We start from the raw sequence: 112,607 nt of genomic DNA on the forward strand, positions 1-112,607 counted from the left end.
CCCGAACTCAGCAGTGAAACGATGCATCGCCGATGGTAGTGTGGGGTTTCCCCATGTGAGAGTAGGTCATCGTCAAGATTAAATTCCGAAACCCCTATCTGCGTATGCAGGTAGGGGTTTTGTTTTGCCCGCAGGAAAGTGCGAACGGACATCACCGGTACTTGATCACAATCCCTTTGAGTTTCCGACCTTCGATGGTTTTTACGTCGCGAGCCCACAGTGGACCGTTGACATAGGCGCCCACCGATTGGATATGGTCGTAGACCACAACCACGGCATCGCCGCCGAGCTTGGCGGACTCTTCGCGTAGTTTTTCTTCTACCTGAGTGATGGGAGGAGCAGGCTCGACGCTCGCGTCGATGAGCAGTGACAGTTTGAGGCGAGTGGACTAAGGCACGTCCTGGGCAGGCAGTGGGGTTCCTCCGAACAATCCGCGGTTGTACGAGGTTGCGCGTTGACGGTAGCAGACAGTCAGGCAGTTGCCAGAAGCCCAACCTTTCAGGTTGGGCTTTTTTCATGCCTTGAGAAAATGAGTTTCACTGATCCTTTTCGCAGTTAACCATCCACGACACACCAAACCGATCAACCAGCATCCCGAAACGTGCTGCCCAGAACGTCGCTTCTAGTGGCATTTGAACGCTGCCGTCTTCCGACAATGCAGCGAAGATCCGTTCAGCCTCCGCAATGCTGTCGACATTCAGTGAAACCGAACAGCCGCTCATTTCGTCAGTAGGGCGATCAGGTGTTGTGTCCGAGCCCATGATCGCCTGATCGCCCACCAGCAGGCGGGTGTGGATGATCAGGTTGTGGTAGTCCGTCGGAAAGTGCTCGCGTGCGGGGCTTTCGCCGAAGGTCATCATGACTTCGATCTGGCCTGGCAGGCTTTGGGCATAGAAGGTGAAGGCGGCTTTGCAGTCGCCATTGAAGATCAGGTAGGGATTGATTTTCATGCTTTGCTCCCGGTTACGAAGAGGCGAAGAGAGGCCGAATTCACCTCAGGCTCCGCAGTGATTGGGCTCCCATTAGCAAAGCGTTAGATGTCGTGATTGACGGGAATTGTTTAGATGTTTTTTCTATTGAAGCGACGTGGCTTATGGCTTCCGGCGCCTAGGTGCAGATCCATGGTCACGGAAATATCGTCCTGGGCCCTTAAGCTACGGCGCGTGAAACCGAGGGGCGCAGCAAGCGCTCGATGGCACCGCTGACCAGGTTTTCCAGCAGATCATCTCGCTCCGCTTCACTCAGCGTGTGCTGCGCCAACCAGCTGGGCGCGCTGTTCAGCAAATTGGCGATGGCGTGCCCGGTGGCAAGTTGCGCCTGCTCGCTGAGACGAGGCCTTGTTCCGAGCATCAGCAGAAGTCGGTGCTCGTATTGCTCGCGAAGCTGCCGAACCCGTTCCTGTTGCTCTTCATTCAGGCAGCCGCTGTCACGCTCCGCCAGACGAAAATGCCAGGGCATCTCCTGATGCAGGTTCAAATGCGCTCGGATAAGGGCATGGAGTTTGTCACGTTTTGCCGGCGCCTTTTGCTCGATCCGCCCCAAGGTTGCCAACAGCTCTTCGTAGAACTCTTCGATCAGGTCGAGCAGCAAGTGCTGTTTGCTGGGGTAATGGTGATACAAAGAGCCGGGAGCGAGCCCCAGGCAGGTCGCAAGCTCACGCATGCCGACCTGTCCGAAACCTTTGCAGGCGAACAGCTCCAGCACCTTGTCCCGGTACTCGGCAAAGCGCGAGCAACGCTCAGGCATAGGCATGGAAGCCACGCCCCGTTTTGCGCCCCAGGTAACCGGCGGCGACCATTTCCTTGAGCAGTGGAGCAGGGCGGTACTTGCTATCGTTGAAGCCGTCGTAGAAGGCTTCGAGGATCGCCAGCACGGTGTCGAGGCCGATCAGGTCCGCCAACGCCAACGGCCCGATCGGCTGATTGCAGCCCAGGCGCATGCCGGCGTCGATATCTTCGGCACTGGCCAGGCCTTCCTGAAACACCAGGATCGCTTCGTTTATCATCGGCACCAGAATCCGGTTGACCACGAAACCCGGACGGTTGCCCGCGGTGATCGCGGTTTTACCGAGAGTGGTCGCCATGTCCAGCGCCAGGGCGTGGGTGGCGTCGCTGGTTTGCAAACCGCGAATCACTTCGATCAGACCCATCACCGGCACGGGGTTGAAGAAGTGCAGACCGATGAAGCGCTCAGGCTGGCTCACGCTGGCCGCGAGTTGGGTGATGGACAGCGAAGACGTGTTGGAGGCAATCACGCAATGATCGCTGACCTGCGCGGCAATCTGTTGCAGCACGCGCAGTTTCAGTTCGAGGTTTTCGGTCGCGGCTTCGATCACCAGTTGCACGTTCTGCAGGTTGCTGTAGTCGGTGCTGGTGCGGATCTTGTCGAGGGCGGCGAGCTTTTGCTCTTGCGTCAGCGTTTCCTTGGCGATCTGTCGATCGAGGTTTTTACTGACGGTTGCGACGGCCTTTTGCAGGGCGCTCTCGGAGATGTCGAGCAAGGTCACGTTAAAACCGGCCAAGGCGCAGACTTGCGCAATGCCGTTGCCCATGGTGCCTGCGCCGATCACGCCAATGTTTTGCAGATTCATGTTCTGTCCTTCCGATCAAATCCCGCGATACCTTGGCCGCCGTAGTGGCCGAAGGCGTACTATTGGCCGCGAGTCTAGAGCCGGCAGGGCGGTTGTCCTATGCCGAAACTGTTCAACGGCACTGGTGTTTTTTGCCATTCGGGTGATGGGGAGAGAAGCGTTCACATGCGGGAAAAGGACTCGGTTTCCGCCTACTTCGTGCAGGCAATGATCCATGGGCTGGGAAACAATCCGCAACGTCAGAGGGCTGCGCTTGAACAGGCCGGCATCGATCCGGCGTTGATGGAGCAGCCCACCGCGCGTGTACCGGCCAGTGCGTTTGCCGCGTTGTGGTTGATTCAGATCCGCGAGCTCAACGATGAGTTCTTCGGGCTCGACTCCCATGGCATGCCGCCGGGCGGTTTCGCCCTGATCTGCCGGGCATTGATTCAGGAACCTGACCTGCACAAAGCCATGCGCCAGTGCCTGGCCAATTTCGCACTATTCCTCCACGACTTTCGCGGCACGCTGACGGTGCGCGGGAAACGTGCAGTGATCAGCCTGCAGAATCACTCGCCAAACAGCGACGTCAGTCGTTTGGGCGAGGAGACGTTTCTGGTATTGATGATCAGTCTGCTCTGCTGGCTGGGTGGGCGGCGCATCCCCATCGATCGCGCAGATTTTCGCCATGAGCGTGTGTCGCTCAGCGATGACCGTTTACTCTGGGGACCCAACCTGACCTTTGGCGCCGAGCGCACCGAAATCGAATTCGCCAGCCACTATTTGCGTCTGCCGGTGGTTCAGGATCTGGCCTCACTGAAAGTGTTTTTGCGCACCGCGCCGCAATGGCTGGTGATCCGTTTTCGTAATCAGCACGGCCTGGCGTCGCAGGTCCATCAGCGCCTGCGTAACAGCCATTACAGCCAATGGCCGACCTTGCAGGCCTTCGCCCTGGAACAGCACCTGAGCCCCAGCACCTTTCGCCGAAAACTGGAGCGGGAAGGGTGTTCGTATCAGGAGATCAAGGACGAGGTACGGCGTGGCGTTGCGTTTGAGCAATTGCGTCACAGTCGTGCGAGCATCAGTGACATTGCCGAGCAGCTTGGCTTTCAGGAGCCAAGCGCGTTTCACCGGGCGTTCAAGAAGTGGACGGGGGAAAGTCCGGGACGGTATCGGGCGAGGTATCAGGGGGGGATCACGGAGTGAACCCTGTTCTCGATCGTTTCACCTCGTTACTCGACCAGGCGAGACGCGCCTTGCTGCTGGTCTGGGCAACGTCTCGCGGGCTGTTTCTGGGATTGGTGCTGGCGACGTTGATTGCCGGTGTACTCCCGGCACTGGCGGCCTGGTTGGGACAACGCATTGTCGATGCGGTGGTCACGGCCATGCAGTTGCACGCACAACAGGGCAGTGCGCCGTTGTGGCCGGTCGTGCGTTATGTGCTGTTTGAAGCGGGCGTGCTCGCATTGCTGTCCGGGACTCAGCGGGCGCTGTCGGTCCAGCAATCGCTATTGCGGGTGCAGTTGGGGCAGAAGGTCAATACGATGATTCTGGAGAAGGCCCAGACGTTATCGCTGGTGCAGTTCGAGAATTCCGAGTTCTACGACAAACTGGTTCGAGTGCGCCGCGAAGCATCGACCCGACCGTTGGCACTGGTGATGAAGTCGTTGGGGCTGATCCAGAATCTGATTGTGTTGATCAGCTTCGGCGTATTGCTGGTGCATTTTTCGCCCTGGGCGCTGGTACTGCTGGTGGTCGGCGCGTTGCCGGTGTTCTTCGCCGAAGCACATTTTTCCGGCGATGCTTTCAGGCTTTTCACTCGCCGCGCGCCGGAGAGTCGACAACAGAATTACATCGAAACGCTGCTCTCTCACGAGGGCTACATTAAAGAAGTCAAACTGTTCGGCTTCGCGCCGCTGCTGTTGAAGCGTTATCGCGACACGTTCGCACGGCTCTATGCCGAAGACCGGCGCCTGACGCTACGTCGGGATGGCTGGGGATTTGTCCTCGGTCTACTGGGCACCGGCGCGTTTTATCTGGCCTATGCCTGGGTGGTGGTCGATACCGTCCATGGCAACATCAGCCTCGGGCAGATGACCATGTACCTGGTGTTATTCAAGCAGGGGCAGACGGCAGTCAGCAGCAGCTTGAGTGCCATCAGCGGTCTCTACGAGGATGGTCTTTACCTGTCCAGTCTTTATGAATACCTGGCCGAGCCTGTCGTGGCGGATACCGGCAACCTCACCGTGGGGGCCGTGCCCGGCGATGGCCTGCGTTTCGAAAACGTCGGCTTCCGTTATCCGGGCGCCAGTCGCGCTGCGTTGGAAGGCATCGATCTTCACCTTGTGCCCGGCCACAGTGTGGCGCTGGTGGGGGAGAACGGTTCGGGCAAGACCACGCTGATCAAATTGCTGACGCGGCTGTACCGTCCTGATCAGGGCCGTATCCTGCTGGACGGCAGCGATCTGCAAGCGTGGGAAGAAGACGCGCTGCGACGGCGCATCGGGGTGATTTTTCAGGACTACATCCGCTACCAATTTTCCGTTGGCGAGAACATCGGCGTCGGTGACACCCTGGCGTTCAACGATGAGCAGCGCTGGCAGGAGGCCGCCGCCGAGGGCATGGCCGCACCCTTTATCGAGGGGCTGGATCGAGGGTATGCCACGCAGTTGGGGCGGTGGTTTGCCGGGGGGCAGGAGCTGTCCGGTGGACAATGGCAGAAGATCGCGTTGTCGCGCGCCTACATGCGGCGCAACGCCGATATCCTGATTCTGGATGAGCCGACCTCTGCACTCGACCCGGCAGCGGAAGCGGCGGTATTCGAGCATTTCAGTGAGCACACCGAAGGCCGGATGACGTTGCTGATCTCTCACCGGTTTTCCAGCGTGCGCAATGCGGACCACATCATTGTGCTGGACCAGGGAGCGATCCTTGAGCGGGGCGATCACGACAGTCTGGTGGCCGCGGGCGGGCGCTATGCGCAGTTGTTTGATTTGCAGGCCCGGGGTTACCGATAGACCTCAAGACTCCCGGGAAACCCGAACCACGGCCGGTCCGGCCATTTGTGTCGGTTTTGTTTTCATCAAACCGTCGAGTGCCTGGCGATACTGGGTACCGCCCTGGCTCATGCTGTTGTTGTGTGTACCACCGGGCACCAATAACAGGTGCTTGGGTTCGTTGGCGGCATTGAACAACTGCTGGCTGAACCGCGAGGGCATGAACGGGTCGGCCAGGCCATGGACCACCAGCAATGGCATGTTGATGTCGACAATCTTGTCGATGGAATCGAATTTCTGCGACAGCAGCCAGCGCGCCGGCAACCATTTCACCGGCAGGTTGCTGTCGGCCACTTGCGCCACGGCATCGCCCAGCGAGGTGAAAGTGGATTCGATTACCAGACCGCGCACCGGTACCACGCCATGCTCCTTTTTCGCCTGTGCGGTCAGGTCTGCCGCCAGGTCGATAGCCACCGCGCCACCCAGAGAATGGCCGTAGATCAGGCGCTTGTTGGCGTCCGGTTGCATTTGGGTGAAGCGCTCCCAAGCGGCTCGCGCATCCTCATAAACACTGGCTTCCGACGGCAGATCCCCCTTGCTCTGGCCAAACCCGCGGTAGTCGATGGCCAGCACCGAATAGCCCATGGCACGCAATTGCTCGATGCGGAACGCCTGGCCAGTCAGGTTCCAGCGCACGCCATGCAGGTAGAGGATCGACGGCGCATCGCGACGCGCGGCCGGCCACCACCAGGCATGCAGGCTTTGCCCGGCCTTGAAGCTGGCGGGTTTGATGTCGAACTCCTGAACGTCCTGCGGCAGACCACGATACCAACCAGCGTTGCCCGGCTCGATGCGGAACAGCAACTCGCGTTCTGTGTACTTGAGCACGCCGCAGCTCACCGGCAAACCGACGATCAGCACGGCCATGCACAGCAGCGGCAGCCAGCGTCGGCCCAAGCGGCTCATCAGGTTAGAAAACATGCGGTGGCCCGGAGGATCAAAAGGAAAGTTCGGGTTTTAACAGAAGCGTGGCGAAGGCAGGAATAAATTCGACAGTCGTATGTATGGCCCGACGCCGCACCGTCGGCGCGCTTATTGGGGTCAAGGCTTCCGGTGGCGTACGCGATTACCCGACTGCACTGGCGATGATCGAGGCCGGCGCCACGCGACTGGGCACCAGCTCGGGCATCGCGATCATCAGCGGCGCCCTGGCGGCGGGTGAGGGCTACTGATCAGTCCACCCGCAAGACAATCTTGCCGATGTGATCACCCGCTTCCATCCGGGCATGAGCCAGCGACGCGTCGGTCAATGGATAGACCTTGTCGATCATCGGCAGGCAACGCCCGGCGGCGAGTACGGGCCAGACGTACTCGTGCAACTGTTCGGCGATCGAGGCTTTTTCTTCGCGGGTGCGCGCGCGCATCAGTGAGCCAGTGATCGTCGCGCGTTTGCCCAGGATCGCCAGCAGGTCGACGTCTTTGGCGTGGGCGCCACCGAGAAAGCCCAGCATCACCAGTCGACCGTCCATACCCAACGCCGCGATATTCTGATTCAGGTACGAACCGCCCATGATGTCGAGGATGACGTTGACGCCCTTGCCGGCGGTTCTTTCCTGGATGACTTGGACGAAGTCCTGATCGCGATAGTTGATCGCCTCGGCCCCCAACGTGCGGATCGCTGCACATTTTTCTTCACTGCCCGCCGTGGCGAATGCCTTGATGCCAAACTCGCGACACAACATCAGTGCGGTGGTGCCGATGCCACTGGTGCCGCCGTGAATTAATGCGCGCTGGCCTTTGCTGGCGCCGCCCATGTCGAACAGATTGGCCCACACCGTGAAGAAAGTTTCTGGCACCGCCGCGGCGTGCACCCAATCCATCCCTTCAGGAATCGGCAACGTCTGGCTGGCCGGTGCAACGCAATATTGTGCGTAACCGCCACCGTTGGTCAGTGCACAGACGTTATCGCCGACGATGAATTCGTTGACGCCAGCGCCGATCGCCACCACTTCACCGGCCACTTCCAGACCGGGAATCGGGCTCATGCCGGGTTTCATCGGGTACTTGCCGGCGCGTTGAATCACGTCGGGGCGGTTGACCCCGGCAGCGTGCACGCGAATCAGCACTTCGCCTGCACCTGCGTTGGGGACCGGTTCCTGACGCGGCTTTAAAACCCCCGGACCACCGGGTTCGGTGATTTCAATCAGGGTCATGGTTTGGGGCAGATTCATGTCGGCGTCCTGTTGAGAAAGTCATCTGTAAATGGGATCGCATGAGTGAACGAATGATTCAATCCAATGCACTGATCCCTGTGGGAGCGAGCCTGCTCGCGAATGCGGTGTTTCAGTCACCTACTTTGTTGAATGCGACGCCGTCTTCGCGAGCAGGCTCGCTCCCACATTGTTTGATCTGTTCAGCAAGCGCATGACCTGTTCCAGTAACAGTGCGACCACAATGGCGCCGGCTGCAATGACAAACAACAACGCGTGATCGCCGCCGCTGGCGTTGAACAACGCCGAATACGCATACCCGGCGATAGCCTGAAACGTAGCGAATGAAACCGTCGCGCGGCTCCAGGCAAGTTGCTGTTGATGATGCTGTGGGACCAGTTCGTGAACCCGTCACCGCCCGCAGGGCCAGCACTGCACGAATCCCTGTAGGAGCTGTCGAGTGAAACGAGGCTGCGATCTCTTGATCTTTATGGCATTTCCGGCAGTTCTTGCGGCCGCAGGTCAAAGATCAATACCTCGGCATCGACGCCATTGCTCAAGGTCAGCACCTGTTCATCGCGAACCCGCACGCCATCGCCTTCCTGCAACGGCACGCCGTTGAGCTCGACATTGCCGCGGGCCACATGCACATAGGCATGGCGGTTGGTGGCCAATTCCAGCGCAGCGCTTTCCTTACCGTCGATCAGCGCCGCATAAACCCGTGCATCCTGACGCACCTTCAGCGAACCTTTCGCCCCGTCGGGGGAGATGATCAGTTGCAGACGGCCGCGTTTCTTTTGCGTGCTGAAATGCTCTTGCTGATAGCGCGGTTTGGCGCCGCTGATGTCCGGCACGATCCAGATTTGCAGGAAGTGCACCGGCCGGGTGGTCGAGTGGTTGTATTCGCTGTGCGCCACGCCGCTGCCGGCGCTCATCAACTGCACGTCGCCGGGGCGGATCACTGAGCCAGTGCCCAGGGTGTCTTTGTGTTCCAAAGCACCTTCGAGCACATAAGAGAAAATCTCCATGTCGCGGTGTGGGTGCTGGCCGAAACCTTTACCGGCGGCAACCCGGTCATCGTTGATCACCAGCAGGTCGGAAAAACCCTGTTCTTTCGGGTTGCGATAGTTGGCGAAGGAAAAGGTATGGAACGACTTCAACCAACCGTGATTGGCCGCGCCGCGATCCGAAGCTTTGCGAAGGGTCAGCATGATGAAATCTCCTGTGGGGACGTTGATTCGTCCGAGTGAGGAGAAGGTTAATGGTTACTGGTTGGTGCAATAAGTAGGTGAAAATTTAAATACTGTCCTGTTGAGGTTGACAGTGATCGGCAGGCGATCACGTATTCTTCTCCGACGCCGATGCCACATTTGGCCATAATGCACAGCATTCCTCTGATGCCGGGCACAAGACCTGTGGGAGCGAGCCTGCTCGCGAAGGCGGCGTCACATCCAACACTGTTGGTGACTGATAGATCGCTTTCGCGAGCAGGCTCGCTCCCACAGGTGGGTGGTGTTTGGCAGATGGATTTTCTTTTGACTTCAGTGATTTTGAACCCATGAAAACCGTGGCTATTGTGTTGTTCCCGGACTTTCTCCTGCTGGACATGGCAGGCCCGATGGAAGTGTTTTCCATCGCCAATCGATATCTGGCACCGGATGATCGTTACGAACTGTCGACCATCGGCACCGAGCATGGCGCGCTGCGTGCCTCCAACGGCGTCAGCGTCCAGGCCGATTTGCACATCGATCAGGCGGATCAGGCGTATGACCTGTTGCTGGTGCCGGGCGGTCCGGGTGCCTACAACGAAAAACATCCACCGTTGTTGTGTTGGCTCAAAGCCGCGGTCGGTCGCGCCGAGCGATACGGCTCGATCTGCACCGGCGCGTTCGTGCTGGGCCATGCCGGTTTGCTGGACGGTTATCGCGTGACCACCCACTGGCATTACACCGAACGACTGATCAAAGGCTTCCCGAAGGCTACCGTCGAAACCGATCAGATTTACGTGCAGGACCGCAACCTCATCACTTCCGGCGGCGTCACTGCCGGCATCGACCTGGCACTGTCGGTGGTCACCGAAGACCATGGCAAGAAAGTCGCCCAAGACGTCGCCAAGGTATTGCTGGTGGTCATGAAGCGGCAGGGTGGGCAGGCGCAATTCAGCCCGTTGATGGCGGCTGTCGCACCGCAGGAAACACCGATCACTCGCGTGCAGAACTTTGTACTCGAACACCTCGATGAAGCATTCAGCATCGAACGCATGGCCAGCCTGGCGAACATGAGTGCGCGGCACTTCGCCCGAATGTTTGCTCGGGAAGTGAACATGACGCCCATGGAATTTCTGCAAAGTGCGCGTATCGACAGCGCCAGGAATCTGCTGGAAACCAGCGACTTGCCACTCAAGACAGTGGCGTTCAAAAGTGGCTTCGGCAGCGTACGGCACATGCGTTTTCTGTTCAGTGAAAAGCTTGGTTTGACGCCGACCCAATACCGTGAACAGTTCAGCTAGAGCCTTCTTGTCCGTTATGCGCACCGTGATGGCTGTGACGCTCCCTCCGTGGCAGTTGTACCGTCACTGATGCCTGCCAAGATACCCTGAACGCTTTGCAATGGAGGTGCGGGAGCCTGGAAGGCGGGTGCAAGGGATGTTGCTGCACTGTGAGCCGGGCCAGGTTTCAGCACGTGAATGTGCATGAACAGCCTCAGAGATTTAAACAGCGATGCGGTGCTGCGATTCGGCCCCTATGCATTCCACCTGCGGCAACGGCTGATCCTTGAAGGTGATCGACCGCTGCGCATGGGCGGTCGGGCGCTGGATATCCTCCAGGTGCTGGTCGAGCGCGCCGGCAACGTGGTCAGCAAGGACGAACTGATTGCTCACGTCTGGCCGACGTCCGTGGTTGAGGAAATCAACCTGCGCGTGCACATTGCCGCCCTGCGTCGGGCGCTTGGCGACGGGCAGAATGGCCAGCGCTACATCGTCAACATTCCCCAGCGGGGTTACAGTTTTATCGCCCCGGTGCAGCCCGCGTCCGCGGGCACGCGGCTCTTGATCGAGACCGTGCAAAAACATCAGCACAACCTGCCCGCACGACTCACGCCGGTGACCGGTCGGGATTCGCTGGTCGGCAGTCTGGTCCGACAGTTGCCGGTCCGGCGTTTCATGACGCTGGTCGGCCCCGGCGGCGTCGGCAAGACCACGGTGGCGTTGCGTGTCGGCGAACTGCTGTTGCAGCACTATGAAGAGGGGGTGTGGCTGGTTGATTTCGCAGCGATCGGTGACCCCGCTAGAGTGGTCGATCATCTGATCCAGACCCTTGAACGGGAGATTGGCACGACGCTGGAGGTGCTGGCAAACTGGCACGCGTTGCTGGTGCTGGACAACTGCGAACACCTGCTGGAACGCTGTCGAACCCTGGTCGAGGATTTGCTGATGTCGGCGCCTCGGCTGTCCATTCTGGTGACCAGCCGCGAGCCTTTACAGGCAGGAGGGGAAACGGTTCTGCGTGTACCGTCTCTGGCGGTGCCGCCCGCGTCGGCGTTGCACAGTGTCGCCCAAGCCATGGGGTATTCGGCGGTGCAGCTGTTCGTCAGCCGTGCCCGAACCCGTCAACAAGGGTTTGCCTTGCGCGAACAAGACCTCAAGGCGGTCCGTGAAATCTGTCGGCGGCTCGACGGTTTGCCACTGGCCATCGAACTGGCTGCGGCGCAGATCCATGCGCTGGCGTTGGTCGGTTTGCAAGCTCAGCTGGATAACTGTCTTCAGCTGCTGACCCAAGGCCGGCGCACGGCGGTGCCCCGACATCAGACGCTCAAAGCTGCCCTGGACTGGAGCTATGAACGGCTGAGCCTGCCTGAACAAACCGTGTTGCAGCGCCTGTCGGTGTTCAAAATGTCATTCACCCTCGATGCCGCGATTGGCGTGTGCAGTTGCGCGGAGCTGAAGCCCGATCAACTGGCGGCGCTGGTGACGCGATTGGTCGCCAAATCGTTGCTCGCGATGGATCAGGTCAACGGCACGACCCGTTTTCGTTTTCTCAACACCACGCGCACCTATGCCCTTGAGAAGCTCGAACACAACGGCCACCTGCGGGCGTTTGAGCAGCGCCATTCGCATTACATCAGCCGGGCGCGCTGGGTCTCAGGCGTGCAGTTGCCCATTGAGCTCCTCGAGTAATCGACGGACTTTGCTCAGGTCCGGTGTAGAAAATCCCTCGGTGAACCGATTGTAGATCGGCGCCAGCAGCTCATGAGCTTGCTGATACAGGCCCTGACGCTGCCAAAGTTGCGCCAGCGAGGTGGCGCTGCGCAGTTCCCACGCCAGGGCGCCCTGATGTTTCGCCACGTTCAATGCCCTGATCAGCACGGCCTCGGCCGCTTCGGTTTTCAGTGGGCAATCCTCGGCCAGCAGCGCATCAGCCCGGGCCCGCAGTACTTCCGCCGTGCTCCAGCCAGCCGTACCGGTGTCGGCCCGTTGCAACAGGGCGTCATCGACGAAACTGCCATCCAGCGTGACCATGATGTCCTTGATCAGCCCCACGCCTGGCTGAAGAGGCAAGTGCGCCTCGGCGCTGTCGATCACCTGCGCATAGTGTCGGGCCCAGGTGTAGAACAGCAGCACCGAGTGTTTTTGTGCTTGTTCCAGCAGCTGGTGCAAGAGTTCACGAGCCGTTCGGGTATCGCCGTTGTAGTGAGCGATCGGGCAACCGGCCAGCGCCAGGGTGTAGCAGATGGACGTGCCGTGGTTGATCTGGGTCGCAATCTCCAGCGCTTGCCGGGCGGTGTGCCAGGCTTGTTCTGGTTGCCCCTGCAACCAGAGGATGCGCGCCAGAATCGTCAGGGCGGCGACGCTCTGATCGTAGTGCACGCCAAAACCGTAGGTGAAGCGGTTGAGGTGGCCGCTCTGGGCCATGCGCTGAAGCACCTGCTCGGCATTGATCCGCGCCTGCTGTTGGTCCCCGGCAAAGTGTAACGCCAGCACCCGCAAGCGATGCATGCTGAGGGACAACACTGCATCGCCGTGCAGCCCCAACCGATCGAATTGCCGGCTCTGTTCCAGGGCCATTTGATAATTGGCGCAACAGAGGTTGACCGCCATGTGCCCGGACACTGCCCGCAACTGACCGGCCAAATCGTTGCATTGCTTGGCCAGGGTTCTGGCGCTGACGAAAGCCTCGATGGTTTCAGCCGTGCTCATCTGAGTGTGATAGCAAGAACTGCCGAGGGCGAGATGCAGGGCTATTTTCAGCTGCGGGCAGGGATCGGACGTTGCATCGAGCAGGGCCAGCGCCCTGCGCACGTAAAGGCCGTGCTCCTTGAGCAGCGACAGCTCCTGCCACAGCGGCGTGGAAGCTGCCGTCAGGCGGATCGCCAATGCCTGCGGTCCTTGCGCGTTAAAACACCAGTCGAGGGCCGAACGAATGTCTTCCAGACCGCGGGTATAACGCTCGATCCATGTACCTGTCGGGATCAGCTCCCAGTCGTGCTGGGCCTGATTCATCAACGCCAGACAGCGCTTGGCGTGACGTTCCCGGGTATCGGGCAGGTCGGCGGCCTGGTCGAGTTTCTCCAGGGCATAGCTGCGGGTAGTGTCGAGCAATCGGTAAAACACCTCTTCGTCCCCCACCTCCACGTTCAGCAGCGATTTGGCCACCAGTTGCGTGATCGAGCCAAACACTGCTTGCGGTTCGATGTGTTCGCCGACGATCACCGCCGCCGCCGATTCCAGGGTGAACCCGCCCCTGAACACACCCAGTCGGCGCAAGCAGGCTTGTTCGCAGGCATTGAGCAGCTCGAAGCTCCAGTCCAGTGTGGCGCGCAAGGTTTGGTGTCGGCCCAGCGTGGTCTGACAACCCTGGGTGAGCAGGCGAAAACTGCCTTGGAGCTGGGTCAGTAATCCGCTCAATCCGAGGCTGTTGACTTGCGCGGCCGCCAATTCGATCGCCAATGGAATACCGTCCAGACGCCGGCAGATTTCAATTGCCAGCGGCAGCTCGTCATCGGTCAGTTCGAAGCTGTCGTGGCTGGCCATCGCCCTTTCGACGAACAACTGCAAGGCGGAAAAGGTCAGGGCCTGAGCGCGGTCTGGCACGGCAATGGGGGGAGGGCAGTCCAGCGACTCCAGGCGCTGGACACATTCACCTTCGGCCCGCAGGCTCTCACGGCTGGTGGCCAGAATGTGCACCTCTGGCGCGGCGCGCAGAAGGCTCTCGCTCAGCAATGCGATGGCGTCGACCAGGTGTTCGCAGTTGTCGATCACCAGCAGCATCTGCCGGTCGCGCAAAAACGCGGCAAGGCCGCTCATCGGCTCGGCGTCGTGCAAGGACAGTTCGAGCAATGTCGCCAGGTGAACGGTGATCATCGATGGATCATTGATCGGCGCCAGGTCCAGCAGGCGAATGCCATCCCGGTAGCGCCCGATCAGTTGTTCGGCGACACGCAGGGCCACGGTGGTTTTGCCGATCCCGCCGGGCCCGACCAGAGTAATGAAACGCTGGCGTGACAGCTGGACCACCAGGCTATCGACGAGAGACTGGCGGCCGATCATGCGGGTTCGACGAACGGGCAGGTTGTGGCCACTCGGCACGGATGCTGCGCTCCCTGGAGGGTGCTCGATGTGCTCCAGCGAATACGGCGCCACAAAGCTGTACCCGCGCTGCGCCACGGTGATGATGTAACGCTGGCCGGCCTGTCCGTCGCCGAGGGCCTTGCGCAAGGCGGCCATGTGCACCCGCAGGTTAATGTCTTCCACCACGTTTTTCGGCCAGACCCTGGCGATCAGTGTTTGTTTGCTGACCACCTCCCCGGCGTGTTCCAAAAGGATCAACAGAATGTCCATGGCACGTCGACCCAGGCGCAGGGGCTGGTCGGCCTCCATGACCAGACGTTGTCCGGGATAGATCCGGTAGGGGCCGAAATGGATGGCTTGGTCGGGGGAAAGGGTCAACGTGTCACTCCTGCTTGCAGCCGTCTGATACGCGGTTTTCGAGCATATTCGTCAGGTTTTTACGGCAACGCAATGCGCTGGCCGGATGACTCTGCGGCGTCTGCCTGGACTGCTGGTTCTCCGCCCTTGTTCATGGGTTCCGTAATTATTGGGCGCGACGGTCTTGAAGGTATCGCTGAGGCTTTTGGCGCGCCAGGGAAAATTAACAACGTTTAACTCGTCCTGCGTCCGGTCTACGCTCAAAACTCTGCATCTTCAACGGCCACCGGTCTGTGGGAGCGAGCCTGCTCGCGAAGGCGGCGGCACATTCAACATCGTGGGTGACTGATACAACGCTTTCGCGAGCAGGCTCGCTCCCACAGGGGGGCTGCCGTGGAACAAAGGGATTAAACATGTCATGAGGACGTCGGAATGAGCAGCGTGGTGGTGGTCTATCACAGTGGCTACGGGCACACCCGTGTCATGGCCGAAGCCGTGGCCCAAGGCGTGGAACGGCACGGCAGTACCTGCCGGCTGATTTCGGTCGAGGACGTGGACCGGCACTGGGACCATTTGCACAACGCCGACGCAATCATCTTCGGCGCGCCGACCTACATGGGTAGCGTCTCGGCACCCTTCAAGGGGTTCATGGACGCCACGGCGGCGTTCTACCTGGCCCAACCCTGGCGCGACAAACTGGCGGCCGGCTTCACCAATTCCGGCTGCCTGTGCGGCGACAAACTCAACACTTTGCTGCAGATGGCAGTGTTCGCCGCGCAGCATTCAATGATCTGGGTTGGCCTCGACCTGCTGCCGGCGCGTTCGAGCAAGGGCGTGTTCGATGGGCAAATGAATCGCCTGGGCAGCTCGCTGGGCGCCATGGCGCAGTCGAATGTCGAACAGTCCCCCGAACGCGCACCGCCCCCCGAAGACCGCCGCACCGCCGCCCATCTGGGCGAGCGAGTGGCGCGGCTGGCTGAACGCATGAGCCACTCACCGGTTTGATTCACCCCAACACTCACTAAGGAGACAACACATGAGTACGTTCACGACCCGAGACGGCACCGAGATTTATTACAAGGACTGGGGCACCGGTCAGCCTATTGTCTTCAGCCACGGCTGGCCGTTGAACGCCGACAGCTGGGAGTCGCAGATGATCTTCCTGGCTGCCAAAGGCTACCGGGTGATTGCCCATGATCGCCGCGGTCATGGCCGCTCCAGCCAGCCGTGGACCGGCAACGACATGGACACCTACGCCGATGATCTGGCGCAGTTGATCGAGTGGCTGGACCTCAAAGATGCGGTGCTGTTCGGCTTCTCCACCGGCGGCGGTGAAGTGGCGCGCTACATTGGTCGCCACGGTACCGAGCGCGTAGCCAAGGCCGGGCTGATTTCTTCGGTGCCGCCGCTGATGCTCAAGACTGAAGCCAACCCTGGCGGCCTGCCGATCGAGGTGTTTGACGGCATTCGCAAGGCGTCCCTGGCCGACCGTTCTCAGCTTTATATCGACCTCGCCAGCGGTCCGTTCTTCGGCTTCAACAAACCAGACGCCAAGCCATCCCAGGGCATGATCGACTGGTTCTGGATGCAAGGCATGACCTCCGGCCACAAGAACGCTTATGACTGCATCAAGGCGTTCTCCGAAACCGACTTCACCGAAGACCTGAAGAAGTTCGACATTCCGACGCTGGTGGTGCATGGCGATGCTGACCAGGTGGTGCCGATCGAAGCGTCGGGTATTGCGTCTGCAAAACTGGTGAAAGGATCTACGTTGAAGATCTATCCCGGCGCCCCCCATGGCTTGACTGATACCCACAAGGATCAGCTCAACGCCGATCTGCTGGCGTTTTTGAAGGACTAAGCGTTACTCCCTGGCCCCCCGATCCTATGCCATGGAAGCTTTGTAGCGGGTTTATTGCGCGTGAAGTTGAGCGGTGCAGGCGGGGCGGTGGGCCGGGGAGCGCAGGGTGCGGCAACGCCATGCAAATGGAGTGATGCCTTCATTGCGCGTGAAGATGTGGCAGAAATGCGCTTGATCGCAGAAGCCGCATTCGAGACTGATTTGCGTCAGCGTCAGGTCAGTGTTCTGGATCAATTGCTTGGCGCGGGCGATGCGCTGGTTGCGAATCCAGTCCTGAGGCGAGAGCCCGGTGCTGCACTTGAACGCGCGGGAGAAATGGCTGCGCGAAAGGGCGCAGGCGCGGGCCAGTTCGGTCACTTCAACGGTTTCACCAAGGCGCTCGAGGATCAGTTGCTTGACCAGGCTTTCGCGCCACGGAGTCAGGCCGCCGGTCGTTTTCTTTCGCGTTTCAGTGGTCGTCTCGCGGACGACGTTTTGCTGAGAATGAGCCATGACAGATGTCCTTGTCGGTGAGCTTCATTTTTGGTCGCAGGGCTCTGGCAGGCGAGTTAAACGTTGTTAATTCCGTCAATGTGCGGCGGTAACCAACAGCGCTAACTCAGCACATTGCTGCAATTTCCACGGCTGCGAGCCGTGCAAAATTGACGTTATCTGGCGGCGTTGTGCGTGGCCGCTCCTCTGACTCGACCAAGGTGGTGGCATGAAACATTCTCTGGTTTGCGCGCTGGGGCTCGCGGCAGCGCTGGCGTCCGGCATTTCCTCGGCTCAGGCACCGGCGCAAGTCGGCACGCAAGTGCCGGGTTATTACCGGTTGGCGTTGGGCGATTACGAGGTGACGGCGTTGTTCGATGGCTACAACGATCTGTCGCCCAAACTGCTCAAAGGCCTGACTCAAAGTCAGATCCGCGCGCTGCTGGCTCGCCGTTCGATTGAAACGCCGGGCGTACAAACCGCGTTCAATGCCTTTTTGATCAACACTGGCAAGCAATTGATCCTCGTCGATACCGGTGCCGGCCAGTGCATTGGTGCTACCGCCGGGATGCTGTCAGACAATATGAAAGCCGCCGGTTATGAGCCGGCGCAGGTCGATACGGTTTTGTTGACCCACCTGCATTTGGACCATGTCTGCGGACTGGTCGACGGCCAGCAGAAACCGGTTTTCGCCAACGCCACTGTTTACGCGGCAAAGGCAGAAGCTGACTACTGGCTCGATCCTCAAGCCTTCGGCAAGGCGCCCGAGGGTGCCAAGCCGTATTTCAAAATCGCCCAGGATTCGACCGCGCCCTACGTCGCGGCAGGTCGCTTCAAGACGTTCGATGCCGGTCAGTCGCCGGTAGCGGGTGTGGAGGCGGTTATCGAGACCGGCCATACGCCGGGCAGCACCACGTACCGCTTCACCTCGCAGGGTCAGAGCATTCTGTTCATGGGGGATCTGGTGCATAACCTGGCGGTGCAGTTCGAACACCCGGAAGTGTCGATCGGCTTTGACGTCAACAGTCAGCAAGCGATCAAGAGCCGCGCCAGGGTTTTCAGTGATGCAGCGGCGAGCAAAATCTGGGTAACAGCGGCGCATTTGCCGTTTCCGGGCATCGGCCATATCGCGGCAGAGGGCAAGCATTTCCAATGGGTACCGGTGGAGTACGGTCCTTATAAACGTGCGGCCAACGTACCGCTGATCGAGTAAATTCCAACGCTAAGTGCCTGGCTGAACACACAAGGGGAATCTGCCTGTGAACCGTAACGATCTGCGCCGCGTCGACATGAACCTGTTAGTGATTTTCGAAGCGTTGATGTTCGAAAAGAACCTCACCCGTGTGGCTGAAAAACTGTTCATGGGGCAGCCGGCGGTGAGTGCCGCGCTGGGACGGTTACGGGATCTGTTCGACGATCCGCTGCTGTTGCGCAACGGCCGCGGGATGGAGCCGACAGGGCGGGCACTGGCGATTCTCAAGGAGCTGCAACCGGCGATGGATGTGATTTCCGGGGCCGTGAGCCGAGCTAAAGAATTCGATCCCGCTACAAGCTGCGATGTGTTTCGCATTGGGCTGTCGGACGACGCCGAGTTTGGCTTGTTTCCGCCCTTGTTGAGCCAGCTCCGGGAAGAGGCGCCAGGGATCATTGTGGTCGTGCGGCGGGCGAATTATCTGCTGATGCCGGCGTTGCTGGCGTCTGGGGAGATTTCAGTGGGTGTGAGTTACACCACGGATCTGCCGGCCAATGCCAAGCGTAAGACGTTGCGGGATATTCCGTGCAAGGTGCTGCGTGGTGACAAACGACCGGGGACGCTATCGCTGGATGAATACTGTGAACGACCGCATGCGATGGTGTCGTTTTCGGGGGATTTGAGCGGCAACATTGATCTTGATCTCGCGAAGATCGGACGCAGTCGGCGGGTGGTGTTGGGCGTTCCGCAGTTCAGTGGGTTGCGGGCGTTGTTGGCCGGGACCGAGATGATCGCCACCGTGCCGGATTACGCCGCATGTGCGTTGGTCGAGGGTTGTGCGTTGCGGGCCGAAGACCCGCCGTTTCCGATTGAAGCGGCGCAACTTTCGATGGCCTGGAGTGGGGTGCATGACAACGATCCGGCGGAACGGTGGTTGCGGTCGCGGATCAGTGAGTTCATGTCCAGGCCTTTGTCGATTTCGGCTTGACCGTGGCGGTCTCCGGGCCGACCTGTTTATATCCTGAAGTACCCAGTCCAACTGTGGGAGCTGAGCTTGCTCGCGATGGCGGCCTGATAGCCGACCAATCTCTTTCAGGTGTACATATCCATTTCTGCGGTAACGGCGACTTAGGGTTTCGCCCTTACGGCGAGTCCCTTTTGGCAAACGCCCCAAAAGGAACCAAAAGGTCTCGCCCCAAGCGTCCGGCCCCTCGCCTAGGCTCGGCGTTCCTTCGTTCCGGTATTCATCTGGGGGCATCGCCTCCGGTTGGCTTCGCTTCAACCTCCTCTCGATGTGTTCGACTTCGTCGAACGGCGCTACGCGCCTACCCCCCAGATGAACACCTCCACTCAGCCTCCCGAAGGGGCGGGTGGATCAAGATCAAGTGCGGCAGGCGAGCTAACGCTCGGCCTGTTGAGTGGTGAGAAGCGAAAGCGAACACGGATCCCCTGTGGGAGTGAGCCTGCTCGCGATGACGGCCTGACAGCCGACCAATCTCTTCCTGCCGAACATCCAATCTCTGTGGGAGCGAGCCTGCTCGCGAAGGCGATGTGTCATCGAGCATTGATGTTGCCTGACCCACTATCGCCAGCAGGCTCGCTCCCACAAGGGATCTGCGGTGGATCGTACCGCCGGGCTCATCCACAAAAAGAGCACACACATCCAATTTTTCCCGACCTCAGACCGGCACTATCAAACCAAGTCCCGGCGCATGAGCGCCGGTGGTTTTTCATTCGTGCAGGTAGCCCATGAATACGTCGCGATGGGATGAGCGGGTCCAGGATCTCGGACTGCTGTTTTTGCGGGTCAGCGGTGGTTTGTTTCTGCTGTGGGTGCACGGTTTGCCGAAACTGCTTAACTACAACGCTCAACTGCAAGTCATCGAAGACCCTTTCCACTTGGGCGCGAACGCCACGCTGATGCTGGCGATTTTTGCCGAGGTGCTGTGCCCGTTGCTGATCATCGCCGGGGTGCTGGTGCGTCTGGCGTGTCTGCCGATTTTGGCGGTGTTGCTGATCGCGCTGCTGGTGGTGCATGCGCAATGGAGTCTTGATGAAGGGCAGTTCGGTTGGCTGCTGTTGATTCTGTTCACCAGCGTTCTTATCGCCGGGCCGGGACGGCTGGCGCTCAATGTCCGATTCGCCGGAGCTTTGCGTTATGCCTGAATCCAATCGTTTCGAGGAAGTCGTGACCCTGGTCATCAAGCACAGGATCAAGGCGGGGTTTGAAGTGCCCTACGAAGCCTGGTTGCGCAACATTGTCAGTATTGCCGGGCAGCAGGAAGGGCACTTGGGCGTCGATGTGATTCGCGGCAAGAGCGCCGGACTTGACCTGTATACCTGCGTGCTGCGCTTTTGCTCCACCGAATCGATGCAGCGCTGGCTCGATTCACCGCAACGGCTGGAACTGGTCAACGAAGCCACGCCGATGCTCGCTGACGGCGACCAGACCGAGGTCAATCCGGTCAACGAATTCTGGTTCGCGCCGCAAGCCGACGCCGCTTCGTCACCACCGCCGCGCTGGAAGCAGGCCATGGTGACGTTGTTGGTGATTTTGCCGCACACCTTGCTGGTGCCGCTGATCTGGGGCCCGCTGCTGCAGCTCAATACCTTCCTGTCCAATTACGTGGTCGCGACGTTCCTGATCACGCTGACCATCGTCGTGTCGGTGGTGTACCTGTTCATGCCAATGGCGACGCGATTGTTCGCGCCCTGGCTGTCCTCTTCCACTCAGCCCAAGGAAAAGTGATGAACGCCGATCTGATTTTGTTTAATGGCCAATTTCATACGGTTGACCGTGAAAACCCACGCGCCAGCGCCGTAGCGATCAGCAATGGTCGTTTCGTCGCGGTCGGCACCGACGCCGAAGCCATGGCCCTGCGCGGTTCGGGTACGCAGGTCATCGATCTCAAGGGGCGCTGCGTCATTCCCGGCCTCAACGACTCGCACTTGCACCTGATCCGTGGCGGTCTGAACTACAACCTCGAACTGCGCTGGGAAGGGGTGCCGTCGCTGGCCGATGCCCTGCGCATGCTCAAGGATCAGGCCGACCGCACGCCAACGCCGCAATGGGTGCGCGTGGTTGGCGGCTGGAACGAATTCCAGTTCGCTGAAAAGCGCATGCCGACCCTTGAAGAACTCAATCAGGCTGCGCCGGATACTCCGGTATTTGTCCTGCATTTGTACGACCGCGCTTTGCTCAACCGTGCCGCGTTGCGCGTGGCCGGTTACACCCGCAACACGCCGAACCCGCCGGGTGGCGAGATTGTGCGCGATGCCAACGGTGAACCGACCGGCATGCTGGTCGCCCGTCCTAACGCGATGATTCTCTACTCGACGCTGGCGAAGGGGCCGAAGTTGCCGCTGGAATATCAGGTCAACTCGACCCGTCAATTCATGCGCGAACTCAACCGTCTCGGCCTGACCAGCGCCATCGATGCCGGCGGCGGTTTCCAGAATTATCCGGACGATTATCAGGTGATCGAGCAGTTGGCCAAGGACCAGCAGCTGACTGTTCGCATCGCCTACAACCTGTTCACCCAGAAGCCCAAGGAAGAGCTGACCGATTTCAAGAATTGGACCAGCAGCGTGACCCTGCATCAGGGCGACGATTACCTGCGGCACAACGGCGCCGGGGAAATGCTGGTGTTTTCAGCGGCGGATTTCGAGGACTTCCTCGAACCGCGTCCGGACCTGCCACAAACCATGGAAGACGAGCTGGAGCCGGTGGTGCGCCACTTGGTCGAGCAGCGCTGGCCGTTCCGTTTGCACGCTACGTACAACGAATCCATCAGCCGCATGCTCGACGTATTCGAGAAGGTTAACCGCGACATTCCGTTCAACGGTTTGCCATGGTTTTTCGACCATGCCGAAACCATTACACCGCAGAACATTGAGCGGGTGAGGGCGCTGGGTGGCGGTATCGCGATTCAGGATCGCATGGCGTTCCAAGGCGAATATTTCGTCGAGCGTTACGGCGCCAAAGCCGCCGAATCGACCCCGCCGATCAAACGCATGCTGGCCGAAGGTGTACCGGTCGGCGCCGGCACCGATGCCACGCGAGTGTCCAGCTACAACCCCTGGACTTCGCTGTACTGGATGGTCAGCGGCCGTACGGTCGGTGGCCTGGAACTGCATGCCGAGGGCTTGTCTCGTCAAACCGCACTGGAGCTGTTCACCCACGGCAGCGCCTGGTTCTCTTCCGAGCAGGGCAAGAAAGGCATGATCAAGGTCGGCCAACTGGCTGACGTCGCGGCCCTGAGCGCGGATTTTTTCAGCGTCGACGAAGAAGCGATCAAGTGGATCGAGTCGGTGTTGACCGTGGTCGGCGGCAAGGTGGTGTACGCCGCCGGTGACTTTGAAAAACTCGGACCGGCCAGCGTGCCGGTGCTGCCGGACTGGTCGCCGGTGGTGAAAGTGCCGGGGCACTGGCGTCCGACCTCGCCGATGCAAGCACAGGTTCACCATTGCAGCGGGCCATGCGGCGTGCATTCCCATAGCCATGAAAAGGCGCGTTTGTCGAATGCGCCGGTCAGCGATTTCGCGGGTTTCTGGGGCGCGTTCGGCTGCTCGTGCTTCGCGTTCTGACGATCATAAAAAAAGCGCCGGCCCTGCACGTCGGCGCCGCATGTAACACCCATCCAACGAGGAGTTTCACATGAGCAACGTTCCGTACAAACGCCTGAACAAAGATGACGCCGTTGTCCTGTTGGTCGACCACCAGACGGGCCTGATCTCGCTGGTCCAGGATTTCTCGCCGAACGAATTCAAGAACAACGTACTGGCACTGGGCGATGTGGCCAAGTTCTTCAAGCTGCCGACCATCCTGACCACCAGCTTCGAAAACGGTCCGAATGGCCCGATGGTTCCCGAGTTGAAAGAGCAGTTCCCGGACGCGCCGTACATCCCGCGTCCAGGCCAGATCAATGCCTGGGACAACGAAGATTTCGTCAAGGCCGTTAAAGCCACAGGCCGCAAGCAACTGATCATCGCCGGTGTCGTCACTGACGTTTGCGTGACGTTCCCGACGCTGTCGGCGTTGGCTGAAGGGTTTGAAGTGTTCGTCGTGACCGACGCCTCGGGTACCTTCAACGAAACCGTGCAACAAGCGGCCTGGGCGCGCATGGCGGCGGCCGGTGCTCAACTGGTGAACTGGTTCTCGGTGGCCTGCGAGCTGCAGGGCGACTGGCGCAACGACATGGAAGGCCTGGCGAACCTGCTGTCGCCGCGCATTCCGAACTATCGCAACCTGATGAACAGCTATTCGGTGCTGACGTCGAAGTAAGTCCCGCCACAATGAAAGATGCCCGCCAATGTGCGGGCATTTTCGTCTGAGACAAAAAGCGGCTATACAGTGTCTGACTGTCAATCAGAGCGTGACAATGAACCCGTTCGAAGATATGCGTATTTTTTGCCAGGTCATGGACTCCGGCAGCTTCACCGCGGCGGCCGATCAATTGGGCCTGTCCAAGCAGTTCGTCAGCCGGCGGTTGATGCAACTCGAAGAGCGTTTGGGTGTGCGGCTGCTTAATCGCTCCACTCGGCGACTGGACGTGACACCACTGGGGCAGAGTTATTACGAGTCAGCCTTGCGTCTGCTGGGCGAAGTCGAGCAAGTAGAGCAGGGCATCGCCGGCCAGACCACTGAGCCCCGCGGCACTATTCGTATCAGCGCGCCATTGTCGTTTGCGGTGGTGCGTTTGGGCTGTTTGCTGCCGGTGTTTTTGCAGCGTTATCGCGATGTCACGGTGGAGGTCGATCTCAGTGATCGACCGGTGGATTTGCTCAGTGAGGGTTATGACCTGGCGCTGCGCATCGGCGTTCTGGAGGATTCGACGCTGATCGCCCGACGCATCGCCTCCATCCAACGGGTGTATTGCGCCAGCCCGGCTTACCTGGCCGAGCGCGGCACGCCGCTCAAACCCGAAGACTTGCACTCGCATGACTGCCTGCCTTACGGCCATGGTCGTCAGGTGCAATGGCGTTTCGAAGGGCAGGGCAAGCCGTTGGTGGTCAATGTCACCGGGCGGATGCGGGTGAACAATGGTGAACTGCTCAGGGACGCGGCGATCGCCGGCATGGGGATTACTTACTTGCCGACTTTCATTGTGGGTTCGGCGTTGAAGGACGGCAGGCTGGTGCCGGTGCTGGAAGCATTTCGTTCCGAGCCGCTGACGTTGTCGGCGGTCTATCCGCAGCACCGTCAAGCATCGCGACCGGTGCAGGCGTTGATCGAGTTTTTGCGTGAACGGCTGGATCAGACTGAGGGTGGGTTGTAGCGCGGTTGGTTATAGTGTCAGCACGCAATTAATGAAAGACCCCAGTCTGGAGCGCGCAATGGAAATGCCGACAAAAGAAAAAGCCATCGCCAGCAACCGCGATGCCTGGAATGACTCCGCCCGACACCACAAGGACACCCCCGAATGGCAGGCCCGTTTGACGGCGGTTGGTTGTAGTGATTTTTGCTGCTTGGACGACACCCTCAGAGGGTTACTGGAACAGGTCGGTGTCGACGGCAAAGACGTGGTGCAACTGGGCTGCAACAACGGCCGCGAAAGCCTGTCGTTGTTTGCGCTGGGTGCCCGCAGCGTCACAGGGGTCGACCAGTCCGAGGCGTTCCTCGATCAGGCGCGGGAACTGGCGTCACGCTCGCCCCATGCGCCTGAGTTCATCGAGGCAGACATCCATCACTTGCCGACAGAACTTCATGGCCGCTTCGACGTAGCCCTGATCACCATCGGCGTGTTGAACTGGATGCCGGACATCGCTGAATTCTTCCGCCATGTCGCACAAACCCTCAAGCCCGGCGGCAGTCTGGTGGTGTACGAAACCCACCCCTTCCTGGAAATGTTCGACCCCGAGTCGGCAGATCCGTATCGGCCGGACAGCTCGTACTTTCGCAGCGAACCTTTTGTGCAGGACCAGCCGATCGTCTACGAAGGCAAGATCGAACAGCAGGCCTCGACGTCCTACTGGTTCGTCCACACCCTGGGCGCCATCTTCACCGGCGCCATCGAGGCGGGATTGCAGATCAGCCACTTCAAGGAGTACCCGCATTCCAATCGCGAGGAACTCTATGATCGGTATGAGCAGCAGACGGTGCAGCTTCCGTTGTGTTTTACGTTGGTTGCGCTGAAGCAAGCTGTCTAAGCAGAGGAGTCTCTTAGAGCGTTGAGTGATTGACCGAATGACCCGGCTGCGCGCAGAGATCAATGCCAAGGGCGTGAATGACCTTTAAAACCGTATCGAAACGTGGTTTTGCTCCTGGTGCGAAGGCCTTGTACAGGCTTTCGCGGCCCATACCCGAATCCTTGGCTATCTGTGTCATTCCACGCGCTTTTACCACGTAGCCGATAGCGCGAAGAAACTCTTCGTTGTCGCCGTCTGCGAGCACTTGCGAAAGGTACTCGCTGATGGCTTCGTCACTGTCCAGCAGAGCCGCCATATCGAAAGTAGTCAAAGTCTGGCTCATGTTTAAACCTCCTTTGCCAATTTTTTCGCCCGCCTGATGTCGGCGGTTTGCGAAGATTTGTCACCACCCGCCAACAGCACAATGACGACGCTATTACGCATAGTGAAGTAGACCCGATAGCCTGCACCGACGTCCACGCGCATTTCGGAAACACCATCACCCACCGGTTTGATATCGCCCAGATTACCCACAGAGGCACGATCAATGCGACGAGCGATGGCTAACTTCGCCCGCAAGTCACGAACTGAGGCATGCCATGTCGCGAAGATCATAGTTTGTTGAATAAGATAATTCATTACTCAAATGTATCCATCTGGATACGAATGAGCAGTCAGGCAATTCCTTCGTTGTGTATGTTTTTTCCTTGAAGTGTGTGGGCTATGGGGTATCCAAACGGGTCTATTCGCGGTGCCGCTACCGTCCGCTATCCTTGCTCCACGCACATCGAACGGTTTCCCCCATGCTTTCGGTCCAAGGCGTCTTCAAAAGCTACGCCACTCCCCAGGGCCCATTAGCGGTTCTGCAAGGTGTCGACCTCACCTTGAAACCCGGCAGCAGCCTGGCGTTGATGGGGGAGTCGGGCAGTGGCAAAAGCACTTTGCTGCACCTGATTGCCGGGCTCGACAAGGTCGATCGCGGCAGCATCCGCAGCGGCGAACATCGGCTGGAGCAGATGAGCGAAGGGCAACTGGCGAACTGGCGGCGGACCGAAATCGGCCTGGTGTTTCAGCAGTTCAACCTGATCGGCAGTTTGCGAGTGGAGGACAATCTGGCGTTCCAGGCACGACTGGCGGGGCGCCATGATTCGCGCTGGCAGGCGCATCTGGTGCAACGTCTGGGCTTGGCTGATTTGCTGCAGCGTTATCCGGAACAGCTGTCCGGTGGCCAGCAGCAACGGGTCGCGCTGGGCCGTGCCCTGGCGTCGCAGCCAAAACTGCTGCTGGCCGACGAACCGACCGGCAGCCTCGATGAAGCCACCAGCGATGAGGTCTTGAAGTTGTTGCTGGAGTTGCTCGATGACAGTCCTACCACCTTGTTGATGGTCACCCACAGCTCGCGGGTTGCCGCGCGGCTGGCCGAAAAAGTGGTACTCCACGGTGGTCGTCTGGCTGGCGCGGGCGAGCGCTGAAGTGCGGGTCTTTCGCGAAACGCTGCGGGCGCTGCTCAGTCATTGGCGGCAACACCCGGTGCAATTTTTCAGTGTGCTGACCGGGCTCTGGCTCGCCACCAGTCTGCTGACCGGCGTGCAGGCGCTGAACAGCCAGGCGCGCGAAAGCTATGCCCGGGCCAGTCAGTTGATCGGCGGCGAACCCCAGGCCAGCCTCAGTGCGCCCAGCGGCGCGACCTTCTCCCAGCAAATGTTTGTCGACCTGCGCCGTGCGGGTTGGCCGGTGTCGCCGGTCCTGCAAGGTCGGGTGACGCTCAAGGGGCATGACGACCAGCGCTTGCAGTTGATGGGCATCGAGCCGGTGTCGCTGCCCGCCGGTTCTTCCGTGGCTGGGCAGGCGTTGCCGATTGAGCAGGTTGTCGAGTTTTTCAGCCCGCCGGGCAGTACCTGGATTTCGCCGCAGACGTTGCAGACTCTGGGTCTGCACGAGGGCGAACGTCCACTGACGTTGAGTGGTCAGGCATTGCCGCCGCTGCATGCCCAACCCGATATGGCCCCCGGTGTGTTGTTGGTGGACATCGGCTTTGCCCAGCAGATTCTCGGCTTGCCGGATCAGCTGTCACGCCTGGTGCTGCCGAAGGATTTCACCGCGACCCTGCCTGATCAATTCAAAGGACAGCTGCAGCTCAAGACCAGTGGCGAAGAGAACAATTTGTCGCGCCTCACCGAAAGCTTTCACCTGAACCTCGATGCGCTGGGGTTTCTGTCATTCGTGGTCGGCCTGTTCATCGTCCACGCCGCGATCGGCCTGGCGCTGGAACAACGCCGTGGCTTGCTCAGAACCCTGCGTGCCTGCGGCGTCAGTGCACGGATGCTGATTACCTGTCTGGCGGTTGAACTGGGTGGGCTGGCATTGATTGGCGGACTGGTCGGCGTCGCCAGCGGCTACCTGTTGGCCAGCGTCCTGCTGCCGGACGTCGCCGCGAGTCTGCGCGGGTTGTACGGCGCCGAAGTGGCGGGGCAGTTGAGCCTCAGTCCGTGGTGGTGGCTCAGCGGCGTCGGCCTGAGTCTGTTGGGCGCGTTGTTGGCGGGGGCCAACAGTTTGTTGCGGGCTGCGCGCCTGCCTTTACTGGCCTTGGCCGATCCGCAGGCCTGGCATCAGGCTCACGCGCGCTGGTTGCGGCGTCAGGGTTGGGTTGCCGTGATCGCCGCGATGATCGCAGTGCTGGCCTTGATCTTTGGCGACAGCCTGAGCAGCGGCTTTGTGCTGATGGCGGCACTGTTGATCGGCGCTGCGCTGGCGTTGCCAGTGGTGCTCAACTGGGTGTTGAACCGGGTGCTGCATCGCAGTCGCTCGGTGCTCGGCCAATGGTTTCTCGCCGACTGCCGTCAACAACTGCCGGCCCTGAGCCTGGCGCTGATGGCGCTGTTGTTGGCACTGGCGGCAAACATTGGAGCGGGGAGCATGACGGCTGGTTTTCGTCAGACCTTCAGCGATTGGCTCGAACAACGCCTGACCGCCGAACTGTACGTCAATCCGCAAAATCCGGCCCAGGCCAGAGAACTGCAAACCTGGCTCCAGCAACAATCCGGACTCATGGCGGTGCTGCCCAACTGGCAAGTGTCGATCCAGTTGCAAGGCTGGCCGGCGGACGTCTTCGGCGTGATCGATCACCCGACGTATCGCCAGCATTGGCCGCTGCTGGAAGCCTTGGGCGACAACCCTTGGGACCGACTGGCCAAGGACGACGCACTGATGCTCAGTGAGCAACTGGCCCGTCGGCTGAAGGTGCGCCTTGGCGATCACTTGACGATTCCCACTCCGAACGGCACATGGTCGCCACGGATCGTCGGCATCTACGCCGATTACGGCAATCCCAAAGGCCACATTCTGGTCAACGTCAACCATCTGCTGCGCGGCTGGCCGCAGCTGACACCGAGCCGTTTTAACCTGCGCATCGATCCGACGTTGATCCCCGCTTTCCTGACCGCGCTGCAAACCCGCTTCACGCTAGAGGACAGCCGAATCGTCGACCAGGCCCGGCTCAAGGGTTGGTCCACGCAAGTGTTCGAACGCACCTTTGCCGCGACCGCCGCACTCAACAGCCTGACCCTCTGCGTGGCGGGCGTGGCGCTGTTCATCAGCCTGTTGACCCAAAGCCAGAGCCGCCTCGGGCAACTTGCCCCCCTGTGGGCGCTCGGCGTGACTCGCCGGCAACTGATGCTGCTCAATCTTGGCCAGACCTGGTTGCTGGCGGTGCTGACCCTGGTGCTGGCGTTACCGTTGGGGATCGCGCTGGCGTGGTGCCTGGACACGGTGATCAACGTTCAGGCCTTCGGCTGGCGCTTGCCGCTGCGGGTGTTTCCGCTGCAGCTGTTGCAGTTGATGGGGCTGGCGCTGTTGGCGACTTTGTTGGCGTCGGCGTGGCCGCTGTATTCGCTATATCGCACGCAACCGGCGGATCTGCTGAGGACGTTTGCTCATGAAGATTAAGGTCGGCGTGTTGCTATTGGCGTTATTGAGCGGCTGCGATAACCCGGCGCCCGTTGAGAAAGGCTTCGCGGGGCTGGGTCATCAGGCCGCCGCGTTTACGCCGGTGGTGCCCGGTCGGGTGTTCAGCTTTCCGGCGGATCACGGTCCTCATGACGGTTTTCGGATCGAATGGTGGTACGTCACCGCCAACCTCAAGGACGATCAGGGGCGCGAGTTCGGCGCGCAATGGACGCTGTTTCGCAGCGCCTTGAAAGCGACGCCCGAAGTGGCCGGTTGGGGTAATCAAATTATCTGGCTTGGCCATGCGGCCGTGACGTCGGCGACAGTGCATCACGCCGCCGAACGTTACGCCCGTGGCGGCGTTGGTCAGGCTGGTGTGAGCCTGGCACCGTTCAACGCGTGGATCGATGATTGGCGTTTCGGCAGTCAGAGTTCCGAGCCTATGGCGGATCTTCAACTCAGCGCCCGGGACAAGCATTTTGGCTATCAACTGCGGTTGACCTCCACGCGTCCTTTGGTGCTTCAGGGCGACAAAGGCTTCAGTCAGAAATCCGAACAAGGGCAGGCGTCGTATTACTACAGCCAGCCGTTTTTTCAGGCCAATGGCACACTGGAAATCGACGGCAAAACCTATCAAGTCAGCGGCCCGGCCTGGCTCGACCGGGAATGGAGCAGCCAGCCCTTGACCGCCAACCAGACGGGCTGGGACTGGTTTTCCCTGCATCTGGACAGCGGCGAGCAGGTGATGCTCTACCGCATGCGGCAGAAGGACGGCGCGCCTTACCTCACCGGCACCTGGATCGACGCTCAGGGCCAGACGCAGCGACTGCACGCCGCCGACATCAGCCTCACACCACAAGACACCGCCAAAGTCGCCGGGCGTTCGATGCCGATACGCTGGTCGATCAAAATCCCCGACAAACACCTCGACATCACGATCAGCGCGCTCAACCCCAATGCGTGGATGGCTTTGCGCATTCCCTATTGGGAAGGGCCGGTGCAATTGAGCGGCAGCCAGGGTGGGCAGGGGTATCTGGAAATGACCGGGTATTGAGTCGGAACTCTCGGCAGAGCGATAGCCTCCTAATTCTAGAAGCCCGTTCACAGGAGCCCGCCATGAGTGAAGACCTGAAACCGCCTGACCTTGATTCGTGGGAGCGCCTGTTCGAAGACAAGGCCTACTGGCAACAATCCACCGACGCCCATTACGCCGAACTGCTGCGAGTGGCCGACGACTTGCTGGGGCAGGGCGCCATCGACCTGGAACAATGGCAAGCCTTGAAGGCCAGGGCCGATCAGTCCCATAAAGACTCGCCTGCCGTGAACGTCGCCCAGGAGGTTGACGATCCGGAGGCTTGAGGCGTTCTCCAAGAAACTGCGAACACTCCCTGATCAGCGTCTATGCTCATCTGCGCAGAGGACGCTGGACGGTGGTTCAGCGCTCGTTGCTGCCTCCAATTCACAGGGAATGTACCGCTTATGAAACTTCACGCACTGACCAAAGCCATCACCCTTGCGACCCTGCTGTCTGCCGCCAGTCTTAGCGCCATGGCTGCGGACATCCCGCTGTCTGCCGTTGTGGAGGCGGATCAGGTCACCACCAAAGTTGTCTCGGTCGATGCTGCCAAACATCAGGTCGTCCTGGAGGGGCCGGAAGGTCGTCAGGTCCATGTGCAATTGACCGACAAGGCCAAAAACCTCGGCAAACTGAAAGTCGGCGACCAAGTCGATATCAAGGTTACCCGCTCTGTCGCTGCCTACCTCGACACCGATATCGACAAAGGCCTGCCAGGCAGTGTCGAACGCGCTGGCGAAGTCCGCGCAGCCCCCGGCAGCGACAACCCGGGCGGCGAAGCCTACCGTCAGGTGCAGGTCCAACTGCAAATCACCAAAATCGACGTGAAGAACAATCGGGTAACCCTCAAAAACCCCGCCGGCCAGTCCAAGACCGTTGACGTCGTAAGGCCCGAAGTTCAAGCGAAATTGAAAGATCTGAAAGTTGGACAGAGTGTCGTTGTGACCTATACCGACATGTTGAAAGTGACCAGCAAGCACTGAAGTTGAGTATTAGCTCTATATGTTGATTGTTCTTGTACAACTTTTATGTATAAGAACAATCAGTTTTAATGGTCTAACTGGTGAGTTTGCTGGGCTGTAAAATAGTATTTGGGCCGACATTTAATCGAAAGTTGTTTCGATAAATTTCATGTTCATATACGCGGACATATTCGAAAACTTCAATTAAAATACTTCCCGTTCGCCCAGTGTCAGGGCTCTTTACCGGTGCATGGATTGCCAGGCCATTACACTGGGCGAACACCTTCTCGAAGTGCGGTACGCACATCCCCTGAACACCGCCTCCCGTTTGCCTTTCCGCTATCTCAAGCACACCTCCAAACTGATCCGCAAACTCGGCAACTCCGATCTCGCCCTGCAACACGACAAAGTCATCAACCTGAAACTGGCCATTGCTTCGATCGACGGCGTCGTCATCCGTCCTGGCGAATATTTTTCATTTTGCCGCCTCGTGGGTCGGCCCACCCGCAAACGCGGTTATGTCGAAGGCATGGAGCTGTCATTTGGTGAAGCCCGCAGCGGCATCGGCGGCGGGATCTGCCAACTGAGCAACCTGATTCACTGGATGGCGATTCACTCACCACTGGTCGTGGTTGAGCGGTCGAATCACAGCTTCGATCCCTTTCCTGACGACGGGCGGGGACTGCCATTCGGCTCCGGGGCTGAGATCTTCTACAACTATATTGACCTGGTGCTGCATAACCCGACCGATCGCCATTTTCAGTTGAAGCTCAATGTCGGTGAGCAACAGTTGGAAGGGGAGTTGTTGTGCGATCAGGCGAGAGAGTTTCGGTATCACGTTTATCAACTTAGGCATCGGTTTGTGCGAGACGGTGGGCGGGTTTTTCGGGAGAACGAGATATGGCGGGAGGTCTGGAGCAAGGGGCAGGAGAGTCAGGTGTTGAAGAGTGAGCGGCTTTATAAGAATCGGGTGGTGGTTAAGTATGAGGTTGAGGACAGTGTGCTGACTTGAAGTGCATAAAGAACGGGCGATCATTGGATCGCCCGTTTTTTTATTTAACGCAAATCCGTGCAAAAGCGCGCTGTTGTCATAGAGGCATCGGCTTGAGATCTGCGCAGATTATAAGTATTCGACATGGCTCAAACGATCCAGGCTGTCCCCTAAATAGAATGAAAACGGTCGTCCAAGCGCTTCGCCTTTCTTGGCACATAATGCCTCCATCCCGCTTTGGTCTGTGCGACCAAGTTGACCCGGATGTATCGTCTGTTCTCCGATAGAGCCAAATTTAAGTGCAATCTGGTCTACCACCATCCACGTTCTGCGATTATCGCGAGTGGTAATAGACGTCGAGGGCAAAACGTTGACCAAGCCGCTGCGAATCGCGTTCATCAGCGCTGGATCCTGAAAGCGCCAGTGAGCGCTCACTTTGGCGGGGCGTTCAGTAGTGGTCAGCAGCGTCAGGAACGCGTTTTCACGGGTCTTCGAATTCGGTTCATAAGCCGTGATTCGTAAGTCAGGGGCGGGTAAAAGATTGGCGGACAGCTGGCATTTAACCTCGTCCCCAATGCCATATTTAAAAGCGATCGCCATCTTTTGAAAGCCATCGCCCCAAATGCCTGCCAACCTGCTGGTGAGCTCGATGTTCGGTTGTATATCGAGAATGAAATCAACGGTTCTGGCCTGCTCCCGCTCAGGTACGTCACCCTTTTCTTCGGCGAGATCGAGACTTAATTTTCGCGAGCTGGCCTTGCGAGCCTGGATGACCTCATCAAATACCGCACGTAGCGTGTTGCGTTGATCGTCGCTGAGCGAACTATCGGCCAAGCGTAGCAGGATCAATTTGTCTTGATCTTGAACCCGCTCCAGCACCACCGCGTCGGGATCAATGCCACGCGCTGAAACGGCGTCGAAAATCAGTTTTTTGTATTTTTCATGGACCAGGGTATCGGTGTATTGAGGCCCGGAAGCGGGGTCCGAGCGTACCGTGTCCGGGAAGTGCAAGGTGGCGAAGTCTTCTTTGCAGCCGCTCAGCAACAAGGTCAATGTGAGCAAATAAAGTTTGGGGAAATTCATGACTGTTCCGCTAACGGGTGTTGGTTAACGGTGACGTTGGTAATCAAGGGGGCATTCCTTTGGGGGGGTATCCGGTTTACTTGGTACGGGTGGCAATGCCTGATGCCGGCGCAATTATGAATGCAGCGCCGGCTAAAAGGCGCTATATGTCCGGGCGATAGAGGCTTTGACCAAATGTTTTTTTATGACAGTCCGTACTTAATATCGACAGACACTGAGCGAGCCAACTTTTGCGCTCAACGTCAGGACAAATTCCTCTTCAGACGTGCACCGTGACGTTTCCAGAAAATCAAGAAACCATCCCACATCCAGCGCCGTGAACATCGCAAGCCAGTCAGGTCTTTTCGCTTCGCCAGCCGATATTGCTGTCCCAGCCAGTCCATGACCCTTGCCTTCAAAAAACAAGAAATAAGCATCGTCGTAGCAGTAACCGATCAACTTGGGCCAATCAGAACTATGGGGCTGCTGCGGTACAAGATCCTTTTCCGCAATCACGTAGTAACTGCGGACTTTGTGAGGCTGTGGGGCAGGGCGGCTGTGAGAAAGCCAGATCCGGCATTGGGTTGCTTTGTCGGCGTCATCCATCCAGGCCGATTCTTTCTTGTTTAACTCAGTCATTGTCCCTCCCGCGTCTGCGCGATAAAACATCAGCCAACCGTCTCGACCTTCGTTGACGATTAAATAGGTGCGCCCATGACCTTCGACGGTCAGCGACCAACAATCGAAGTAGGCTCGTTGATCTGAGTAATCAGTGATGGTGAACCCGGCATGTTGAACAGCGTTTTGCAGATCGGGGTAAGGCATGCTGTGGACTCCTGTCCGGGGTGAAAACGCTGGTTGAAGGGCCAGTAGGGGGCATAACTGAACTAAAAGGAGACAGATTCCTCGTGATTGTGTAGAAAACAAGTCTGTTCCCTTGTTCCCTTTTTTCTAAAGATCTTCGAGTTCGATGGTGCAGCCGTTTCTTTTTAAATTTTTAATTTCTTGATCGAATGAGTAGTTTGGTAAGTCTCTGTTTTTTCTGTCGTACTCTGTTCTTAAGAGTTTAAATAGGCGGCCTATTTTTACTTTGTCTTTTGTCTCAAGGCTCTCAATTAGGTCGTAGTTGTCGACCGATAAAAATTTAAACATGCCTCTTGCTATGTAATAGGCTACTATGTTGGAGAGTAGCCCTTCAGCTTCTTCGTAGTTTTCAAAAAGGTATCGAACGTATTCTTGAAATATAGTTGTCAGTAGGCTCTGTGCCGCGTTTTGGGTTTTGAGTACGCCGCACATTTCATGCCAGTTGCTAATGTATAGATGGTCGCCCCATTCGGATCCCCTTGCGAAATAGATGCCATTCCCTTTGAAAAATTCGGAAATTTCATGCTGATCTAAGGCGATTTCGAACGTGGTTTTCATTGTTCCTCTTAATCTCCTTTAACCCACATTCGTAATGCCTTGTGGTGTTCGGTTTTTATAATTACAGACTTCTGAAATTATTTGGTCCACCATCGTTAGCAAGCTTTGTCATGCGTCGATTGTAAGTTTCAATATCCTGTGCATTATTAGTTTTATAAATCTCTTGATGCAGAAATTCCATGCAGTTGGAAATTATTTGTTTTTCATTGTTTGATAGGTCGCGAATTAGATCAAATCCGTTTTCAGATAAGGTTGGGATTTTTTTTCGCATGTAGTAGTAACAACCTATGTTTTCCAGCAGGTCGTTTGCATCCTCCATACTGTTTGTGATGGTTTTTAGGTATTTTTCGAATGCGTTTTTCAGGGTGGCAACTGGATTTTTTTGTGTTTTGAGAAACCCGCAAAGACCTTGCCAATTAATGACGTGTAGCTGGGTTCCCCAGTCGGGGTCCTTCGTAAAGTAAATGCCACTACCTCTGAAGTATTCCGGGAATTCATCTCTGTTTAGCGCTTTTTCGAAATTGCTGATCATTGAAGGTGTTCCCAGTCATCAAGTTTGCTCAACCCAAAAGGGACACCCATTAGCCAGTCTCAAGTCAAGGCTAATGGGTGTCCCTTTTTGGTCGGTTCTAGGTAGCGACGCCACGATCAATTCCTGGCTGAATTATCAATAGATGGTCTACTTCTCGGTTTCGGCAGCGTTCGACAAATGACAGTGCTGAAGCTGGATCTTTTATATATGTATCAAAGGTGCTCTTGTCAATTTCGAAATACTCTTCATAGTCAACCATTCGGTTACTGACGGGTATCGAAACGTAGAGCTTCCCTGATTCTTCAATGCCGACAGAGAATCGTTCGCTTTTACTGAAAAATACATCATTGAATTTCATTATTTTTTCTATGAGTTTAGCGGTGATGTCCTAGTTTTGGCGAGAAAAGAGCAGACTAATTTATTTTCTATGAAAATAAATTAGTCCCCTCTTTCCTGCTTTTTCTGTTTCGAAAATATATCTGTCCTAGTTTTTCTTCCACTTTTTCCTTGATGTCAGCTACAGTTTTTCTAGATCAAACTGGCAACCATTTGTCTTTATTTCAGACAGGAATTGGTCGAGGCTAATCACAGGCTTGCCAGCATTTTGGTTGGCGTACTCTCTACGTAGAAGTCTGAACAGCTCGCCGATTATTTTTTTGTTTCTTTCACTAAGGCTCGCTATTAAGTCAAAGCTGTCTTCGGACATGAACGATGTATCATTTCGCATTAGATAGTAACAGCTTATATTTAACAGCAAAGAATCCGCATCTTCGTAGCGGCTCTGTAGTGATGTTAAATACTTGCTGAATACGTCAAGTAGTATTTTATTTGGGTTTTCTTCAGATTTTAGGTATCCGCACAGACCTTGCCAGTTGTTTATATAGAGGTGATCTCCCCAATCAGGATCTCGGGAAAAATATTGTCCTTGACCCTTGAAAAACTCCGAGGGCTCATTGTTTTCTAGTGCGATCTGAAATTTGGTTTTCATTGAGGTTTTTCCTAGTCCTCAAATTGGCTTTAACCAAAAGGGGACAGATTTATTTCCGCGATTGCGTGAAAAAATAAATCTGTCCCCTTTGTTTGTTGCTTTGTTTGTTTATAGGTCCATAAAGCTGTCGCGCTCATTATAATGTTTTATGGCTTTTAGTATTTCCTCATTTGTTGCAGATTTTTTTTGCTTCAGTGCGTTGAATGTAACATCTTCCAAAAGCTCATCGGTAAACCAAAACTCGAGATTATTTTGAGTAATGCTCTCTGGGAAAATCTCTTCGTCGTCATCGGTGATCTCTGAGTATTCATCAATCACGCAGTCGGTTTCCAGGGTCGCTTGGTCCGATGATCCTTTTCCATAAACACAATAGGTAAGAGTTTTCTGCTGTGTTTTTAATAAATCGATTAGATCGGCAAGCTTGATGGTTTGTTTGTATTGCACAGTTAGTGCTCCAATTATTCTGTTTTGATTTTCCCTTCTCGGCCTTCTCTACCACCACCCCATATATCTCGCCCACCTTTTCCAGTTGGGTGGTATACAGAGTGTTCACCTGCATGGTCCGCTCTATGGACAAGCTGCAACAATCCGGGTTTTTCGTTGTGGTGCCAAGTGTAACCTGTAGGGCTGGAGCCCATGTTTCGCTTTGGATCGTCGACCCAGGTTTTGAGCTCAGGGTTTCGTCGATACATATTCTTTCGAAACGCTGGATCGTCATTCAGTTTTTTGATCAAGTCTTTGTTAGCTCTGTTGAACTGTACCTTGTCACTCTTCAAATACAGGTTTTCTAACTAAAAGGGGACAGATTTATTTTCGAGATTACGTAGAAAATAAATCTGTCCCCTTTTTCTTAAATAATTAACAATCATTGATATGTCAATAAGTTGATTCAGGTGGGATATATCATCAAATGTGATTGTTCCGCCAGGCTCAATTATTTTTTTGGTGTTCATTTGGTTTTCCTTCGATCAAAAGGGGACGGATTTATTTTTGTGGTTGCGTAGAAAATAAATCTGTCCCCTTTTTCTTGTACCTTTTCTTGTAAGCTGAGTTGCTGAGTTGCTGAGTTGCTGAGTTGCTGAGTTGCTGAGTTGCTGAGTTGCTGAGTTGCTGAGTTGCTCAGTTCCTCTGTCACCCTGTTTTCCTAGTCGTTGTTTTTGGCATAATTCGTTAAATACTTGCCAGCCAAATCTCGCACTGTTGCAGTTTTTCGTTATCGTTCATCGCGTGAGATATTCTCTTGTCGATCTCTTTGAATTTATTTGGTTCGTTTTCTTGATAGAACATTAACCAGCCGTCTCTGCCGTCGTGTTCTATCATGTATTTTTTTTCATCTTTTCTGACGCTTAGTGACCAGGAAGAAAAAAAATCTGGATGGTCCGAAAATACCATTACTGTACAGCCGCAACGGCTTGCCACGTCATATAAATCGGATTGCTTCATTCGTGACCTCCTAGATGTGTATCAGATAAATTATTGGGTTTTTTCGAAGTTTCCTTTAGCGCTGCTAAAGACTTGAGTGCCGCCCCCTGATGACGGTTGCGTGATACCTTTCACAGACCAAGTATCATCTATCGGTTTGGCTGTCGATTTCAATACGCGCGTTTTTTCGGTCGTTCGATAAATACCTTGTAGTTTTAGTTCTACCGTGCCCGCTGCACGATTATCTCCTAGTGGACCAATGCCAAGCTCTGATGGGGTTGTAGCAGGGTTCAGAGAGTAGTAGTTGCCTTGTGGAGCGCCGGGTGATTGAAATTGATAAACGGTTTTTCCTCGATTCAACGTCTCTACATTTACTGGTTGATTAAAATCGATACCGTTCAAGTGGCCCGGAATGCTTGTCTCTTCAAAACCTTGTGTTCGATAGAACTCTGTAGCGGTCTCTTTTCTTCCACGAGCGTTGATATCGTTATTGATATCCCCTGTCCGACCGTACTTTTGATTAAGTTCAGCTCGCCTGTCATCTGGGCAGTTGCTGGGAACGCAGCTCAAACCCAACGGATCCACCCACCCCGTAGGGTTAGGCACGTACTGGTAGTTATTTAACCCACCTGCGAGCTTGATCGGATCCGGCGTCAAGAAGCGGCCAGTACACGGATTGTAATAGCGATGCCGGTTGTAATGTAAGCCCGTTTCCGTATCGAAGTACTGACCCTGGAAGCGTAGCGGGTTGTCGATTTCAGCAATGTCGAGGGTGGCGAGGTTACCGTAGGCGCGGTATTTCGCCGACCACATGATCTCGCCGCTGTAGTCGGTGAGTTCCTGCGGGGTGCCAAGGTGGTCGAGTTGGTAGTAGAACGGCTCGGCTTTGAGTGGGCCTTCGCCATCGAGCATCGCCAAAGGACGGAAGGTACCCGGCTCATAGATGTAGCTGCGATAGAGATTGCTCGCGCTTTCGGCGATGAGGCGTTCGCCTTGCCACAGGAACTCTGTGGTTTGGCCGTCGACGGTTTTGGCGACTCGACGGCCGAAGGCGTCGTACTTATAGCTTGCGACGCTACCGCCGGGAAGGCTGACCCCGATGAGGCGGTGTTGGCAATCGTAACGGTACTCGGTGACAAGTTTTTGCCCGGTGCCGCGGCGTTCGCGGATCTGATTTCCGTAGGCGTCGTAGTCGTAATGGCGGTCGCCTTGCATTAGCAGGCGGTTGCCTTTTACGTTGGCCAGGTTCGTGGTTGGCTGGTCGCCTTGACCCAGGAGGTTGCCCGCTGGGTCGTGGGCAAAGCTTTCCGGGGTGGTGCCGCGGACGTTGATCAGGCGGTCAAGCGGGTCGTAGTGGTAGCTGCGATTACCTTTGCGACTGTCGTCGATGCCGGCGAGGTTGCCGTTGGCGTCGTAGGCGTATCGGCGCTGGAACAGGTTGCGATCTTGCTGACTGACGCTGTGAGCTTGCAATCGACCTTGTTCGTCGTACTGGTATTGGCTGAGCAACAGACCCTGTTGACGCTGCTGTTCGCGACCGGCGCTGAATTGGTGGGTGGTCAGACGCGAGCCATTGAGGTCGATGCTGCTCAGGCGGCCGCCGGATTGGTGGCGATAGTCGAGTTTGCTGCCGTCAGGTAGGCGGCAATGGCTGAGCTGGCCGAGTTGGTCGTACTCGTACCGTAGGGTGCCCCAGCCTTGGTGCTCGGTGATCAGGCGATCTTGCAGGTCGTATTCGTAGGCGAGGGGCCAGTGGCCGTCGTCGACGTTCACAAGGCGACCGAGGGCGTCATAGCTGTAGTGAATTTTCTCGCCATCGGCCAGGGTTTTCACCAGCAAGCGGCCAGCGGTGTCGCGTTGGTACTCAGTGACCAGCTCACTGCCGTCGTCGCCGAACTCGGTTTTTTTCAGCAACTGGCCGTTGAGGTCGTATTCGTAGGCGGTACGTCGACCGTCGAAACCGGTTTCCTGCTGGATGAGACCATTAGGGTAATAGTCGAGGTGGTAGTGCTCGCCACGTTGGTTTTCGATCTCGCTGAGCAGCAGGCGCGAGTTGTCGTAGCGATAGCGCAGCTGGCTGCCATCAGGGTTGATGCGGCGGCTGACCAGGTGCAGGTTATCGGCGTATTCGAAGCGGGTGACGCGGCCTAGTTCATCACGTTCGGCGGTGACTTTGCCGTACGCGTTGTAGGTGAATCCACGGGTTGCGCCACCGGGCAGGGTGATTTGCGCGAGACGGTTCGCCGCGTCCCATTGGTATTGAGTGATCGCGCCGCTTTCGTCCTGGCGAGTGATTTGCCGACCTAGCGCGTCATAGCGGTACTTGCGCTGACCACCGTCAGGCAGCTGTTCTTCGAGCAGTTGGCCGAGATTATTCCAACCCAGCTGATGACGGCTGCCGTCGGGATGACGGATTTCCAGCAGGCGGCCCTGGCGGTTGTAGCTGTAATGGGTCGAATTGCCGTCCGGGTCGATTTGTTCGGTGATGTCGCCTTGGTCGTTGCGCCAGTATTTCCAGCTCGCCGGACCGCGGTTCACCACGCGGACGAAGCCACGGTAGTACTCGTAGGTAGTCGGTGTATCTTCCGGTGGAATGACCGCGACCAGTCGGCCGGCTTCGTTGTACTGGTATTCGGTGACGGCACCGAGTGGATCTTTCTCTGCGATCAGGCGGCCCTTGTCGTCGTAGGCCTTGAGGTGTTCCGCACCGTCCGGATCGACTTTTGCGACCAGTCGAGCCTTATCGTCGTGGGTGTAGACCTCTTCACTGCCGTCGGCGATGGTAACCGTGACGCTGCCCTTGTCATCCCAAGCGTAGTGCGCGTCCATCTGCGAGAAGCTTGCCCAGTGACGGATGCAGCGTGCCGACTTGCCTTCTTTTTCCCATTCCCAGTAGAAGCTGGCGCCACCAGCCAGTTGCCGCTCGAGAATGACGTTTTGGTCGTTGTAGGCATAACGCTCGGCTTCACCAGCGGCGTTTTTGGCTTCGATCAGACGGTGCTGGGCATCGTAGCCATAGGTGACCAACGTCTGGATGGTGCTCCAGGCATCTTCCAGATTGTCTGCCGGGCTGAACTGTTGATAGTCGATGGCGACGATGTGCTTTCGATCGTAACGCACGAGGAGGGCGCGACCGGCACCGTTATCGACACGTTTGATTCGACCGTGGATGTCACGAGTAATGTGCAGGCGATTGCCATAATCGTCACTGATGGCAATCAGCGTCGCGCCTTGGGTGTTGTAGCGGAAATGGTAGAACTGGGTGCGTTCACCGGCTTGGGTGAGGATCAGTTCGGAGGGATCCTCACCGAGGAAAATCGCCGCTTCCGACAGGCTGTTGGTGATCGCCGGGCGCTGCACACTTGGCAACGGGAATGTGGTGACGCGGTTTTCGTGGTCGGTCCAGATCACCTCGTCGCCGTTGATGTCGACGCGTTGCGCGAGGGCGTGGCTCCAGCCGTAGCCGAGGCCGCAGTCGATTTCCGCGGCGCTGGTGCGATAAAGGCGTGTCCAACTGAAGGGCAGCAGACCGCCGAGTTCGCCGTCGGTCAGGGTCAGCAGTTCTTCGCCAGTGACCATTGATACCGGGCAACCATTGGTGCAGGTTTTCTTGGCACAGGTGGCGCTTTTGTCGTCAGGTGTTTTTGACTGAGTAGAAGCGTCGTCGACCTTTTCCTTTGGTGCGAGGGTGGTCTGTTTTTCTTTCTTGCCACGCGGAAACGAAGAGGCGTCTTTCACTTCCTGCTTTGGCGTATCCGTGGTTTTCGGCACCTGACTTTTAGAACCGTTGGCGGCAGCCTCGTCGATTTTGATCGCCGCCGTTTTGGCTGGCTTCATCGGCACATTTTTGGCGCTGGCAATCAACGGCTTCGACACTTCGGCGTGTGCTGGCAGGCTGTGCTTGCCGCTCAGGGTCATCAGTTTCGCGGCCAGCTCTTCAAGGTACTTGATCGCTGTACCGGATTTGACCGTGGACAGGGCTTTGGTCCCCACCCGCACCGCAATTCCTGCACCTCCAGTGAGGCAAATACCCAACACCACGTTGATCAGGAATTCCGACGCAATGGCTGTCACCACGTCGACGATGACTTGCGGTGGCAGCATGCCGACCCACGCCACAATCGCCGAGACGTAAATGAACATTAATGGTTCGTCACTGAGGATCAACAGACCCGAAGCAATGGATTCCTTGGACGCGGCATAGAGCTTGTCGATCTCGACATCCGACAGGTACTTGCGCAGCTTTTCGAGGTTTTCCTTTGGGTGTGCGAGCAGTTCGAACAGGCTTTTGATGTCATCCCACAGCCTGAGCAGCGCTTTTTCCAGGCCATCCATCGCTCGTTTTAACAGAATGACAGAGCGGCCCGCACGGTCAGCAGCCGAGTAACTGGCCCACTGAGGCTGAAACTTGCCCGACCATTCACTTTGCAACCAACCATTGAGATTGCCGATCACGCCCTGGTAGGAGTCGTACAACGCTTTGACATTGCTTTGGGATACGTTTGGGAAAAAGGTGATGCGGTACATTTGGCCTTTCTTGCAGCCGTTAATCACCTTGATGCCGCTCGGGCCGATCGTTGTTTCAATGACGGGACCGGTAACGTCGTCGTAGAAAGTGCCTTTGGTGACGGGTTCCAGTTTCACTGGCGTGTTGCCAATCGGTACGAAGCGCGCCGACTCGAACATGTGGATCAACGTGAAGTCGCCTACCAGGGGGCAGGTCGCATAGGTCTCGACCTTACCGGTTTTGGTCTTGCGTTTGGTCACGCTGACTTCATTGCCGACTTTGAAGGTTTGGTCGACATCCAATGCCCAGCCGGTCAGGAAACCGTCTGCCCAGTCCTTGTAGTCGCTCAGGCAATTCTTGAAGTCTTTGAGAATCAGATTCACGTCAGGGGTTTTGGCGTCCAGCACGCGCAGGACCAAGGTACCAATCGGGGTATTCATGACGTGACTTCCTTTGTCAGCTCAGCAGCAAGACGCTCTGCCATATCTTCTGTATTGGATTGTTGGCGCACGAAACGCTCGACCTTGTGGCGCAAGTTACTTTCGGGGAAGGCGAAGAACAGTTCCGGGCAGTCCTCTCCCAGCCACTGCATCAGGTTGTCGACGACGGTGGTGTGGTCTTTTTTCGCCAGCGTGTCGACTAACTTCTGCGGCACCTCCCACCACGGCCAGGCTTTGGCCGGTGGCACTCCCCTCGGTCCCACTTCCAGTGTCTGGCCATTGATCAGGTAGCGGTCAAACACCGGCAAAATTTCACCCGCGCCAGCACCCAATCCTTCAAGAATCGGGAAGATATGCCGCCCATCCCAGAACCGAAAAAACACCTCGGTGCCATCGGGCATATGCACTTGAGTCAAACTGCGAAGATGTTCGAACACCACGTCCGGCGTGCTGGTGGACACCGCCAGCCAGCCCCAATCCTGAGCGTCGGTTTCAGCAATCCACTGAAGGAAACCAGTGTTGGGTTTCAGCTCGGCGAGGTAGGGCATCACTGGTTGCCAATCGGCGTACGGCGTGCCGCTCCAGATCGGGATCAGTTCAGGCGCCATCTCCTGCTGGTAGAAGGCCTTCAGTGGCTCGGTATCGCTAGCCGCACTGACAATCAAATAAAGACGTTCATTAACCTGCAACGGCCGTTCAGCCAGCCAAGCCTGCGGGGTCAAAAGATCAGATCGCACAAGCACCTGCCTTGCATTTCTCGCACTCTTCACAGAACGGCGCGTTGCGTTTGAGCGTATTGATCTGCGCCGGGGTCAGGACCGCGCCGGCCTTGTCCGCATCCGCCTGTTTCAGCACGCCGGGCATCAACGGTGCCGCGCCAGTCCCGCTACCGGGACTCCCGCCGGAGTTCATGTTGATCACCGGCCCGCTCAACGTCACACCGCTGCCATCAATCTTGATGAAGCTGCCGCCGCCCTTGAGGGTCAGTTCGCTGCCGGCTTCGAGCACGACTTTCATGCCGCTGCTCAGGTGGATTTCCTGGCCGGCTTCGATGAACTGGCCGGTGCCGACTTTGATGTGCTGGTTGACGCCCACGGTGAGGTGGTCGTTGGCGCGGGTTTCGACTTTGCGGTCGGCGTAGACGGTGTGGTGTTCTTCGGCCTTGAATTCGCTGTAGCTGTTTTGCTCGACGGTGTCGTGGCGTTCGTTGCCGACGCGGATTTTCTGGTCGTGCTCGACGTTTTCGTCCCAGTCGCGCTGGGCGTGCAGGAAGATTTGTTCCTGGCCCTTTTTGTCTTCGATGCGCAGTTCGTTGAAGCCGCCGCCACCCTTGGAGCTGAGGGTTTTGAAGGTGCTGCGGGTCTTGTTCGCCGGCAGCGGGTACGGGACGACGTTTTCCTTGTGGTACAGGCAGCCGCTGATCAGCGGTTGGTCGGGGTCGCCTTCGAGGAAGCTGACCAGCACTTCCATGCCGATGCGCGGGATGGCGATGCCACCGTAGTGGGCGCCGGCCCAGGCGGAGGAGACGCGCAGCCAGCAGCTGGTCTTGTCGTCGGCCTGGCCTTCGCGGTCCCAGTGGAATTGCACTTTGACGCGACCGTATTGGTCGCAGTGGATTTCTTCACCTTTTGGCCCGGTGACTACGGCGCTTTGGCTGCCGAGGATGCGCGGCTTCTTTTGCGTCAGCGGTGGGCGGTTTGGCACGTCCCACGGGGTGGCCTGGAAGCGGTTGCGGTAGCCCTGGTGGAAATCGTCTTTGAGTTTGGTCGTGTCACTGGTAACCGACTCTTCCAGCACTTGCGGCTGTTTGCCTTCGTGGAGGATTTCGGTGAGCAGCCACAGGTCGTTCCATTTGGCTTTAGGGTGTTGGGTCAGGGCCAGGAAGTGGCCGCTGACCAGCAACGGCTGATCGCTTTTGCCTTCGGCGAGCTGGAAGTCGCTGCGGTGACGTTCGAGGGCGCGTTTGGCCAGGTGCTTGCCGCGTTCGCGGTCGATGAAGCGGCCGGGGTAGTCGTAGTCTTCGAGGTCGGGCAGGGCGTCGCCACGGTTCTCGCTTTCCAGGGTCAGGCGCGGTTTTTCGAAGTCGTAGTCGCGGCGGGTGGTGCGGCTGGTGCGGGTTTCCAGGCGCAGGTCGAAGCGCTTGATCACCGGGTCGTTGGCGACCATGCCGGAGTCTTGCTGGTAGGCCACGGGCGCGAGTTTCGGGAACACCGTCTGGTCATCGCCGAACACCAGCTTGTGGGCGGTGGCGCCGTGCTGAAAGTGGTAGTGGATACCTTCTTCCTCGCACAGACGCTGGACGAACTGCAGGTCCGATTCGTCGTACTGAACGCAGTAAATGCGCTCGGGATAAATCGCCCCGACTTTGAATTCGTAGGCATTGCTTTGGATGCCGTGCTCTTCGAGGACGCTGCCGATGATTTTCGGCACCGTGAGGTTCTGGAAGACGCGTTGGTTGGTACGGTGCGCCAGGTAAGACAGGTGCGGGCGCAGGGTCACCGCGTAGCGGGTCAGGCGTTTGCCGGAATCACCTTGGGCGGCGCGATAGATCTGGCCATGAATGCCGCTGCCGTCAGGCGAGAGCTGCAAAAAGGCCGGTTTGTGCAGCAGGGTCTCGAGGTCCAGGGACGGCTGTTCACTGACCAGCTCCACCTCAAACACAAAAGGCTGGCTGATGGCTTCCCGACCTTGCAGGGAAAAAACCTGGAAGTCGCTGGAAAGACCTTCGATGGTCAGGGCAAAGTGAGTTTGATTGGCCGGCGCGAACATCCCTTGTTCCTCGTGCAGTGCTGCGGCGTTCGCCAAGACCGGAAAAAGGAATCAGCAGACGCAAAATTCTGGAAGGGCGAAAACAACATCGACCAGCAGAGCTGGCCGATGCTTGAGACGGTCGGCCTGAATCAGGCGACCGGCTGACGCCAGTCATCGGAACCCGAAGTACCGGATACTTCGTGGGTCCAGGTGATTTTGCGGTAGGTGAATTGCACTTCTTCCAGGTGCGTGAAGTGCGAGTTCGACGGATCCTGGCAGTTGTGCATTTTGTTGTTGATGGCGACGATGATCGCGTCTTCCAGTTTGGTGGTGTAGTAGTGCTCTTGGGTACCTTGAGCCGAAGTGCGGTACCACTGGATAACGATTTCGCTCATGCGCTCGCCGGAGGTCAGAGCGGCTTGCAGCAGTGGCGAAGCCTTGTCGTAGACCTTGGTGATCACGACTGGCTTGTGAACGCGCTGACCGGTCGGTTGGCCGGACTGTGGGTCACGCGGGATGATCACGTCGTGGCTGAAAGCCTGAACCATGACCTGGTCTTCGTGACCTTCCTGGTAGGTGTTGCCAACCGAGTCGGCGGTGAATGCGCCGGCAGTGATCAGACCTTGTTTTTCGCCAGTGACGGACATGTACGCTGGTGTAGCCATGGATGTGCTCCTTGCTAAAAGTTAGGGTGCCCGGGAGGCGGTATCGCCCGGTGGGTGCCTGACTGTTATCAAGGTCCGTGCCAGAAACGGTTAACACTATATAAATCAGGTGGTTAAGAGATTTTTTCGACCCCGTGGAGAATGTTCGACGGCGATCGCCTGTGAATGTGCGCAAGAAGTTGCGCAGTACTGCGCAACTTCTTGCGCACTTGGCTGGGGGCCAGACAGGCCGGGCGCTCCGTCACCCGGGAAGGGCTTTCGCAGCGATGAGTGCGCAACTTCTTGCGCATCAAGGCGGTTAGCCATCACTCGGTGACCCATCGTCTGATTTGCCGAAAACCGGTAGCAGAACCGCTAGGGTGACAGGTGCAACGAATGCTGCAGCCTGGAGGTCAAACTCAGCGCCGAGATGAATGAACATCTGCGAACTCAAGGAGAACGACATGAAAATCCTGATGGTTCTAACGTCACACGATCAATTGGGTGACACGGGTAAGAAAACCGGCTTTTGGCTGGAGGAGTTTGCCGCACCGTACTTTGCCTTTAAAGACGCCGGCGCTCAGTTAACCCTGGCCTCACCCAAGGGGGGTCAACCACCGCTGGACCCAAAAAGCGACGAGCCGGACGCGCAAACCGCAGCCACCGAGCGCTTTCGCAAAGACTCCGCCGCCCAGTCCGCATTGGCGTCTACCGCTCTGCTGAGCAGTGCGAGAGCTGAAGATTACGACGCGGTTTTCTATCCCGGCGGCCATGGCCCGCTGTGGGATTTAGCCGAAGACAAAATCTCGATCGCTCTGATCGAGGCGTTTTACAAGGCAGGCAAACCGGTCGCGGCCGTCTGCCACGCCCCGGGTGTGTTGCGTCACGTCAAGGGCGCAGACGGCCAGCCGCTGGTCAAAGGCAAACGCGTGACGGGGTTTACCAACACTGAGGAAGAAGCTGTGCAACTGACGAACGTCGTGCCGTTTTTGGTGGAGGACATGCTTAAGGAGAAGGGTGGCGTCTATTCCAAAGGGGCTGACTGGGCGAGTTATGTGCTCACTGATGGGTTGCTGATTACCGGACAGAATCCGGCGTCGTCCGAGGCTGCCGCTGAGGCATTGTTGGCGAAGCTGGCTTAAATCCCTGAACGGCCAAAATATTGGCCGGACACTTTCATGTGGCGAGGGAGCTTGCTCCCGCTGGGCTGCGCAGCGGCCCCGATTTCTGCGAACGATTGCAGATTTTTGTGAGTGCTGCGCACTCAAGCGGGAGCAAGCTCCCTCGCCACAAGGTCAAGCCAGACTCGACAATCCCATTGCCTCGCGGCATTCCTCGATCGAGCGTCGCTGTGTCTCGGCATACAATGCCAACTCATCAATCGTCGATCGCCCCAACGCTTTCTCGAACACCTGCCGGTTCGATTGCACGCCATAGTGGGTTTGCGCCGCATCCCCCAGGTTCGACTGAAAAATCCCCGCTGCGCTGACTGGCAGGAAATCTTCGTACACCAACGGTTCAACCCGCAAATACCCGCCGTTGAGCAGATCCTCCAGCGACCACGATTTTAACTCGTCGGCCCCCAACCCTTTTTCCGTGACGAAGTAGCGAAAGTACGCCAGTTCCTCTCGGCGCATGCCCTCAATGGTGTCAGGGAATTCTGCAAAGTGCTGCGCCATCAGCGCGTTGTAACGTGCGGCATTGGCCTCATTGGGGAAGTCTTTCAATTCATCCCGGGCAGCGTTGAGCAATCGGTCGTAAAGCGCCCGGCCTTTGGGGGTGAGCGCCGCGCCGCGTTGCTCGATCTCGCCGAATCGGGCGCTGTGGCTGCCGTGAGTCTGGGTTTGATCGGTGAAGGCGACAGGCTCATCCAGCGCCTTGAAACTGGTCTGACGCAGCAGGATCGGGCACTGACGGCGGGGCGGTCCTTCGATCACCGCTTTGGGGGTGATGCCGTGGGCAGGCATTTGCGCCTGGACGATGTCGATGTCCAGGGTGCGCGGCGTCAGGTGGTTGATATGCGGGCCGGTGAACGCCACCACGTCGGCGATCAGGCGATGCTGGGCGCTGAGCTTGCGGTACTGCTCGGCGGTCACGGTGGCGGTGTGATGCCAGCGGAACGTTTCCAGCGCCTGCTCGACGAAGTCCCGGGCCTCCTGTTCGGTAAGGCCGCCCTGGGTTTCGGCGCGATGGATGAGGGTCAGCGCGGTGGGCGTGAAGATCGAACGCTTATCCAGCACCGACTGGGCGAACGCTCGCAGTTCCAGGTCTTCGATCAGTTCCAGGCGCAGCAGGGAGGTGAATACCCGGAACGGGCTGACCTGCAACGCCGCCTCATGCACCGCGCGAAAAGCCGTGGAGTGTACCGGTACGCCGGCCGGGGTCAGGTCGTAATAACCCACCGGTTGCATGCCCATCACCGCAAACAACCGGGCGAGGGTGGCCAGTTCATCGGCGGTGCCGACACGGATCGCGCCATGCCGCTCCAGGTCCAGGCGCTGGATTTCACCGGTGCTGCTCAACTGTCGGGCGATGTGTGGATCGCTGTCCAGCACGTGACGGTTGGTCTGTTCCACCAGTTCCATCAGCGCGCCGTACAGCGGCACTTCTTCGCGGTACATGTCGGACATCGCTTTGGAAAAGCGTTGGCGGATCAGGTCAGGGCTGACGAAGTTCGGGTGACTCATGAAAGAATTCCTGGTGCGGTGACGTAAAGGATGCGGGAAAAGATCGCAGCCTTGCGCGGCGCCGACAAACGAAGAATCTTACGGACTTCATTCTGCAAAGGACTGCATGTTCAGTGCAGCCGTTGATCCTGAGGGCTTTCCGAGCGCAGCGATGCCAAAAATTCCCGATACAGCCGCGCTGTGTTCGTCGGTTGTTCCACCATCGGCATATGGCCGGTGTGGTCCCAGACTTCCACTCGCAGATCGGCGATGCCTTTGCTCCAGATCGCCACGCTGCTGACATCGATCAAGCGGTCCTTGTGCCCCCACAGCAACAGCGCCTGGCACTTGATGTCGGGCAGTTTCGGCTCCATCGGCGGGCTGGCGCGTAAATCCCTGAAGATTTCTTCCAGCTCATCGCGACTCTGTTCATAGCGTTGCGCGATGGCGTCCAGCACCACCTTGGGTACCCACGGCGGTTCGGCCATGGTCATGGCGTAGAAGCGCTGGAATTCTTCCCGTGAATGAATCAGGAACGGGTTGTGGCCCTTGGCCAAATGCCGCTCCAGGTCGCTGGCTTCGGGGGCGGTGACACCTGCCGGGTCGATCAGGGCCACCGAAACAATGCGATCCGGGTACGTGGCCGCCAGCCACGCTGCCATGTAACCGCCCATCGAGTTGCCGATCACATGGACTTTTTCGACGCCGCAGACATCGAGCAACTGGATCATTCGCTTGGCCTGCAAGGGAATGTCGTAGCCGCCGCCCGCCTTGAAGCCGGTTTCGCCATGGCCGGCGATGTCGGGGATGATCACCCGATAATTGCCGACAAAGTGCCGGGCAAAACGCAGCCAGACATTTTTGTCGGCGCTGTAGCCGTGGAGCATCAGCACGCTGCTGGATGCTTCGTACGGCCCGCCTTGCCAGGTCGAAACAGTCATTTCGGCGATCGGCACGACAATTTTGTGCAGTCCATACAGCTTCGCCTCTACCGACATGTTCAAGTCATAGAGCCAATGACCGATGGCCGGGTAACTCAACCAGCTCCAGGCCACGAAAACGGCGATTGCGACAACCAACAAAAGCATCAGACATCTTCCTTTTACGTGATCAGGACAGAATGTGATCGGCGGGTTTCAGCGCCCTGGTCAACCGGTGATAGCTGGAACTGAACCCCGGAAACATCGCAATCACATGACCGCTCTTGCTTTGATACCAACTGTGGCGGCCCCCGGACTTCCATACCGTGCGTTCCATCTCCCGGTGGATCATTTCAGTGTAGGTACGTTCTGCTTCGGGGCGTACTTCAATGCTGCGCAAACCGTGTTCTTTTAACGTGCGGATGCAATCGAGAATGTAGTTCATCTGGGACTCGATGATGAACAGCGCCGAGGTATGGCCGATGCCGGTGTTGGGGCCGGTGACGATAAACAGGTGGGGAAGTCCGGCAGGCTGGTGCCAAACATTGCTCGCCCGGCTCATGGCTATGCCTGGGTATTCAGGCCGCCCGCCGGTGATGGCTATTTGCCGCTTCCCTGATAGACTCTCACCACACTTGAACCCCTTGTGTTTTCAGGTTCCGTCTCAGTGGCGCAGAGGCCTCTATGGGAAAAACGGGAGGAAAAGGACTTTCACTGGCCAGGAGGCTCTATACATCGCGAATCCTGGGTTTAGCCTTGGGGCTGGTGCTCGTGAGCGCGGCGATGTATCCACTCAACCCTGCACCGTGGGTCTGGGTGGCGATGCTGCTCAACGCTGTACTCTGGCCGCACCTGGCCTATCAATGGGCGCGCCGCGCGCCAGTGCCTTATCACGCCGAACACCGCAACCTGCTGGTGGACGCCTTTCTCGGCGGCTTCTGGGTCGCCGCCATGCACTTCAATCCGCTGCCCGCCGCGACCACCCTGGCCATGATGGCGATGAACAATGTGGCCATTGGCGGTTTGCGTTTCCTGTTGGCAGGAACCGTGGCGCAAGTTCTCGGGATGGGCGTCGGACTGCTGATTTTCTCCCCCGCCTTCGTCCCGCAAACCAGCCAACTGCAGATGTATGCCTGTTTGCCCTTGATGTGTTTGTATCCGCTGGCATTGGGCTGGATCTGCTTCCGCCAGGCTCACACCCTCGGCCGACAAAAGCGTGAATTGCTGGCCCTGAGCCGCACCGACAGCCTCACCGGCCTGCTGAACCACGGCGCCTGGAAGGATCAACTGGAAATCGAATTCCAGCGTTGCAAACGTCAGCAGCAGGGCGGGGCGATTGCGCTGATCGACATCGACCATTTCAAATCCATCAACGACACCTACGGCCACGTTGCCGGGGACATCGTTTTGCGCCAGTTGAGCAAAATGCTCAAGCAGAACCTGCGCGCGGCGGATGTTGCCGGGCGCTACGGTGGCGACGAGTTCTGCGTGATCCTCCCGGACCTTCCGCTCACGAGCGCTGCCGCCGCCATGGATGCCCTGCGTGATCGCTTCGCCACCTTGGGCTATGAGCAAAGTCCGGCGCTGACAGTCAGCCTGAGCATCGGCCTGGCGGCCTTCAACCCGGCACACACCGACGCAACCCTGTGGCTCAACGACGCCGACCAGGCGCTCTACGAAGCCAAAGCCAGCGGGCGCAACCGCGTCATCTGTTGCAGCGATAGCAAACCGCATCACCCATTACTTGATTCGGTGTGATCCATCACCAGTCATGTCGCCTGACATTCCGCCATCGCGAGCAAGCTCGGCTCCTACAGAATCATGTTGACCTGTAGGAGCAAGGCTTGCCCGCGATGGCTTCAACTCGGTCCAAAGCCGAACGCTCAGTGTCGCATTCGGTCTAGAGCCTTGCGCCGTAGTCAGGTAGGGTGTTTTTCACCCCCCCGACACGAAACAAGGATCGATTCATGACGTTCAACCTTCCTCGCTCCCTGCTGGCCACCAGCCTTGGCCTGACCTTCGCCCTCGGCGCTTTCGCTCCCGCTGTTTCCGCCGAACCACACAAACAAGTCCTCGCCGACTCCGAACAGTACAAGGGCGAAGCCCTGAAGTTACTGGAGCGTTTGGTGAACATCGACTCCGGTTCCGGCTATGAACCGGGCCTGACGAAAGTCAGTGACATCGCCATCGACGAATTGAAAAAACTCGGCGCGACCATCGAGCTTGTGCCCAATACCCCGGACAAAAGCAGCCATGTGATCGCGACCCTGAAAGGCACCGGCAAGGCAAAAATCCTGCTGATGGCGCACATGGACACCGTCTTCAAGGAAGGTTCGGCCGCCGAGCGTCCGTTCCACATCAAGGACGGTCGCGCCTACGGGCCGGGCGTGATGGACGACAAGGGCGGCATCGTTGCCGGGATCTACGCGCTGAAAGTCCTGAAAAATCTCGACTTCAAGGACTACGCGCAAATCACCTTCCTGCTCGACGCCAGCGAAGAAACCGGCTCGGACATCGCCACCGACCTGATCAAGAAAACCGCCAAGGCCCACGACGTCACCCTCAACCTCGAACCGGGCCGCCCGGCGGATGGCCTGGTGGTGTGGCGCAAAGGCAGTGCCACCGCCGTGGTCGAGGTCAAGGGTAAGGCGGCTCATGCCGGTGTCGCGCCGGAGTTGGGACGCAACGCCGCCATGGAAGCGGCGCACCAGATTTTGCAGCTCGGCAAACTGGGCGACGCAGAGAAGAAAACCACCATCAACTTCACCGTACTCAAGGCCGGCGACCGCACCAATGTCATTCCGGATCAAGCCACCGCCAAGGCAGACGTGCGGGCGGCGGTGCCGGAAGAGTTTGACCGGATCGAGAAGGACCTGGCGCGGGTTTCGAAAGACAAGCTGATTACTGACACCGAAGTCACCACCACCCTTCAGCGCGGATTGCCGCCGATGCCGCAAACGCCGGAATCGGATCGGTTGATGGCCATGGCTCAGGGGATTTACGGGGAGATTGGCCGTAAGTTGACGGAAGAAGGCAGCGGTGGGGCGGCGGATGCCAGTCTGTCAGCGGGGGTGGGTACGCCGACGCTGGATGGGTTCGGGATTGTTGGCGGGAATATTCATACGCCAGAGGAATACGCGGAGGTAGAGAGCGTGGCGCCGCGGATTTATCTGTTGTCGCGGATGATTATGGAGTTGGCCAAACGCTAATCTCACCGCTGATCGTTCCCACGCTCCCGCGTGGGAATGCCTCAACGGACGCTCTGCGTTCGGCTTTGGATGGGACGCGGAGCGTCCCGGGCTGCATTCCCACGCAGAGCGTGGGAACGATCAATACGCCAGAGAATTACGCGGAGGTAGAGAGTGTGGCGCCGCGGATTTACTTGTTGTCGCGGATGATTATGGAGTTGGCCAAACGCTAATCTCACCGCTGATCGTTCCCTCGCTCCCGCGTGGGAATGCCTCAACGGACGCTCCGCGTTCGGCTTTGGATGGGACGCGGAGCGTCCCGGGCTGCATTCCCACGCAGAGCGTGGGAACGATCAACTTGTGGCGCACAACTTTCCAAGACGTTTCCTACGACGTACCCTGTTGCCGCGTTTCGGCTTCGACCCCTATAGTTCGGGCTCGCGGAAAACACCGCGAACGACCTTGGCCGGTCGATTATCTGAAACGCAACAGCGCCAAAACGTTTTATGGCGGCTGTGCGCGGGACACTCTCGGGTGTGCCGGGTCTTTCAGGTACCGGTCGGCCAACCCGCACACGGCTGCCACCTTACATCGCTTGGCCGCGAACGGTGGTAGCTCAACCTGGAGTTACATCAATGTTCGACCAAGTCATGCCTCGTTACCTCCCCATCGACACCTACGACGCCGAGACCCCGGTGCTCTTCATCAACACTCACAAAGAACTCAGCGACATCGCCGCTTGCGCTGCGCATCGCTTCACCGTGGTTCGCGATCTGGCGGACACCTTGACCAGCCTGAACCTCAAGGACATTTCCGATTGCGATCTGACTCGCGTTACCCGGGCGGTTCATCTGTTGATGCGCGAAGGCTGCGCGATGCTGAATGTGGTTCAGGCGCGGGCGTTGCAGCGGGAGCGGGAGTTCAAGACCGTAGTTTAGTGGTGTGGCATCTGACGCTATCGCGAGCAGGCTCGCTCCCACATTGGATTGGCGGTGTTCACGAATCTTGTGTTCACCCCAAATCCCTGTGGGAGCGAGCCTGCTCGCGAAGGGGCCATTGCAGTCACTACTTCGACATCTGCTGAACCGCTACTCCTTGACGCTCATGAACTCTTCCGCCCAACGGATGTATTCCTCAGGCTGCGTATAGGTGTGGGTCAACTCCGTTGCATTCAGGTCCGACGCCTGAGTAAAGAACTGCCGTTGTTCCCGCAGGCTGTCATACGTGGCCTTGATCGCGGCGAAGTAGGCGCCGTGACCATCGATGGTGACCCGCACACCCAGTTCGGCCAGGCGTTTGTCGTCGCGCAGCAACGGGTTGCCGTAGGTGACCAGCATCAGCGGCACGCTCAGGTGCTCGGCGATTTGTTCGAGGTGGTCGAAGTCTCGCACGCCCACCATGCAAATCCCGTCCGCACCGGCCTGCTGGTAATGACAGGTACGGCTGATGACTTCCTGCACCGGCAGGATCCCGGCGTTGGTGCGGGCGATGATTGCCATTTCCGAATCGACCCGGGCTTCCAGTGCCGCACGAATCTTGCCGGCGCCTTCCGCCACCCCGATCAGGTCGGTGGACTTGCGGCCGAACTGGGCGGGCAGCAACGTGTCTTCGATGGTCAGGGCGGCCACACCGGCGCGTTCGAGTTCGACGATGGTGCGCATGACGTTCAGCGCGTTGCCGTAGCCGTGGTCGGCGTCGGCGATGACCGGCAGTTGGGCAACACGACCAATACGAGTGGCCTGCTCGGCAAACTCGCTGAGGGTGATCAAGGCAAAGTCGGGGGCGCCCAGTACCTGCAACGATGCGACTGAACCGCCCAGGATCCCCACTTCAAAACCCAGATCAGCGGCAATGCGGGCCGACATCGGGTCGAAGACCGACGCCGTGTGATAGCAGGTGTTGGAGGCGAACAGCTCGCGAAAGTTACGGCGTAAATCTTGATGAGAAAGCCTGGACATATGAGTTCCACCACTGAAATGGGAATGGAAGGGCTTGAGCAAAAGTGTCAACGCCGAAGGAACAAAAGGCTATCACGCGAGCGGGGGAAGGATGATGACGAATTTGCAGAGGCGGATGGGCAACCGTCGGTCACGCCGCAACAGCCTGCTGCTGTTGATTGAGCAGTGGCACAGCGCGCACCGAGTTGCCGGGTTGCAGTTGCAGGCGTTTGGCGGTGAGGCGGTCGACGATCAGGCTGTTGCCCACCTGTCTGGCCTGGGCGGCGGTGATGCGGCAGTTTTCCAGGCGACGGTTATGGATCAGCCACACCGGGGCCTCCTCGTCGGGTGTGCCGATGGCCAGCACCAGCGGTTGGCTGTCACGCACGGTGCGGATATTCGAGACCGGGGCTTCAATCACCGGGCCGGCGTCGAAGATGTCGATGTAACCCTTATGGGCAAAGCCTTCGGCGGTGAGGATTTTCAGGGCCGGTTCGGTGTTCGGGTGTGCCTTGCCGATCACGGCCTGGGCCTGTTCAGTGAGCAGGCAGGTGTAGAGCGGTTGGCGTGGCATCAGTTCAGCGATGAACGACTTGCTGCCCAGCCCCGACAAGTGATCGGCGTGGCTGAAATCCATCTTGAAGAAGTGCCGGCCCAGGCTGTCCCAGAACGGTGAACAGCCTTGTTCGTCGGCGCTGCCACGCAGTTCGGCGATGAGTTTGTCGCCGAACAGGTGCGGAAACTCGGCCACAAACAACAAACGCCCCAACGACAGCAATCGACCGTTACTGCCCTGGCGTTGATCGGGTCGCAGAAACAGCGAGCAAATCTCCGATTGGCCGGTCATTTCATTGTTCAGGAACAACGTCGGAATCTGTCGCCGGATACCCAGGTCCGGTGACGAACTGACCGTGAGCCCGACCCGGTAGTTGTACCAGGGCTCGCGCAGGCCCACGGCGCCCACCAGAGCACTGACGCCCACCAGTTGCTGATCGTCGTCTTCGAGCACGAAGAGGTAATCGGCATCGGCGCGTTCGACCTGTTCGGCGAAGGTTCGTTGGGCCCAGCGTACCCGGTGGGCCAGGCGTTCCTCGTTGGCTGGCAGGGTGGTGAAGCCGGGGCCGGCCTGGTGCACCAGGTTCAGCAAGGCGGGCAGGTCGGTGACGTGAACCGGGCGGACAATCATGATGCAACTCCTTCTGCACGCCCGCTCGGGCGCTGTCGTTGGGCGCGGGGCCGGGTGATGCTCACAGGGCGATCAGCCGGATCGGGCTGCCTTCGGTCACGTTCAGGGCGGCGCACATCTCGGCGCTCAACCCCACAGGTTGCCCGGCCTGGTAATCCAGATCGGCGACGATAGCGCGATAGTCCTTCAGCGAATCGTTGCTCACCAGATAGCTGCCACGGGCATCAATGGACGCACCCGGTTTCGCCGTGCCGGTCTGGCTCTGGACGATGGAACGGATGCCGGGAGTGCGCGCATACAACGTCGGACCGCCGTCGAACAGGTCGATGTAGCTGTTGGTTTCGAAGCCTTCGCGCTCGAGGATATCGAACGCCTCCTGGCCATCGGGGTGGATGCGGCCGATGCAGTCCTGCGCCGCCTGGGGCAGCATCGGGACGTAGATTGGGTATTGCGGCATCAGTTCGGCGAGGAAGGTTCGGCTTTCCAGGCCGCAAAGTCGTTCGGCCTCGACATAGGGCAGGTCGAAGAAATGCTTGCCCACCGCATCCCAGAATGGCGAGTGCCCTTCGTCGCTGCTGAAGCCAACGATCTCGGTGATGACGGCTTCGGAAAATCGCTGTGAGTGGGCGGCGATGAACAATAGCCGCGCCCGGGACAGCAACTCTGAAAACCGTGTGCGCACCAGCGCTGCGTCAATATGAAAACCCCGCAGCAAGGTATGGCCGCTGAGGTCGTGGCACAACGACAGCGCGGGCACGCCGTGCTCGATGTTCAGCTCCCGCGAGGCGCTGGTGAAATGCCGGTTGCGCAGACTGTAGAACGGCTCGCTGAAACCGGCGGTGGCAAGGATCTCCGAGCAGCCCACCAAGCGTTCTCGGGTCAGATCTTCCAGCACGAAGAAGTAGTTCTCCGGGCCATGCCCCTCAACGTTTTTTTCGAATGAGGCGCAGGAGTCGAGAATCTTCTCGCGCAGGCATTCGGTGTCGTCCGGCAAGGACGTGACGCCTACCAGACTGTCGCGCGCCAGTTGCTGCAACTGGGGCAGGTCGGTTAACTCGACTGGGCGTAAGACCAGCATGGATGCACTCCTGTATCAAAGGGTTCGGTGGTTGGCACCGAACCTGACTATCACTGTCGGTTTCCACGCGTTCAATCGGCGGTCGCCTGAATTTTTGTCAGACGTCGCTCTTTTCCTTGTCAGCCATTGCTTGGGTCGGGCAGTACCGCACGGGTGCCCAGTTTGTTGAGTACAAACAGGTAGACCAGGCCCAGGGCAATCCAGATCAGGCCGAGTTTCTGTGCGTCGACGCCCATGTTGTACATGATGGCCGCGACTATGATGAAGCCGATCACCGGGCAGATCAGGTGACGGATCACCTGGCCGGATTTCTGCCGACGCCAGTAGTAGTTGATGACCGTCAGGTGCAGCAACATGAAACCGCTCAGTGCGCCGAAGTTCACCAGCGAGGTGAGGGTGTCCACCGAGTTGATGAACAGGTAGCAGATCACCAGCGACAGCACGGCCACCAGGTAGATGCTCACGTACGGCGTGTTGTGTTTGGGATGAACCTTGGCCAGCACCTTTGGCAGCTTGCCGTCCCGGGCCATGCCGAACAGTAGACGAGACACCGCTGCTTGCGAGGTGATTGCCACCGCCACCCCCCAGGCCAGCGCCGTCGCCACGGCGGTCAGGGTGGCCAGCCAGCTGCCGGCCGCGAGTTCAGCGATTTCATAAAAAGTCGTGTCAGCCGATTTGAAACCCATGCCGGCCGCCAGATCCGTCGCAATCCAGGTCTGCACGACGAAGATCACGCCCATGACCACCAGCGTGATCAGCGCGGCCTTGCCGACGCTGCGGCCCGGGTCACCCTTGATCTCTTCGGCGAGGGTGGAAATCGCATCGAAACCGAGGAACGACAGCACCGCAATCGACACCGCTTGCATCAGCAGGGCGAAGTTGAATGTCTCGGGGTTGTACAACGGCGCCAGTGTCAGCTGACCGTTACCGCCACCACTGTGCAGCGCGTTCCAGGCGTAGAACAGGAAGATCCCCAGCACCACCAGTTGCGCCAGCAGGAAGATGATGTTCATTCGCGCGGTGAAGGTGATGCCCCGCAAGTTGACGAAGGTCGCGCTGACCAGGAAGGCCAGGATGAAACCGACCTTCGGAATGTCCGGGTACAAATGATTCAGGGCCATGGCTGCGTACACATACAGCAGCGGCGGAATCAGCAGGTAATCAAGGAGCATCAGCCAGCCGGCGATAAACCCTACGTGCTGGTTCAGGCCCCGTTGCGCGTAGGAATAAACCGAACCGGCAATCGGAAAGGCCCGAGCCATGCTGCCGTAACTGAGGGCCGTGAAGAGCATCGCCACCATGCCGATGATGTAGGCCAGCGGTACCAGCCCTGGCGCCTCGGCGTTGACGTAGCCATAAACACCGAACGGTGCGATGGGGATCATGAAGATCATCCCGTACACCACCAGGTCGGTCAGTGACAGGCTGCGTTTCAACTCTTGCTTGTAGCCGAATTCTTCTATTTCCATGAAGCCGTTCTCCTTGATATGAACGCAGCTACACGCTGCGAGTTTGAAGCGATTCCTTTACAACAGCGGCGCCAGGTAGTCGGTAAAGCGATTGACGCCTTCAGGCGTGCGCAGCAGGTCGTTGCGCACCTCGATCAACACTGATTCAAGGCCTCGTGCATCACCGTGGACCGGCACGGTCATGTCGCCCAGCGGGTTGATTTTGTACGGCTCATTACCGGCAACCTTCAATGGATGCTGGCTCAAGCCATCGATCAAACGCTGGGCATATTTCCCGCCCTCGCCAAACAACACGCCGACTTCCAGTGCCCGGGGCTGGCCGTGATAGATCGGCGTGAAGCTGTGAATCCCCACCACCCGCACCGGCCGGCCTTGAGCGATACGTTCGTCGATCAAGTCTGTCAGACGCGAGTGAAACGGTTCGAACAGGGATTGCCGACGGTACTCGCGGGTGGCCTCGTCCAGGTCCCGATTCCCCGGCACCTGATAAATCTCGCTCTGCGCCGGAATGCTGTCCGGGGCCTGGCGCGGTCGGTTGAGGTCGACCAACAGGCGCGAATAATTGGCCGCCAACAGGGTTGCGCCCAATGCGCGGGACAAACCCTCGGCCAGCGCCAGGGCGCCGATGTCCCAGGCGATGTGCTCACGGGCCGCCTCGTGACCCAGGCCCAGGTCATTTAAGCCCGCCGGAATAAAACGGCTGGCGTGTTCACACACCAGAATCAACGGGTGATCGGAGTCTTCCCGGCTCAGGGTGTACGCGGGCCCGGTGTAAAGACCGAGCTCAGCGGATTCAGTACAGGCGCGCATAGTGCTCACAGCGTTCGGCGGGCGACAGCTGTTCCGTCAGCGTCAGTTCCTCGGCTTTAAGGGCGAAGTAGGTGTCCAGCAACGCGCTCGGCAGGGCTTCAATCAGTGCCTCGCTGTTGCGCAGGCAATCCAGGGCCTGGGCAAGGGACGCGGGCAGGGCGACGATGCCGCGCGCCTGGCGTTGTTCTTCGTTCAGGGCGTCGGGGACTTCATCGGTGATTGCGTTTAGAGCCAGGCGTTGTTCGATGCCCAGCCGGCCGGCAATCAGCAGCGCGGCCATGGCCAGGTGCGGCGAGGACGTGGCGTCCATGGCGCGAAATTCCAGGTTGTATTGCGACGCCACCGTTTTGCCGCCAAGGCTTGTCGTCGGGCAGATTCGCAGCGCCGCTTCGCGGTTGCGTTGCCCGAGGCACGCGTAGGACGCGCTCCAGTGATGGGGCTGCAAACGCTCGTAGGACACCGGCGTCGGCGCGGTAAACGCACAAAGCGCGGGCAGGTAATGCAGGATGCCGGCGGCCCAGTGCTGGCCGAGGGTCGACAAGCCATTGGTGGTGCCGGCGTCGTACATTACTGGCTGGCCAGCCAGGTCCAGCAGGCTGACGTGCAGGTGCACGCCGTTGCACACCGCATGCTCCGAGGTCTTGGGCGCGAAGCTCAACGCCAGGCCCATCTGCCGGGCGATCTCGCGGGTGATTTCACGCACGTTCACCGCGCGGTCGGCAGCGGCCACCCCAAGGGTCGGGCGACAGGTGATTTCGTATTGATGCTTGCCGTACTCGGGCAGGAACATTTCCGGCTCGACGCCAGCGGCACGCAGGGCGCTGAGCAGCCAACCGCCAAATTCGGCACCCTGACGCTGGGCTTGCAGGGAAAACGCCAGGTGTTCAATGTCGCCGGTGTTCAAGTTGAATTCATGCTCGAACGCTGCGTTGACCTGCAAGCCCAACTCGGCGCGATAACGTTCTACCTCATTGCGCAACACCGTACGCGGGCAGGCACCCCACGGGCGGCCATCGGTTTCGCAAATGTCACTGTGCATAAAATCCAGCGCCGGCGCATTGGCATCCGGGCCGTTACTGACCGTCACTCGGCTGTGCAGATCAGGCATCAGTCGCAAATCGCCATAAGCGCCCCACGGGTTGGCGTAGGCGATGATGTCTTGCGGGGTCAGCGCGCTGTTGGCCGGCACCCAGCCACACCCCGTCCTTTGATAATGCTCGAGTTCGTCCGTGGGAAAGGAGCGTCCACGCGTCACGCCGATCAGGTCGGTGGTGACGAGGGTGGTCATGGGCAGTGGCAGCAGACGCTCGCTCATGGCTGCATCTCCTGCAACCGGCCGAGCACGGTCTGGGTGTCGGTAATCCAGCAGTAACCCCTGATTGCATTCAGGCAGGCCTGATGCCGCTCGGCTGTGTAGGTCGCGCAGGCATCTTCCACCAGCGTCACCAGATAACCGCGGTCGGCGGCATCACGCACGGCCATGTCCACGCACTGGTCGGTGACGATGCCGGCGATGATCAGGTGCCGCGTCCCGAGGTTGCGCAGCACGTAGTCGATGTTGGTGGAGTTGAAGACTCCGGACGAGGTCTTGGGCAGCACGATTTCGTTTTCTGCCGGGGTCAGGTCGTCGATGATCCGCGCTGGCGGGCTGCCCTTGGGCAAGTGCATGTCCGAGAGCTTGTGGTCCAGCGAGCGGTCGCGGCCATCGGTGGTGAGGCTTTCGATGATCGTGTGCAGCACGTTTTGCCGGGCGCTGCGAAAGGCGCTGAGCAGCCGGCGTTGATTGGGCACCACCTGCATGTGGGTGCGGGTCAGGAAATATTCGGCGTCCGGCCCGTTGAGGTGCGGGTCGAACTGCGGCTCAAGCCAGGCGCGTTGCATGTCCACCAGCAACAGCGCGGTGTGATCGGTGACGAATGGCAAATCCCGAGGTGATTGGTGGGGGAGCGTGAACATCCTTATTTATCCTCCAGCAGGTGGGTGTCGAAATCGGTCCGCAGGGCGTCGATGCCTTCCAGGCGATCGGCCAGGTCCGGACTGCGCAGGGTCAGGCAGGCGATCAGCGCCTCGACCTGGGCCAGCGCCGGAACCAGGGTGTCGAAGGCCGACACCGATTCCACCGGCGCACTGATAATCAGGTCGGCCATTTCCCGCAACGGTGAAGCATAGATGTCGGTGAACAACACCACGCGTGCATAGCGACTTTTCGCCGCATTGGCCACGCGCAGGGCCTGTGACTGATAGCGGCGATAGTCGAACACCAGCACCATGTCCTGACGTTGCACGTCGAACAAACGGTCGGGCAGTTGCGCGTTGTCTTCCAGGGCGAAACAGCCTGGACGCAGCAAGCGCAGGTGATTGAGTAAATAACTGGCGAGGAAACTGCTGAAGCGCCCGCCGAAGCAATGCACCTGATGGCGGGTGTCGAGCAGCCATTCCACCAGAATTCGCACATCTTCGGGTTGGGTCAGCGCATGGGTGTCCACCAGCGCTCGATGGCTGTGCGCCAGATATTGGCTCCAGACGTCGCCTTTCTGAAGATTGGAGCGAGGTTGCAACAGGGTGCTGGGGGAGCGGAGGCGGTGGTCCATGTCGCTGAGCAGGGCATCCTGGAAATCGGCATAACCGCTGAAACCCAGTTTTTTGACCAGTCGCACGATGGTGGGATCGCTGACACCGGCATGTTCGGCCAAACGTGACATCGGGCCCAGTCCGTTACGCGGATACTGGTCCAGCAAGGCACGGGTGACTTTGCGTTCCGACGGCGTAAGGTCCAGGCCGGGATCGGTGATCAGGTCTCTGAGAGAAGGCATCCGGGCTCCTGCTGGATGGATATGTCGGTTTCATTTCATAAATTGCTAAAACAGTATTTATGTAGCGGACTCAACATGTCTAGTGAATTTTTCGATGGTTTTTTAAAGCCCCAAAACAGGGCAAAAACCCCGTGGGCCTTGGGCTACATGGAAGTCGACAGAGCTTGTAGGCCATCGCCCATAGTGGTGTCGGATATCGCTGATTTTTTCAGGTGGGTGTGGATTGGAACCTGTGTTTGCCAGAACAAACGAAACGCCCTGGATCGCGCTTCTTGCGGCACAATTGGCCAATTGTTTGCGGCGTGTTGCCGTTTTCCATTCCATCGACAGAGTGATCCTTCGTGCAGGCAACCCGTTTGACTTTGATGTGCCACGCTCGAACCGTCGCACAAAAATTGGCGTGTTTTCCTACGAATGAGCCAATAGAAATGGATTGGCAATCGGCAAGGGGATCGCGTCGTGCTCAGTTCAAGGGGACGCCGCGACTGGTGTGTGGGCCTGAACTGAGAACCCGGCAAACCGCCGAGTTGTTCGGCAGTGACGTGGAGATTGTCGAGGCATTAAGGGATTGCGATTTCGGGCACTGGAAAGGCGCGCGGATCGACGATCTGCAAAAATCCTCAGCCCACGCGCTACAAATCTGGCTCGATGATCCGAATTCGGCGCCCCACGGTGGCGAGTCGGTGGTGCAACTCGGTGAGCGGGTGACCGCTTGGCTGAAAACGCTGGAGGCCACTCCGGGACACATCGTTGCCATCACCCATCCATTTGTGATTCGCGCCGCGCTGACGCAGGTGCTGCAAGGCACAGCGTTCAACCTGATCGATGTTGAACCGCTGTCGGCCGTTGAGTTGCGCTTTAACGGCCGCTGGCGCTTACGCTTGCTGGGCACGGACCCTGAGGGAACACGTTGATGAAAAAACTTCTGGTCATCGGCATCGGCGCCGGCAACCCCGACTACATCACGATGCAGGCCGTGAAAGCGCTGAACCTTGTCGACGTGTTTTTTCTCATGGACAAGGGCCAAAGCAAAGACAAACTGATCGACCTGCGCCGCGAGATCTGCGAGCGCTACATCACCGATCGCGACTACCGCTTCGTTGAAGCCCACAGCCCGGAGCGTGAACGCGGTGATGTGGACTACAAGGCCAGCGTGGAAGACCTGAACCTGGCCAAGCAGCGGACGTTCGAACGGTTGATCAGCGAGGAAATGACTGACGAGCAGTGCGCCGGTTTTCTGGTGTGGGGCGATCCGGCGTTGTACGACAGCACGATCCGGATCTTGCAGGCGATTCTGGCCTCGGGCCGGTGTGTCTTCGAATTTGAAGTGATCCCCGGCATCACCAGTGTTCAGGCGCTGGCGGCGCAACATAAGGTGCCGCTGAACCGCATTGGCCGCTCGATTGAAATCACCACTGGCCGACGGCTGGCGGCGGGGCAGGTGAGCGATGCCGACAGCCTGGTGGTGATGCTCGATGCAGAAGATTCCTACCATCGGGTGGCGGATCAGGAGACGGAGATTTACTGGGGGGCCTACCTGGGGACGCCGGATGAAATCCTGATCAGCGGCAAGCTCAGGGAGGTGGCGGATGAGATTGAACGAGTGCGCAAGGCGGCCCGGTTGGCCAATGGGTGGATTATGGATACGTATCTGTTGCGTAAGCCTTGAGAAAACTGGTGTCTGGGCTGGCCTCATCGCGAGCAGGCTCGCTCCCACAGTTGACCGAGTTGTATTGGCGGACACGGTCTAATGTGGGAGAGATTTACTGGGGGGCCTACCTGGGGACGCCGGATGAAATCCTGATCAGCGGCAAGCTCAGGGAGGTGGCGGATGAGATTGAACGAGTGCGCAAGGCGGCCCGGTTGGCCAATGGGTGGATTATGGATACGTATCTGTTGCGTAAGCCTTGAGAAAACTGGTGTCTGGGCTGGCCTCATCGCGAGCAGGCTCGCTCCCACAGTTGACCGAGTTGTATTGGCGGACACGGTCTAATGTGGGAGCGAGCCTGCTCGCGATGAGGCCCTCAAACACACCTCAAATTATTGCTTTTACCTCCCGCCCAAACCGCTCCCGATACACCGACGGCGGCACCCCGACCACGCTGCGAAACGCCACCCGAAAACTCTCCACCGAGCGATAACCGCAGCGCTGGGCAATTTGGTCGGTGTTCTGGCTCGTGCTCTCAAGCAGCTCCCGAGCACGGCCCAGTCGCTCATGCTGCAACCAGGCTTTGGGCGGCATGCCGGTGGCTTCAGTGAAGCGGCGCAGGAAAGTCCGTTCACTCATGGCCGCTTCACTCGCCAGCTCGCGAACCTCCAGCGGTTCATGCAAACGCTCGCGTGCCCACTGCATGACGCGCGACAAATCGCTACGCGGCGTAGGACTGACCGGTGTCGGAATGAACTGCGCCTGGCCGCCGGTGCGTTGCGGCGACATCACCAGCCGTCGCGCCACCGAGTTGGCCACCTGCGTACCGAAGTCCCGCGCCACCAAGTGCAGGCAGGCATCGATACCGGCAGCGCTGCCGGCCGAGGTGATCAGTTGACCTGAATCGACATAGAGCACGTCCGGGTCCACCAGAATGTTCGGAAAACGCTCGGCCAACTCAGCGGCGTAACGCCAGTGGGTGGTGGCGCCGCGACCGTCGAGCAAACCGGTGGCCGCCAGCACGAACACCCCCGAACAGATCGACAGCAGCCGCGCACCCCGTGCATGGGCCTGGCGCAGGGCCGCGATCAACGCCTCAGGCACCGGGGCGCTGCGATCACGCCAGCCGGGAATGATGATGGTCCGCGCGTTCTCGAGCAGTTCCATGCCGCCATCGGCCAGCACCTGAATACCGCCCATGGCGCGCATCGGGCCCCTATCAACGGCGGCGATTCGGTGTTCGTACCAAGGGAAGTCGAACTCCGGACGGGCCAGGCCGAAGATCTCCACGGCGATGCCGAACTCGAACGTACAGAGGCCGTCGTAGGCCAGAATCGCGACCAATCCAGGGGTGGGCTGCATTTGGCGGAAAGTTCCCGGTGAGTGTCTTGTGCGCCACTGTAGCCGCAAGCGTCGGGCCGATAAAGTCTTCTCACACCCACCGAGACTTTGGAGTACAGCCCATGACCAGCCTGGTCCGCGAGATTCCCGCCGCCCCATCGGCCATCGCCCTGATGCATTTCAGCAACCGTCTGACCTTCGAAACCGACTGTTCCGACGTCCACGGCAGCCAACAGGCCGGCGAAGTGGATTTTGTCCTGGTAGACGTGCGCGGCCCGCTCGCGTTCGAGCGTGGCCATGTGCCGGGAGCGATCAATATTCCGGGGCGACTGCTGAACGCTGAAGCTCTGGCGGCCTACCCGAAAACCAGCCTGTTCGTGGTGTATTGCGCCGGGCCCCACTGCAACGGTGCCAACAAGGCTGCCGTGAAACTGGCGGCGCTGGGTTACCCGGTCAAGGAAATGATCGGCGGGGTGACCGGGTGGCTGGATGAAGGGTTTGAGTTGAGTGTTGCTGTGCAACGGCCTGCCAGCACCGTGATCGGTTGCGAATGTTGATGTAGTCGAAAAGAACGCAGCCTCGTTTCACTCGACAGCTGCTACAGGTCTACGCGATCACCTGTAGCAGCTGTCGAGTGAAACGAGGCTGCGATCTGTTGATCTTGCTCTAAACGGATGCCCACCACCCATCAAGCGTCGCCTGCAACCACTCGAACACGGCTGCATAGGCGGCGCTGTCCTGTTGACCCCGGGGCAGCGGTGACTCGTCGCCAAAGTGTTCATTGAGCGTTGCCACCGATTCAGCCGTCCACTCCGGATGGAACTGCAAACCCACCCGCGTCGGCCCGACGCGATACATCTGCTGCTCGCACTGATCACTGCTGGCCAGCAACTGCGCGTTTGGCGGCAGGTCGATGGCGTCTTCGTGCCATTCCAGCACCTGCAACGTCTGGCCATCGATAAAGGTTACGGGCGTCCAACCGGTTTCGGTTCGATCCATCCGCCGCACATTCCCGCCCAGGCTCAGCGCCAGTAACTGCGCCCCCAGACAAATCGCAAACACCGCCGCGCCTTGATCCAGGCTGCCCGCCAACCACTGGCGTTCAACTTCCAGCCAGGCCGGCCCGGCGTTGGATTCATAAGGCCCGCCCAACAGGATCACGGGTGCGGCACTGACTGGCGGCAACTGGCCGAGGTCGGCGCGAAACACGTTCAGGGTCAAACCTCGGGACGAGGCCCACGTGTCAATGGCGCCGGGACCTTCGGCGGGGTGGTGCTGGATCAGGTTCAACGTGGGCATAGGAACTCTCTTGTAGTTTTTGCTTGTAGGTTTTGTCTGAAAAAAGGGCTTGTCCTACAGTCTTTGCACCGGCTTGGCGCACGCTTCAAGGGACTTGAATCTGTCGGCTGCTTTTCTATAAGTATTTGTCGCTTATACACAATTTGCCCTCCTTGAGCCGCTCTAGACTGCCGGCCACTTCGGTCTTCACCTACCGAAAGCTGCCAATAAAAGCCTCCGCACACAGGAGTTATAAATGAAGAAGCTAGTGATGTTCGGTGCTCTGGCACTGTCGATGTTGTCTCTGACGGCTGTGGCCGAAGACGCCAAGCCGATCCGTCTCGGTATCGAAGCCGGTTATCCGCCATTCTCGATGAAAACCCCTGAAGGCAAACTCACCGGCTTCGACGTGGACATCGGCGACGCACTGTGCGAGCAGATGAAAGTGAAGTGCACCTGGGTCGAGCAAGAATTCGACGGCCTGATCCCGGCGCTGAAGGTCAAGAAAATCGACGCGATCCTGTCGTCCATGACCATCACCGACGATCGCAAAAAGAACGTCGACTTCACCATCAAGTACTACCACACCCCGGCGCGCTTCGTGATGAAGGAAGGCACCGACATCAAAGACCCGCTGACCGAACTCAAAGGCAAGAAAGTCGGTGTGCTGCGCGCCAGTACCCACGACCGCTTCGCCACTGAAGTGCTGGTGCCGGCCGGTATCAATCTGGTTCGCTACGGCTCCCAGCAGGAAGCCAACCTGGACATGGTCGCCGGTCGTCTCGACGCGATGCTGGCCGACTCGGTCAACCTGGACGACGGTTTCCTGAAAACCGACGCCGGTAAAGGCTTCGCTTTCGTCGGCCCGACCTACGAAGACGCCAAGTACTTCGGCGGCGGTGCCGGTATTGCTGTGCGCAAGGGCGATACCGCCTTGGCAGAGAAATTCAACACCGCCATCAACGAAATCCGCGCCAACGGCAAGTACAAGCAAGTGCAAGACAAGTACTTCGACTTTGACGTTTACGGCCAGTAATCACGCCGTTCAAAAAAGTGGCAACCGTTGACGCGGTTGCCACTTTTTTTATGCGTTTTCTCTGTTGAAATAAGATCCCTGTGGGAGCGGGCTTGCTCGCGAAAGCGGTGTGTCAGGCAAAAAACTTTCCACTGGAAAACCGCTTTCGCGAGCAAGTCGGATCGCCGCACCGCCGCTCCCACAGGTGATTTTCGCCGTTCAGATATTCAGGAGTTTCCATGCAACGCATCGACCATTCACTGCCCTGGAGTCACCTGGGCACCGAACGCACCCTCAGCGTGTTTCGTTTTGGCGCGGGCACCCGCAAGGTCTACATCCAGGCCAGCCTGCACGCGGATGAACTGCCGGGCATGCGCACGGCGTGGGAACTGAAAAAGCGTCTGGCCGAACTCGAAACCCAAGGCCAGTTGCAGGGCGTGATTGAACTGGTCCCGGTGGCCAATCCGATTGGCCTCGATCAGCACCTGCAAGGCAGCCACATGGGCCGCTTCGAGCTGGGCAGTGGCAAGAACTTCAACCGCTCTTTCGTCGAACTCAGCGCACCGGTGGCCGAGTTGATCGGCGATCGGTTGGGCAGTGATGCGGCGGCCAACATTGCGCTGATTCGCCAGACCATGGGCCAGGTACTCGACGACTTGCCGGCACCGGCCTCGCAGCTTGAAGCCATGCACCGCTTGCTGCTGCGCCACGCCTGTGAGGCCGACATCACCCTGGATCTGCATTGTGATTTCGACGCGGCGATTCATCTGTATGCCTTGCCGCAACACTGGTCTCAGTGGCAATCCCTGGCGGCGCGTTTGAAGGCTGGGGTGGCGTTGCTCTGCGAAGATTCTGGCGGCAGCTCTTTCGATGAGTCGTGTTCCACCCCGTGGTTGCGCCTGGCCAGGGCTTTCCCAGATGCGGAGATTCCGCCGGCCAACCTGGCGACGACGCTGGAGTTGGGCAGCATGGGTGATACGCGAGTCGATCAGGCTCAAGCCAATTGTGAGGCGATTCTCGGGTTCCTCGCCGAACAGGGTTTCATCAAAGGTACTTGGCCAGCGGCCCCGAGCGAATGCTGTGAAGGCATGCCGTTCGAAGGCACCCAATACCTGTTCGCGCCGCATCACGGGGTCGTCAGTTTCTTGCGCGATTCGGGTGAATGGGTGGAGAAGGGGGATGCGCTGTTTGAAGTGGTCGATCCGCTGAATGATCGGGTCACGACTGTTTGCGCCGGGACCAGTGGGGTGTTGTTTGCCATCGATCGCGGGCGCTATACCCAGCCGGGCACCTGGCAGGCGAAGGTCGCGGGGCGCGAGCCGATTCGGGTCGGAAAACTCATCAACGATTGAGGATCGTCACCGATCGTTCCCACGCTCTGCGTGGGAATGCCTCAACGGACGCTCCGCGTCCGCTTTAGGGACGCGGAGCGTCCCGGGCTGCATTCCCACGCAGAGCGTGGGAACGATCAAAGGCCAAAAGAGATGTTAGGCTCTGCCCCGAATCCTGCACTTGTGAAGGAAGGTTTATGTTGAAGTTTCTCGCTCTGCTGACACTCCTGGCGTCCACCGCCGTCCATGCTCAAATCCCGCTGCGAACCGATCTGCCACTCAAGTACCTGGAGCAGGCCAACCCCGAATCGCGCAATCAGCCCCTGGTGATTTTCCTCCACGGTTTTGGCAGTAACGAGGAGGACCTGTTCGACATCAAGGATGAACTGCCCGCGTCATACAACTACCTGTCGGTACGCGCACCGATGGTGATGGAGGAGGGCAGTTACAAGTGGTTTCGCGAGAAGGGCAACGCGGCCTACAACGGTGAGACCGATGATCTGAAGTCCAGCGGCCAGGTGCTGCAGGATTTCGTCGCACAAGCGGCGAAGAAATATCACACCGAACCGAGCAAGGTGTTCCTGGTGGGTTTCAGCCAGGGCGCGATCATGTCCTACGAGTTGGCCCTGCGTCACCCCGAGGCGGTGGGCGGGATCGCGGCGTTGAGCGGGCGGATTCTGCCGGTGCTCAGGTCCGAACTGAAACCGGATGAAAAGCGCCAGGAGCTGGCGATTTTCATCGGTCATGGCACCGCGGACAAACGCCTTCCGTACATTGACGGCACGGACGCCGACAGCCTGTTGCGGAGCCTGTCACTCAAGCCTGAATTTCATGCCTACCCTGGCGTCGGTCACAGCATCAGTGCTGCCGAAATGCAGGACTTGAGTGCCTGGTTGCAGCGTCTCAATCCCTGACGCTCACTTACCGGTGACGATTTGTTTGACCAGCGTCTCGTGGCCAGCATTGTCGCTGAGGCGGGAAATCACCTGAATGATCGCCATGCGCGTGTTGGACGCGGCCATCAGCGTGGTGTCGAGGGTTTTGCCGCCGCCCTGGGTGGCGGTGCTGTCGATCTGCCGCAACCCCAGGCCGGTACCTTTTTGGGTCAGGCTTTTTTCGCTGAGCTTGGTGAAGTCCGGCAGCGCCATGGCTTGTTGGGTGGCGAAGTCAGACGCCACGGAGTCGAGGAACTGACCGTCGTTGTCTTTCACGTTGAGGCCGCCGGGGATGGTGTTTTCAGCGGCGATCACGACGGTTTTAGTCGCCTGATTGGTGTACATGGTGCCCGTTGCCCCGGCGGTGCCGGTGGTCGCGTCGCCGGCAGGCAGCGGGTTGGCGACGAAGCCTTTAGGCAGGCTGAACTTGAACTTGCCGCCGAGCATCGAGACGTTCTGTGCCGGCGCGGCATCGCTGGCAGTGGCCTTGGCGGCCTGCGCATTCAGCGCTCCCAGACTGGCAACCGCCGTCAACAACAGGACAACGGCTTTTTTACTCAACAATGACATTCAGAAACTCCAGTGGATGGTCGCGCGTTGAGGGCGATCATCCCATGGACGATGTGAATGACTCCAGCACGGTGTGACGGCCGCCTGTGCAGGTTTTGACGGCTGCCTCGTCGAGCGGAGGCAAGCCCCCTCGCCATAGAGTTCGGTGTACTCAAAGCTCTTACTGTGAATGGGTTGCTGAAAGCAGTGCCGGCCAAGCCCGGCAGTGCGCCGAGCAATTGCCGCTTTGTGCAGCTTTTCTCCGGCCGAGAACTGAGCCGGAAGCTTTGGGCACGGAGGATAGCGGGATCAAGTCAGCCAATACCGTTCGTCGAAACTGTTATTTCTAACAGGTAGGCAGCACGTTGTAGGTGAGAAAGAATGAACTTGATTCTTATCGGGTGGCAATAAGTCAAGGGGCTACGAATATGGCAAATTCGAAAATAGTAATTAGCAAAATTGAACACGAAGGTTACTTCACCAGCATTTTTGGAGTAATGCCTACGGCCGATTTCACTGAAATCCAGGCATATTTCTACAGCAAATTCAATAAATGGGAGTCTATGGGGACCTATCAAAACTACGACACTGTCAATTTCAAAATGCACGCGAGCAACACACCCGCAAGAGGTGGAAAACATTCAGTGGTGGTGTGTCTGAAAGAGCATGGCTCTCCACCCAATGCCAGTTGCTCGGATCCTTTTATCCATGATTTTCCCGATTTTGGTTAGCCGTCGAGGCTGAGCAATGAAAGTCCGATGCCCAGCGTTGTATCGGGCGCCGATCAATTGTCGCTCAGCCTGAAGGCGTTACGATGGGGTGACTATTTTTATCTGCGCGTATTACTAACCACTTGGTAACTAATAGCATCATCAATGAAACCACCACTCCCATCGCGAATCCCCACCAACCAAAATTCGGCAACGTCAGCGCCAACACCAGGCAAAACGCGGCGAACGAATACATCCCGGTCGCGGTGGCCCGCAACAACGCGGCAGTAAACGCCGGGCCGCGGGTTTGCTGGGAGAACACCGCCATCACGCTGCCCAGCACCGGGAACACCGCGAGCAGACCGCTCCAGCGTTCACCGACGGTGCTGGCCAGCAACGTGACAGCGAGGGTGAGCAGGGCGCCGGCAATCATGCGCAACAGCAATTTGTCGGACTTCGGCGCCGGGCCCGAAACGATCGGCTGTACCGAGGGAAACAGATACGGCGCCGCCAGCAGGGCGGTCGCGGCGGCGATCACCGAGAACACCAGGGACGGGGGAATAAATGACAGCACAACGGCCGCCGTGGCCCAGACCAACAGCGAAATCACCAGCGCCCACGGCCACTTCGCGCGTTGTGCAACCTGAGCGTAGGTCACGCAAAAGGCAATCATCGCGAACATCGCCGACAGCGCTGCCGTCGCCGATTGAGCGGCGAACACCTGGCCCTGCTCGATGGCGAGAAAGAACAGAATCGGCCCGACCACCACCGGCAACCCCGGCAGCCAACCGGCGACACTCGGTCCCCAGCGTTTACCGGCCAGGGAAATCAGCAAGAGAAATCCTGGGATGACCAGCAGTTTGAGTAGCAGCACGCACGCACCTCCGACCTGAGTGAGGCGGCAACGTTAGCATTGCGTGGATGGAGTTGCTCTATAGATGTCGTGATTTTGTATACAAAAATGAAGGTTTCAATCACGACACGCCTGTGTAGGAGCCGAGCTTGCTCCTACAGAGGGGGGATCGTTCCCACGCCGTGGGAACGATCAGTTGTGCTTAAACGCCTCGACCACAAAATCGATGAACACCCGGGTCTTGGCCGGCATCAACGTCCGGCTCGGGTAATACAGCGAAATCGGCCCCGCGTCGGCGTGCCAGTCGGGCAGCAGGCGCACCAGTTCGCCACGCTGGATATTCGCCAGCACATCCGGCAACACCAGCAGCGTCACGCCCAGGCCGAGTATCGCCGCTTCGCGCATGGCGGCCGGGTCATTGAACACAATGTGTTCATTCAGATTGGCCGGTGCTTCGTTGCCCGCGCCATCGCGCATCAGCCATTGGCGAATCCGCCCGGTGCGGGTGCCGCGCATCACAATGGCGGTGTGTTCGCACAGGTCAGCCGGACCCTCGGGCAGGCTGCGTCCTGCGAGGTAGGCGGGAGAGGCGACCGCCACCACATGCGCCGCCGCCAACGTCCGCGACACCACACCTGGCATTAACTCGAAACCGCCGCCAATGGCCGCGTCATACCCTTCGGCAATCAAATCCACGGGGCGGTTTTCGAAGTGCCATTCCGGGCGAATCAATGGGTAGCGCGCCAGAAACGCTGGCAGCAGCGGCAAGACATGGCCGATGCCAAACGTCGGCGCCAGACTGACCTTGAGCACGCCCGTCGGCTCGCCTTGGTCGCTGCTCACCGCGCTGATTGCTGTCTGTAACGCTTCCAGATTGCCGCCGATGCTCGTCAGAAAGCGTTCCCCGGCTTCGGTCAGGGACAGCTTGCGGGTCGAGCGCTGGAACAGCCGCACGCCGATGTTGCGTTCGAGCATCGCCACGTTGCGGCTGACAGCGGCTGGGGTCAGCGCGAGTACCCGTGCGGCGGCGGAAAAACTGCCGGTCTCGGCGCTGCGGACGAAGGATTCGAGGTTGGCGAGGGTTTCCATGGGAATCACCTGCTAGTCATGCTTGAAGATCATTCAAGGCATTACCCGCTAATCAAGCGCTAATGGCAAGCGCAGTATTCACTCCAACGACAACCCTCGGAGTGAACAACCATGAGCACCATCGGAATCATCGGCGCCGGCGCAATCGGCGCAGCCTTTGCCAGAGCACTGTCGCGTCAAGGCATTGAAGTGGTTATCGCCAACAGCCGTGGCCCGCAAAGCCTGGCCTCGCTGGTGGAAGAACTCGGGCCAACGGCGCGTGCCGGAACCCGCGAGGAAGCCGCCGCGCAAGCCATCGTGCTGGTCGCGGTCAATTGGTCGAAGTTGCCGACCGCGCTCGCCGGCCTGCCGAATTTTGACGGACGGATTGTCATCGACGCCAACAACTCAATCGAGGCGCCATCGTTCAAGGCGGTGGATTTGCAGGGGCGCACATCCAGCGAAGTGTTTGCCGAATGGGTGCCCGGTGCGCGGGTGGTGAAGGCGTTCAATCACCTTCAGGCGCGTTTTCTGGAAAGTGATCCAGCGGCCGAGGGCGGGCGGCGGGTGCTGTTTCTCTCGGGTGATGATGCCGATGCGAAAGCTCAAGTGGCGGCGCTGATCGAGCAGCTGGGCTTCTTCGGGATTGATCTTGGGGAATTGAGTGTCGGGGCGCGGCTGGTGCAGTTTCCAGGCGGTCCGCTGCCGGTGCTGAATCTGGTGAAATTTGCCTGACAGCCAGGCAAAAAGAACCCGGTGCGACGTGAGTCGCACCGGGTGTTTTGCCAGACGGCGAACGGATATTCGTGGGTCCCCGCGCCGTCTGTTGAACGCTTTACGCCCGTTCGATCGCCAGTGCCACGCCCTGACCACCACCGATGCACAGGGTGGCGAGGCCTTTCTTGGCGTCGCGCTTGATCATTTCATGCAGCAAAGTCACCAGCACTCGGCAACCCGACGCACCGATCGGGTGGCCCAAGGCGATAGCGCCGCCGTTGACGTTGACCTTGTTCAGGTCCCATTCCAGGTCCTTGGCCACCGCCAGCGATTGCGCAGCGAAGGCTTCGTTGGCTTCGATCAGGTCCAGTTGGTCGATGGACCAGCCGGCCTTGTCCAGGCAACGACGAGTCGCGCTGACCGGGCCGATGCCCATGATCGCCGGGTCTACGCCCGCGTTGGCGTAAGCCGCGATTTTCGCCAGCACGGGCAGGCCGAGGGCCTTGGCCTTTTCCGCGCTCATCAGGATCACGGCGGCAGCACCGTCGTTCAGGGACGAGGCATTACCAGCGGTCACCGAACCGTCCTTTTTGAAGGCCGGTTTCAGTTTGCCCAGTGCTTCAGCGGTGGTGCCTGCTCGAGGTTGTTCGTCAACCTGGAAGGCGACCGGGTCGCCCTTGCGCTGAGGAATCAGGATCGGCGTGATCTCATCGGCAAAACGCCCGGCTTCGATGGCGGCCGTGGCTTTCTGCTGCGAGGCTGCGGCGAAGGCGTCTTGTTGCTCGCGAGTCAGGCTGTACTTCTCGGCCAGATTCTCGGCGGTGATGCCCATGTGGTAATCGTTGAACGCATCCCACAGGCCGTCGCTGATCATGGTGTCGACGATTTGCGCGTGACCCATGCGCAGACCGGTGCGCGCACCGGGCATGACGTAATTGGACAGGCTCATGTTTTCCTGGCCGCCGGCAATGATCACATCGGCATCGCCGCAGCGAATCGCCTGAGTGGCCAGGTGCAGGGCTTTGAGGCCCGAGCCGCAGACCTTGTTCAGGGTCATCGCAGGCACGGTGAAGGGCAGGCCGGCTTTGATTGCCGACTGGCGCGCAGGGTTTTGTCCGGCGCCGGCGGTCAGCACCTGGCCCATGATCACTTCATCGACTTCAGCAACGTCCAGACCGGTTTGCGCCAGCAGCTGACGGATTACCGCAGCACCGAGGTCAACCGCGGACACGTTGGCCAGGGCACCCTGGAAACTGCCGATGGCGGTGCGGGTGGCGGCGACAATGACGACTTCTTGCATGGAATGATTCCTCACTGGGCAGCGAACTGCATTTCCGGAACGTGATCCGGCACGATCAGTTTACCGGCGGTCTTGGCGACAATCTCCTCGACGCTGACGCCCGGTGCGCGTTCTTTGAGAATGAACGCGCCGTTTTCGATTTCCAGGTAAGCCAGGTCGGTCAGCACACGCTTGATGCACCCGGCACCGGTCAGCGGCAGGCTGCATTTGGACAGGAGCTTGGACTCACCGTCCTTGGACGCGTGGGTCATGATGACGATGATGTTGTCTGCGCCGGCCACCAGGTCCATGGCGCCGCCCATGCCCTTGACCAGTTTGCCGGGGATCATCCACGAGGCGATGTTGCCTTCCACGTCCACTTCAAACGCACCGAGTACGGTCAGGTCGACATGACCACCGCGGATCATCGCGAAGGACTCGGCGGAGGAAAAGATTGACGCGCCGATACGCGCAGTCACCGTTTGTTTGCCGGCGTTGATCATGTCGGCATCGATGGTTTCTTCAGTAGGAAAGGGACCCATGCCCAGCAAGCCGTTTTCCGACTGCAGCATGACTTCCATGCCTTCAGGAATGTAGTTGGCGACCAGGGTCGGAATGCCGATGCCCAGGTTCACGTAGAAGCCGTCCTGCATTTCGCGGGCGACGCGTTGAGCCATTTGTTCGCGGGAAAGTGCCATTGTTGTTATTCCTTCATTCGGTCCGGGGGCAGGGGATCACTTACGCACGGTGCGCTGTTCGATGCGCTTCTCGAACGTGCCGCAAATGACCCGGTCGACGTAGATGCCAGGGGTGTGGATCTGCGCCGGGTCCAGCTCGCCGGGTTCGACGATTTCTTCGACTTCGACCACGGTGATCTTGCCCGCGGTGGCGGCCAGCGGGTTGAAGTTCTGGGCGGTGTGGCGATAGATGACGTTGCCGAAATGGTCGGCTTTCCAGCCTTTGACGATGGCGAAGTCACCGGTGATGGATTCTTCCATCAGGTACTTGCGGCCATGGAATTCGCGGACTTCCTTGCCGTCTGCAACGGGAGTGCCGACGCCGGTGGCGGTGAAGAACGCCGGGATGCCGGCACCGCCTGCGCGCATTTTTTCGGCGAGGGTGCCTTGGGGGGTCAGGACCACTTCGATTTCGCCTTTAAGCAGTTGGTCTTCGAACAGTTTGTTCTCGCCGACGTAGGAGGCCACCACCTTGCGGATCTGCCGGTCTTCCAGCAGCACGCCGAGGCCGAAACCGTCGACGCCGCAGTTGTTGGAAACCACGGTGAGGTCGCGTGTGCCTTTGCGCTTGATCTCGGCGATGAGGTTTTCCGGAATCCCGCACAGACCGAAGCCGCCGGCGATCACGGTCATGCCGTCTTCAAGACCTGCCAGAGCTTCCTCGTAGGAACTCACGCGCTTGTCGAAACCTGCCATATGCACCTCTTTTATTCTTTGTGGGCGGCTGGCTAGCCGTATGGGGTAGGAGTGTCGCGCTGAAGGATTCATTTGTTAAGTTGATTTTTAAGGTTGATTGATAGATAAAACTCACCAATAACCCCTGTGGGAGCGAGCCTGCTCCGGGCGGCGATCCGACGATGGCGATTTCAAGGAAGCCATCGCGGGCAAGCCGTACTCTTAATTACTGGAGCAACTCGCACATGACAGTCAAGCAGATCCGCGCATTCCTGGCCGTGGCCCAGAGTCTGAGTTTTGCCGTGGCCTGCGAGCGGTTACACCTGTCGCAATCGGCATTAAGCCTGACCATCAAGGCGCTGGAGGAGGGGCTGGGCGGGCGCCTGTTCACCCGCAACACACGCAACGTCGCGCTGACCGCGGAGGGAGAATCGCTGGTGCCACTGGCACGTCGCCTGATTGCCGACTGGGACAATGCCGAGGATGAGCTGCGGCAACGCTTCACCCTCCAGCGCGGTCGCGTGACGCTGGCGGCGATGCCCTCATTTGCCGGCAACCTGCTGCCGCCGATCCTGAAAACCTTCCGCGCGCGCTATCCCAAGGTCAACGTCACGGTGAATGACGTGATCAACGAGCAGGTGCTGGAGATGGTGCGTGATCGACAGGTTGAACTGGGGGTGGCGTTTGAGCCGAATCAGAGTTCATCGCTGGCATTCACGCCGTTGTATATGGACCGGTTTGTGGCCGTTGTGCCGAAGGATTCTCCTTTGGCGGAACTGGAAGACATCGATTGGCAGACCTTGCTCAAGGAACCGTTCATCACTTTGCAGCGACCGTCCACGGTGCGGGTGATGCTCGAAGAGCACTTGCAGGCGCGTGGGATGAAATTGCCGGTGGAGTTTGAAAGCCATCAGTTGGCGACGGTCGGACGGATGGTGGCCAGCGGTTTGGGGGTGAGTGCAGTGCCGGCGTTGTGTGTCGGGCAGATGCTGGAACTGGGCGCGCGGTGCATTACCTTGCGCGATCCGGTGGTGGAGCGGGCGATTGGGGTGCTGACCAAGCCAGGGGTGGAACTGTCGGCGGCGGCGCAGGCTTTATTCGACATTCTGAGAGAACCACCCCCTCACCCTAACCCTCTCCCCGAGGGGCGAGGGGACTGACCGAGTTGAATGGGCTAGGTACTGCGACCTGCGACGTCGAGTCGAACTCAGGACTTGAAAGCACTGGAGATCTGCCCCCTTTCCCCCTCTCCCCACTGGGGAGAGGGCTGGATCTTCAGTCGAACACGGAGCTCAAGGCATCAGCGCCCCAGCCCCTCCGCCAACAACGGCAAAAGCCGTTCACAAGACCCCTCAATCTTCAAATCAAGAAGGTCATCCGCCCGAGTCTTCCCCAAATTAATCGCAATCAACGGCTTCCCCTGATCCGCCACCGCCCGGCATAACCGAAACGCCGAATACGCCATCAACGAAGACCCGACCACCAACAACCCCGCCGCCTTTTCGACCGCCGCCATCGCTTTGGCCGCCGTTATCTGCGCCACATTCTCGCCAAAAAACACCACGTCCGGCTTCATCCGCTCACCTGCGCAGTGCGGGCAATGCGGTACCTGAAAACGTGCCTCAAACGCTGCATCCAGCAGCGTGTCGCCATCCGGGGCTTGCACCGCATCCACGCCGGCCAGATACGGATTCTGCGCTTCCATCAATTGCTGGATCGAATCCCGTTCGCTGCGTTTTCCGCAGTCCAGGCACAACACCCGGTGCAGGCTGCCGTGGAGTTCGATGACGTCATGGCTGCCGGCCTGGTCGTGCAGGGTGTCGACGTTTTGAGTGATCAGCCCGCTGATCTGCTGCGAGCTTTGCAAACGGGCCAAGGCCTCGTGGGCCACGTTCGGCTGAGCCTGGCGCACCCGCGGCCAACCGAGCATCGCCCGCGCCCAATAGCGTCGCCGGGATTCGGGCGCCGAGAGAAACTCCTGATACATCATCGGTTGCCGGCCACGCCGCACGCCTTGATTATCGCGGTAGTCCGGAATGCCCGACGGAGTGCTGATGCCGGCGCCGGTCAGGACCACAAACGGCTGCTCGGCCATTAACTGCTGAAGGTGGCCGAGTTGTTCGCGGATGTGGCTGTCGAGCATGTTCAACACTCCGGTGGACCATGAGTGTTTGCAGGGTAGCATTGGCCGACCACCCTGTAGGAGCACAGCTTGCTGGCGATGGCGATTTCAAACACGCCATCGCCAGCAAGCTGTGCTCCTACAGGGATCGGGTTTACTTGCGTGCCTCCAGAATCAGGTTGAACGGCGTTTCCGTGGCCCGCCGGAACGTCTTGAACCCGGCCTCAGTGAAGACCTTGCGCAAACGCGCCTCGCCAGCCTGGGCGCCGAGCCCGAGGCCGACCTCCTGGGACAGCGAGTTCGGGGTGCAGATGAAGGTCGAGGCGGCGTAGAACAAGCGGCCAACCGGGTTGGTGTTGTCATCGAGCGAGTCGTTGGCGAACGGCTCTACCAGCAGCACCGTGCCATCCGGTTTTAGCGCGTCATAAGCGTGCCGCGCCGCGCCCACCGGGTCGCCCATATCGTGCAGGCAGTCGAAGTAGCAGACCAGGTCATAGTCGTCGCCGGGGAAGCTTTTTGCCGTGCCCTGGAAGAACCGCGCACGCCCGGCCACGCCACCTTCTTCGGCGCGCTGGGTGGCGACGGTGACGGAGGGCGCGTGGTAGTCGAAACCGACGAACCGCGATTCCGGAAACGACTGGGCCATGATCACGGTGGAGGCGCCGTGGCCGCAGCCGATATCCGCCACCTTGGCGCCAGCCTCCAGTTTGGCGACCACGCCTTCGAGCGCCGGCAGCCATTCGGCGACCAGGTGCGCTTTATAACCTGGTCGGAAGAACCGCTCCGTGCCGCTGAACATGCACGGATGGTGATCGCCCCAGGCGAGGGCACCGTCGCCGCGCATGGCGTTGACCAGTTTGTCCTTGTCATGGAAAAACGATGCGACCACCCCGATGCCACCCGCCACATAGACCGGCGAGTCTTCGATTGCCAATGCCAGGGCTTGCTCTTCGGGCAGGCGGAACTGGCCGTCGCGGTGTTCCATGTAACCGGAAGCGGCGTGGGCGCTGAGCCATTCGCGCAGCAGGCGGGTGTTGCAGCCGGTTTTGTCGGCGAGGGCTTCAGGGGTGACTGGCTGACTGTCGGCCATGGCCCGGTACAGCCCGAGCTCTTCGCCGAGGATGACGTTGGCGAGCATCGCCGCCCCGCCCATGTCGTTCACCAGTTTACCCATGAAATCATTGAGTCTTGCCTCGTCCATCACGTGTGCTCCTTCAGCAGGATCACAGTCCAGAGGCCTTGTTTTCCGAGGCGTTCACCTCTGAACGGTGGTCGTTGGAATGAACAGGACGATAAGCACGTCCTGCGTGCACTAAGTTTAGTCCGGGGGCCGTGCGCCGCTGCCTGGAGCGACGAAAGTTACATTTCCCTGACTGACACTGAACCCCTGTGGGATCGCCGCACCGCCGCTCCCACAAGGGATTTGTGTTGTGTATTGCACTGTATCTGACAGGCTTCCCGATACAGTTCCCTGCACTACCAGGGCATTGCCGAACACAGATCCGATACATCCTTTCGGTTAACTGTGATTCCGTCCTGGCAATCATTGAGTTCGACATCATGCAGACCCCCATCACTTCAGCGAAGGCGACCGTCGGGCTCGGTTTGCGTCGCGGTTTAATGAAGGACCTTCAGGTAGCCCGCGTGGGCGATTTCGACTTTCTGGAAGTCGCGCCGGAAAACTGGATCGGTATCGGTGGCGCTCATGGTCATGCGTTGCGTGCCCTGGCCGAGCGCTATCCGTTGTCCTGTCATGGCTTGTCCCTGTCATTGGGCGGCCCGGCACCGCTGGACGTCGGGTTTCTGCAGGAAGTCCGGGTTTTCCTCGATCAATACAAGGTGCCGCTGTACAGCGAACACTTGAGCTACTGCAGCGATGACGGTCACCTTTACGACCTGCTGCCGCTGCCCTTTACCGAAGAAGCGGTGCACCACGTTGCCGCGCGAATTCGCCAGGCCCAGGACATTCTTGGTCGGCGCCTGGCGGTGGAAAACGTCTCCTACTACGCCGCGCCACAACAGGACATGGACGAGCTGACCTTCACCAACGCGGTGCTGCGCGAAGCCGATTGCGACCTGTTGCTGGACGTCAACAATGTCTACGTCAACTCGATCAATCACGGTTTCGATCCGCAGACCTTTCTGGCCGGCATCGATTCGGGCCGGGTGGTGGCCATGCACGTGGCCGGGCATTTCGATGAGTCTGACACCTTGAAAATCGACACCCACGGCGCTTCGGTCAAACCGGTGGTCTGGTCGTTGCTGGCAGAGGCTTACGCTCGCTTCGGCGCGCAACCGACACTGCTGGAACGGGATTTCAACTTCCCGGCATTTTCCGAACTGGTGGCCGAATTGCAGACCATCCGCCGTCTGCAAACCGAGGGGGTGAAGCGTGGATAAGCCGAGCCTGTTTCAACAGCAAAACACCCTGGGCCTTTACCTGCGTGATCCCGATCATTGCGCGCCACCGGCCGGGATGGACGTGACGCGGGCGCAGGTTTACCGCGAGCTGATTTTCGCGAACCTGTCGTCGTTGCTCAGCGGGACGTTTCCGGTGCTGATCAAGATTCTCGGTGATGAGCACTGGCGTTCACTGGTACGGATTTTCCTGCGCGACTACCGCGCGCACACGCCGAAATTCGGTGAGATCGCCAAGGAGTTCGTCGAGTTCCTGGCCTCGGAACCGCAAGCGTTGAGCGAAGGGTCGTGGCCGCCGTTCATGGTGGAGCTGGCGCATTACGAGTGGGTCGAGATGGCGTTGCAGCAGTCCGAGGCCGAACCGTTGCCGCTGAGCGATGCTGGGTTGTTGCTGGATCGACCGTTGCAGGTTTCGCCGCTGGCCTGGCCGTTGGCGTATGCCTGGCCGGTGCAATTGGTGGGGCCGGATTATCAACCGCAGACAGCGCCGGCTCAGCCGACATTGCTGTTGGTGCGTCGGGCGCAGGACTGGAGTGTGAAGTTTTCTGAACTGAGCCCGTTGGCGTGGCGGTTGTTGCAGCGGATTGAGGAATGTCCTCAACTGGACGGGCGTGAGCAGCTGGAAGGATTGGCGGTGGAAGCGGGGATGGCTGGGGCGTCGGAGTTTATGGAAAACGGGGCGGTGCTGTTGCGGCAGATGCATGAAGAAGGGGTGGTGGGCTACTGAAAGCACCACCAATGATCGTTCCCACGCTCTGCGTGGGAATGCCTCAAGGGACGCTCCGCGTTCCAGCTCTCGAAAGGGACGCGGAGCGTCCCGGGCTGCATTCCCACGCAGAGCGTGGGAACGATCAACGCCTCGACTTGGGAGCGATCAAGCGGGGGGAATCAAGCGTTGCTGGCAATCCAGCACCAACCGCGCACCGCCGAGTTCACTGGTACCGACTTCAAGCGTAAACCCATGCAAGCTCACAATCGCCGCCACGATCGACAGCCCTAGCCCGAACCCGCTTTTCTGGTTGCCGCCCTCTGCACGATAGAACCGCTGGAACACGGCCTCCCGCTCTGCCTCCGGAATCCCTGCCCCCGAATCGAGCACTTCGATCCGCGTATGCCCACCCTCATTGACCCCCCGCAAAATCACCTCGCCACCCGGCGGTGTGAACTTGATCGAGTTGCTCAGCAGGTTCGCTACCGCTTCGAAGAGCAACGCGCGATCACCATTCAATGGCGGCAAGACGTCAGGCAGTTGCAGCTTGAAAACCAGTTCGCCTTCTTCCGCCAACGGCAGATAAAAGTCGTGCAGCTCTTGCAACAATGGCACCGGATCCAGCTGCACAAAACCCGAACGGCGCTGACGATCTTCCAGCTCGGAAATCCGCAACAACCCTCGAAAGCGCGCCATCAAGGTGTCCGCTTCACCGAGCACTGAGTCCAGTTGCACCGCCAGCGTCGAACCCTCATCAGCCTGTTGCTGAATCCGGTACAGCTGCGCCCGCAGGCGCGTCAGCGGTGTGCGCAGGTCGTGGGCAATGTTGTCGCAGACGCCCTTGACCTCGTTCATCAAGCGTTCAATACGTTCGAGCATGGCGTTGACGATGGCGGCGAGCATGTCCAGTTCATCGCGGCGATTGGACAATGGCAGACGGCGGGTCAGGTCGCCGGCGACGATGGCCTCGGCACTGGCCTGAATCCCGCGTATGCGCCGCAAGGGGCGGCGGCGCAACAAGTGCCAGCCGGCGATGCCCGGCAGGATTGTCAGGGTCACGCCCCAGAACAACGCGTGGAGGATGATCCGGGTCACGGCGAATAACGAACCGTTATCGCGCACCAGCACCAGCCAGCGTCCATCCCGGGTCTGGGTCGCCACGGCGTCGCAGCTGTCAGCGGGCAGGGTCGGGTCGTCGGAGTCGGCGCAGTCGCTGAGCATGTGAATCTTGCCGTCCAGCGGCAGGTCTTCGGGAATGTGCTGCAGGGCGCCATTGAGGTAGCGATGCTGACTATCGAACAGGCCATAGGCGTCGATGCCGCGAATGTCGAAGGTCATGCTGACGGCGAGGGCGTCCATCAGTTGTTCGCCTTGAAAGCGCGAAAACAAATGCTGGCGCTGCATCAGCGAGTGTTTGGCCAGGTTGTCCAGGTAATCGGACACCTCGTAGTACATGACCCCCATGAGAATGCCGCTCCAGAGCACGAACAGCGAACTGTAGAGCGCCAGCAGGCGGCTGCTGGAGGAACGCCAGCCTTTAGACGGGTTCGGCAATGACATAACCCGAGCCTCGCACGGTCCGGATCAATGGGAGATTGCCGGGCGGGTCGATCTTCTTGCGCAGCCGGCCGATGTGCACGTCGATCAGGTTGGTGCCGGGGTCGAAGTGGTAACCCCAGACCTCTTCGAAAATCATCATCCGCGACAGAATCTGCCCGGTGTTGCGCATCAGGAATTCCAGCAACTTGTACTCGGTGGGCAACAGCGTCAGCAGCTGACCGTCGCGGCTGGCTTCATGGCTGATCAGGTTGAGCTCCAGATCCGCCACCCGCAACGTGGTGGCCTGGGCGGTCACGGTGTTCTGCCGGCGCAGCAGGACTTCGACCCGGGCGGCCATTTCATCGGTGGCGAACGGTTTGGTCAGATAATCGTCACCGCCCGCGCGCAAGCCGCGCACACGCTCATCGACGTCGGAGAGGGCGCTGATCATCAGGATCGGCGTGGCCACGCCCATGGTCCGCAGCGTGGTCACAATCGCCAGACCATCGAGCTCGGGCAGCATGCGGTCGAGGGTGATCAGGTCGTAGTGGCCGCTGACCGCGCGCGCCAGACCTTCGCGGCCGTTGTCGACCCAATCCACGTCGAGGCCGTGGCTGCTCAATTCGGCAACGATTTCCCGGGCGGTCACGGCGTCGTCTTCGATGGTCAAGATGCGGGTCATAGGGCGGGCCTGATAGTCAGTTCATGGCGAAGGTGTGGGCATTTTGCCAAGAAACGTCGGCGACTTTTTAAATTAACTTTCATGTTGATTCATAAGCCTGCCCGGAATATTGATATCATTCGGCCATAACTCTAATAGGAAGTTGGATTGTGCGCACTTTGATTTGTCGTGGCTGGATGCCGATTGTCCTGTTGCTGCTCTGCGTTACTAGCGGATCCACCTGGGCGGGCAATACACCGTGCTCGGGAAAAAAGGGCGGTATCGATCGCTGCGATGGCGATCTGTTCCTGTGTAACGATGGCTCCATCAGTGGCTCGAAGAAAAGTTGCTCGGCGATGTATGGCGGCACCAGCCAGGCTCGCCCGCAAACGCTGTTGCAGAGCGCCGATGGTTGCACATGTGGCAGCGGTACATTCTGCACGGGACCTAGGGGCGGGGTGTATTGCCTCACGCCCAGCGGTAATAAGAGTTACAAGCGCAAGTAGTTCGTATGCAATGCATAAAACCCGCCGTTACTGACAGTTCCTTGCAAATTGCAAGGCCATTGGAAGTTCAAACTTTATAACTTATTGAAAAACCGCGATTTATTTAAGGTTGGCGACTGGCACGGTGACTGCACTTCCTCCGTTGAAGAGTTGTATCACCATCTTTCCTGCCTGGAGCGATATAACAATGAATAGATCCTCTGATGGTTTCTATCCTGCCCTCGAAGAAACGAGCACGCTCTCTGGCGTGTCCTGGGGCGCGATCTTCGCGGGAGCCGCTGCGGCGGCAGCGTTGTCGCTGATTCTCGTGCTGCTCGGCTTTGGCCTGGGTTTTTCGGCGGTGTCGCCGTGGGCCAATGAACGGGTCAGCGCCAAGGGCCTGGGTATTTCAACGATTGTCTGGTTGGCGGCTACGCAAATCGTGGCTTCCGGACTGGGCGGTTACATCGCCGGTCGTTTGCGGGTGAAGTGGGCGTACATGCACGGTGATGAAGTTTACTTCCGTGACACTGCCCACGGCTTTCTGGCCTGGTGCGTGGCAACGCTGGTGACGGCGACGCTGGTGGTCGGCTCGGTCAGCAGCATCGTCAGCGGTGGCGTGCAGGCCGGGGCGAGCGTGGTTGGCGGCGCTGCGAGTGCCGCGACTCAAGCCGCCGGCACGGCTGTCGGCAACACTGACAGTGACCCGTACGGTTATTTCGTCGACAGCCTGTTCCGCGATGATCGTCCGGCGGCGGTCAGTGATGACGCCGTTCGCGGCACCGTGACGCGCATCTTCGTGCGCAATCTGAGCAACGACGGTCAACTGGCTGCCGAAGACCGCATCTACCTGGCGCAACTGGTCGCCCAGCGAACCAACCTCACTCAAGCGGACGCGGAACGTCGCGTTGATGAAGTGTATGCCCGCACGCAAAAAGCCGTGGCCGACGCCAAACTCACCGCCCAACAAGCCGCCGACACCGCTGCCAAAGTCGCTGCCTGGACTTCGCTGTGGATGTTCATTGCGCTGCTGATCGGTGCGTTTTGCGCCAGCCTCGCTGCAACCTTTGGCGGCCGTCGTCGGGATGCCGTGGTGTATCTGGAATCCGACGCTTACGTGACCACCACTTCACTGCCTGTTCGCTAACCCAGGAGAACTACCATGCGCTCACTACTGCTGTTCTTTCTCGGCGTACCGATCCCGCTCATCATCCTGATCGCCCTGTTCATGCACTGATTTACGCTGGGGCACAGGCCTGTGCCGCTTCTGCCTTGGGTGGAAGCGGCGTTTTGTGCAATCGGGACTGACCTTTACTTTGATGTCGACTGTCACTCCGCTATCGCGAGCAGGCTCGCTCCCACAGTGGATCTTCAGCGAACCCAAAGTGAGCGACACAGATCAAATGTGGGAGTGAGCCTGCTCGCGATGAGGGCATATCAGACACAACAAATCCATCTACTCAATCGGCGTACTGACAAAATCCTCAAGCCCTTCGGCATATGCCGTAAACGCACTGATCTGTGGAAACCGATTCTCATCCACCTGATCCGGCACCACCAGACGGGTGAAACTCCATGCCACCGCCAACGTAATCCCGTCTTGAGCAATCGTCCCGTCAGTCTTCAGCGGCTGCATTTCCAGCTCCCGCTCCAGCGCCGAATAGGCTGCCGCCAATTGCCCTTCGACCCGCTCCACCCACGGCTCAAACTGAATCTCCGCTGGCCGCAGGTTGCGTTCGTAGTAGAGCTGTACGGACTTTTCGCACGCCGCCAACGCCAGGCCGATCAGGCGCAACGAGCGCAAGCGCTGCTTCAGGTCCCTGGGCATCAGGCTGTTGCTAGGGCCGGCCAAGGCTTCGAGGTAGTCGAGGATCAGCGTCGAGTCGATCAACACCTCGCCGTCGTCGAGCACCAGGGTGGGTGCCTTGACCACCGGGTTGATCTGCTGGAATTGCTCGAAATGCCGAAACACCGAAACCGACTGGTGTTCCAGTGGGATGCCAAGGCGTTTGGCAGAGATGGCGACGCGCCGCACGTACGGTGAATCCAGCATGCCGATCAGCTTCATTGAACCGCTCCTTCAGATGTCCATTTCGGGATGGACAACCTTAGTTTAGCTTCAGCGAGCTGCAAACGGCGTGGCGCTAATCCTCGAAGCCGACCTGTTCGTGAATCTCATCGACCTTCAATTCCAGCCGATAGGCCACGGCGATAAACAGCGCCTGGCACAGGCACAGCGTTGCACTCAACGAACGGAAGGCAAACGAACTGCCTTCGTTGACCAGCAGCACGGTGTTGGCGCGCTTGGCCAGGGGCGAGAGGTTGCTGTCGGTGATGATCAGGGTTTTGGCCTGATGGTGCTGGGCAATGCGCAGGCAGTGCTGGGTTTCCTTGCCGTAGGGCGTGAAGCTGATGGCGATCACCAGGTCATTGGTGCGCACGCTGCGCATCTGCTCGCGGTAGCTGCCGCCGAGCCCCGAAACCAGATGGATACGCTTGTTGGTGTGTTGCAGGTTGTAGACCAGGTAGTCGGCCACCGCGAATGAACGGCGCACCCCGACCACGTAGATGTTGTCGGCATTCACCACCAGGTCGACGGCCTTGTCGAAAGCCTGATCATCGAGTTCCAGCCCCAGGCGTTCGATGCCCGACAAAGTCGCATCGATGCACTCGCGCGCCAGGTCGCCGCCGCTGGCCTTCTGCGACTTGTTGGCGATCATGCTGCGAATGCGCTGCTGGTAGTTCTGCACCGGCGTGGTCTTGTGGGTATAGGCCTCGCGGAACAGCGCCTGCATTTCGCTAAAGCCACTGAAGCCGAAACGCTGGGAAAAACGCACGATCGCCGACGGGTGCACTTCGCACTCGCGGGCGATGTCGCTGATGCGGTCGACCATGATCCGGTCGCTCTGCTGGCTCATGTAACTGGCGATGCGTTTGAGCTGGCGCGGCAGGCTTTCGTATTCGTTGGTGATCAGCTGCAGCAGACGCTCGGCGTTGATCGGGGGGCTGACGAGATCGCTGTCGGGCGTGCTCTCGGTCGTCGCCGGCTGATCGGTGCGGGTCATAAGGAATCCTTCTGGCTTGTTCTTATAGGGACGACAGAGAGCGTCATCCCCTGACAATAGGTTGGCTGTGCGCAGTCTACAGGGTAGGCCGGAATAAAATCTTGAGCGTGCGGTCAGTACGACGTGTGCTGAAACGATGCACTGCCTCTGGAACGCCTGTAGCAAAGTTTATTGGAAAAAATATTCCACGTAAAAAATATTTAGAATAATTATTGATTGTTCGGTCCCAGACGTTTTAGTCTGCATCCACCAAGAGTGTTCGGCGCGGCCATCGCCCCGAACACAGGCTGATAAAAATAACAGGAGCCAGCATGGGCCAGACTCGTTTTGCCAGTGGGCGTCAATTGGATCTGATTTGCCTGGGGCGCCTAGGCGTCGACCTCTATGCGCAGCAAGTCGGCGCGCGGCTGGAGGATGTGAACAGCTTCGCCAAATACCTCGGCGGATCGTCTGCCAACATCGCTTTTGGCACCGCTCGGCTGGGCCTTAAATCGGCGATGCTGAGCCGGGTAGGGGACGACCACATGGGCCGCTTCCTCGTTGAATCCCTGACCCGCGAAGGTTGCGATGTCCGCGGCATCAAGGTCGATCCGGAGCGCCTGACCGCCATGGTTCTGCTGGGCCTTAAGGATCGCGAAACCTTTCCCTTGGTCTTCTACCGCGAAAACTGCGCCGACATGGCGCTGCGGGCCGAAGACATCAGCGAAGCCTTTATCGCTTCCAGCAAAGCCTTGCTGATCACCGGCACCCATTTCTCCACCGACGGCGTCTACAAGGCGAGCATTCAGGCGCTGGATTACGCCGAGAAGCACAACGTCAAACGGGTGCTGGACATCGACTATCGCCCGGTACTCTGGGGCCTGGCCGGCAAGGCCGACGGCGAAACCCGTTTCGTCGCCGACCAGAACGTCAGCCAGCATGTGCAGAAAATCCTTCCGCGTTTCGACCTGATCGTCGGCACGGAAGAAGAGTTTTTGATTGCCGGCGGCTCCGAGGATTTGCTCACCGCGCTGCGTAATGTGCGGCGCCTGAGCGCGGCGACCCTGGTGGTCAAACTCGGCCCGCAGGGCTGCACGGTGATTCACGGAGTGATCCCGGAACGTCTGGAGGACGGCGCCATTTATCCCGGCGTTCGGGTGGAAGTGTTGAATGTGCTGGGGGCTGGCGATGCCTTCATGTCGGGCTTCCTCGCCGGTTGGCTGGAAGACGCGAGCGACGAGCGCTGCTGCCAGTTGGCCAATGCCTGTGGTGGTCTGGTGGTGTCGCGCCATGCCTGCGCGCCGGCCATGCCGACCCGCGCCGAACTCGACTATCTGTTTAACAGTCCGGTGCCGATTACCCGGCCGGATCAGGACGCGGTGTTGCAGCGTCTGCATCAGGTCAGCGTGCCGCGCAAACAGTGGAAGCAACTGTTCATTTTTGCTTTCGACCATCGCGGGCAACTGGTGGAACTGGCGCACAAGGGCGGTCGCGACCTGAGCGCCATCGGCGAACTCAAGCAACTGTTTATCAAGGCTGTGGAGCGGGTCGAAGCCGATTTGCGCGAGCAGGGCATCGAGGCCGATGTCGGGCTGCTGGCTGATCAACGCTTCGGCCAGGACTCGCTGAACGCCGCCACCGGCCGTGGCTGGTGGGTGGCGCGTCCGGTGGAAGTGCAGGGTTCGCGGCCATTGGCCTTCGAGCATGGGCGCTCCATCGGCAGCAACCTGATCGCCTGGCCGCAGGAACAAATCATCAAGTGCCTGGTGCAATTCCACCCCGACGATGAACCGCTGCTGCGACTGGAGCAGGAAGCGCAGATCAAGGGTTTGTACCAGGCCTCCCAGGTCAGCGGTCATGAACTGCTACTGGAAATCATCCCGCCCAAGGATCATCCGTCGACCCATCCGGACGTGCTGTATCGCGCGCTCAAACGCCTCTACAACCTGGGCATTTACCCGGCGTGGTGGAAGATCGAAGCGCAGAGCGCCGAGGAGTGGAAACAACTCGACGAATTGATTCAGGAACGTGATCCGTACTGCCGAGGCGTGGTGTTGCTGGGGCTGAATGCACCGGCAGCGGCATTGGCCGAAGGGTTTCAACAGGCCAGCCAGAGCCAGACGTGCCGCGGGTTTGCAGTCGGCCGGACGATTTTCCAGGAGCCGAGCCGCGCGTGGATGGCCGGTGAAATCGACGATGAAACGTTGATCCGCCAGGTGCAGGGCACGTTCGTTGAACTGATCGATGCCTGGCGCACAGCCCGCGCCTGACGCAACACCGCAAAACCAATGTGGGAGCGAGCCTGCTCGCGATAGCGGACTGACAGTCAATATTAAAGTCGCCTGACACACCGCTATCGCGAGCAGGCTCGCTCCCACAAGGGTCCAGCGTCGTTCTTACTGATTTGTGTAAAACAATAAAAGGTGCAGCCATGCCCGCTATTCGAATTGGCATCAACCCGATCTCCTGGAGCAACGACGACCTGCCGTCCCTCGGTGGCGAGACGCCGCTGAGCACCGCCCTGAGCGAAGGCAAGGAAATCGGCTACGAAGGTTTTGAACTCAACGGCAAATTCCCCAAGGACGCCAAGGGTGTCGGCGATGTACTGCGCCCTTACGACCTGGCGCTGGTGTCCGGCTGGTATTCCAGCCGTCTGGCCCGTCGCTCGGTGGCCGAAGAAATCGACGCCATCGGCAGCCATGTCGAGCTGTTGGCCAAAAACGGCGCCAAGGTGCTGGTGTATGGCGAAGTCGCCGACTCCATTCAAGGTCAGCGCATTCCTCTGGTTGAACGCCCGCGTTTCCACACCGAACACGCCTGGCAGGAATACGCCGACAAGCTCACCGAACTGGCGCGCTTCACCTTGTCCCAAGGCGTGCGCCTGGCCTACCACCATCACATGGGCGCCTACGTCGAATCCCCGGCAGACATCGACAAACTGATGGCGCTGACTGGCAGCGAAGTCGGTCTGCTGTTCGATTCGGGCCATTGCTACATGGGTGGCGGCGAACCGTTGCAGGTGCTGCGCAAACACATCGAACGCATCTGTCACGTGCATTTCAAGGACGTGCGCAAACCGGTGGTGCAACTGGCCCGCAACAACTTGTGGAGCTTCCCGGACTGCATCATCAACGGCACCTTCACCGTGCCCGGCGATGGCGACATCGATTTCGGTGCCTTGCTCGACGTGCTGCTGGCGGCCGGATACCACGGCTGGCTGGTGGTCGAAGCGGAACAGGACCCGGCGGTGGCGCCCAGTTATGTCTACGCCAAAAAAGGCTACGACACCTTGCGTGCGCTGCTCGACGAGAGGATTGCATTATGAGCCTGCTGGTCAAAAGCAACGCCCGTGGCCGGACCATGGTCGAGCTGGGCAAAGGTGAGCTGGAATACGTCGGCTTCGCCGCTTATCGCTTGAGCCTGGGTGAGACCTTGCCGGTGTCGGCCGGTGATAAAGAGCTGTGCCTGGTGCTGCTCAGCGGCCGGGTCAGCATCAAGGGTGAAGCGCCGGGGCAGGGTGCGTTCGACTGGGACAACATCGGTGATCGTCAGTCGGTGTTCGAAGACAAATCACCCTTCGCCGCGTACTTGCCTCCCGGCAGTCAGGCGCAAGTGGTCGCGCTCAGCGATGTGCAAATCGCCGTGTGCGCCGCGCCCGGTTCGACCACCAACAGCCTCGGCCCACGGCTGATCAAACCCGACAGCATGAAGCGCAGCGTGCGCGGCAAAGGCGCCAACACCCGTTACGTCTGCGACATTCTGCCGGACACCGAGCCGGCCCATTCGCTGTTGGTGGTGGAAGTGCGCACGCCGTCGGGTCACTCGTCGAGCTACCCGCCGCACAAGCACGACACCGACGACCTACCGCACCAGAGTTTTCTCGAAGAAACCTATTACCACCAGATCAACCCGCCTCAGGGCTTCGTGTTCCAGCGGGTGTACACCGATGACCGCAGCATCGATCAGGCCATGGCCGTGGAAAACAGCGATCTCGTGGTTGTGCCCAAAGGCTATCACCCGGTCAGCGTGCCGTACGGCTACGAGTCGTACTACCTGAACGTGATGGCCGGACCCAAGCGCGTCTGGCAGTTCCATAACGATCCGCAGCACAGCTGGCTGCTTGATCTCTGAACTAAAAGCCTGAATTCCAACCTCTGCACGGAGAACACGATCAATGAGCAACGCCCCGATCATCGGCCATTACATCCACGGTCAAGTGCAAGACAGCAGCAGCGAACGGTTCAGCAACGTCTTCAACCCGGCCACCGGCAGCGTCCAGGCACGCGTCGGGCTGGCCAGCCAGAAGACCGTCGATGAGGCCGTCACCTCGGCCCTGAAAGCCTTTCCGGCCTGGTCCGAACAATCGTCCCTGCGCCGTTCGCGGGTGATGTTCAAGTTCAAGGAATTGCTCGACCAACATCACGATGAACTGGCCGAAATCATCAGCCGCGAACACGGCAAGGTGTTTTCGGACGCCAAGGGCGAAGTCACCCGGGGCATCGAAATCGTCGAGTACGCCTGCGGTGCGCCGAACCTGCTGAAAACCGATTTCAGCGACAACATCGGTGGCGGCATCGATAACTGGAACTTGCGTCAGCCGCTGGGCGTGTGCGCTGGCGTGACGCCGTTCAACTTTCCGGTGATGGTGCCACTGTGGATGATCCCGCTGGCGCTGATCACCGGTAACTGCTTCATCCTCAAGCCGTCCGAGCGCGACCCGTCCGCCAGTGTGCTGATGGCCCGTCTGTTGAGCGAAGCCGGGTTGCCGGACGGTGTGTTCAACGTGGTTCAGGGTGACAAGACCGCCGTCGACGCGTTGCTGCAACACCCGGACATCGAGGCGATTTCCTTTGTCGGCTCGACGCCGATTGCCGAGTACATCCACCAGCAAGCCACCTCCCGCGGCAAGCGCGTGCAGGCGCTGGGCGGGGCGAAAAATCACATGATCGTCATGCCTGACGCTGATCTGGATCAAGCGGCGGATGCCTTGATCGGCGCGGCTTACGGTTCGGCCGGCGAGCGCTGCATGGCGATTTCGATTGCCGTGGCGGTGGGCGATGTCGGCGACCAACTGATTGCCAAACTGCTGCCGCGTATCGATCAGCTCAAGGTCGGCAACGGTCTGAAGGGCGACAGCGACATGGGGCCACTGGTGACCGCCGAGCACAAGGCCAAAGTCGAAGGTTTCATCGACGAAGGCGTAGCCCAGGGGGCGCAGCTGATTGTCGATGGCCGCAATTTCAAGGTGCCGGGCGCCGAGAACGGCTTCTTCGTCGGCGCGACACTGTTCGATAACGTCACGACCGAGATGAGCATCTACCAGCAGGAAATTTTCGGTCCGGTGCTGGGCATCGTTCGGGTGCCGGATTTCGCCAGCGCCGTGGCGTTGATCAACGCCCACGAGTTCGGCAACGGCGTGTCCTGTTTCACCCGCGACGGCGGCATCGCCCGGGCCTTCGCCCGCACGATCAAGGTCGGCATGGTCGGCATCAACGTGCCGATTCCGGTGCCCATGGCCTGGCACTCATTCGGCGGCTGGAAACGCTCGCTGTTCGGCGATCACCACGCTTACGGCGAAGAAGGCATCCGCTTCTACAGCCGCTACAAAAGCGTGATGCAACGCTGGCCTGACAGCATTGCCAAGGGCCCTGAATTCAGCATGCCGACGGCCAACTAATTCACCTGTGCGGAGAACAACAATAATGAGCAAACCCCTGCGTTTCGCCCTGAACCGTATGGTCGCCCCACGTTTGTCCCTGCCCGCGTTCATCGAGTTGGCGGTGACCCTCAAGGCCGACGCCATCGAAATTCGCAACGACCTTAAAGGCGTCGAGATTGAAGACGGCACCGCCCCCGAGCGCGTCCGTGAGTTGTGTGCCGCCAAAGGCATTACCGTGCTGTCGATCAACGCGCTGTATCCGTTTGATGTGTGGAATGACGAGCGCCGCGCACAGGCCTTGAAGCTGGCCGCTTATGCCCGTGATTGCGGCGCTCAAGGGTTGGTCATGTGCCCGCTCAACGAGCGTGCCGACCCGCGTAACGAGGCCGCACGTGCTTCGGGTCTGCGCACGGCGTTGACTGAACTGGCGCCGATCCTGCGCGAACACGGCATTCTCGGTTTCATCGAACCGCTGGGTTTCGAAGAGTGCTCGCTGCGCCGCAAGCGCACGGCGGTGGACGCAATCAAGGCCATCGGCGGGCTGGATGTGTTCCGTCTGGTTCACGACACCTTTCACCATCACCTGGCCAGCGAGCATGAATTCTTTCCCGAACTGACTGGGTTGGTGCACATCTCCGGTGTCGAAGATGCCGAAGCACCGTTGGCGAGCATTCGCGACGGCCATCGGGTGCTGGTGGGCGAGGGCGACATCCTCGGCAACGCGACGCAAATCGACACCTTGCTCAGCAGCGGTTACAGCGGCTACCTGTCGTTCGAACCGTTTGCCGACAGCGTCCATGGCCTGGCGGATATCCAGCAGGCGATCGGCGCGAGCATGGATCACCTGCAAAAATCCCTGGCCTGACACTGTTATCAGGTTGATGGAGATCCAATGTGGGAGCGAGCCTGCTCGCGATTGCAGTGTGTCAGGCAACATCAATGTTGAATGTGCCGCCACCATCGCGAGCAGGCTCGCTCCCACAGGGTTTCTTCGTGTATTGAAGGATCGGATATGACCACTACAAGACTGACCATGGCCCAGGCCCTGGTGAAATTCCTCGATAACCAGTACATCGAGGTCGATGGGGTTCAAAGCAAATTCGTCGCCGGGGTCTTTACCATTTTCGGCCACGGCAACGTGTTGGGCCTGGGCCAGGCCCTGGAACAGGACAGCGGCGACCTGATCGTCCATCAGGGTCGCAACGAGCAAGGCATGGCCCACGCGGCCATCGGTTTCGCCAAGCAACACCTGCGGCGCAAGATCTACGCCTGCTCTTCATCCGTAGGCCCAGGCGCGGCGAACATGCTGACCGCCGCCGCGACGGCGACCGCCAACCGCATTCCCTTGCTGCTGTTGCCCGGCGATGTCTATGCCTGTCGCCAGCCGGACCCGGTGCTGCAACAGATCGAGCAGTTCCACGACCTGAGTATCAGCACCAACGACGCGTTCAAGGCCGTGAGCAAATACTGGGACCGCATCAACCGTCCCGAGCAACTCATGACGGCGGCGATCCACGCCATGCGCGTGCTCACCGACCCTGCCGAAACCGGCGCGGTGACCCTGGCCTTGCCGCAAGATGTGCAAGCCGAGGCCTACGACTACCCCGATTATTTCCTGCAAAAACGCGTGCACCGCATCGAACGTCGTCCGGCGACTGAAGCGATGCTGGGTGATGCGCTGGCACTGTTCAAAGGCAAGCGCAAGCCGCTGATCATTTGCGGTGGCGGTGTCAGATACTCTGGCGCCAATGCCGCCTTGCAGGCGTTTGCCGAGCGCTTCGATATTCCCTTCGCCGAAACCCAGGCCGGCAAGAGTGCGGTGGTGTCCAGTCACCCGCTGAACGTTGGCGGGATTGGCGAAACCGGTTGCCTGGCGGCGAATCTGTTGGCCCGGGATGCGGATCTGATCATCGGTGTCGGCACCCGCTACAGCGATTTCACCACCGCGTCGAAATCCCTGTTCCAGCATCCGGAGGTGCAATTTCTCAACCTCAATATCAGCCCGTGCGATGCCCTGAAGCTCGACGGCGTGCAACTGCTGGCGGATGCCAAAGTCGGCTTGCAAGCCTTGGCTGAAGCCTTGGGCGATTACCGTTCTGCGTGGGGCGATCAACCGCGTCAGGCGAAGGCGCAACTGGACGAGGAAGTCGACCGTCTCTATCAGGTCGAATACCAGAGCAAAGACTTCATCCCGGAAATCAACGACCACATGGACCCGGCGGTGCTGCGCGAATTCATCGAACTGACCGGTTCCTGCCTGACCCAGAGCCGCGTGCTCGGTGTGCTCAACGAAACCCTCGCCGATGACGCCGTGATCGTCGCCGCCGCCGGCAGCCTGCCCGGCGACTTGCAGCGCAGCTGGCGCAGCAAGGGGGTGAATACCTATCACGTCGAGTACGGCTATTCCTGCATGGGTTACGAGGTCAACGCCGCACTGGGCGTGAAACTCGCCGAGCCGGATCGCGAGGTCTATGCGCTGGTCGGCGACGGCTCTTACATGATGCTGCACTCGGAGCTGGCGACCTCGATTCAGGAGCGACGCAAGATCAACGTGGTGTTGCTGGACAACATGACCTTCGGTTGCATCAACAACCTGCAGATGGGCAACGGCATGGACAGCTTCGGCACCGAATTCCGGTTCCGCAACCCTGAAACCGGCAAGCTCGACGGTGGTTTCGTGCCGGTGGATTTCGCCATGAGCGCGGCGGCCTATGGCTGCAAGACCTACAAAGTGAACACGGTTGAAGAACTGCAAGCCGCATTGGCCGATGCGCGCTTGCAGACGGTGTCGACGCTGATCGACATCAAGGTTCTGCCCAAAACCATGATTCACGGCTACCTGTCGTGGTGGCGGGTCGGCGTGGCGCAAGTCTCCACCAGCGCCCGCACCGATGCGGTGGCCAAGACCCTGAATGAACGACTGGCCAAGGCCCGTCAGTATTGATTGCCCTGAACGAACAACAACAAATCTAGGAGTCATTAAATGTCTTTAAAGATCGGCGTCATCGGCACCGGGGCCATCGGCCAGGACCACATTCGTCGTTGCAGCCAGACCTTGCTCAATAGCCAGGTCGTTGCGGTGACCGACATCAACTTGCAGCAAGCGGCGAAGGTCGTTTCCGACTTGAAGCTGACCGCCGAGGTTTATCCCGACGGCCACGCGCTGATCAAGGCGCCGGAAGTCGAAGCGATCCTCGTCACCTCCTGGGGCCCGAGCCACGAAGCGTTCGTGCTGGCGGCGATTGCGGCGGGTAAGCCGGTGTTCTGCGAGAAGCCGCTGGCGGTCACCGCTGAAGGCTGTCGCAAAATCGTCGAAGCCGAAGTGGCCTATGGCAAACGCTTGGTGCAAGTCGGGTTCATGCGTCCATATGACGAAGGCTATCGGGCACTCAAAGCCGTGATTGACAGCGGTCAGATTGGTGAGCCATTGATGTTGCACTGCGCGCACCGCAACCCGACCGTGGGCGAGAACTACAAGACCGACATGGCGATTACCGACACGCTGATCCATGAACTGGATGTGCTGCGCTGGTTGCTCGACGACGATTACGTGTCGGTGCAAGTGGTGTTCCCACGCAAAAGCAGCAAGGCCCTCGCGCATTTGAAAGACCCGCAGATCGTGCTGCTGGAAACCGCCAAGGGCACGCGCATCGATGTGGAAGTGTTCGTTAATTGCCAATACGGCTACGACATCCAGTGCGAAGTGGTGGGGGAGACCGGCATCGCCAAACTGCCGGAGCCGTCGCAGGTTCAGTTGCGCAGCGGGGCGAAGTTGTCCAACGCGATTTTGATGGACTGGAAGGATCGGTTTATTGCCGCGTACGACGTTGAGTTGCAGGCGTTCATCGATGGTGTGCGGGCCGGGCAGGTCGGTGGCCCGTCAGCGTGGGATGGCTTCGCCGCTGCCGTCGCAGCAGACGCGTGCATCGAAGCACAGAGCAGCGGGGCCATCGTCAAAGTTGCCCTCCCTGACCGCCCACACTTCTACGGCTAACCCCCGGTAATGATCGTTCCCACGCTCTGCGTGGGAATGCAGCCCGGGACGCTCGGCGTCCCAAAAGCGGACGCAGAGCGTCCATTGATGTATTCCCACGCAGAGCGTGGGAACGATCATCAGGAGAACAATATGCGTATCGGACTTGTCGGTTACGGCCATGGCGGCCGGTTTTTCCATGCTCCGCTGATCAGCAGTTTGCCGGCGGCGACGTTCGTGGGTGTGGTCACCCGTTCACCGGAACGTCGACAGTTGCTGGCGGCCGAGCACCCAGGGGTGCTGGCGTTCGACAGCATCGGCCAACTGGTGGAGGCCGGGATCGATGTGCTGGTGGTGTCCACCCCGCTCAAGGGGCGTCCGGCACTGGTGCTCGATGGCATCGAACACGGTGTGGCGGTGGTCAGCGACAAACCATTCGCCGCTGACGCGCAGCAAGCCCAGACCCTGATCACCATGGCCGAGCGCCAGGGTGTGCAGCTCAGCGTCTACCAGAACCGTCGCTGGGATTCGGACTTCCTGACCGTGCGCAAACTCATCGAATCCGGTGCATTGGGCCAGGTCACCCGTTTCGAATCGCGGATCGAGCGTTACTCACCGCAGGCGGTGAACAACGGCAGTGGCGGCGGCTTCCTGCGCGATCTGGGCAGCCATCTGGTGGATCAGGCGTTGCTGTTGTTCGGCCCGGTGACACGGGTCTACGCCGAACTGGATTATCTGGAAAAAGGCCAGGCCTTCGATAACGGCTTCTTTATGTCCCTGACCCATGCCAGTGGCGTGACCTCACACCTGGGCGGCAGCTGCCTGCAAAACACCCCCGGCCCGCGCTTTCGGGTGACCGGCAGCCAAGGCTGTTACAGCGTCGATGGCCTGGACGGGCAAGAAGCATCGGCGCTCGCCGGGCTCTCGCCGAAATCCGAAGGTGAACGCTGGGGCGTTGAAGAGCATCGCCGCTGGGGCTGGTTCGAACAGGGCGAAGTGCGCGAGCGGGTGCCCTCCGAGCGCGGTTGCTGGAATCAGTTCTATTTACAGCTACAAACCGCGTTGCAGAGCGGTGGCCCACTGCCTGTGGAGGCCCGTGATGCACTGGCGACCACCCGCGTTCTAGACGCTGCGCGACTGAGCGCCGAGCGGCATCAAGTGGTGGAATTGAGCCCGTTCAAGAGCCATGGAATAAAATCAGAATAAAATTCTAAAATGAGTTGATATAGAAATTATATTCTAATAGAGTCATTTCCAGCGACCTGCCTCGCAACCTGTTTCAACCCTTTTCCCGCTTGCCTGCTTACTGAAATCGTCACGCCTCATCCATAAAACCAACAAGAATGTGGAGAAAGACTTTTCATGAAGACCAAGATCCGCTTCGCCTCGCTTGCCTTGTCCCTGATGTTCGCCAGTGGCGCGGCGCTCGCCGATATGAAGATCGGCGTCAGCATGTCCCAATTCGATGACACCTGGCTGACCTACCTGCGCGAATCCATGGACAAGAAAGCCAAGTCCTATCCCGAGGGCGTGCAGCTGCAATTCGAAGACGCCCGCAGCGACGTGGTCAAGCAGTTGAGCCAGGTCGAAAGCTTCATCAGCCAGAAGGTCGATGCCATCGTGGTCAACCCGGTGGATACCGCCGCCACCAAGAAAATCACTGAAGCCGCCGTCAAGGCCGGCATCCCGCTGGTCTACGTCAACCGCCGCCCCGATGACTTGAAGCTGCCCAAAGGCGTGGTCACTGTCGCCTCCAACGATCTGGAGGCCGGTGAAATGCAGATGCAATACCTGGCCGACAAGATGGGCGGCAAGGGTGACATCGTGATTCTGCTGGGCGACCTCGCGAACAACTCCACCACCAACCGCACCAAGGGCGTCAAAGATGTTCTGGCCAAATACCCGAACATCAAGATCGAGCAAGAGCAGACCGGCACCTGGCTGCGGGACAAGGGCATGACCCTGGTCAACGACTGGCTGACCCAAGGCCGCAAGTTTGACGCGGTGATCGCCAACAACGACGAAATGGCCATTGGTGCTGCAATGGCCCTGCAACAGGCCGGCGTCGAGAAAGGCAGTGTGCTGATCGCCGGTGTCGACGGAACGCCGGACGGTCTGAACGCGATCAAGAAAGGCAACATGGCCGTCTCGGTGTTCCAGGACGCCAAGGGGCAGGCGGACGGTTCGATCGACACCGCCGTGAAAATGGCCAAAAACGAGCCGGTTGAACAGGCCGTGTGGGTGCCATACCGCTTGATCACCCCGCAAAACGTCGACACGTTCAAATAGCCCGTCCGTTCAATAACAACAATAAACACGCAAGGTTGCGACCGCGACCTTGCTGATGGAGTACCTGATCATGTTCGCTTCAGCGACTGCTTCGAGCACCCCGTTGGTGGGTATCCAGCCAGCTGCAACACTTGTCGATGAGCCGTACCTGCTGGAGATCATCAACGTCAGCAAGGGATTTCCCGGTGTGGTGGCCTTGTCCGATGTGCAGCTTCGGGTACGCCCCGGTTCCGTACTGGCCCTGATGGGCGAAAACGGCGCGGGCAAATCCACCCTGATGAAAATCATTGCCGGCATCTATCAGCCGGACGCCGGTGAACTGCGCCTGAGAGGCAAACCGGTGGTCTTCGAAACGCCATTGGCTGCGCTCCAGGCCGGAATCGCGATGATCCACCAGGAACTCAACCTGATGCCGCACATGAGCATCGCCGAGAACATCTGGATCGGCCGTGAGCAGCTCAACGGTTTCCACATGATCGACCACCGTGAAATGCATCGCTGCACGGCGAAACTGCTGGAACGCCTGCGGATCAACCTCGATCCAGAAGAGCTGGTCGGCAACCTGAGCATCGCCGAACGGCAGATGGTCGAGATCGCCAAAGCCGTGTCCTATGATTCCGACATCCTGATCATGGATGAACCGACCTCGGCCATCACCGACAAGGAAGTCGCGCATCTGTTCTCGATCATTGCCGACCTCAAGAGTCAGGGCAAAGGCATCATCTACATCACCCATAAAATGAACGAAGTGTTCAGCATCGCCGATGAAGTGGCGGTGTTCCGTGACGGCGCCTACATCGGCCTGCAACGTGCCGACAGCATGGACGGCGACAGCCTGATTTCGATGATGGTCGGCCGCGAGCTGAGCCAGTTGTTCCCGGTGCGTGAAAAGCCGATTGGCGATCTGCTGCTGTCGGTGCGCGACCTCAAACTGGAGGGCATTTTCAAGGATGTGTCTTTCGATCTGCATGCCGGCGAGATCCTCGGCATCGCCGGGTTGATGGGCTCGGGGCGGACCAACGTCGCCGAAGCGATTTTCGGCATTACCCCGAGCGACGGCGGCGAAATGCGTCTCGACGGCGAAGTGGTGCGCATCAGCGATCCGCACATGGCGATCGAGAAGGGCTTCGCGCTACTGACCGAAGACCGCAAGCTCAGCGGCCTGTTCCCGTGCCTGTCGGTGCTGGAGAACATGGAAATGGCGGTGTTGCCACATTACGCCGGCCACGGTTTCATCCAGCAAAAAGCCCTGCGCGCCTTGTGCGAGGACATGTGCAAGAAGCTACGGGTCAAAACCCCGTCGCTGGAGCAGTGCATCGACACCTTGTCCGGCGGTAATCAGCAGAAAGCCTTGCTGGCGCGCTGGCTGATGACCAATCCACGGGTCCTGATTCTCGACGAGCCGACCCGCGGTATCGACGTCGGCGCCAAGGCCGAGATCTACCGGCTCATTTCCTACCTGGCCAGCGAAGGCATGGCGGTGATCATGATTTCCTCGGAACTGCCGGAAGTGCTCGGCATGAGCGACCGGGTGATGGTCATGCACGAGGGCGACCTGATGGGCACCCTCGACCGCAGCGAAGCGACCCAGGAACGAGTGATGCAATTGGCCTCGGGCATGTCCGTACGCCATTGAGTCAAGGGTGAGCAGAGTCCAAGGGTGAACAGGGATTCTGTGGCGAGGGGATTTAGCGAAACGTCGCACCGCCCCGTTGGGCTGCGAAGCGGCCCCAAAAGAATGGGACTGCTGCGCAGTCCAACGGGGATAAATCCCCTCGCCACAGGTATGTATTCGATGCCGGATTTTTTAGAAGGGTGAGTGTTTATGAACGCGATACTGGAAAACAAGCCAGCAACCGCACCGGTCAAGAGTCGCCGGCGCTTTCCGACCGAGTTGAGTATTTTTCTGGTGCTGATTGGCATCGGCCTGGTTTTCGAAGTGTTTGGCTGGATCGTGCGCGACCAGAGTTTCCTGATGAACTCCCAGCGTCTGGTGCTGATGATTCTGCAGGTGTCGATCATCGGCCTGCTGGCGATCGGCGTGACCCAGGTCATCATCACCACGGGTATTGACCTGTCTTCCGGCTCGGTGCTGGCGCTGTCGGCGATGATCGCTGCCAGCCTGGCCCAGACGTCGGACTTCGCCCGGGCGGTGTTCCCGTCACTGACTGACTTGCCGGTGTGGATCCCGGTAATTGCCGGGCTCGGGGTGGGGCTGCTGGCAGGGGCGATCAATGGCAGCATCATTGCCATCACCGGCATCCCGCCGTTCATTGCCACTCTCGGCATGATGGTCTCGGCCCGTGGCCTTGCGCGTTACTACACCGAAGGCCAACCGGTGAGCATGCTCTCGGATTCCTACACGGCGATCGGACACGGCGCGATGCCGGTGATCATTTTCCTGGTGGTCGCGGTGATCTTTCACATCGCCCTGCGTTACACCAAGTACGGCAAGTACACCTACGCCATCGGCGGCAACATGCAGGCGGCGCGTACCTCAGGGATCAACGTCAAGCGGCATCTGGTGATCGTCTACAGCATCGCCGGTTTGCTGGCTGGCCTGGCGGGTGTGGTGGCGTCGGCACGGGCCGCGACCGGGCAGGCCGGGATGGGCATGTCTTATGAGCTGGACGCGATTGCCGCGGCAGTGATCGGCGGCACCAGCCTGGCCGGCGGAGTAGGGCGCATCACCGGCACGGTCATCGGCGCACTGATCCTCGGGGTCATGGCCAGCGGTTTCACCTTCGTCGGCGTCGATGCCTACATTCAGGACATCATCAAAGGCCTGATCATCGTGGTGGCAGTGGTCATCGATCAGTACCGCAACAAGCGCAAACTCAAGCGCTGAGCCACAGATAAAGCAGCCAATGCGCCACGCCTGACCCGCGTGGCGTAACCATTTGTCTTCTATATACAGCCGCTCGATTGAATTTCTTGCTATAAACGCACTCCGATAACCACTGCAAAGACTGCCATAGAGTACTTTCAGGGCTTTGTCGGACGAATTCGCTGTCTTTTCAGTTGCTGAGGCCTCAAGTCGGCCTTAGACTGCCGCCCCTCGTAAATTGAGTGCCGGGTGGCGCTTGGAATTAAACGGCGCCGTTCCGATGGCCGACCCAGGTCCGCCGGAACGCTCCCTAATTCGCCTTAATGCACGTTTTTTTATAGAGATATCAATGACAAAGGACAAGTTGCTGGCCATGCCGGCGGATGACTACATGAATGCCGAGCAACATGCTTTTTTCTCTGAGCTGTTGCAGAACATGAAAGTCGAAACCCATGAGCGCATCGAACAGAACCGCATCGCCATCGAAAGCCTGGACACCCCGGCCGATCCGGCCGACGCTGCTTCTGTTGAAGAAGAGCGCACCTGGCTGGTGAACGCGATCGATCGCGACCAGCGCATGCTGCCTCAGTTGGAACAGGCTCTGGAACGCATCAAGGAAGACAGCTTCGGCTGGTGCGACGACAGCGGCGAGGCCATTGGCCTGAAGCGCCTGCTGATCAGCCCGACCACCAAGTACTGCATCGAAGCTCAAGAGCGTCACGAACAGATCGACAAGCACCAGCGTCAGGCCTGATTTCGTAACGCCCCGCATCGCGGGCAAGCCTCACTCCTGTCAGGAGCAAGGCTTGCCCGCGATGCTTTTTTTCGTCTGCGAAAAACCCGCGTGCTTCTATTGATCTGCTGCAATACCCACTACTAATGGACCATAGATAATGGCCTTGTAGTGGCGTTTAATGCCGATACAACAATTAGAATTATGGGTGGGGTGACGAAGATGACGCGTGACGGATCTCTGGTTGCAGCAGCGTCTGCACCCGTGCTTTTGCCGAAAAACCTTTGGCTGACGCCGACCCTGCAAAGCATCGCCCTGATGCTCTTGTTGTGCGGCATGACGCTGGGCGGCTGGTCGCTTTACCTTGGCCTGCCATTGGCGGTGCTGGTGATCTGGCTACCTCGCTTACGCTCGCGCGCCATCCCTGAGGCAACGCCCATCGACAGCGCCAGCGCGATTGCCGAGCTGACTCGCGATCTTTCCTACACCACCAGTCATAACGCGTTGTCTGCCGCCGGTGTGGCCTTTTCGGTCAAGCAACTGGCCGACAAACTGCAGTCGCAGCTCGGTGCCGCGGCGCAGATTGTCAGCAACGCCGAAGTGATGATCGCGACCGAACAAGCCACCTCGACACTCAGCCGGGAAGCGCTCAGCGCGGCCAGCGAGGCTCATCGGAGCAGCGCGGCGGGACGTACGGAGCTGATCGAGTCCATCGCCCGTATGCATCAACTCAGTCAGCGCGCCAGTAACAGCCGTGAACTGATCGAAGCCCTGAGCCTGCGCAGTGATGATATCCAACGGGTCACCCTGGTGATCCAGTCCATCGCCAGCCAGACCAATCTGCTGGCATTGAACGCGGCTATCGAGGCGGCGCGGGCCGGCGAGCATGGTCGCGGATTTGCGGTGGTGGCCGATGAGGTTCGCGGTCTTGCCGCGCGCACGGCGACGGCCACCGGCGAAGTCGGGGAAATGGTCGCTGATATTCAGCACCGTACCGCGCAAGTGGTGGAGCAGATCCGTCAACTGTCCAGCGACCTCGACACCGGTGTCGAGCAGGTCGAGCACACTGGTCAGCACTTGGAGAACATTGCGCGTCTGGCTGCCGGTGTCGAAAGCCAGGTCGGGGAAATCGCCAGGGGCGCCGACACCAACCGCGAACAACTCGATAGCCTGTTTCACGCCATCGAACAGATGCGCAGCGATCTGGCGATCAGTGATCAACAGACCCAGCGTCTGGCCCAAGCCGCCGTGCAAATGGAAGGTCAGGCCGAAACCATCAGCGAACGCCTCGCCGAAGTCGGGCTGGATGACTATCACCAGCGGATTTATGACCTGGCCCGTGAAGGCGCGAGTCAGATCGCAGCGCGTTTCGAAGCGGATATCGATGAGGGCCGCGTCAGCCTCGATGACCTGTTTGACCGCAATTACCAAACCATTCCCGGCACCAGCCCGGCCAAGTACCAGACCCGCTTCGATCGCTACGCCGATCAGGTCTTGCCGGCGATCCAGGAGCCCTTGTTGCCGCGTCATGAAGGCCTGGTGTTCGCCATCGCCTGTACGCAGCAGGGCTATGTGCCGACCCACAACAAGGTCTTCAGCCAACCCCTGACCGGTGATGCCCAGGTCGATACCTTGCAGAACCGCACCAAACGCAAATTCGCCGATCGCACCGGGATTCGCTGTGGCAGCCATCAACAGGCCGTACTGCTGCAAACCTATACCCGCGACACTGGGGAACTGATGCACGACCTTTCGGTGCCCATCATGCTCAAGGGCCGGCATTGGGGTGGTTTGCGGTTGGGCTATAAACCCGAAAATCCTCGCTAGACGCGCGATGCCGGCTTTTGTGGCGAGGGGATTTATCCCCGTTGGGTCGCGAAGCGGCCCCAAAACATGGGCCTGCTACGCAGTCCAACGGGGATAAATCCCCTCGCCACAGGTTTTTCGTTGACTCAAGATATGTGGGCTAGTGGATCTGATGCATTCGCAGGTTCAGGTCGTCGACCACCCGCGCCCAATCCGCGTCTTCACGCAATTGTTCTTTCAGGAAGCCGGCTTGCTGCGGGGTCCAGAACTCGGCATCGATGAGTTTCTTGTCATCGGCCAGGGGGGAATGGCTGGCAATGAAATCGTCGATGGCCTTCTCGCTGGAGTCCAGGCCGAGTTGGTCGAACAAACCTTTCAAGTCGTGTGTCGGTGAATCCATGTTCATCTCCTTGCGAGTCGCGTCGAGTGCGAGATCTGAGGGGCGGCTTCAATACATCTGAGAGAGCCGCGCTTCAGGAGTTCGATGGCAATGTTCAAAAGCAGAGGTGAGCATAGACTGCAAACCGACTATCAGGCTTTCAATGCACCTTCATCGACGGCAACCTTCAGTGCCTTGGCGGCGTCCTGGGCGGCAACGGCGGCGACGTCCGAGGTCTTGAACCAGCGATCCTTCTCGACCTGGTGATAGGTCACGGTGGTCAGCGGTGGTTTGGCGCGCATGATAATGACTGCCTGGAATTCGCCTTCGACTTCTCTGGCTTCGCCCCGGATAAAAAATTCACCGATATCAAATTCCGTCACGTAGCCGCCTTCCCTTGAAAATATTCTGATGTTTTGAACGCCGCCCGCCCTGTGGACGGGTTTCATTGGTCGGGCAGTATGGCAGTAGTTGCATGCTGGCGGCTGAGTTAAGTCGCCGGCATGACGAAGCGTCTATGGAAATGAACGTGGCGGAACCGTCAATCGCGTAACTCGAGCGAGCGCGCAAGAGCGCAGGCTTCGTTATGATTGCCGCGGAAACCTCTGACGCGACCGGTGGAAGTTTCCTTGATATGAAAAAAGGCATTGCCGGCCAGAATGACCTGAAAGCGTGGCCGGGCGGGCTCTTCAGGGTAGTATTCATGCGGTTGAAACATCCCGGGGGGCAGTGTTGTCGAGCTGTTCGTGTTAGGCGCCTGAGGGTGAGCAAAATGTGTCAGCGTGCACATATGAAGTCCTTTTCGTTGTTTTACCGACGTGCGTACGTGGTTTTGGGTAGTCTCGAAGAGCATCGCTGCTCTAGAATCACCGTCAGTGTTTGGCGATCGATGTTCATCTAAAGCAATTTTTTGCTGGCGATATGTCGGAAAAGTGCTTTTGTTAAAGAGATTTTTCCCTAAAGTTGGTAGTCCCGTTTTTCTGGCCGTCGGAAGGGCTTTTTCCTTCAACCTCTGACGAACGCCAGGCAAGACGACGTGAGTGCTGTTCGAGTAGTCTTCTCAAGCCTCGCGATGGATGAGCCCTCTGCTCGTTTCAGGATTTCAACCCGGGTCTTTTTGCGACACCTTCGGCATTGCCGCTTTTTTCTGCTGTGCGCTGTTTTAGCGTGCAGCATCATTTTCATATGTGGGGATGTTTCCTTGGCAGTAAGTAATCTCGATATGCATGCTTTGTTCGTGCTGGGTGATTTGCGCGCAAAGCTGGTTAAACAGTTCCAGTCACGTTTTGTTTACATCACCGAACAGAACGCTGAAGGCATTTATATTGCCGAGATCGACACCGAAGAGGCGCTGGTGGTTGATGACAAACCGGGGCTTAAACTCAAGGTCGGCGATCATTTCAGCGCCTCTGTATTGCCCAGCCGCGAAGGCGGCAAGCTGGACATCAAGTTCCGTGAAATCAAACTGACGGTGTACGGCCTGGGTGATTACGCGTTCGTCACCACCGCTGATGGCCACGGGATTGTGTTCAAGGAAGGTCATAGCGTGGTGATGGTGTTCGCCGCTCACCAACAGTTGCAGGAAGGCCTGACCAAAACCCTGAAAGCCGTGACCGCCAAGGCGGCCAAGTGGCGCAAAGGGGAACTGGTCACCTTCAAGGCCAGCGAATAATGACCCTGACCCGTGCCGACTTCCACGAACAGAACCAGGCCAGTGCGCAAGCCGAAGCCCAGCGGATGTTCGACCAGAAGGCTGTTTTGCAAGGTGCATGGCTGGGTTGGGTGGCGTCACAGATCTATACGTTGCGTCCGGCGGAGTACGCCAGCATGGTACGAAGGGCGTTGGCGCGCTTGCAGGAACCTTCCGAAAACTGATTGACCTCCCTCGAAAGCAGGAACCTCTACTACAGTCAGTGGACTGAGTATTCAGAGGCTTTGCGGTCTTCTGCCAGGCCATCCTGCTATTGCTGTGAACAGCACGAGGTGCAAAAGCATGAACGGATTTCGACGGTTGCTGGCCGCTACCCTGGCCACTTTCGGATTGTTGGCTTCACCCGTTTCGGTGTTCGCTGCCCAGGCGCCGATCCACTTCGCCGACCTGAACTGGGAAAGCGGCAGCCTGATCACCGATATCCTGCGGATCATCGTCGAGAAGGGCTACGGGCTGCCGACCGATACCTTGCCGGGGACGACCATCACCCTGGAGACCGCGCTGGCCAACAATGACATTCAGGTGATTGGCGAAGAATGGGCCGGTCGCAGTCCGGTCTGGGTCAAGGCGGAGGCAGAAGGCAAAGTCGCGAGTCTCGGCGATACGGTCAAGGGCGCCACCGAAGGCTGGTGGGTACCCGAATATGTGATCAAAGGCGACCCGGCGAAAGGCATCAAGCCGCTGGCGCCAGGCCTGCGCAGTGTCAGCGACCTGCCGAAATACAAAGGCGTGTTCAGCGATCCGGAAACCCCGGGCAAGGGGCGCTTCCTCAACAGCCCGATCGGCTGGACGTCGGAAGTGGTCAACAAACAGAAACTCAAGGCGTATGGGCTGGACGACAGCTATGTGAATTTCCGCAGCGGTTCAGGGGCAGCACTGGATGCGGAGATCAGTTCTTCGATTCGACGCGGCAAACCGGTACTGTTCTATTACTGGTCGCCAACACCTTTGCTCGGCCGCTTCAAACTGATTCAGCTCGAAGAGCCGCCGTTCGACGCCGATGCCTGGAAAACCCTGACCGACGCCGACAACCCGAATCCGAAACCGACGCGCTCACTGCCCTCGAAGCTGTCCATCGGCGTGTCCACGCCATTCCAGAAACAGTATCCGCAGATTGTCGAGTTCTTCACCAAGGTCGACTTGCCCATCGATCCATTGAACAAGGCACTGGCCGAGATGAGCGAAAAACACACTCCGCCACGGCAGGCGGCGCAGACGTTCATGAAGGCGCACCCGGAAGTGTGGCAGGCATGGGTGCCCAAGGATGTGGCCGACAAGGTGTCTGCAGAATTGAAGTAAAAAGTGGGCCATGGCGGAACAAAGTCAGCGATCAGTGCTGGTGGCCGTCCGCCATTGCTGACGAATACCCTTACAAAATCGTGCAAGTAAGTTCATCCTGCTGCGACATTTCACGCTGGAAGTCCGAACATGAGCCTATTGATCGCGCAATGGATGGCTGCCATCTTCCTGTTGATCAGCCTGATCCACCTGTACTGGGCGGCAGGTGGCAAGTTGGGTAGCGAGGCGGCGGTCCCGCGAATATCCGCAGAGGGCGGCGGGGAATCCAAGCCGGCCTTCAAACCTTCAGGCTTTGCCACGTTGCTGGTGGCGGTGGGGTTGCTGCTGATTGCGATGCTGGTGTGCTTGCGGGTCGGGCTGTATCTGCCGACGGTGCAGCACTGGTCGCTGCAATGGGTGATCAGCGCCATTGCGATGCTGATGTTCGCCAGGGCGATCGGCGATTCGCATCTGATGGGGTTCTTCAAGCAGGTGAAGGATTCGAAGTTTGCCCGGCTCGACACCTGGGCGTATTCGCCGTTGTGTGTGGTGTTGGGGGCAGGGTTGTTGGCAGTCGCCTGGATTTGAGTTGCTGCTAAAAGCATCGCGGGCAAGTCGGGTCGCCGCACCGCTTGCTCCCACAGGATCGTGCAAAACCTGTGGGAGCGAGCCTGCTCGCGATGAGGCCCCACCAATCAACACAAAAACTCAATTTTAACTCCAGCTCTCCGTGCGCCGACTGCTCACCTCAGCCGGCACATCATCCCCCGCCATACGCTTGCGAAACAGCGCCGCCCGCGCCAGCAGCAACGTAGTCACCGGCACCGTAATCGACAACAGAATCGGAATCAGCCAGGCATGCAGCACCGGCCCGGATTTGAGTGCCGAAAAGTAAATGATCGAGGCCAGCGCCACGCACCAGGCGCCCAAGGTCGATGCCAGCGCCGGCGGGTGCATGCGCTGGAAGTAGTCCTTCATCCGCACCAGGCCAATGGCGCCGATCAGCGTAAAGAGACTGCTGAGCACCAGCAGGATCGCCACCGGGATTTCAACCCACAGAGACAGTTCAGCGCTCATTCGATCACCTCGCCACGCAGCAGGAATTTCGCCAGGGCAAACGAGCCGACGAAGCCGAACAGCGCAATCAGCAGCGCCGCCTCGAAGTAAGTGTCACTGGCATAACGAATGCCCAGCGCCAGCATCATCAGCATCGCGATGATGTACAGGTAGTCCAGCGCCAGAACCCGGTCCTGGGCCGACGGCCCCTTGAACAGGCGGATCAGGGTCAGAATCATCGCCAGCGAAAAGATGAACAGGCTCAGCAGGATTGCGTTCGACAGCAAGGCGCTCATTCGAAGATCTCCATCAAGGGGCGCTCGTAGGTCGCCTTGAAGTGCTGGATGAACAGCGCTTCGTCATCCAGATCGAAGACGTGCAACAACAAAATGCTGCGGTCCAGCGCCAGTTCCGACCACACGGTGCCGGGAATCACCGTGCAGATCATCGACAGCGCCGCCAGGCCGTTGGCGTCGCGCAAGTCCAGCGGCACCTTGATGAACTGCGAGCGCGGTGGACGGCGACCGGCGTTGAGCACGCCCCAGGCCACGGCGAGGTTGGACACCACCACATCGCGACCGACCAGAAAGAACAAACGCACAATCACCCCCGGCCGACGAATGCGGATCGGCAGCGGTCGCAGCTTGCGCATCATCAACGGCGCACAAAACCCCAGCACTGCGCCCAGCAGCAGATTGCCGGGACTCATCGACAGGTTCAACACCAGCCACAGCAACCACAGGGCCAGCGACAACCAGGGAGCAGGGAACAGACGCTTCATGGTGTGACCTCCGCTACCGCGGCTTTGGCTTCCGGGCTTGGAATCGTACGGGTGCCGAGCACCGCCATCACGTATTGCTGCGGATTGTTCAAGGCTTGAGCGGCCGCCTGGGTGTAGCGCAGCAGCGGTTCAGCCTTGAAGGTCAGCGCAATGCTCAAGCCCAACAGCGCAATGATCGGCACGCATTCGAAACGTCGCAGCAACGGCGACGGCCGTTCCTCGGGCGTCCAGAAACGCTGGATGCCCAAGCGCGAGAAGGCGATCAACGACGCCAGCCCGGACAGGATCAGCAACGCCAGCAAGCCCCACGCAGCATTTGAAATCGGCTCATCGCCGCCATTGCCCAGGCCCAACGGATTGAGCAGGGCGCTGAGCAAGCCGAGTTTGCCAATGAATCCCGAGAGCGGCGGCATGCCGATAATCAACAGCGAGCAGGCAATGAAGCTCAACCCGAGGAACGCCATGGTCCAGGGAATCACCTGGCCGACCACGGCTTTCTGCTCGTCATCGAGGTTGATGCCTTTGGGCGGCTGCAAGGATTCCATCGGTCGCGGCAGATCGCCGTCATCGAAAAGCGGCATTTCATTGGCCGAACGCGAACGCTCGATCAACTCGGCCAACAGGAACAACGCGCTCAACGCCAGGGTCGAGCTGACCAGGTAGAACAGCGCCGCGCCGATCAGGTTGGGCTGGGCGAAACCGATGGCCGACAGCAGAATCCCGGCGGACACCAGAATGCTCAGGCTGGCCAGGCGCTCCAGTCGTTGTGCGGCGAGAATCGCCACGGCGGCGCAGACGATGGTCGCCATGCCGCCGTAGATCAGCCAGTCGCCGCCAAAGTACGCCGACGCGCCGGCCTGACCAGAGAACAGCAGGGTCCACAGACGTAGCAAGGTGTAGACGCCGACCTTGGTCATGATCGCGAACATTGCCGCCACCGGTGCGCTGGCTGCGGAGTAGGCCGGCACCAGCCAGAAGTTCAGCGGCCACATCCCGGCCTTGGCCAGGAACGCCACGGCCAGAATCCCCGCGCCGGCATGCAGCAGGCCGCGATCGGCTTCCGGCACCAGCGGAATTTTCAGCGCCAGGTCGGCCATGTTCAGGGTGCCGGTGACGCCGTAGATCAACGCCGCGCCGATCAAAAACAGCGACGAGGCCAGCAGGTTGATCGAGATGTAATGCAGCCCCGACGATACCCGCGACCGACCCGAACCGTGGAGCATCAGGCCATAAGAGGCCGCCAGCAACACTTCAAAAAACACAAACAGGTTGAACAGGTCCGCCGTCAGGAATGCGCCGTACAGGCCCATCATCTGAATCTGGAACAGCGCGTGGAAACTCGAACCGGCGCCGTCCCAGCGGGCCATGGCGAACAGCAAGGCGCTGACGCCGATGATCCCGGTCAGCACCAGCATCAGCGCCGAGAGTCGATCGACCACCAGCACGATACCGAACGGCACCTGCCAGTTGCCCGGCAAGTACACGCCGATGGAGCCGGGGACGCCCGTCTCCTGAGTCCATTGCAGCAACAGCACGGCAATGCCCAACCCCACCAGGCTGGAAAACAGGTTGATCTTGGCCTTCAGCGGACGGTGTTTCTCCCCCAGCATCAGCATCATGGCGGCGGTCAGCAGCGGCAGCAGAATCGGTGCAGCGATCAAATGCGGCATCAGATTCATTCTTTAGGCTCCCGGCCATCCACATGGTCGGTACCGGTCAGGCCCCGGGAAGCCAGCAGCACCACCAGAAACAACGCAGTCATGGCGAAACTGATCACGATGGCGGTCAATACCAGCGCTTGCGGCAGCGGGTCGGTGTAGTGCAACAGGTCCTGAGGCACGCCGACCTTGATGTTCGGTTCCTTGCCGATGAACAGACTGCCCATGCTGAAGATGAACAGGTTGACGCCGTAGGACAGCAGGCACAGGCCCATCACCACCTGAAACGTCCGTGGCCGCAGGATCAGCCAGACGCCGGACGCGGCCAGCACGCCGATGGCGATTGCGATGACTTCTTCCATCAGACGGTTCCTTGCATGGCGACGGATCGAGGCAGGGCAGCGGTCTTGTGACCCCGTACCGATTGGTGGGCGAGGGCGGTGAGAATCAACAGGGTCGAACCGACCACCACGGCGTACACGCCAATGTCGAAGAACAGCGCACTGGCGATGTGAATGTCACCGAACACCGGCAGTCCGAAATGCCAGGTGTGGGTGGTCAGGAACGGATACCCGACGGCCATCGCCCCGAGCCCGGTGACCGTGGCAAACAGCAGGCCCGTGCCCATCCAGCGCAACGGTCGCAGGCTCATTTGCGCTTCGACCCACTGGGTGCCAGCGACCATGTATTGCAGGATGAACGCCACCGACATCACCAGACCCGCGACAAAGCCGCCGCCCGGCTGATTGTGGCCGCGCATGAACAGGTAGACCGACACCACGAACGCAATCGGCAGCAGCAGGCGAACCAGCACCGCCGGCACCATCATGAAACCGAGCGCGGTGTCGCTGGCGTGACGCGGGTTGACCAGGTCGGTGACCACGTCCGGTGCCAGCAGACGCTGCTGGGCGGGCAACTGCAGGCTTTCTTTTGGCGGGCGGAAGCGTCGCAGCAGGGCAAACACGGTCAGCGCCACGGCCACCAGCACGGTAATTTCACCGAGGGTGTCGAAGCCGCGGAAGTCCACCAGCATCACGTTGACCACGTTGCTGCCGCCGCCTTCGGGCAGGGCACGGCTGAGGTAGAACGAGGAAATATCGTTCGGCGTCTGGCGCGTCAGCATCGCGTAGGCCAGCAACGCCATGCCGCCACCGACCACGGTCGACAGCAGCAAGTCGCGGAT

111 protein-coding genes and 4 pseudogenes (1 of these 115 running past the window's edge) are annotated in these 112,607 nt (G+C 59.1%); 56 read left to right on the plus strand and 59 right to left on the minus strand.

The genetic code is table 11. The features are described from left to right. Positions 1-151: 151 nt before the first annotated feature. From IB252_RS30085 to IB252_RS06510, 4 genes and pseudogenes are all read right to left on the minus strand, one after another. Positions 152-367 (minus strand): annotated as a pseudogene (locus tag IB252_RS30085) (hypothetical protein); the annotation flags it as partial. A gap of 169 nt (positions 368-536) precedes the next feature. Next, positions 537-950: a VOC family protein gene (locus tag IB252_RS06500; protein WP_192407623.1), complete on the minus strand. Its 414-nt coding sequence runs from the start codon at positions 948-950 to the stop codon at positions 537-539. Positions 951-1,149: 199 nt separating this feature from the next. Further along, on the minus strand, positions 1,150-1,752 hold the full coding sequence (locus tag IB252_RS06505; RefSeq protein ID WP_192407625.1) for a TetR/AcrR family transcriptional regulator: 603 nt from the start codon (positions 1,750-1,752) through the stop codon (positions 1,150-1,152). Next, complete coding sequence (locus IB252_RS06510; protein WP_192407627.1) at positions 1,739-2,590, minus strand: 3-hydroxybutyryl-CoA dehydrogenase; 852 nt, start codon at positions 2,588-2,590, stop codon at positions 1,739-1,741. The genes IB252_RS06505 and IB252_RS06510 overlap by 14 nt, the downstream gene beginning before the upstream one ends. 165 nt (positions 2,591-2,755) lie before the next feature. On the opposite strand from IB252_RS06510, the gene IB252_RS06515 reads away from it, so the two are divergent. Together IB252_RS06515 and IB252_RS06520 are read left to right on the plus strand one after the other, a co-directional pair. After that, on the plus strand, positions 2,756-3,775 hold the full coding sequence (locus IB252_RS06515; RefSeq protein ID WP_192407629.1) for an AraC family transcriptional regulator: 1,020 nt from the start codon (positions 2,756-2,758) through the stop codon (positions 3,773-3,775). Then, positions 3,772-5,586 (plus strand): ABC transporter ATP-binding protein, encoded by a 1,815-nt coding sequence (locus tag IB252_RS06520; RefSeq protein ID WP_111452044.1) that lies wholly within the window; start codon positions 3,772-3,774, stop codon positions 5,584-5,586. Before IB252_RS06515 ends, IB252_RS06520 begins: the two co-directional genes overlap by 4 nt. A 3-nt stretch (positions 5,587-5,589) precedes the next feature. On the opposite strand, the gene IB252_RS06525 is transcribed toward IB252_RS06520, so the two are convergent. After that, on the minus strand, positions 5,590-6,546 hold the full coding sequence (locus IB252_RS06525) for an alpha/beta hydrolase (RefSeq protein WP_192407631.1): 957 nt from the start codon (positions 6,544-6,546) through the stop codon (positions 5,590-5,592). A 20-nt stretch (positions 6,547-6,566) separates the two neighbouring features. On the opposite strand from IB252_RS06525, the pseudogene IB252_RS06530 reads away from it, so the two are divergent. Next, positions 6,567-6,797 (plus strand): annotated as a pseudogene (locus IB252_RS06530) (2-deoxyribose-5-phosphate aldolase); the annotation flags it as partial. Here the strand turns inward: IB252_RS06530 and IB252_RS06535 are convergent. The 3 genes and pseudogenes from IB252_RS06535 to IB252_RS06545 form a co-directional block, all read right to left on the minus strand. Then, complete coding sequence (locus IB252_RS06535) at positions 6,798-7,796, minus strand: NAD(P)H-quinone oxidoreductase (RefSeq protein ID WP_192407633.1); 999 nt, start codon at positions 7,794-7,796, stop codon at positions 6,798-6,800. It abuts the pseudogene before it with no gap. Between the two features lie 120 nt (positions 7,797-7,916). Further along, positions 7,917-8,186: pseudogene (locus IB252_RS06540) on the minus strand (YbfB/YjiJ family MFS transporter); the annotation flags it as partial. 77 nt (positions 8,187-8,263) lie between these two features. Next, entirely contained in the window at positions 8,264-8,986 is a 723-nt protein-coding gene (locus IB252_RS06545; RefSeq protein WP_192407634.1) for a pirin family protein, read from the minus strand. A gap of 347 nt (positions 8,987-9,333) precedes the next feature. Between IB252_RS06545 and IB252_RS06550 the strand changes: the two genes are divergently transcribed. Both IB252_RS06550 and IB252_RS06555 read left to right on the plus strand, forming a co-directional pair. After that, the gene (locus tag IB252_RS06550) at positions 9,334-10,284 is read left to right on the plus strand and encodes a GlxA family transcriptional regulator (RefSeq protein WP_192407636.1); all 951 of its coding nucleotides are present in this window, start codon (positions 9,334-9,336) and stop codon (positions 10,282-10,284) included. 183 nt (positions 10,285-10,467) lie between these two features. After that, on the plus strand, positions 10,468-11,952 hold the full coding sequence (locus IB252_RS06555) for an ATP-binding protein (protein ID WP_192407638.1): 1,485 nt from the start codon (positions 10,468-10,470) through the stop codon (positions 11,950-11,952). Here IB252_RS06555 and IB252_RS06560 read toward each other — a convergent pair. After that, complete coding sequence (locus tag IB252_RS06560) at positions 11,917-14,721, minus strand: ATP-binding protein (protein WP_192407640.1); 2,805 nt, start codon at positions 14,719-14,721, stop codon at positions 11,917-11,919. The genes IB252_RS06555 and IB252_RS06560 overlap by 36 nt on opposite strands. 411 nt (positions 14,722-15,132) lie before the next feature. On the opposite strand from IB252_RS06560, the gene IB252_RS06565 reads away from it, so the two are divergent. Next, complete coding sequence (locus IB252_RS06565; protein WP_192407642.1) at positions 15,133-15,705, plus strand: flavodoxin family protein; 573 nt, start codon at positions 15,133-15,135, stop codon at positions 15,703-15,705. Positions 15,706-15,736: 31 nt separating this feature from the next. Continuing rightward, on the plus strand, positions 15,737-16,561 hold the full coding sequence (locus IB252_RS06570) for an alpha/beta fold hydrolase (RefSeq protein ID WP_111452052.1): 825 nt from the start codon (positions 15,737-15,739) through the stop codon (positions 16,559-16,561). A gap of 51 nt (positions 16,562-16,612) precedes the next feature. Here the strand turns inward: IB252_RS06570 and IB252_RS06575 are convergent, their stop codons facing one another. Beyond that, a complete protein-coding gene (locus IB252_RS06575) occupies positions 16,613-17,053 on the minus strand; it encodes a helix-turn-helix domain-containing protein (RefSeq protein ID WP_192407644.1) in 441 nt (146 codons plus the stop codon). Positions 17,054-17,261: 208 nt separating this feature from the next. On the opposite strand from IB252_RS06575, the gene IB252_RS06580 reads away from it, so the two are divergent. The 8 genes from IB252_RS06580 to IB252_RS06615 all read left to right on the plus strand — a co-directional run bounded on the left by IB252_RS06580 (position 17,262) and on the right by IB252_RS06615 (position 25,373). Then, complete coding sequence (locus IB252_RS06580) at positions 17,262-18,245, plus strand: MBL fold metallo-hydrolase (RefSeq protein ID WP_192407646.1); 984 nt, start codon at positions 17,262-17,264, stop codon at positions 18,243-18,245. 46 nt (positions 18,246-18,291) lie between these two features. Next, positions 18,292-19,212 carry a LysR family transcriptional regulator gene (locus IB252_RS06585; protein WP_192407648.1) on the plus strand — a complete coding sequence of 307 codons (921 nt, stop codon included), beginning with the start codon at positions 18,292-18,294 and terminating at the stop codon, positions 19,210-19,212. Positions 19,213-19,973: 761 nt separating this feature from the next. Then, on the plus strand, positions 19,974-20,390 hold the full coding sequence (locus IB252_RS06590) for a DoxX family protein (protein ID WP_192407650.1): 417 nt from the start codon (positions 19,974-19,976) through the stop codon (positions 20,388-20,390). Then, positions 20,383-20,973, plus strand: coding sequence for an antibiotic biosynthesis monooxygenase (locus IB252_RS06595; protein WP_111452057.1), 591 nt, complete (start codon positions 20,383-20,385; stop codon positions 20,971-20,973). Before IB252_RS06590 ends, IB252_RS06595 begins: the two co-directional genes overlap by 8 nt. Beyond that, the gene (locus tag IB252_RS06600) at positions 20,973-22,811 is read left to right on the plus strand and encodes an amidohydrolase (RefSeq protein WP_192407651.1); all 1,839 of its coding nucleotides are present in this window, start codon (positions 20,973-20,975) and stop codon (positions 22,809-22,811) included. Before IB252_RS06595 ends, IB252_RS06600 begins: the two co-directional genes overlap by 1 nt. A 70-nt stretch (positions 22,812-22,881) precedes the next feature. Next, entirely contained in the window at positions 22,882-23,508 is a 627-nt protein-coding gene (ycaC, locus tag IB252_RS06605) for an isochorismate family cysteine hydrolase YcaC (RefSeq protein WP_008032694.1), read from the plus strand. 97 nt (positions 23,509-23,605) lie between these two features. Then, a complete protein-coding gene (locus IB252_RS06610; RefSeq protein ID WP_192407652.1) occupies positions 23,606-24,502 on the plus strand; it encodes a LysR family transcriptional regulator in 897 nt (298 codons plus the stop codon). A 58-nt stretch (positions 24,503-24,560) separates the two neighbouring features. Beyond that, positions 24,561-25,373 (plus strand): class I SAM-dependent methyltransferase, encoded by an 813-nt coding sequence (locus tag IB252_RS06615; protein WP_192407653.1) that lies wholly within the window; start codon positions 24,561-24,563, stop codon positions 25,371-25,373. A gap of 13 nt (positions 25,374-25,386) precedes the next feature. Here the strand turns inward: IB252_RS06615 and IB252_RS06620 are convergent, their stop codons facing one another. Both IB252_RS06620 and IB252_RS06625 read right to left on the minus strand, forming a co-directional pair. Then, positions 25,387-25,695 (minus strand): addiction module antidote protein, encoded by a 309-nt coding sequence (locus tag IB252_RS06620; RefSeq protein WP_008153842.1) that lies wholly within the window; start codon positions 25,693-25,695, stop codon positions 25,387-25,389. Between the two features lie 2 nt (positions 25,696-25,697). Continuing rightward, positions 25,698-25,991 (minus strand): type II toxin-antitoxin system RelE/ParE family toxin, encoded by a 294-nt coding sequence (locus IB252_RS06625; RefSeq protein WP_192407654.1) that lies wholly within the window; start codon positions 25,989-25,991, stop codon positions 25,698-25,700. A gap of 164 nt (positions 25,992-26,155) precedes the next feature. Between IB252_RS06625 and IB252_RS06630 the strand changes: the two genes are divergently transcribed. From IB252_RS06630 to IB252_RS06655, 6 genes are all read left to right on the plus strand, one after another. Then, positions 26,156-26,824 (plus strand): ABC transporter ATP-binding protein, encoded by a 669-nt coding sequence (locus IB252_RS06630; protein WP_192407655.1) that lies wholly within the window; start codon positions 26,156-26,158, stop codon positions 26,822-26,824. A 1-nt stretch (position 26,825) separates the two neighbouring features. Further along, complete coding sequence (locus tag IB252_RS06635) at positions 26,826-29,297, plus strand: ABC transporter permease (protein ID WP_192408557.1); 2,472 nt, start codon at positions 26,826-26,828, stop codon at positions 29,295-29,297. Further along, a complete protein-coding gene (locus IB252_RS06640) occupies positions 29,287-30,351 on the plus strand; it encodes a lipocalin-like domain-containing protein (protein WP_192407656.1) in 1,065 nt (354 codons plus the stop codon). Before IB252_RS06635 ends, IB252_RS06640 begins: the two co-directional genes overlap by 11 nt. Before the next feature lie 62 nt (positions 30,352-30,413). After that, positions 30,414-30,656, plus strand: a complete 243-nt coding sequence (locus tag IB252_RS06645) for a hypothetical protein (RefSeq protein WP_192407657.1) — start codon at positions 30,414-30,416, stop codon at positions 30,654-30,656. A 120-nt stretch (positions 30,657-30,776) separates the two neighbouring features. After that, on the plus strand, positions 30,777-31,355 hold the full coding sequence (locus IB252_RS06650) for a hypothetical protein (RefSeq protein WP_192407658.1): 579 nt from the start codon (positions 30,777-30,779) through the stop codon (positions 31,353-31,355). Between the two features lie 229 nt (positions 31,356-31,584). Continuing rightward, positions 31,585-32,346 (plus strand): VanW family protein, encoded by a 762-nt coding sequence (locus IB252_RS06655; RefSeq protein ID WP_225607340.1) that lies wholly within the window; start codon positions 31,585-31,587, stop codon positions 32,344-32,346. Between the two features lie 108 nt (positions 32,347-32,454). On the opposite strand, the gene IB252_RS06660 is transcribed toward IB252_RS06655, so the two are convergent. The 12 genes from IB252_RS06660 to tssI form a co-directional block, all read right to left on the minus strand. After that, positions 32,455-33,408: a hypothetical protein gene (locus tag IB252_RS06660; protein WP_192407659.1), complete on the minus strand. Its 954-nt coding sequence runs from the start codon at positions 33,406-33,408 to the stop codon at positions 32,455-32,457. A 198-nt stretch (positions 33,409-33,606) separates the two neighbouring features. Further along, entirely contained in the window at positions 33,607-34,212 is a 606-nt protein-coding gene (locus IB252_RS06665) for a hypothetical protein (RefSeq protein ID WP_192407660.1), read from the minus strand. A gap of 126 nt (positions 34,213-34,338) precedes the next feature. Next, on the minus strand, positions 34,339-34,809 hold the full coding sequence (locus tag IB252_RS06670) for a hypothetical protein (protein ID WP_192407662.1): 471 nt from the start codon (positions 34,807-34,809) through the stop codon (positions 34,339-34,341). 61 nt (positions 34,810-34,870) lie between these two features. After that, on the minus strand, positions 34,871-35,341 hold the full coding sequence (locus IB252_RS06675; protein WP_192407664.1) for a hypothetical protein: 471 nt from the start codon (positions 35,339-35,341) through the stop codon (positions 34,871-34,873). A 97-nt stretch (positions 35,342-35,438) separates the two neighbouring features. Beyond that, complete coding sequence (locus tag IB252_RS06680) at positions 35,439-35,699, minus strand: hypothetical protein (RefSeq protein ID WP_192407666.1); 261 nt, start codon at positions 35,697-35,699, stop codon at positions 35,439-35,441. A 159-nt stretch (positions 35,700-35,858) separates the two neighbouring features. Beyond that, positions 35,859-36,329 (minus strand): hypothetical protein, encoded by a 471-nt coding sequence (locus tag IB252_RS06685; RefSeq protein ID WP_192407669.1) that lies wholly within the window; start codon positions 36,327-36,329, stop codon positions 35,859-35,861. A gap of 108 nt (positions 36,330-36,437) precedes the next feature. After that, entirely contained in the window at positions 36,438-36,773 is a 336-nt protein-coding gene (locus IB252_RS06690) for a hypothetical protein (RefSeq protein WP_192407671.1), read from the minus strand. A 14-nt stretch (positions 36,774-36,787) separates the two neighbouring features. Further along, positions 36,788-37,105: an HNH endonuclease gene (locus IB252_RS06695; protein WP_223526298.1), complete on the minus strand. Its 318-nt coding sequence runs from the start codon at positions 37,103-37,105 to the stop codon at positions 36,788-36,790. A gap of 394 nt (positions 37,106-37,499) precedes the next feature. Next, positions 37,500-37,772, minus strand: coding sequence for a hypothetical protein (locus IB252_RS06700; protein ID WP_192407673.1), 273 nt, complete (start codon positions 37,770-37,772; stop codon positions 37,500-37,502). Between the two features lie 30 nt (positions 37,773-37,802). After that, positions 37,803-42,698, minus strand: coding sequence for a polymorphic toxin type 46 domain-containing protein (locus tag IB252_RS06705; protein WP_192407675.1), 4,896 nt, complete (start codon positions 42,696-42,698; stop codon positions 37,803-37,805). After that, on the minus strand, positions 42,695-43,435 hold the full coding sequence (locus IB252_RS06710) for a DUF4123 domain-containing protein (RefSeq protein ID WP_192407677.1): 741 nt from the start codon (positions 43,433-43,435) through the stop codon (positions 42,695-42,697). The genes IB252_RS06705 and IB252_RS06710 overlap by 4 nt, the downstream gene beginning before the upstream one ends. Then, the gene (tssI, locus tag IB252_RS06715; RefSeq protein ID WP_192407679.1) at positions 43,425-45,467 is read right to left on the minus strand and encodes a type VI secretion system tip protein TssI/VgrG; all 2,043 of its coding nucleotides are present in this window, start codon (positions 45,465-45,467) and stop codon (positions 43,425-43,427) included. Before tssI ends, IB252_RS06710 begins: the two co-directional genes overlap by 11 nt. 3 nt (positions 45,468-45,470) lie before the next feature. On the opposite strand from tssI, the gene IB252_RS06720 reads away from it, so the two are divergent. Continuing rightward, entirely contained in the window at positions 45,471-45,614 is a 144-nt protein-coding gene (locus IB252_RS06720; protein WP_192407681.1) for a hypothetical protein, read from the plus strand. Here the strand turns inward: IB252_RS06720 and IB252_RS06725 are convergent. Then, positions 45,599-46,114, minus strand: a complete 516-nt coding sequence (locus tag IB252_RS06725) for an Hcp family type VI secretion system effector (protein WP_054051032.1) — start codon at positions 46,112-46,114, stop codon at positions 45,599-45,601. The genes IB252_RS06720 and IB252_RS06725 overlap by 16 nt on opposite strands. Positions 46,115-46,557: 443 nt before the next feature. Between IB252_RS06725 and IB252_RS06730 the strand changes: the two genes are divergently transcribed. Then, positions 46,558-47,235 (plus strand): type 1 glutamine amidotransferase domain-containing protein, encoded by a 678-nt coding sequence (locus IB252_RS06730; RefSeq protein WP_192407682.1) that lies wholly within the window; start codon positions 46,558-46,560, stop codon positions 47,233-47,235. 153 nt (positions 47,236-47,388) lie between these two features. On the opposite strand, the gene IB252_RS06735 is transcribed toward IB252_RS06730, so the two are convergent. The 3 genes and pseudogenes from IB252_RS06735 to IB252_RS06745 all read right to left on the minus strand — a co-directional run. Beyond that, a complete protein-coding gene (locus tag IB252_RS06735) occupies positions 47,389-48,780 on the minus strand; it encodes a VOC family protein (protein WP_192407684.1) in 1,392 nt (463 codons plus the stop codon). Positions 48,781-48,890: 110 nt separating this feature from the next. Next, on the minus strand, positions 48,891-49,847 hold the full coding sequence (locus IB252_RS06740; protein WP_111452074.1) for an alpha/beta fold hydrolase: 957 nt from the start codon (positions 49,845-49,847) through the stop codon (positions 48,891-48,893). Between the two features lie 22 nt (positions 49,848-49,869). Beyond that, positions 49,870-50,231: pseudogene (locus IB252_RS06745) on the minus strand (NAD(P)/FAD-dependent oxidoreductase); the annotation flags it as partial. Between the two features lie 132 nt (positions 50,232-50,363). On the opposite strand from IB252_RS06745, the gene IB252_RS06750 reads away from it, so the two are divergent. From IB252_RS06750 to IB252_RS06760, 3 genes are all read left to right on the plus strand, one after another. Then, positions 50,364-51,437, plus strand: coding sequence for a diguanylate cyclase (locus tag IB252_RS06750; RefSeq protein ID WP_192407690.1), 1,074 nt, complete (start codon positions 50,364-50,366; stop codon positions 51,435-51,437). A 209-nt stretch (positions 51,438-51,646) separates the two neighbouring features. Beyond that, on the plus strand, positions 51,647-52,888 hold the full coding sequence (locus IB252_RS06755) for a M20/M25/M40 family metallo-hydrolase (RefSeq protein ID WP_192407691.1): 1,242 nt from the start codon (positions 51,647-51,649) through the stop codon (positions 52,886-52,888). Between the two features lie 614 nt (positions 52,889-53,502). Further along, positions 53,503-53,805 carry a hypothetical protein gene (locus IB252_RS06760; protein WP_192407692.1) on the plus strand — a complete coding sequence of 101 codons (303 nt, stop codon included), beginning with the start codon at positions 53,503-53,505 and terminating at the stop codon, positions 53,803-53,805. 150 nt (positions 53,806-53,955) lie between these two features. Here the strand turns inward: IB252_RS06760 and IB252_RS06765 are convergent, their stop codons facing one another. From IB252_RS06765 to IB252_RS06800, 8 genes are all read right to left on the minus strand, one after another. Continuing rightward, positions 53,956-54,825, minus strand: a complete 870-nt coding sequence (locus tag IB252_RS06765; RefSeq protein ID WP_111452078.1) for an isocitrate lyase/PEP mutase family protein — start codon at positions 54,823-54,825, stop codon at positions 53,956-53,958. 130 nt (positions 54,826-54,955) lie between these two features. Then, complete coding sequence (astA, locus tag IB252_RS06770; protein WP_192407693.1) at positions 54,956-55,990, minus strand: arginine N-succinyltransferase; 1,035 nt, start codon at positions 55,988-55,990, stop codon at positions 54,956-54,958. A 61-nt stretch (positions 55,991-56,051) separates the two neighbouring features. Continuing rightward, positions 56,052-57,068, minus strand: a complete 1,017-nt coding sequence (locus tag IB252_RS06775; protein ID WP_192407694.1) for an arginine N-succinyltransferase — start codon at positions 57,066-57,068, stop codon at positions 56,052-56,054. 119 nt (positions 57,069-57,187) lie between these two features. Beyond that, positions 57,188-58,537: an APC family permease gene (locus tag IB252_RS06780; RefSeq protein ID WP_192407696.1), complete on the minus strand. Its 1,350-nt coding sequence runs from the start codon at positions 58,535-58,537 to the stop codon at positions 57,188-57,190. Between the two features lie 57 nt (positions 58,538-58,594). Then, positions 58,595-59,347 carry an N-formylglutamate amidohydrolase gene (locus IB252_RS06785; RefSeq protein WP_192407698.1) on the minus strand — a complete coding sequence of 251 codons (753 nt, stop codon included), beginning with the start codon at positions 59,345-59,347 and terminating at the stop codon, positions 58,595-58,597. After that, positions 59,331-60,662, minus strand: coding sequence for a glutamine synthetase family protein (locus tag IB252_RS06790; protein ID WP_192407700.1), 1,332 nt, complete (start codon positions 60,660-60,662; stop codon positions 59,331-59,333). The genes IB252_RS06785 and IB252_RS06790 overlap by 17 nt, the downstream gene beginning before the upstream one ends. Beyond that, on the minus strand, positions 60,659-61,303 hold the full coding sequence (locus tag IB252_RS06795) for an isochorismatase family cysteine hydrolase (protein ID WP_192407702.1): 645 nt from the start codon (positions 61,301-61,303) through the stop codon (positions 60,659-60,661). Before IB252_RS06795 ends, IB252_RS06790 begins: the two co-directional genes overlap by 4 nt. A 2-nt stretch (positions 61,304-61,305) precedes the next feature. Then, the gene (locus IB252_RS06800; RefSeq protein ID WP_192407704.1) at positions 61,306-62,160 is read right to left on the minus strand and encodes a MurR/RpiR family transcriptional regulator; all 855 of its coding nucleotides are present in this window, start codon (positions 62,158-62,160) and stop codon (positions 61,306-61,308) included. 341 nt (positions 62,161-62,501) lie between these two features. On the opposite strand from IB252_RS06800, the gene IB252_RS06805 reads away from it, so the two are divergent. After that, on the plus strand, positions 62,502-63,074 hold the full coding sequence (locus IB252_RS06805; protein ID WP_111452085.1) for a histidine phosphatase family protein: 573 nt from the start codon (positions 62,502-62,504) through the stop codon (positions 63,072-63,074). After that, complete coding sequence (cobF, locus tag IB252_RS06810) at positions 63,074-63,829, plus strand: precorrin-6A synthase (deacetylating) (protein ID WP_192407706.1); 756 nt, start codon at positions 63,074-63,076, stop codon at positions 63,827-63,829. The genes IB252_RS06805 and cobF overlap by 1 nt, the downstream gene beginning before the upstream one ends. Positions 63,830-64,195: 366 nt before the next feature. Here the strand turns inward: cobF and ftrA are convergent, their stop codons facing one another. Then, positions 64,196-65,170, minus strand: coding sequence for a transcriptional regulator FtrA (ftrA, locus tag IB252_RS06820; protein ID WP_192407708.1), 975 nt, complete (start codon positions 65,168-65,170; stop codon positions 64,196-64,198). Positions 65,171-65,271: 101 nt separating this feature from the next. On the opposite strand from ftrA, the gene IB252_RS06825 reads away from it, so the two are divergent. After that, positions 65,272-65,706, plus strand: coding sequence for a rhodanese-like domain-containing protein (locus tag IB252_RS06825; RefSeq protein WP_192407710.1), 435 nt, complete (start codon positions 65,272-65,274; stop codon positions 65,704-65,706). Positions 65,707-65,815: 109 nt separating this feature from the next. Here IB252_RS06825 and IB252_RS06830 read toward each other — a convergent pair whose 3' ends face one another. Beyond that, on the minus strand, positions 65,816-66,448 hold the full coding sequence (locus tag IB252_RS06830; RefSeq protein WP_192407712.1) for a type 1 glutamine amidotransferase: 633 nt from the start codon (positions 66,446-66,448) through the stop codon (positions 65,816-65,818). Between the two features lie 235 nt (positions 66,449-66,683). On the opposite strand from IB252_RS06830, the gene IB252_RS06835 reads away from it, so the two are divergent. The 3 genes from IB252_RS06835 (at position 66,684) to IB252_RS06845 (ending at position 69,687) form a co-directional block, all read left to right on the plus strand. After that, the gene (locus IB252_RS06835; protein ID WP_111452090.1) at positions 66,684-67,463 is read left to right on the plus strand and encodes an ABC transporter substrate-binding protein; all 780 of its coding nucleotides are present in this window, start codon (positions 66,684-66,686) and stop codon (positions 67,461-67,463) included. A gap of 218 nt (positions 67,464-67,681) precedes the next feature. Continuing rightward, positions 67,682-68,794 (plus strand): succinylglutamate desuccinylase/aspartoacylase family protein, encoded by a 1,113-nt coding sequence (locus IB252_RS06840; RefSeq protein ID WP_192407714.1) that lies wholly within the window; start codon positions 67,682-67,684, stop codon positions 68,792-68,794. Positions 68,795-68,970: 176 nt separating this feature from the next. Next, positions 68,971-69,687 (plus strand): alpha/beta hydrolase, encoded by a 717-nt coding sequence (locus IB252_RS06845; protein ID WP_192407716.1) that lies wholly within the window; start codon positions 68,971-68,973, stop codon positions 69,685-69,687. A 3-nt stretch (positions 69,688-69,690) separates the two neighbouring features. Here IB252_RS06845 and IB252_RS06850 read toward each other — a convergent pair whose 3' ends face one another. Next, on the minus strand, positions 69,691-70,278 hold the full coding sequence (locus IB252_RS06850; RefSeq protein WP_111452093.1) for a hypothetical protein: 588 nt from the start codon (positions 70,276-70,278) through the stop codon (positions 69,691-69,693). A gap of 407 nt (positions 70,279-70,685) precedes the next feature. Between IB252_RS06850 and IB252_RS06855 the strand changes: the two genes are divergently transcribed. After that, the gene (locus IB252_RS06855; protein ID WP_192407718.1) at positions 70,686-70,988 is read left to right on the plus strand and encodes a hypothetical protein; all 303 of its coding nucleotides are present in this window, start codon (positions 70,686-70,688) and stop codon (positions 70,986-70,988) included. 64 nt (positions 70,989-71,052) lie between these two features. Here the strand turns inward: IB252_RS06855 and IB252_RS06860 are convergent, their stop codons facing one another. Further along, entirely contained in the window at positions 71,053-71,841 is a 789-nt protein-coding gene (locus tag IB252_RS06860; RefSeq protein WP_192407720.1) for a hypothetical protein, read from the minus strand. Positions 71,842-72,012: 171 nt separating this feature from the next. Then, the gene (locus IB252_RS06865; protein WP_192407722.1) at positions 72,013-72,909 is read right to left on the minus strand and encodes a LysR family transcriptional regulator; all 897 of its coding nucleotides are present in this window, start codon (positions 72,907-72,909) and stop codon (positions 72,013-72,015) included. A gap of 111 nt (positions 72,910-73,020) precedes the next feature. Here IB252_RS06865 and IB252_RS06870 point away from each other — a divergent pair, with 111 nt between their 5' ends. After that, the gene (locus IB252_RS06870) at positions 73,021-73,623 is read left to right on the plus strand and encodes an NADPH-dependent F420 reductase (protein WP_111452096.1); all 603 of its coding nucleotides are present in this window, start codon (positions 73,021-73,023) and stop codon (positions 73,621-73,623) included. A gap of 100 nt (positions 73,624-73,723) precedes the next feature. Here the strand turns inward: IB252_RS06870 and IB252_RS06875 are convergent, their stop codons facing one another. Genes IB252_RS06875 through IB252_RS06885 form a run of 3 tightly spaced genes read right to left on the minus strand, consistent with a single transcriptional unit; the run spans position 73,724 to position 76,317 of the window. Beyond that, complete coding sequence (locus IB252_RS06875) at positions 73,724-74,905, minus strand: acetyl-CoA C-acetyltransferase (RefSeq protein WP_111452097.1); 1,182 nt, start codon at positions 74,903-74,905, stop codon at positions 73,724-73,726. 11 nt (positions 74,906-74,916) lie between these two features. Further along, positions 74,917-75,582 (minus strand): CoA transferase subunit B, encoded by a 666-nt coding sequence (locus IB252_RS06880; protein WP_054051104.1) that lies wholly within the window; start codon positions 75,580-75,582, stop codon positions 74,917-74,919. A 36-nt stretch (positions 75,583-75,618) separates the two neighbouring features. Next, positions 75,619-76,317 carry a CoA transferase subunit A gene (locus tag IB252_RS06885; RefSeq protein WP_033058258.1) on the minus strand — a complete coding sequence of 233 codons (699 nt, stop codon included), beginning with the start codon at positions 76,315-76,317 and terminating at the stop codon, positions 75,619-75,621. 224 nt (positions 76,318-76,541) lie between these two features. Between IB252_RS06885 and IB252_RS06890 the strand changes: the two genes are divergently transcribed. Beyond that, positions 76,542-77,456 (plus strand): LysR family transcriptional regulator, encoded by a 915-nt coding sequence (locus IB252_RS06890; RefSeq protein ID WP_111452098.1) that lies wholly within the window; start codon positions 76,542-76,544, stop codon positions 77,454-77,456. A 140-nt stretch (positions 77,457-77,596) separates the two neighbouring features. Here the strand turns inward: IB252_RS06890 and IB252_RS06895 are convergent, their stop codons facing one another. Together IB252_RS06895 and IB252_RS06900 are read right to left on the minus strand one after the other, a co-directional pair. Continuing rightward, the gene (locus tag IB252_RS06895) at positions 77,597-78,439 is read right to left on the minus strand and encodes an NAD-dependent protein deacetylase (RefSeq protein WP_192407724.1); all 843 of its coding nucleotides are present in this window, start codon (positions 78,437-78,439) and stop codon (positions 77,597-77,599) included. A gap of 133 nt (positions 78,440-78,572) precedes the next feature. Further along, positions 78,573-79,619 carry a class I SAM-dependent methyltransferase gene (locus tag IB252_RS06900; protein ID WP_111452100.1) on the minus strand — a complete coding sequence of 349 codons (1,047 nt, stop codon included), beginning with the start codon at positions 79,617-79,619 and terminating at the stop codon, positions 78,573-78,575. Between the two features lie 359 nt (positions 79,620-79,978). On the opposite strand from IB252_RS06900, the gene IB252_RS06905 reads away from it, so the two are divergent. Beyond that, a complete protein-coding gene (locus IB252_RS06905; RefSeq protein ID WP_192407726.1) occupies positions 79,979-80,818 on the plus strand; it encodes a DUF692 domain-containing protein in 840 nt (279 codons plus the stop codon). Beyond that, a complete protein-coding gene (locus IB252_RS06910) occupies positions 80,811-81,563 on the plus strand; it encodes a DUF2063 domain-containing protein (RefSeq protein WP_192407734.1) in 753 nt (250 codons plus the stop codon). The genes IB252_RS06905 and IB252_RS06910 overlap by 8 nt, the downstream gene beginning before the upstream one ends. 147 nt (positions 81,564-81,710) lie before the next feature. On the opposite strand, the gene IB252_RS06915 is transcribed toward IB252_RS06910, so the two are convergent. Together IB252_RS06915 and IB252_RS06920 are read right to left on the minus strand one after the other, a co-directional pair. Continuing rightward, complete coding sequence (locus IB252_RS06915; protein WP_192407736.1) at positions 81,711-83,105, minus strand: sensor histidine kinase; 1,395 nt, start codon at positions 83,103-83,105, stop codon at positions 81,711-81,713. Next, on the minus strand, positions 83,083-83,766 hold the full coding sequence (locus tag IB252_RS06920; RefSeq protein WP_192407738.1) for a response regulator transcription factor: 684 nt from the start codon (positions 83,764-83,766) through the stop codon (positions 83,083-83,085). Before IB252_RS06920 ends, IB252_RS06915 begins: the two co-directional genes overlap by 23 nt. 176 nt (positions 83,767-83,942) lie before the next feature. Here IB252_RS06920 and IB252_RS06925 point away from each other — a divergent pair, with 176 nt between their 5' ends. Then, positions 83,943-84,251, plus strand: a complete 309-nt coding sequence (locus tag IB252_RS06925; protein ID WP_192408559.1) for a hypothetical protein — start codon at positions 83,943-83,945, stop codon at positions 84,249-84,251. Between the two features lie 187 nt (positions 84,252-84,438). Next, positions 84,439-85,377, plus strand: coding sequence for a hypothetical protein (locus IB252_RS06930; protein WP_192407740.1), 939 nt, complete (start codon positions 84,439-84,441; stop codon positions 85,375-85,377). Positions 85,378-85,686: 309 nt separating this feature from the next. On the opposite strand, the gene IB252_RS06935 is transcribed toward IB252_RS06930, so the two are convergent. Both IB252_RS06935 and IB252_RS06940 read right to left on the minus strand, forming a co-directional pair. Continuing rightward, positions 85,687-86,298, minus strand: a complete 612-nt coding sequence (locus IB252_RS06935) for a glutathione S-transferase N-terminal domain-containing protein (protein WP_192407742.1) — start codon at positions 86,296-86,298, stop codon at positions 85,687-85,689. Positions 86,299-86,374: 76 nt separating this feature from the next. Continuing rightward, a complete protein-coding gene (locus IB252_RS06940) occupies positions 86,375-87,295 on the minus strand; it encodes a MurR/RpiR family transcriptional regulator (RefSeq protein WP_192407743.1) in 921 nt (306 codons plus the stop codon). 311 nt (positions 87,296-87,606) lie between these two features. On the opposite strand from IB252_RS06940, the gene IB252_RS06945 reads away from it, so the two are divergent. From IB252_RS06945 to IB252_RS07005, 13 genes are all read left to right on the plus strand, one after another. Continuing rightward, positions 87,607-89,544: a bifunctional 5-dehydro-2-deoxygluconokinase/5-dehydro-2-deoxyphosphogluconate aldolase gene (locus IB252_RS06945; protein WP_192407744.1), complete on the plus strand. Its 1,938-nt coding sequence runs from the start codon at positions 87,607-87,609 to the stop codon at positions 89,542-89,544. A gap of 161 nt (positions 89,545-89,705) precedes the next feature. Beyond that, positions 89,706-90,599 carry a myo-inosose-2 dehydratase gene (iolE, locus tag IB252_RS06950; RefSeq protein WP_192407745.1) on the plus strand — a complete coding sequence of 298 codons (894 nt, stop codon included), beginning with the start codon at positions 89,706-89,708 and terminating at the stop codon, positions 90,597-90,599. Then, the gene (iolB, locus tag IB252_RS06955) at positions 90,596-91,405 is read left to right on the plus strand and encodes a 5-deoxy-glucuronate isomerase (RefSeq protein WP_192407746.1); all 810 of its coding nucleotides are present in this window, start codon (positions 90,596-90,598) and stop codon (positions 91,403-91,405) included. Before iolE ends, iolB begins: the two co-directional genes overlap by 4 nt. 43 nt (positions 91,406-91,448) lie before the next feature. Next, positions 91,449-92,951, plus strand: a complete 1,503-nt coding sequence (locus IB252_RS06960) for a CoA-acylating methylmalonate-semialdehyde dehydrogenase (RefSeq protein WP_192407747.1) — start codon at positions 91,449-91,451, stop codon at positions 92,949-92,951. A gap of 25 nt (positions 92,952-92,976) precedes the next feature. Beyond that, complete coding sequence (locus IB252_RS06965) at positions 92,977-93,798, plus strand: TIM barrel protein (RefSeq protein ID WP_192407748.1); 822 nt, start codon at positions 92,977-92,979, stop codon at positions 93,796-93,798. Between the two features lie 147 nt (positions 93,799-93,945). Continuing rightward, the gene (gene iolD / locus IB252_RS06970; protein ID WP_192407750.1) at positions 93,946-95,877 is read left to right on the plus strand and encodes a 3D-(3,5/4)-trihydroxycyclohexane-1,2-dione acylhydrolase (decyclizing); all 1,932 of its coding nucleotides are present in this window, start codon (positions 93,946-93,948) and stop codon (positions 95,875-95,877) included. A gap of 39 nt (positions 95,878-95,916) precedes the next feature. After that, positions 95,917-96,927: a Gfo/Idh/MocA family protein gene (locus tag IB252_RS06975; protein ID WP_192407752.1), complete on the plus strand. Its 1,011-nt coding sequence runs from the start codon at positions 95,917-95,919 to the stop codon at positions 96,925-96,927. A 132-nt stretch (positions 96,928-97,059) separates the two neighbouring features. Next, entirely contained in the window at positions 97,060-98,112 is a 1,053-nt protein-coding gene (locus IB252_RS06980) for a Gfo/Idh/MocA family protein (protein ID WP_192407754.1), read from the plus strand. 156 nt (positions 98,113-98,268) lie between these two features. Next, positions 98,269-99,195 (plus strand): sugar ABC transporter substrate-binding protein, encoded by a 927-nt coding sequence (locus IB252_RS06985; protein ID WP_192407756.1) that lies wholly within the window; start codon positions 98,269-98,271, stop codon positions 99,193-99,195. A 70-nt stretch (positions 99,196-99,265) separates the two neighbouring features. Beyond that, on the plus strand, positions 99,266-100,831 hold the full coding sequence (locus IB252_RS06990; protein ID WP_192407758.1) for a sugar ABC transporter ATP-binding protein: 1,566 nt from the start codon (positions 99,266-99,268) through the stop codon (positions 100,829-100,831). Positions 100,832-101,020: 189 nt separating this feature from the next. Then, positions 101,021-102,043 (plus strand): ABC transporter permease, encoded by a 1,023-nt coding sequence (locus tag IB252_RS06995; RefSeq protein WP_008153855.1) that lies wholly within the window; start codon positions 101,021-101,023, stop codon positions 102,041-102,043. Positions 102,044-102,371: 328 nt separating this feature from the next. Continuing rightward, a complete protein-coding gene (locus IB252_RS07000) occupies positions 102,372-102,776 on the plus strand; it encodes a TraR/DksA family transcriptional regulator (protein WP_007907888.1) in 405 nt (134 codons plus the stop codon). Positions 102,777-102,977: 201 nt separating this feature from the next. Next, complete coding sequence (locus tag IB252_RS07005; RefSeq protein WP_192407760.1) at positions 102,978-104,582, plus strand: methyl-accepting chemotaxis protein; 1,605 nt, start codon at positions 102,978-102,980, stop codon at positions 104,580-104,582. 139 nt (positions 104,583-104,721) lie between these two features. Here the strand turns inward: IB252_RS07005 and IB252_RS07010 are convergent, their stop codons facing one another. From IB252_RS07010 to IB252_RS07020, 3 genes are all read right to left on the minus strand, one after another. Beyond that, entirely contained in the window at positions 104,722-104,961 is a 240-nt protein-coding gene (locus IB252_RS07010; protein WP_033057641.1) for a DUF2789 domain-containing protein, read from the minus strand. A gap of 131 nt (positions 104,962-105,092) precedes the next feature. Further along, on the minus strand, positions 105,093-105,323 hold the full coding sequence (locus IB252_RS07015) for a hypothetical protein (protein ID WP_008151675.1): 231 nt from the start codon (positions 105,321-105,323) through the stop codon (positions 105,093-105,095). A gap of 158 nt (positions 105,324-105,481) precedes the next feature. Continuing rightward, positions 105,482-105,730 carry a hypothetical protein gene (locus IB252_RS07020; protein WP_111452117.1) on the minus strand — a complete coding sequence of 83 codons (249 nt, stop codon included), beginning with the start codon at positions 105,728-105,730 and terminating at the stop codon, positions 105,482-105,484. Positions 105,731-106,141: 411 nt separating this feature from the next. Between IB252_RS07020 and IB252_RS07025 the strand changes: the two genes are divergently transcribed. The 4 genes from IB252_RS07025 (at position 106,142) to IB252_RS07040 (ending at position 108,517) form a co-directional block, all read left to right on the plus strand. Continuing rightward, a complete protein-coding gene (locus IB252_RS07025) occupies positions 106,142-106,612 on the plus strand; it encodes a hypothetical protein (RefSeq protein ID WP_008151679.1) in 471 nt (156 codons plus the stop codon). Continuing rightward, positions 106,612-106,815, plus strand: a complete 204-nt coding sequence (locus IB252_RS07030; RefSeq protein ID WP_046048120.1) for a hypothetical protein — start codon at positions 106,612-106,614, stop codon at positions 106,813-106,815. The genes IB252_RS07025 and IB252_RS07030 overlap by 1 nt, the downstream gene beginning before the upstream one ends. Positions 106,816-106,933: 118 nt before the next feature. Beyond that, positions 106,934-107,950: an ABC transporter substrate-binding protein gene (locus IB252_RS07035; RefSeq protein WP_192407762.1), complete on the plus strand. Its 1,017-nt coding sequence runs from the start codon at positions 106,934-106,936 to the stop codon at positions 107,948-107,950. Between the two features lie 129 nt (positions 107,951-108,079). Further along, positions 108,080-108,517 carry a DUF3995 domain-containing protein gene (locus IB252_RS07040; protein WP_192407764.1) on the plus strand — a complete coding sequence of 146 codons (438 nt, stop codon included), beginning with the start codon at positions 108,080-108,082 and terminating at the stop codon, positions 108,515-108,517. A 126-nt stretch (positions 108,518-108,643) separates the two neighbouring features. Here IB252_RS07040 and IB252_RS07045 read toward each other — a convergent pair whose 3' ends face one another. The 6 genes in view from IB252_RS07045 to IB252_RS07070 are tightly spaced (each overlapping or abutting the next) and all read right to left on the minus strand, a layout consistent with a single transcriptional unit that may run on beyond the window. Then, a complete protein-coding gene (locus tag IB252_RS07045; protein ID WP_192407766.1) occupies positions 108,644-109,006 on the minus strand; it encodes a Na+/H+ antiporter subunit G in 363 nt (120 codons plus the stop codon). Then, on the minus strand, positions 109,003-109,281 hold the full coding sequence (locus tag IB252_RS07050) for a K+/H+ antiporter subunit F (RefSeq protein WP_008151692.1): 279 nt from the start codon (positions 109,279-109,281) through the stop codon (positions 109,003-109,005). Before IB252_RS07050 ends, IB252_RS07045 begins: the two co-directional genes overlap by 4 nt. Continuing rightward, positions 109,278-109,766, minus strand: a complete 489-nt coding sequence (locus tag IB252_RS07055) for a Na+/H+ antiporter subunit E (RefSeq protein ID WP_192407768.1) — start codon at positions 109,764-109,766, stop codon at positions 109,278-109,280. The genes IB252_RS07050 and IB252_RS07055 overlap by 4 nt, the downstream gene beginning before the upstream one ends. Further along, on the minus strand, positions 109,763-111,445 hold the full coding sequence (locus tag IB252_RS07060) for a monovalent cation/H+ antiporter subunit D (RefSeq protein ID WP_192407769.1): 1,683 nt from the start codon (positions 111,443-111,445) through the stop codon (positions 109,763-109,765). The genes IB252_RS07055 and IB252_RS07060 overlap by 4 nt, the downstream gene beginning before the upstream one ends. Then, complete coding sequence (locus IB252_RS07065) at positions 111,442-111,786, minus strand: Na+/H+ antiporter subunit C (protein WP_192407771.1); 345 nt, start codon at positions 111,784-111,786, stop codon at positions 111,442-111,444. The genes IB252_RS07060 and IB252_RS07065 overlap by 4 nt, the downstream gene beginning before the upstream one ends. Beyond that, positions 111,786-112,607: the 3' end of a monovalent cation/H+ antiporter subunit A gene (locus IB252_RS07070; RefSeq protein WP_192407773.1), read on the minus strand. Its footprint extends 2,097 nt past the window's final position; only the last 822 of its 2,919 coding nucleotides appear in the window; its start codon lies beyond the right edge, outside the window; it ends in the stop codon at positions 111,786-111,788. The genes IB252_RS07065 and IB252_RS07070 overlap by 1 nt, the downstream gene beginning before the upstream one ends.

The organism is Pseudomonas sp. PDM10, assembly GCF_014852295.1.
Lineage (GTDB): Bacteria > Pseudomonadota > Gammaproteobacteria > Pseudomonadales > Pseudomonadaceae > Aquipseudomonas.

Coding starts and splice junctions, on each gene's coding strand:
- IB252_RS06500 (WP_192407623.1), bottom strand. CDS start 950: ATGAAAATCAATCCCTACCTGATCTTCAATGGCGACTGCAAAGCCGCC.
- IB252_RS06505 (WP_192407625.1), bottom strand. CDS start 1,752: ATGCCTATGCCTGAGCGTTGCTCGCGCTTTGCCGAGTACCGGGACAAG.
- IB252_RS06510 (WP_192407627.1), bottom strand. CDS start 2,590: ATGAATCTGCAAAACATTGGCGTGATCGGCGCAGGCACCATGGGCAAC.
- IB252_RS06515 (WP_192407629.1), top strand. CDS start 2,756: ATGCGGGAAAAGGACTCGGTTTCCGCCTACTTCGTGCAGGCAATGATC.
- IB252_RS06525 (WP_192407631.1), bottom strand. CDS start 6,546: ATGTTTTCTAACCTGATGAGCCGCTTGGGCCGACGCTGGCTGCCGCTG.
- IB252_RS06535 (WP_192407633.1), bottom strand. CDS start 7,796: ATGAATCTGCCCCAAACCATGACCCTGATTGAAATCACCGAACCCGGT.
- IB252_RS06545 (WP_192407634.1), bottom strand. CDS start 8,986: ATGCTGACCCTTCGCAAAGCTTCGGATCGCGGCGCGGCCAATCACGGT.
- IB252_RS06550 (WP_192407636.1), top strand. CDS start 9,334: ATGAAAACCGTGGCTATTGTGTTGTTCCCGGACTTTCTCCTGCTGGAC.
- IB252_RS06555 (WP_192407638.1), top strand. CDS start 10,468: ATGAACAGCCTCAGAGATTTAAACAGCGATGCGGTGCTGCGATTCGGC.
- IB252_RS06565 (WP_192407642.1), top strand. CDS start 15,133: ATGAGCAGCGTGGTGGTGGTCTATCACAGTGGCTACGGGCACACCCGT.
- IB252_RS06570 (WP_111452052.1), top strand. CDS start 15,737: ATGAGTACGTTCACGACCCGAGACGGCACCGAGATTTATTACAAGGAC.
- IB252_RS06575 (WP_192407644.1), bottom strand. CDS start 17,053: ATGGCTCATTCTCAGCAAAACGTCGTCCGCGAGACGACCACTGAAACG.
- IB252_RS06580 (WP_192407646.1), top strand. CDS start 17,262: ATGAAACATTCTCTGGTTTGCGCGCTGGGGCTCGCGGCAGCGCTGGCG.
- IB252_RS06590 (WP_192407650.1), top strand. CDS start 19,974: ATGAATACGTCGCGATGGGATGAGCGGGTCCAGGATCTCGGACTGCTG.
- IB252_RS06595 (WP_111452057.1), top strand. CDS start 20,383: ATGCCTGAATCCAATCGTTTCGAGGAAGTCGTGACCCTGGTCATCAAG.
- IB252_RS06600 (WP_192407651.1), top strand. CDS start 20,973: ATGAACGCCGATCTGATTTTGTTTAATGGCCAATTTCATACGGTTGAC.
- ycaC (WP_008032694.1), top strand. CDS start 22,882: ATGAGCAACGTTCCGTACAAACGCCTGAACAAAGATGACGCCGTTGTC.
- IB252_RS06610 (WP_192407652.1), top strand. CDS start 23,606: ATGAACCCGTTCGAAGATATGCGTATTTTTTGCCAGGTCATGGACTCC.
- IB252_RS06615 (WP_192407653.1), top strand. CDS start 24,561: ATGGAAATGCCGACAAAAGAAAAAGCCATCGCCAGCAACCGCGATGCC.
- IB252_RS06620 (WP_008153842.1), bottom strand. CDS start 25,695: ATGAGCCAGACTTTGACTACTTTCGATATGGCGGCTCTGCTGGACAGT.
- IB252_RS06625 (WP_192407654.1), bottom strand. CDS start 25,991: ATGAATTATCTTATTCAACAAACTATGATCTTCGCGACATGGCATGCC.
- IB252_RS06630 (WP_192407655.1), top strand. CDS start 26,156: ATGCTTTCGGTCCAAGGCGTCTTCAAAAGCTACGCCACTCCCCAGGGC.
- IB252_RS06640 (WP_192407656.1), top strand. CDS start 29,287: ATGAAGATTAAGGTCGGCGTGTTGCTATTGGCGTTATTGAGCGGCTGC.
- IB252_RS06645 (WP_192407657.1), top strand. CDS start 30,414: ATGAGTGAAGACCTGAAACCGCCTGACCTTGATTCGTGGGAGCGCCTG.
- IB252_RS06650 (WP_192407658.1), top strand. CDS start 30,777: ATGAAACTTCACGCACTGACCAAAGCCATCACCCTTGCGACCCTGCTG.
- IB252_RS06655 (WP_225607340.1), top strand. CDS start 31,585: ATGGATTGCCAGGCCATTACACTGGGCGAACACCTTCTCGAAGTGCGG.
- IB252_RS06660 (WP_192407659.1), bottom strand. CDS start 33,408: ATGAATTTCCCCAAACTTTATTTGCTCACATTGACCTTGTTGCTGAGC.
- IB252_RS06665 (WP_192407660.1), bottom strand. CDS start 34,212: ATGCCTTACCCCGATCTGCAAAACGCTGTTCAACATGCCGGGTTCACC.
- IB252_RS06670 (WP_192407662.1), bottom strand. CDS start 34,809: ATGAAAACCACGTTCGAAATCGCCTTAGATCAGCATGAAATTTCCGAA.
- IB252_RS06675 (WP_192407664.1), bottom strand. CDS start 35,341: ATGATCAGCAATTTCGAAAAAGCGCTAAACAGAGATGAATTCCCGGAA.
- IB252_RS06680 (WP_192407666.1), bottom strand. CDS start 35,699: ATGAAATTCAATGATGTATTTTTCAGTAAAAGCGAACGATTCTCTGTC.
- IB252_RS06685 (WP_192407669.1), bottom strand. CDS start 36,329: ATGAAAACCAAATTTCAGATCGCACTAGAAAACAATGAGCCCTCGGAG.
- IB252_RS06700 (WP_192407673.1), bottom strand. CDS start 37,772: ATGAAGCAATCCGATTTATATGACGTGGCAAGCCGTTGCGGCTGTACA.
- IB252_RS06705 (WP_192407675.1), bottom strand. CDS start 42,698: ATGAATACCCCGATTGGTACCTTGGTCCTGCGCGTGCTGGACGCCAAA.
- tssI (WP_192407679.1), bottom strand. CDS start 45,467: ATGTTCGCGCCGGCCAATCAAACTCACTTTGCCCTGACCATCGAAGGT.
- IB252_RS06725 (WP_054051032.1), bottom strand. CDS start 46,114: ATGGCTACACCAGCGTACATGTCCGTCACTGGCGAAAAACAAGGTCTG.
- IB252_RS06730 (WP_192407682.1), top strand. CDS start 46,558: ATGAAAATCCTGATGGTTCTAACGTCACACGATCAATTGGGTGACACG.
- IB252_RS06735 (WP_192407684.1), bottom strand. CDS start 48,780: ATGAGTCACCCGAACTTCGTCAGCCCTGACCTGATCCGCCAACGCTTT.
- IB252_RS06740 (WP_111452074.1), bottom strand. CDS start 49,847: ATGCTTTTGTTGGTTGTCGCAATCGCCGTTTTCGTGGCCTGGAGCTGG.
- IB252_RS06750 (WP_192407690.1), top strand. CDS start 50,364: ATGGGAAAAACGGGAGGAAAAGGACTTTCACTGGCCAGGAGGCTCTAT.
- IB252_RS06755 (WP_192407691.1), top strand. CDS start 51,647: ATGACGTTCAACCTTCCTCGCTCCCTGCTGGCCACCAGCCTTGGCCTG.
- IB252_RS06760 (WP_192407692.1), top strand. CDS start 53,503: ATGTTCGACCAAGTCATGCCTCGTTACCTCCCCATCGACACCTACGAC.
- IB252_RS06765 (WP_111452078.1), bottom strand. CDS start 54,825: ATGTCCAGGCTTTCTCATCAAGATTTACGCCGTAACTTTCGCGAGCTG.
- astA (WP_192407693.1), bottom strand. CDS start 55,990: ATGATTGTCCGCCCGGTTCACGTCACCGACCTGCCCGCCTTGCTGAAC.
- IB252_RS06775 (WP_192407694.1), bottom strand. CDS start 57,068: ATGCTGGTCTTACGCCCAGTCGAGTTAACCGACCTGCCCCAGTTGCAG.
- IB252_RS06780 (WP_192407696.1), bottom strand. CDS start 58,537: ATGGAAATAGAAGAATTCGGCTACAAGCAAGAGTTGAAACGCAGCCTG.
- IB252_RS06785 (WP_192407698.1), bottom strand. CDS start 59,347: ATGCGCGCCTGTACTGAATCCGCTGAGCTCGGTCTTTACACCGGGCCC.
- IB252_RS06790 (WP_192407700.1), bottom strand. CDS start 60,662: ATGAGCGAGCGTCTGCTGCCACTGCCCATGACCACCCTCGTCACCACC.
- IB252_RS06795 (WP_192407702.1), bottom strand. CDS start 61,303: ATGTTCACGCTCCCCCACCAATCACCTCGGGATTTGCCATTCGTCACC.
- IB252_RS06800 (WP_192407704.1), bottom strand. CDS start 62,160: ATGCCTTCTCTCAGAGACCTGATCACCGATCCCGGCCTGGACCTTACG.
- cobF (WP_192407706.1), top strand. CDS start 63,074: ATGAAAAAACTTCTGGTCATCGGCATCGGCGCCGGCAACCCCGACTAC.
- ftrA (WP_192407708.1), bottom strand. CDS start 65,170: ATGCAGCCCACCCCTGGATTGGTCGCGATTCTGGCCTACGACGGCCTC.
- IB252_RS06825 (WP_192407710.1), top strand. CDS start 65,272: ATGACCAGCCTGGTCCGCGAGATTCCCGCCGCCCCATCGGCCATCGCC.
- IB252_RS06830 (WP_192407712.1), bottom strand. CDS start 66,448: ATGCCCACGTTGAACCTGATCCAGCACCACCCCGCCGAAGGTCCCGGC.
- IB252_RS06835 (WP_111452090.1), top strand. CDS start 66,684: ATGAAGAAGCTAGTGATGTTCGGTGCTCTGGCACTGTCGATGTTGTCT.
- IB252_RS06840 (WP_192407714.1), top strand. CDS start 67,682: ATGCAACGCATCGACCATTCACTGCCCTGGAGTCACCTGGGCACCGAA.
- IB252_RS06845 (WP_192407716.1), top strand. CDS start 68,971: ATGTTGAAGTTTCTCGCTCTGCTGACACTCCTGGCGTCCACCGCCGTC.
- IB252_RS06850 (WP_111452093.1), bottom strand. CDS start 70,278: ATGTCATTGTTGAGTAAAAAAGCCGTTGTCCTGTTGTTGACGGCGGTT.
- IB252_RS06855 (WP_192407718.1), top strand. CDS start 70,686: ATGGCAAATTCGAAAATAGTAATTAGCAAAATTGAACACGAAGGTTAC.
- IB252_RS06865 (WP_192407722.1), bottom strand. CDS start 72,909: ATGGAAACCCTCGCCAACCTCGAATCCTTCGTCCGCAGCGCCGAGACC.
- IB252_RS06870 (WP_111452096.1), top strand. CDS start 73,021: ATGAGCACCATCGGAATCATCGGCGCCGGCGCAATCGGCGCAGCCTTT.
- IB252_RS06875 (WP_111452097.1), bottom strand. CDS start 74,905: ATGCAAGAAGTCGTCATTGTCGCCGCCACCCGCACCGCCATCGGCAGT.
- IB252_RS06880 (WP_054051104.1), bottom strand. CDS start 75,582: ATGGCACTTTCCCGCGAACAAATGGCTCAACGCGTCGCCCGCGAAATG.
- IB252_RS06885 (WP_033058258.1), bottom strand. CDS start 76,317: ATGGCAGGTTTCGACAAGCGCGTGAGTTCCTACGAGGAAGCTCTGGCA.
- IB252_RS06890 (WP_111452098.1), top strand. CDS start 76,542: ATGACAGTCAAGCAGATCCGCGCATTCCTGGCCGTGGCCCAGAGTCTG.
- IB252_RS06895 (WP_192407724.1), bottom strand. CDS start 78,439: ATGCTCGACAGCCACATCCGCGAACAACTCGGCCACCTTCAGCAGTTA.
- IB252_RS06900 (WP_111452100.1), bottom strand. CDS start 79,619: ATGGACGAGGCAAGACTCAATGATTTCATGGGTAAACTGGTGAACGAC.
- IB252_RS06905 (WP_192407726.1), top strand. CDS start 79,979: ATGCAGACCCCCATCACTTCAGCGAAGGCGACCGTCGGGCTCGGTTTG.
- IB252_RS06915 (WP_192407736.1), bottom strand. CDS start 83,105: ATGTCATTGCCGAACCCGTCTAAAGGCTGGCGTTCCTCCAGCAGCCGC.
- IB252_RS06920 (WP_192407738.1), bottom strand. CDS start 83,766: ATGACCCGCATCTTGACCATCGAAGACGACGCCGTGACCGCCCGGGAA.
- IB252_RS06925 (WP_192408559.1), top strand. CDS start 83,943: ATGCCGATTGTCCTGTTGCTGCTCTGCGTTACTAGCGGATCCACCTGG.
- IB252_RS06930 (WP_192407740.1), top strand. CDS start 84,439: ATGAATAGATCCTCTGATGGTTTCTATCCTGCCCTCGAAGAAACGAGC.
- IB252_RS06935 (WP_192407742.1), bottom strand. CDS start 86,298: ATGAAGCTGATCGGCATGCTGGATTCACCGTACGTGCGGCGCGTCGCC.
- IB252_RS06940 (WP_192407743.1), bottom strand. CDS start 87,295: ATGACCCGCACCGATCAGCCGGCGACGACCGAGAGCACGCCCGACAGC.
- IB252_RS06945 (WP_192407744.1), top strand. CDS start 87,607: ATGGGCCAGACTCGTTTTGCCAGTGGGCGTCAATTGGATCTGATTTGC.
- iolE (WP_192407745.1), top strand. CDS start 89,706: ATGCCCGCTATTCGAATTGGCATCAACCCGATCTCCTGGAGCAACGAC.
- iolB (WP_192407746.1), top strand. CDS start 90,596: ATGAGCCTGCTGGTCAAAAGCAACGCCCGTGGCCGGACCATGGTCGAG.
- IB252_RS06960 (WP_192407747.1), top strand. CDS start 91,449: ATGAGCAACGCCCCGATCATCGGCCATTACATCCACGGTCAAGTGCAA.
- IB252_RS06965 (WP_192407748.1), top strand. CDS start 92,977: ATGAGCAAACCCCTGCGTTTCGCCCTGAACCGTATGGTCGCCCCACGT.
- iolD (WP_192407750.1), top strand. CDS start 93,946: ATGACCACTACAAGACTGACCATGGCCCAGGCCCTGGTGAAATTCCTC.
- IB252_RS06975 (WP_192407752.1), top strand. CDS start 95,917: ATGTCTTTAAAGATCGGCGTCATCGGCACCGGGGCCATCGGCCAGGAC.
- IB252_RS06980 (WP_192407754.1), top strand. CDS start 97,060: ATGCGTATCGGACTTGTCGGTTACGGCCATGGCGGCCGGTTTTTCCAT.
- IB252_RS06985 (WP_192407756.1), top strand. CDS start 98,269: ATGAAGACCAAGATCCGCTTCGCCTCGCTTGCCTTGTCCCTGATGTTC.
- IB252_RS06990 (WP_192407758.1), top strand. CDS start 99,266: ATGTTCGCTTCAGCGACTGCTTCGAGCACCCCGTTGGTGGGTATCCAG.
- IB252_RS06995 (WP_008153855.1), top strand. CDS start 101,021: ATGAACGCGATACTGGAAAACAAGCCAGCAACCGCACCGGTCAAGAGT.
- IB252_RS07000 (WP_007907888.1), top strand. CDS start 102,372: ATGACAAAGGACAAGTTGCTGGCCATGCCGGCGGATGACTACATGAAT.
- IB252_RS07005 (WP_192407760.1), top strand. CDS start 102,978: ATGACGCGTGACGGATCTCTGGTTGCAGCAGCGTCTGCACCCGTGCTT.
- IB252_RS07010 (WP_033057641.1), bottom strand. CDS start 104,961: ATGGATTCACCGACACACGACTTGAAAGGTTTGTTCGACCAACTCGGC.
- IB252_RS07020 (WP_111452117.1), bottom strand. CDS start 105,730: ATGTGCACGCTGACACATTTTGCTCACCCTCAGGCGCCTAACACGAAC.
- IB252_RS07030 (WP_046048120.1), top strand. CDS start 106,612: ATGACCCTGACCCGTGCCGACTTCCACGAACAGAACCAGGCCAGTGCG.
- IB252_RS07035 (WP_192407762.1), top strand. CDS start 106,934: ATGAACGGATTTCGACGGTTGCTGGCCGCTACCCTGGCCACTTTCGGA.
- IB252_RS07040 (WP_192407764.1), top strand. CDS start 108,080: ATGAGCCTATTGATCGCGCAATGGATGGCTGCCATCTTCCTGTTGATC.
- IB252_RS07045 (WP_192407766.1), bottom strand. CDS start 109,006: ATGAGCGCTGAACTGTCTCTGTGGGTTGAAATCCCGGTGGCGATCCTG.
- IB252_RS07050 (WP_008151692.1), bottom strand. CDS start 109,281: ATGAGCGCCTTGCTGTCGAACGCAATCCTGCTGAGCCTGTTCATCTTT.
- IB252_RS07055 (WP_192407768.1), bottom strand. CDS start 109,766: ATGAAGCGTCTGTTCCCTGCTCCCTGGTTGTCGCTGGCCCTGTGGTTG.
- IB252_RS07060 (WP_192407769.1), bottom strand. CDS start 111,445: ATGAATCTGATGCCGCATTTGATCGCTGCACCGATTCTGCTGCCGCTG.
- IB252_RS07065 (WP_192407771.1), bottom strand. CDS start 111,786: ATGGAAGAAGTCATCGCAATCGCCATCGGCGTGCTGGCCGCGTCCGGC.